This is a genomic window from Streptomyces sp. CNH189, assembly GCF_000527195.1.
Map to the genome: position 1 here is coordinate 1 of NZ_AZUS01000022.1, position 115,343 is coordinate 115,343.

94 protein-coding genes, 1 tRNA gene and 2 pseudogenes (1 of these 97 running past the window's edge) are annotated in these 115,343 nt (G+C 73.4%); 44 read left to right on the forward strand and 53 right to left on the reverse strand.

What is annotated here, in order from left to right; all coding sequences use genetic code 11:
• Positions 1–229 precede the first annotated feature (229 nt).
• Positions 230–1,072 carry a DUF1648 domain-containing protein gene (locus B100_RS34280; RefSeq protein WP_486585704.1) on the forward strand — a complete coding sequence of 281 codons (843 nt, stop codon included), beginning with the start codon at positions 230–232 and terminating at the stop codon, positions 1,070–1,072.
• Positions 1,073–1,126: 54 nt separating this feature from the next.
• Positions 1,127–1,585 carry a hypothetical protein gene (locus B100_RS0126465; protein WP_024887423.1) on the forward strand — a complete coding sequence of 153 codons (459 nt, stop codon included), beginning with the start codon at positions 1,127–1,129 and terminating at the stop codon, positions 1,583–1,585.
• Here B100_RS0126465 and B100_RS0126470 read toward each other — a convergent pair.
• Positions 1,548–2,651, reverse strand: a complete 1,104-nt coding sequence (locus B100_RS0126470; RefSeq protein WP_024887424.1) for an epoxide hydrolase family protein — start codon at positions 2,649–2,651, stop codon at positions 1,548–1,550. The genes B100_RS0126465 and B100_RS0126470 overlap by 38 nt on opposite strands.
• A 113-nt stretch (positions 2,652–2,764) precedes the next feature.
• Between B100_RS0126470 and B100_RS0126475 the strand changes: the two genes are divergently transcribed.
• The 3 genes from B100_RS0126475 (at position 2,765) to B100_RS0126485 (ending at position 7,145) form a co-directional block, all read left to right on the forward strand.
• A complete protein-coding gene (locus B100_RS0126475) occupies positions 2,765–3,241 on the forward strand; it encodes a MarR family transcriptional regulator (protein WP_024887425.1) in 477 nt (158 codons plus the stop codon).
• 41 nt (positions 3,242–3,282) lie between these two features.
• Positions 3,283–5,658, forward strand: coding sequence for an SF1B family DNA helicase RecD2 (gene recD2 / locus B100_RS0126480; protein WP_024887426.1), 2,376 nt, complete (start codon positions 3,283–3,285; stop codon positions 5,656–5,658).
• Positions 5,659–5,855: 197 nt separating this feature from the next.
• Positions 5,856–7,145: a citrate synthase gene (locus B100_RS0126485; RefSeq protein WP_024887427.1), complete on the forward strand. Its 1,290-nt coding sequence runs from the start codon at positions 5,856–5,858 to the stop codon at positions 7,143–7,145.
• Between the two features lie 732 nt (positions 7,146–7,877).
• Here the strand turns inward: B100_RS0126485 and B100_RS0126490 are convergent.
• Positions 7,878–10,139: a heavy metal translocating P-type ATPase gene (locus tag B100_RS0126490; RefSeq protein WP_024887428.1), complete on the reverse strand. Its 2,262-nt coding sequence runs from the start codon at positions 10,137–10,139 to the stop codon at positions 7,878–7,880.
• 125 nt (positions 10,140–10,264) lie between these two features.
• Positions 10,265–10,504 (reverse strand): heavy-metal-associated domain-containing protein, encoded by a 240-nt coding sequence (locus B100_RS0126495; RefSeq protein ID WP_024887429.1) that lies wholly within the window; start codon positions 10,502–10,504, stop codon positions 10,265–10,267.
• Between the two features lie 166 nt (positions 10,505–10,670).
• On the opposite strand from B100_RS0126495, the pseudogene B100_RS35880 reads away from it, so the two are divergent.
• The 3 genes and pseudogenes from B100_RS35880 to B100_RS0126515 all read left to right on the forward strand — a co-directional run bounded on the left by B100_RS35880 (position 10,671) and on the right by B100_RS0126515 (position 13,664).
• Positions 10,671–11,148 (forward strand): annotated as a pseudogene (locus B100_RS35880) (hypothetical protein).
• Positions 11,149–11,399: 251 nt separating this feature from the next.
• Positions 11,400–12,365 (forward strand): YihY/virulence factor BrkB family protein, encoded by a 966-nt coding sequence (locus tag B100_RS0126510; RefSeq protein ID WP_024887430.1) that lies wholly within the window; start codon positions 11,400–11,402, stop codon positions 12,363–12,365.
• A 255-nt stretch (positions 12,366–12,620) separates the two neighbouring features.
• Positions 12,621–13,664 (forward strand): zinc-dependent alcohol dehydrogenase family protein, encoded by a 1,044-nt coding sequence (locus B100_RS0126515; protein WP_024887431.1) that lies wholly within the window; start codon positions 12,621–12,623, stop codon positions 13,662–13,664.
• Positions 13,665–13,732: 68 nt separating this feature from the next.
• Here the strand turns inward: B100_RS0126515 and B100_RS0126520 are convergent, their stop codons facing one another.
• A complete protein-coding gene (locus B100_RS0126520) occupies positions 13,733–13,924 on the reverse strand; it encodes a helix-turn-helix transcriptional regulator (protein WP_024887432.1) in 192 nt (63 codons plus the stop codon).
• Between the two features lie 585 nt (positions 13,925–14,509).
• Here B100_RS0126520 and B100_RS37730 point away from each other — a divergent pair.
• The 5 genes and pseudogenes from B100_RS37730 to B100_RS0126540 form a co-directional block, all read left to right on the forward strand.
• A pseudogene (locus B100_RS37730) lies at positions 14,510–14,608 on the forward strand (5-deoxy-glucuronate isomerase); the annotation flags it as partial.
• Positions 14,609–14,811: 203 nt separating this feature from the next.
• Positions 14,812–16,314, forward strand: a complete 1,503-nt coding sequence (mmsA, locus tag B100_RS0126525; protein WP_024887433.1) for a CoA-acylating methylmalonate-semialdehyde dehydrogenase — start codon at positions 14,812–14,814, stop codon at positions 16,312–16,314.
• A gap of 133 nt (positions 16,315–16,447) precedes the next feature.
• Positions 16,448–19,102, forward strand: coding sequence for an alpha/beta fold hydrolase (locus B100_RS0126530; protein WP_024887434.1), 2,655 nt, complete (start codon positions 16,448–16,450; stop codon positions 19,100–19,102).
• Positions 19,099–19,995: an ABC transporter permease gene (locus tag B100_RS0126535; protein WP_024887435.1), complete on the forward strand. Its 897-nt coding sequence runs from the start codon at positions 19,099–19,101 to the stop codon at positions 19,993–19,995. The genes B100_RS0126530 and B100_RS0126535 overlap by 4 nt, the downstream gene beginning before the upstream one ends.
• A 174-nt stretch (positions 19,996–20,169) precedes the next feature.
• Positions 20,170–21,084, forward strand: coding sequence for a chaplin (locus tag B100_RS0126540; protein ID WP_024887436.1), 915 nt, complete (start codon positions 20,170–20,172; stop codon positions 21,082–21,084).
• Positions 21,085–21,187: 103 nt separating this feature from the next.
• On the opposite strand, the gene B100_RS0126545 is transcribed toward B100_RS0126540, so the two are convergent.
• Both B100_RS0126545 and B100_RS0126550 read right to left on the reverse strand, forming a co-directional pair.
• Entirely contained in the window at positions 21,188–22,453 is a 1,266-nt protein-coding gene (locus B100_RS0126545) for an NAD(P)-binding domain-containing protein (protein WP_024887437.1), read from the reverse strand.
• Between the two features lie 2 nt (positions 22,454–22,455).
• On the reverse strand, positions 22,456–23,709 hold the full coding sequence (locus B100_RS0126550) for a hypothetical protein (RefSeq protein WP_024887438.1): 1,254 nt from the start codon (positions 23,707–23,709) through the stop codon (positions 22,456–22,458).
• Between the two features lie 169 nt (positions 23,710–23,878).
• Here B100_RS0126550 and B100_RS0126555 point away from each other — a divergent pair, with 169 nt between their 5' ends.
• A complete protein-coding gene (locus tag B100_RS0126555; RefSeq protein WP_024887439.1) occupies positions 23,879–25,234 on the forward strand; it encodes a glycosyl hydrolase in 1,356 nt (451 codons plus the stop codon).
• Between the two features lie 32 nt (positions 25,235–25,266).
• Here B100_RS0126555 and B100_RS34285 read toward each other — a convergent pair whose 3' ends face one another.
• The 8 genes from B100_RS34285 to B100_RS0126595 form a co-directional block, all read right to left on the reverse strand.
• Positions 25,267–25,917, reverse strand: coding sequence for a YveK family protein (locus tag B100_RS34285; protein WP_037723555.1), 651 nt, complete (start codon positions 25,915–25,917; stop codon positions 25,267–25,269).
• Between the two features lie 15 nt (positions 25,918–25,932).
• Positions 25,933–27,069, reverse strand: a complete 1,137-nt coding sequence (locus B100_RS34290) for a glycosyltransferase (protein ID WP_037723557.1) — start codon at positions 27,067–27,069, stop codon at positions 25,933–25,935.
• A gap of 1 nt (position 27,070) precedes the next feature.
• Positions 27,071–27,838 (reverse strand): polysaccharide deacetylase family protein, encoded by a 768-nt coding sequence (locus B100_RS0126570; RefSeq protein WP_024887440.1) that lies wholly within the window; start codon positions 27,836–27,838, stop codon positions 27,071–27,073.
• Positions 27,822–29,483: a lipid II flippase MurJ gene (murJ, locus tag B100_RS34295; protein ID WP_078541202.1), complete on the reverse strand. Its 1,662-nt coding sequence runs from the start codon at positions 29,481–29,483 to the stop codon at positions 27,822–27,824. Before murJ ends, B100_RS0126570 begins: the two co-directional genes overlap by 17 nt.
• A 425-nt stretch (positions 29,484–29,908) precedes the next feature.
• Positions 29,909–31,252: an O-antigen ligase family protein gene (locus B100_RS0126580; RefSeq protein ID WP_024887442.1), complete on the reverse strand. Its 1,344-nt coding sequence runs from the start codon at positions 31,250–31,252 to the stop codon at positions 29,909–29,911.
• A 6-nt stretch (positions 31,253–31,258) separates the two neighbouring features.
• Positions 31,259–32,686 carry an exopolysaccharide biosynthesis polyprenyl glycosylphosphotransferase gene (locus B100_RS0126585; RefSeq protein WP_024887443.1) on the reverse strand — a complete coding sequence of 476 codons (1,428 nt, stop codon included), beginning with the start codon at positions 32,684–32,686 and terminating at the stop codon, positions 31,259–31,261.
• On the reverse strand, positions 32,683–33,927 hold the full coding sequence (locus B100_RS0126590) for a glycosyltransferase family 4 protein (RefSeq protein WP_024887444.1): 1,245 nt from the start codon (positions 33,925–33,927) through the stop codon (positions 32,683–32,685). The genes B100_RS0126585 and B100_RS0126590 overlap by 4 nt, the downstream gene beginning before the upstream one ends.
• 44 nt (positions 33,928–33,971) lie before the next feature.
• Entirely contained in the window at positions 33,972–35,057 is a 1,086-nt protein-coding gene (locus B100_RS0126595; protein ID WP_024887445.1) for a hypothetical protein, read from the reverse strand.
• A 322-nt stretch (positions 35,058–35,379) separates the two neighbouring features.
• Here B100_RS0126595 and B100_RS34930 point away from each other — a divergent pair, with 322 nt between their 5' ends.
• Positions 35,380–36,330, forward strand: coding sequence for a hypothetical protein (locus tag B100_RS34930; RefSeq protein WP_024887446.1), 951 nt, complete (start codon positions 35,380–35,382; stop codon positions 36,328–36,330).
• A 160-nt stretch (positions 36,331–36,490) separates the two neighbouring features.
• The gene (locus B100_RS0126605) at positions 36,491–36,760 is read left to right on the forward strand and encodes a hypothetical protein (RefSeq protein WP_024887447.1); all 270 of its coding nucleotides are present in this window, start codon (positions 36,491–36,493) and stop codon (positions 36,758–36,760) included.
• Positions 36,761–36,958: 198 nt separating this feature from the next.
• Here the strand turns inward: B100_RS0126605 and B100_RS0126610 are convergent, their stop codons facing one another.
• Positions 36,959–37,198 carry a chaplin gene (locus B100_RS0126610; RefSeq protein WP_024887448.1) on the reverse strand — a complete coding sequence of 80 codons (240 nt, stop codon included), beginning with the start codon at positions 37,196–37,198 and terminating at the stop codon, positions 36,959–36,961.
• Positions 37,199–37,525: 327 nt separating this feature from the next.
• Between B100_RS0126610 and B100_RS0126615 the strand changes: the two genes are divergently transcribed.
• The 4 genes from B100_RS0126615 (at position 37,526) to B100_RS0126630 (ending at position 39,061) form a co-directional block, all read left to right on the forward strand.
• Positions 37,526–37,798: a hypothetical protein gene (locus tag B100_RS0126615; RefSeq protein WP_024887449.1), complete on the forward strand. Its 273-nt coding sequence runs from the start codon at positions 37,526–37,528 to the stop codon at positions 37,796–37,798.
• A gap of 140 nt (positions 37,799–37,938) precedes the next feature.
• Entirely contained in the window at positions 37,939–38,220 is a 282-nt protein-coding gene (locus tag B100_RS0126620) for a hypothetical protein (RefSeq protein WP_024887450.1), read from the forward strand.
• A 149-nt stretch (positions 38,221–38,369) separates the two neighbouring features.
• Positions 38,370–38,642 (forward strand): hypothetical protein, encoded by a 273-nt coding sequence (locus B100_RS0126625; RefSeq protein ID WP_024887451.1) that lies wholly within the window; start codon positions 38,370–38,372, stop codon positions 38,640–38,642.
• Positions 38,643–38,782: 140 nt separating this feature from the next.
• Positions 38,783–39,061 (forward strand): hypothetical protein, encoded by a 279-nt coding sequence (locus tag B100_RS0126630; RefSeq protein ID WP_024887452.1) that lies wholly within the window; start codon positions 38,783–38,785, stop codon positions 39,059–39,061.
• 107 nt (positions 39,062–39,168) lie between these two features.
• On the opposite strand, the gene B100_RS0126635 is transcribed toward B100_RS0126630, so the two are convergent.
• Both B100_RS0126635 and B100_RS0126640 read right to left on the reverse strand, forming a co-directional pair.
• Complete coding sequence (locus B100_RS0126635) at positions 39,169–40,137, reverse strand: alpha/beta fold hydrolase (RefSeq protein WP_486585705.1); 969 nt, start codon at positions 40,135–40,137, stop codon at positions 39,169–39,171.
• Between the two features lie 237 nt (positions 40,138–40,374).
• Positions 40,375–41,154, reverse strand: a complete 780-nt coding sequence (locus B100_RS0126640) for a hypothetical protein (RefSeq protein WP_024887454.1) — start codon at positions 41,152–41,154, stop codon at positions 40,375–40,377.
• Between the two features lie 223 nt (positions 41,155–41,377).
• Between B100_RS0126640 and B100_RS0126645 the strand changes: the two genes are divergently transcribed.
• A complete protein-coding gene (locus B100_RS0126645) occupies positions 41,378–42,142 on the forward strand; it encodes a hypothetical protein (protein WP_024887455.1) in 765 nt (254 codons plus the stop codon).
• Positions 42,143–42,260: 118 nt separating this feature from the next.
• Here B100_RS0126645 and B100_RS0126650 read toward each other — a convergent pair.
• Positions 42,261–42,333 (reverse strand) — tRNA-Arg (locus B100_RS0126650).
• Between the two features lie 321 nt (positions 42,334–42,654).
• On the opposite strand from B100_RS0126650, the gene B100_RS0126655 reads away from it, so the two are divergent.
• The 4 genes from B100_RS0126655 (at position 42,655) to B100_RS0126670 (ending at position 48,708) form a co-directional block, all read left to right on the forward strand.
• Positions 42,655–44,265, forward strand: coding sequence for a dynamin family protein (locus B100_RS0126655; protein WP_024887456.1), 1,611 nt, complete (start codon positions 42,655–42,657; stop codon positions 44,263–44,265).
• A gap of 3 nt (positions 44,266–44,268) precedes the next feature.
• Complete coding sequence (locus B100_RS0126660; RefSeq protein ID WP_024887457.1) at positions 44,269–46,068, forward strand: YfjP family GTPase; 1,800 nt, start codon at positions 44,269–44,271, stop codon at positions 46,066–46,068.
• Positions 46,069–46,525: 457 nt separating this feature from the next.
• A complete protein-coding gene (locus tag B100_RS0126665; protein WP_024887458.1) occupies positions 46,526–47,005 on the forward strand; it encodes a single-stranded DNA-binding protein in 480 nt (159 codons plus the stop codon).
• 278 nt (positions 47,006–47,283) lie between these two features.
• On the forward strand, positions 47,284–48,708 hold the full coding sequence (locus tag B100_RS0126670; RefSeq protein ID WP_106967100.1) for a Cys-Gln thioester bond-forming surface protein: 1,425 nt from the start codon (positions 47,284–47,286) through the stop codon (positions 48,706–48,708).
• Positions 48,709–48,726: 18 nt separating this feature from the next.
• Here B100_RS0126670 and B100_RS0126675 read toward each other — a convergent pair whose 3' ends face one another.
• On the reverse strand, positions 48,727–49,236 hold the full coding sequence (locus B100_RS0126675) for an HAD domain-containing protein (RefSeq protein ID WP_024887460.1): 510 nt from the start codon (positions 49,234–49,236) through the stop codon (positions 48,727–48,729).
• A gap of 244 nt (positions 49,237–49,480) precedes the next feature.
• Here B100_RS0126675 and ettA point away from each other — a divergent pair, with 244 nt between their 5' ends.
• From ettA to B100_RS0126690, 3 genes are read left to right on the forward strand one after another with little or no spacing between them, the layout of a single operon-like run.
• Positions 49,481–51,145, forward strand: a complete 1,665-nt coding sequence (ettA, locus tag B100_RS0126680) for an energy-dependent translational throttle protein EttA (protein WP_024887461.1) — start codon at positions 49,481–49,483, stop codon at positions 51,143–51,145.
• Between the two features lie 4 nt (positions 51,146–51,149).
• On the forward strand, positions 51,150–51,572 hold the full coding sequence (locus B100_RS0126685) for an acyl-CoA thioesterase (protein WP_024887462.1): 423 nt from the start codon (positions 51,150–51,152) through the stop codon (positions 51,570–51,572).
• Positions 51,569–52,234, forward strand: a complete 666-nt coding sequence (locus tag B100_RS0126690; RefSeq protein ID WP_024887463.1) for a DUF8185 domain-containing protein — start codon at positions 51,569–51,571, stop codon at positions 52,232–52,234. The genes B100_RS0126685 and B100_RS0126690 overlap by 4 nt, the downstream gene beginning before the upstream one ends.
• A 246-nt stretch (positions 52,235–52,480) precedes the next feature.
• On the opposite strand, the gene B100_RS0126695 is transcribed toward B100_RS0126690, so the two are convergent.
• The 4 genes from B100_RS0126695 to B100_RS0126710 form a co-directional block, all read right to left on the reverse strand.
• Entirely contained in the window at positions 52,481–53,449 is a 969-nt protein-coding gene (locus B100_RS0126695) for an ABC transporter ATP-binding protein (protein ID WP_024887464.1), read from the reverse strand.
• Positions 53,450–53,498: 49 nt separating this feature from the next.
• Positions 53,499–56,264 (reverse strand): FtsX-like permease family protein, encoded by a 2,766-nt coding sequence (locus tag B100_RS0126700; protein ID WP_024887465.1) that lies wholly within the window; start codon positions 56,262–56,264, stop codon positions 53,499–53,501.
• Position 56,265: 1 nt separating this feature from the next.
• The gene (locus tag B100_RS0126705) at positions 56,266–59,505 is read right to left on the reverse strand and encodes an ABC transporter permease (RefSeq protein WP_024887466.1); all 3,240 of its coding nucleotides are present in this window, start codon (positions 59,503–59,505) and stop codon (positions 56,266–56,268) included.
• A gap of 212 nt (positions 59,506–59,717) precedes the next feature.
• Complete coding sequence (locus tag B100_RS0126710) at positions 59,718–60,131, reverse strand: globin (RefSeq protein WP_024887467.1); 414 nt, start codon at positions 60,129–60,131, stop codon at positions 59,718–59,720.
• A 65-nt stretch (positions 60,132–60,196) separates the two neighbouring features.
• On the opposite strand from B100_RS0126710, the gene B100_RS0126715 reads away from it, so the two are divergent.
• A complete protein-coding gene (locus B100_RS0126715) occupies positions 60,197–61,195 on the forward strand; it encodes a methyltransferase domain-containing protein (protein ID WP_024887468.1) in 999 nt (332 codons plus the stop codon).
• Here B100_RS0126715 and B100_RS0126720 read toward each other — a convergent pair.
• The 14 genes from B100_RS0126720 to B100_RS0126790 all read right to left on the reverse strand — a co-directional run bounded on the left by B100_RS0126720 (position 61,176) and on the right by B100_RS0126790 (position 80,574).
• On the reverse strand, positions 61,176–62,558 hold the full coding sequence (locus B100_RS0126720; RefSeq protein ID WP_024887469.1) for an FHA domain-containing protein: 1,383 nt from the start codon (positions 62,556–62,558) through the stop codon (positions 61,176–61,178). The two genes, B100_RS0126715 and B100_RS0126720, sit on opposite strands and share 20 nt — an antisense overlap.
• 83 nt (positions 62,559–62,641) lie before the next feature.
• Positions 62,642–63,988, reverse strand: coding sequence for a VWA domain-containing protein (locus tag B100_RS0126725; RefSeq protein ID WP_024887470.1), 1,347 nt, complete (start codon positions 63,986–63,988; stop codon positions 62,642–62,644).
• Between the two features lie 112 nt (positions 63,989–64,100).
• Entirely contained in the window at positions 64,101–65,717 is a 1,617-nt protein-coding gene (locus B100_RS0126730) for a protein phosphatase 2C domain-containing protein (RefSeq protein WP_024887471.1), read from the reverse strand.
• Positions 65,718–65,720: 3 nt separating this feature from the next.
• Positions 65,721–68,303, reverse strand: a complete 2,583-nt coding sequence (locus tag B100_RS0126735) for a tetratricopeptide repeat protein (protein WP_051490071.1) — start codon at positions 68,301–68,303, stop codon at positions 65,721–65,723.
• Between the two features lie 23 nt (positions 68,304–68,326).
• On the reverse strand, positions 68,327–69,661 hold the full coding sequence (locus B100_RS0126745) for a hypothetical protein (protein WP_024887474.1): 1,335 nt from the start codon (positions 69,659–69,661) through the stop codon (positions 68,327–68,329).
• An 88-nt stretch (positions 69,662–69,749) separates the two neighbouring features.
• Positions 69,750–70,805: a glutamate ABC transporter substrate-binding protein gene (locus B100_RS0126750; RefSeq protein WP_024887475.1), complete on the reverse strand. Its 1,056-nt coding sequence runs from the start codon at positions 70,803–70,805 to the stop codon at positions 69,750–69,752.
• 38 nt (positions 70,806–70,843) lie between these two features.
• Positions 70,844–72,292, reverse strand: a complete 1,449-nt coding sequence (locus B100_RS0126755; protein WP_024887476.1) for a hypothetical protein — start codon at positions 72,290–72,292, stop codon at positions 70,844–70,846.
• A gap of 244 nt (positions 72,293–72,536) precedes the next feature.
• Positions 72,537–73,505 (reverse strand): BadF/BadG/BcrA/BcrD ATPase family protein, encoded by a 969-nt coding sequence (locus tag B100_RS0126760; RefSeq protein WP_024887477.1) that lies wholly within the window; start codon positions 73,503–73,505, stop codon positions 72,537–72,539.
• Positions 73,496–74,761, reverse strand: a complete 1,266-nt coding sequence (locus tag B100_RS0126765) for a 6-phospho-beta-glucosidase (RefSeq protein WP_024887478.1) — start codon at positions 74,759–74,761, stop codon at positions 73,496–73,498. The genes B100_RS0126760 and B100_RS0126765 overlap by 10 nt, the downstream gene beginning before the upstream one ends.
• Positions 74,762–74,764: 3 nt before the next feature.
• Complete coding sequence (locus B100_RS0126770) at positions 74,765–75,658, reverse strand: carbohydrate ABC transporter permease (protein WP_024887479.1); 894 nt, start codon at positions 75,656–75,658, stop codon at positions 74,765–74,767.
• Positions 75,655–76,602 (reverse strand): carbohydrate ABC transporter permease, encoded by a 948-nt coding sequence (locus B100_RS0126775; RefSeq protein ID WP_024887480.1) that lies wholly within the window; start codon positions 76,600–76,602, stop codon positions 75,655–75,657. Before B100_RS0126775 ends, B100_RS0126770 begins: the two co-directional genes overlap by 4 nt.
• Positions 76,603–76,606: 4 nt before the next feature.
• A complete protein-coding gene (locus B100_RS0126780) occupies positions 76,607–77,944 on the reverse strand; it encodes an ABC transporter substrate-binding protein (protein WP_024887481.1) in 1,338 nt (445 codons plus the stop codon).
• A gap of 85 nt (positions 77,945–78,029) precedes the next feature.
• The gene (locus B100_RS0126785; RefSeq protein WP_024887482.1) at positions 78,030–79,244 is read right to left on the reverse strand and encodes an ROK family transcriptional regulator; all 1,215 of its coding nucleotides are present in this window, start codon (positions 79,242–79,244) and stop codon (positions 78,030–78,032) included.
• Between the two features lie 241 nt (positions 79,245–79,485).
• Positions 79,486–80,574 carry a mechanosensitive ion channel family protein gene (locus B100_RS0126790; RefSeq protein ID WP_024887483.1) on the reverse strand — a complete coding sequence of 363 codons (1,089 nt, stop codon included), beginning with the start codon at positions 80,572–80,574 and terminating at the stop codon, positions 79,486–79,488.
• A gap of 315 nt (positions 80,575–80,889) precedes the next feature.
• On the opposite strand from B100_RS0126790, the gene B100_RS0126795 reads away from it, so the two are divergent.
• Positions 80,890–81,426 carry an HNH endonuclease gene (locus tag B100_RS0126795; RefSeq protein ID WP_024887484.1) on the forward strand — a complete coding sequence of 179 codons (537 nt, stop codon included), beginning with the start codon at positions 80,890–80,892 and terminating at the stop codon, positions 81,424–81,426.
• An 83-nt stretch (positions 81,427–81,509) separates the two neighbouring features.
• Here the strand turns inward: B100_RS0126795 and B100_RS0126800 are convergent, their stop codons facing one another.
• From B100_RS0126800 to B100_RS0126815, 4 genes are all read right to left on the reverse strand, one after another.
• Positions 81,510–82,853, reverse strand: a complete 1,344-nt coding sequence (locus B100_RS0126800; protein WP_024887485.1) for an FtsX-like permease family protein — start codon at positions 82,851–82,853, stop codon at positions 81,510–81,512.
• A complete protein-coding gene (locus B100_RS0126805) occupies positions 82,850–83,557 on the reverse strand; it encodes an ABC transporter ATP-binding protein (protein WP_024887486.1) in 708 nt (235 codons plus the stop codon). The genes B100_RS0126800 and B100_RS0126805 overlap by 4 nt, the downstream gene beginning before the upstream one ends.
• Entirely contained in the window at positions 83,554–84,087 is a 534-nt protein-coding gene (locus tag B100_RS0126810) for a PadR family transcriptional regulator (protein ID WP_024887487.1), read from the reverse strand. The genes B100_RS0126805 and B100_RS0126810 overlap by 4 nt, the downstream gene beginning before the upstream one ends.
• A 158-nt stretch (positions 84,088–84,245) precedes the next feature.
• Complete coding sequence (locus tag B100_RS0126815; protein WP_024887488.1) at positions 84,246–87,122, reverse strand: glycoside hydrolase family 84 protein; 2,877 nt, start codon at positions 87,120–87,122, stop codon at positions 84,246–84,248.
• Between the two features lie 266 nt (positions 87,123–87,388).
• Here B100_RS0126815 and B100_RS0126820 point away from each other — a divergent pair, with 266 nt between their 5' ends.
• The 3 genes from B100_RS0126820 (at position 87,389) to B100_RS0126830 (ending at position 90,116) form a co-directional block, all read left to right on the forward strand.
• Positions 87,389–87,664, forward strand: coding sequence for a hypothetical protein (locus B100_RS0126820; protein ID WP_024887489.1), 276 nt, complete (start codon positions 87,389–87,391; stop codon positions 87,662–87,664).
• Positions 87,665–89,773 carry a 4-alpha-glucanotransferase gene (gene malQ / locus B100_RS0126825; protein WP_024887490.1) on the forward strand — a complete coding sequence of 703 codons (2,109 nt, stop codon included), beginning with the start codon at positions 87,665–87,667 and terminating at the stop codon, positions 89,771–89,773.
• Between the two features lie 67 nt (positions 89,774–89,840).
• On the forward strand, positions 89,841–90,116 hold the full coding sequence (locus tag B100_RS0126830; protein WP_024887491.1) for a hypothetical protein: 276 nt from the start codon (positions 89,841–89,843) through the stop codon (positions 90,114–90,116).
• Positions 90,117–90,269: 153 nt separating this feature from the next.
• Here B100_RS0126830 and B100_RS0126835 read toward each other — a convergent pair whose 3' ends face one another.
• Positions 90,270–90,782: a MarR family winged helix-turn-helix transcriptional regulator gene (locus B100_RS0126835; protein ID WP_024887492.1), complete on the reverse strand. Its 513-nt coding sequence runs from the start codon at positions 90,780–90,782 to the stop codon at positions 90,270–90,272.
• 104 nt (positions 90,783–90,886) lie between these two features.
• Between B100_RS0126835 and B100_RS0126840 the strand changes: the two genes are divergently transcribed.
• Together B100_RS0126840 and B100_RS0126845 are read left to right on the forward strand one after the other, a co-directional pair.
• The gene (locus tag B100_RS0126840) at positions 90,887–91,879 is read left to right on the forward strand and encodes an EamA family transporter (RefSeq protein ID WP_024887493.1); all 993 of its coding nucleotides are present in this window, start codon (positions 90,887–90,889) and stop codon (positions 91,877–91,879) included.
• Complete coding sequence (locus B100_RS0126845; RefSeq protein WP_078541200.1) at positions 91,785–92,225, forward strand: hypothetical protein; 441 nt, start codon at positions 91,785–91,787, stop codon at positions 92,223–92,225. The genes B100_RS0126840 and B100_RS0126845 overlap by 95 nt, the downstream gene beginning before the upstream one ends.
• Here B100_RS0126845 and B100_RS34305 read toward each other — a convergent pair.
• The gene (locus B100_RS34305; RefSeq protein ID WP_024887495.1) at positions 92,162–92,668 is read right to left on the reverse strand and encodes an ATP-binding protein; all 507 of its coding nucleotides are present in this window, start codon (positions 92,666–92,668) and stop codon (positions 92,162–92,164) included. The genes B100_RS0126845 and B100_RS34305 overlap by 64 nt on opposite strands.
• A 199-nt stretch (positions 92,669–92,867) precedes the next feature.
• On the opposite strand from B100_RS34305, the gene B100_RS0126855 reads away from it, so the two are divergent.
• Positions 92,868–93,719, forward strand: a complete 852-nt coding sequence (locus B100_RS0126855) for a Scr1 family TA system antitoxin-like transcriptional regulator (RefSeq protein WP_024887496.1) — start codon at positions 92,868–92,870, stop codon at positions 93,717–93,719.
• An 8-nt stretch (positions 93,720–93,727) separates the two neighbouring features.
• Positions 93,728–93,925, forward strand: coding sequence for a DUF397 domain-containing protein (locus B100_RS0126860; RefSeq protein WP_024887497.1), 198 nt, complete (start codon positions 93,728–93,730; stop codon positions 93,923–93,925).
• 24 nt (positions 93,926–93,949) lie between these two features.
• Here B100_RS0126860 and B100_RS0126865 read toward each other — a convergent pair whose 3' ends face one another.
• Positions 93,950–94,843: an NADP-dependent oxidoreductase gene (locus tag B100_RS0126865; protein WP_037723560.1), complete on the reverse strand. Its 894-nt coding sequence runs from the start codon at positions 94,841–94,843 to the stop codon at positions 93,950–93,952.
• Between the two features lie 65 nt (positions 94,844–94,908).
• Here B100_RS0126865 and B100_RS0126870 point away from each other — a divergent pair, with 65 nt between their 5' ends.
• Positions 94,909–95,514: a TetR/AcrR family transcriptional regulator gene (locus tag B100_RS0126870; RefSeq protein WP_024887499.1), complete on the forward strand. Its 606-nt coding sequence runs from the start codon at positions 94,909–94,911 to the stop codon at positions 95,512–95,514.
• A gap of 55 nt (positions 95,515–95,569) precedes the next feature.
• On the opposite strand, the gene pepN (B100_RS0126875) is transcribed toward B100_RS0126870, so the two are convergent.
• Positions 95,570–98,149 (reverse strand): aminopeptidase N, encoded by a 2,580-nt coding sequence (pepN, locus tag B100_RS0126875; RefSeq protein WP_024887500.1) that lies wholly within the window; start codon positions 98,147–98,149, stop codon positions 95,570–95,572.
• Between the two features lie 175 nt (positions 98,150–98,324).
• Here pepN (B100_RS0126875) and B100_RS0126880 point away from each other — a divergent pair, with 175 nt between their 5' ends.
• Positions 98,325–98,807, forward strand: coding sequence for a DUF1203 domain-containing protein (locus tag B100_RS0126880; RefSeq protein WP_024887501.1), 483 nt, complete (start codon positions 98,325–98,327; stop codon positions 98,805–98,807).
• Between the two features lie 85 nt (positions 98,808–98,892).
• Here the strand turns inward: B100_RS0126880 and B100_RS0126885 are convergent, their stop codons facing one another.
• A complete protein-coding gene (locus B100_RS0126885; RefSeq protein WP_024887502.1) occupies positions 98,893–99,909 on the reverse strand; it encodes an aspartate-semialdehyde dehydrogenase in 1,017 nt (338 codons plus the stop codon).
• Positions 99,910–100,241: 332 nt separating this feature from the next.
• On the opposite strand from B100_RS0126885, the gene B100_RS0126890 reads away from it, so the two are divergent.
• A complete protein-coding gene (locus tag B100_RS0126890; protein ID WP_024887503.1) occupies positions 100,242–100,775 on the forward strand; it encodes a sigma-70 family RNA polymerase sigma factor in 534 nt (177 codons plus the stop codon).
• 1 nt (position 100,776) lies between these two features.
• Positions 100,777–101,934, forward strand: coding sequence for a hypothetical protein (locus tag B100_RS34310; RefSeq protein WP_024887504.1), 1,158 nt, complete (start codon positions 100,777–100,779; stop codon positions 101,932–101,934).
• 82 nt (positions 101,935–102,016) lie between these two features.
• On the opposite strand, the gene B100_RS0126900 is transcribed toward B100_RS34310, so the two are convergent.
• Both B100_RS0126900 and B100_RS0126905 read right to left on the reverse strand, forming a co-directional pair.
• On the reverse strand, positions 102,017–105,334 hold the full coding sequence (locus B100_RS0126900; RefSeq protein WP_024887505.1) for a S8 family serine peptidase: 3,318 nt from the start codon (positions 105,332–105,334) through the stop codon (positions 102,017–102,019).
• Between the two features lie 223 nt (positions 105,335–105,557).
• Positions 105,558–106,112 carry a CGNR zinc finger domain-containing protein gene (locus B100_RS0126905; RefSeq protein WP_024887506.1) on the reverse strand — a complete coding sequence of 185 codons (555 nt, stop codon included), beginning with the start codon at positions 106,110–106,112 and terminating at the stop codon, positions 105,558–105,560.
• Positions 106,113–106,329: 217 nt separating this feature from the next.
• Here B100_RS0126905 and B100_RS0126910 point away from each other — a divergent pair, with 217 nt between their 5' ends.
• Positions 106,330–106,788, forward strand: coding sequence for an NUDIX hydrolase (locus B100_RS0126910; RefSeq protein WP_199785288.1), 459 nt, complete (start codon positions 106,330–106,332; stop codon positions 106,786–106,788).
• Positions 106,789–106,935: 147 nt separating this feature from the next.
• Positions 106,936–108,090 (forward strand): serine hydrolase domain-containing protein, encoded by a 1,155-nt coding sequence (locus B100_RS0126915; protein ID WP_024887508.1) that lies wholly within the window; start codon positions 106,936–106,938, stop codon positions 108,088–108,090.
• A gap of 82 nt (positions 108,091–108,172) precedes the next feature.
• On the opposite strand, the gene B100_RS0126920 is transcribed toward B100_RS0126915, so the two are convergent.
• On the reverse strand, positions 108,173–109,225 hold the full coding sequence (locus B100_RS0126920; protein ID WP_024887509.1) for a hypothetical protein: 1,053 nt from the start codon (positions 109,223–109,225) through the stop codon (positions 108,173–108,175).
• A gap of 269 nt (positions 109,226–109,494) precedes the next feature.
• On the reverse strand, positions 109,495–112,086 hold the full coding sequence (gene pepN / locus B100_RS0126925; RefSeq protein ID WP_024887510.1) for an aminopeptidase N: 2,592 nt from the start codon (positions 112,084–112,086) through the stop codon (positions 109,495–109,497).
• A gap of 138 nt (positions 112,087–112,224) precedes the next feature.
• On the opposite strand from pepN (B100_RS0126925), the gene B100_RS0126930 reads away from it, so the two are divergent.
• Positions 112,225–112,872, forward strand: a complete 648-nt coding sequence (locus tag B100_RS0126930; protein WP_024887511.1) for a mycothiol-dependent nitroreductase Rv2466c family protein — start codon at positions 112,225–112,227, stop codon at positions 112,870–112,872.
• Between the two features lie 6 nt (positions 112,873–112,878).
• Here the strand turns inward: B100_RS0126930 and B100_RS0126935 are convergent, their stop codons facing one another.
• From B100_RS0126935 to B100_RS0126945, 3 genes are all read right to left on the reverse strand, one after another.
• Positions 112,879–113,121, reverse strand: a complete 243-nt coding sequence (locus tag B100_RS0126935; protein WP_024887512.1) for a hypothetical protein — start codon at positions 113,119–113,121, stop codon at positions 112,879–112,881.
• A gap of 170 nt (positions 113,122–113,291) precedes the next feature.
• Positions 113,292–114,671, reverse strand: coding sequence for an amino acid permease (locus B100_RS0126940; protein ID WP_024887513.1), 1,380 nt, complete (start codon positions 114,669–114,671; stop codon positions 113,292–113,294).
• 174 nt (positions 114,672–114,845) lie between these two features.
• Positions 114,846–115,343 carry the 3' portion of a TauD/TfdA dioxygenase family protein gene (locus B100_RS0126945; protein WP_024887514.1) on the reverse strand. It continues 417 nt past the right edge of the window, so 498 of the gene's 915 nt are visible here — the last part of the coding sequence; its start codon lies beyond the right edge, outside the window; its stop codon occupies positions 114,846–114,848.

Sequence of the window (115,343 nt, forward strand, 5' to 3'; positions counted from 1 at the left end):
CCCTTCTGCCACTACGGCAGAAGGGGCGGAGACGTCAGTGACAGCGAGGGCTACGGCGGCGTCACGCCCGTCCGGCGGGGCGACGGACGCCACCCGGACGCACGCCACCCGGACGGGCGCCCCCCACCGCCGGCCTGGGTCGTAGGAGTCCTGGCGCTCCTGGTGGCCTTTCCTCTGGTCGCCAGGGACCGGCTGCCGGACCGGCTGGCGACCCACTGGGGGACCGGTGGTGATCCGGGACTCCTCGATGCCGTTCTGGGCCGCGACGTTCTTCCCGGCCCTGCTCTGGTTGGCCCTGGCGGTCGCTGCCGTGCTCACCCTGTGGCGCGTTCGCCGAGGCCCCGGCGGGGTGGCGGCACCCTCGTGGGCGGGCGTGACCCTCGGCTTCACCGGCGTGACGCTCCTCGGCGCTCAGGCTTCCATCGTGCGGGCGAATCTGGACCGTACGGACTGGCGCGACGCCGGATCGGTGACGGTCTGGGTGGTCGTGACCCTGGCCGGCGCGGTCGCCGTGGGCGTGGTGGCCTTGCTGATCGGCCGCCGGGCGCGGGTGACGGTGCCGCCGGTGGCCGGGCCGGCGTTGGAGATACCCGAGGGGCAGCGGTTCGTGTGGCTGTCGCGGGCGTCCAACCGCTGGCTCCACCTCATGGCGGCCGCGTGCGGGATCGTCACGGCCGGGGCGACGGTGGCGGCGATGGGCGGCCTGGCCGGGCTGCACGCCGTGTGGTCGGCCGCGACCTTCGCCCTCGCCACCGTCGCGCTGCTCGCCTGCGCCTCCGTCCAGGCGCGGGTGACCGAGAAGGGGCTCGAGGTCGCCCTCGGCCCCCTGGGCTGGCCGACCCGGCGCTGGACCGCCGACGCCATCGCCTCCGCCTGGGTCGAGAACCGCACCGCCATGCAGGTCGGCGGCTGGGGCTACCGCCTGAGCGGCCTCGGCACCACCGTCATGCTCCGCGGCGGCGCATGCCTGGTGATCCGCACCGTCCAGGGAAAGGACTTCGCGGTCAGCGTCGACGACGCCGAACGGGGAGCGGCCCTCCTCAACTCCCTGATCGGGCAACGGGCCAAGTGACGAGGCGGCGTACGCGGGACCGTCGGCCGTGTGAGCCTCGGTAGCCTCATGGACATGCCCGACGTGTGGATCGGTCTCACCGCGACCGAGCGGCGGAGGAACTGGTGGTGGACCGGATTCCTGACGCTGGTCCTCGCCGGCTGGGCGGTGGCGGCCGGCCTCGCCCAGCCGGCGTCGGAGCGATGGTGGTGGGTCGGTGGCATCGGCGTCCTGTGGTCGGCCTCGGTCCTCTACATGATCAACCGTGGGTACGGGCGCACGTGCCTGACCGAGGACGGAATGCAGTTCCGCACCTTCGTCAGCCGACGCGCGATCCCCTGGAGCGAGATCACGCGCATCGAGAAGCGACGGCACTCCACGCGCGGTGGGGCGTGGTGGGACCTGCGGGCGGTACGGAGGCGGGGGCGTGCGCTGACGATCCCCGGGGTCTTCACCCACCGGACGTGGGATGCCGAGTTCGACCGGAAGTGGGCCGTCATCCAGGAGCGTTGGTCGCGCGCGAACGGGGACTGACGAAGAACTCGCGGACATCCCGCGCGAACACCTCCGGTACCTCCATCGCCGCGAAGTGGCCGCCCCGGTCGAACTCCGACCAGTGGCGGATGTCGTAAAGCCGCTCCGCCAAGGGCCGTACCGGCTGGGTGATGTCGTGGGCGAACACCGCCACCCCCACCGGCACCGGGCACCGCTCGCTGCGCCGCGCCGACTCGCGGTGCAGGCGGGCCGAGGAGGCCGCGGTGGCGGTCAGCCAGTACAGGGAGACGTCCGTCAGGATCCTCTCGTCGTCCACCGGCGAGCGCGGATCCGTCCACTGGGCGAACCGTTCGGCGATCCAGGCCAGTTGGCCCACCGGTGAGTCGGTCAGCGCGTAGCCCAGCGTCTGCGGAGTCGTGGCCTGCAATGCCTGGTACGGCGGGCGGTTCGCCATCAGGTGCCGCACCTTGTCCAGCCGGGCCTCGTCCGAAGGGCTCAGGGCGACATCGGCGGCCGGGTCGGGCCGGGTGGGCAGGTAGTTGACGTGCACCCCGACGACCCGCTCGGGCTCCACCGCACCCAGCGCCAGGGAGATGCCCGAGCCGAAGTCGCCGCCCTGCGCGCCGTACCGCTCGTAGCCGAGGCGCCGCATCAGCTCCGCCCAGGCGCGGGCGACGCGGACGACGTCCCAGCCGCGCTCGCGGGTCGGCCCCGAGAAGCCGTATCCGGGGATGGACGGGATGACGAGATGGAAGTCCCGGGACAGCGGCTCGATCACGTCGAGAAACTCCAGGAACGAACCGGGCCAGCCGTGGGTGAGGACCAGTGCGAGCGCGTCCGGCCGCGCGGACCGCACATGGACGAAGTGCACGCTCTGGCCGTCGATCTCCGTGACGTGGTGCGGCAGTTCGTTGAGCCGGGCCTCGTGCGCACGCCAGTCGTAGCGGGTGCGCCAGCGCTCGGCGAGCTCCTTCAGCCGGGCCAGCGGGAAGCCGTAGTCCCACCCGGCGCCGGGTATCTCGTCGGGCCAGCGGGTCCGGGCGAGACGGTCGGCGAGGTCGTCCAGGTCGGCCTGGGGGATGTCGATGCGGAACGGGGTGATCATGGTCCCCTCCGGGAATCTCCGGAATCTCCGGGAATCGTTTGCGACACAAACGTTGGTGTCACTAACGAAGCTAAACTGTTGGTGGCACCAACGCAAGACGTGGAGGAACGCCCATGAGTACGCCCTCGGAACCGGCGCCCGCCCGCCTGCGCGCCATCCCCAGCCGCCTGCTGGCCGGGTCCGCACTGGTGGCCGACCGGCTCGTCGGTGAGCGCCTGGCCGCCGAGGGCGCCCACAAGTGGCACTTCGCGGTGCTGCTGACCCTCGCCGAGACCGGCCCCGCCAGCCAGGCCGAGCTCAGCCGCCGCACCGGCATCCACCGCAGCGACATGGTCGCGGTCCTCAACGAACTGGCCGACACGGACTGTGTGCGCCGCGACCTCGACCCCGCCGACCGCCGCCGCAACGTCATCACCCTCACCCCCGCGGGCGGCCGCCGCCTCGAACGGCTCGACGCGCTCATCCGCGAGGCGCAGGACGAACTCCTCGCCCCCCTCACCCCCGAGGAGCGCGACGAACTCACCCGCCTGCTCACCGTCCTCGCCGCACACCACCGCCCCGTCCACCCCCACCAGGACGAGGAGTCCTGAACCCCGAGCCCTCTGTCACAGCCCCCCGGTACGGTCGAGCCATGCCCACCCAGCCCTCCGCCCCGCCCGCCGGTGAACGCCGGTTCGCCACGCTCGAAGGCGTGCTGGAGCGCATCACGTACGCCAACGAGGAGAACGGCTACACCGTCGCCCGCGTCGACACCGGCCGCGGCGGGAACGACCTGCTCACCGTCGTCGGCGCGCTGCTCGGCGCCCAGGTGGGGGAGTCCCTGCGGATGGAGGGACGCTGGGGCTCGCACCCCCAGTACGGCAAGCAGTTCCACGTCGAGAACTACACGACCCTGCTGCCCGCCACCGTGCAGGGCATCCGCCGCTACCTCGGCTCGGGGCTGGTCAAGGGCATCGGACCGGTCTTCGCCGACCGCATCACCCAGCACTTCGGCCTGGACACCCTCCGCGTCATCGAGGAGGAGCCCAAACGGCTCATCGAGGTCCCCGGGCTCGGGCCCAAGCGGACCAAGAAGATCGCCGACGCCTGGGAGGAACAGAAGGCGATCAAGGAGGTCATGCTCTTCCTCCAGACCGTCGAGGTCTCCACCTCCATCGCCGTGCGGATCTACAAGAAGTACGGCGACGCCTCCATCTCCGTGGTGAAGAACCAGCCCTACCGGCTCGCCGCCGACGTCTGGGGCATCGGCTTCCTCACCGCCGACAAGATCGCCCAGTCCGTCGGCATCCCGCACGACAGCCCGGACCGGGTCAAGGCGGGCCTGCAGTACGCGCTGTCGCAGGCCACCGACCAGGGCCACTGCTACCTCCCCGAGGAGAAGCTGATCGCCGACGCGGTGAAGCTGCTCCAGGTGGACACCGGCCTGGTCATCGAGTGCCTCGCCGAGCTCGCCGCCGAGCCGGAGGACCCGGGAGAGGACCCCGGCGTCGTACGGGAGAAGGTGCCCGACCCGCAGGGCGGCGACCCGGTCACCGCCGTCTACCTGGTGCCGTTCCACCGCGCCGAAATGGCCCTCGCCGCCCAGCTGCTGCGGCTGCTGCGCACCGGCCAGGACCGGATGCCCGTCTTCAAGGACGTGGCCTGGGACAAGGCGCTCGGCTGGCTGCGCGGCCGTACGGGGACAGACCTGGCGCCCGAACAGGAGGCCGCGGTCAGGCTGGCGTTGACCGAGAAGGTCGCGGTGCTGACCGGCGGACCCGGCTGCGGCAAGTCGTTCACGGTGCGGTCGATCGTGGAGCTGGCCCGGGCCAAGAAGGCGAAGGTCGTGCTCGCGGCCCCGACCGGCCGCGCCGCCAAGCGGCTCGCCGAACTGACCGGCGCCGAGGCGTCCACCGTGCACCGGCTGCTGGAGCTCAAGCCCGGCGGGGACGCGGCGTACGACCGGGACCGGCCGCTGGACGCCGACCTGGTGGTGGTCGACGAGGCGTCCATGCTGGACCTGCTGCTGGCGAACAAGCTGGTCAAGGCGGTGCCGCCGGGTGCCCACCTGCTGTTCGTCGGTGACGTCGACCAGCTGCCCAGCGTCGGCGCGGGCGAGGTGCTCAGGGACCTGCTCGCCGACGGCAGCCCGGTCCCCGCCGTCCGGCTCACCCGCGTCTTCCGCCAGGCCCAGCAGTCCGGCGTGGTCACCAACGCGCACCGCATCAACGCCGGTCAACACCCGGTCACCGACGGCATGAAGGACTTCTTCCTCTTCGTCGAGGAGGACACCGAGGAGGCCGGCCGGCTCACCGTGGACGTGGCGGCGCGGCGCATCCCGGCGAAGTTCGGCCTCGACCCGCGCCGTGACGTGCAGGTTCTCGCGCCCATGCACCGGGGCCCGGCCGGCGCCGGCACGCTCAACGCGCTGCTCCAGCAGGCCGTCACCCCCGGCCGCCCCGATCTGCCCGAGAAGCGGTTCGGCGGCCGGGTGTTCCGCGTCGGCGACAAGGTCACCCAGATCCGTAACAACTACGACAAGGGCGCGAACGGCGTCTTCAACGGCACCGTCGGCGTCGTCACCTCGCTCGACCCGGTCGACCAGCGCCTGACCGTGCTGACCGACGAGGACGAGGAGGTCCCGTACGACTTTGACGAGCTGGACGAACTGGCGCACGCCTACGCCGTGACCATCCACCGCTCCCAGGGCAGCGAGTACCCGGCCGTGGTCATCCCGGTGACCACGGGCGCCTGGATGATGCTCCAGCGCAACTTGCTCTACACGGCGGTGACCAGGGCAAGGAAGCTGGTCGTCCTGGTCGGCTCCCGCAAGGCGATCGGACAGGCGGTGCGCACGCTGTCGGCCGGCCGCCGGTGCACGGCGCTCGACATGCGGCTCGCGGGGACGGGTCCGTCCGGGGCGGGACCACGCTCCGCCGGTTCCGGTTCGTCCGGCGGGGGACCCGGTGCACAGGACCGCTCGGCAGGCCTGAAGCCCGCTGTGAGGGCCGCGTCGGAAAAAAAATGATCGATCAAATGAGTCGTGAAGGTCACACAGGCCTTCCGGATGGGGAACACAGGGGGCAGGATGGGCAAGTTGGCGGCACTGAGTGCCGTCAATAGGCCCGATGGTCGACCCCGAGTGCACTCTCCTGAGCCGAGTGGGGGATGGTAGAGACAGTCAGGGCACCTCGAAGATGAGGCACAACGTCGGTGAGGGAAGACGTGAGCGACAACTCTGTAGTACTGCGGTACGACGGCAGCGAGTACACCTACCCGGTGATCGACAGCACCGTCGGTGACAAGGGCTTCGACATCGGGAAGCTCCGCGCCCAGACCGGTCTGGTGACGCTGGACAGCGGCTACGGCAACACCGCCGCCTACAAATCCGCGATCACCTATCTCGACGGTGAGGCCGGCATTCTCCGGTACCGCGGCTACCCGATCGAGCAGCTGGCGGAGCGCTCCACCTTCCTGGAGGTCGCCTACCTGCTGATCAACGGCGAGCTGCCGACCGTCGACCAGCTGGCGGGGTTCAAGGACGACATCACGCAGCACACCCTGCTGCACGAGGACGTCAAGAACTTCTACCGGGGCTTCCCGCGCGACGCCCACCCGATGGCCATGCTGTCGTCGGTGGTCTCCGCGCTGTCGACGTTCTACCAGGACAGCCACAACCCGTTCGACGAGCAGCAGCGGAACCTCTCCACCATCCGCCTGCTCGCCAAGCTTCCGACGATCGCGGCCTACGCCTACAAGAAGTCGGTCGGCCACCCGTTCGTCTACCCGCGCAACGACCTCGGCTACGTCGAGAACTTCCTGCGCATGACGTTCTCCGTCCCGGCGCAGGACTACGAGCTCGACCCGGTCGTCGTGGCCGCCCTGGACAAGCTGCTCATCCTGCACGCGGACCACGAGCAGAACTGCTCGACCTCCACGGTCCGCCTGGTCGGCTCCTCGCAGGCGAACATGTTCGCCTCGATCTCCGCGGGCATCTCCGCCCTGTGGGGCCCCCTGCACGGCGGCGCCAACCAGTCGGTGCTGGAGATGCTCGAGGGCATCAAGGCCGACGGCGGCGACGTCGACTCCTTCATCCGCAAGGTGAAGAACAAGGAGGACGGCGTCCGCCTGATGGGCTTCGGCCACCGGGTCTACAAGAACTTCGACCCGCGCGCCAAGATCATCAAGGCCGCCGCGCACGACGTCCTGTCCGCCCTCGGCAAGTCCGACGAGCTGCTGGACATCGCGCTGAAGCTGGAGGAGCACGCGCTCTCCGACGACTACTTCGTCTCGCGCAGCCTCTACCCGAACGTCGACTTCTACACGGGTCTGATCTACCGGGCCATGGGCTTCCCGACCGAGATGTTCACGGTCCTGTTCGCCCTCGGCCGCCTTCCGGGCTGGATCGCCCAGTGGCACGAGATGATCAAGGAGCCGGGTTCCCGCATCGGGCGCCCGCGCCAGATCTACACGGGCGTCGTCGAGCGGGACTTCGTGCCCGTCGAGGAGCGCTGACACCTGCCGGTGCGGGTGGTGTGCGCGTAAGCGCCTGGGAGTTCGTCGCCGAAGGGGCGCGGGCGACTGCGGGCCGGCTGTGGCTGGTCGCGCAGTTCCCCGCGCCCCTTCGGCGTGTTGCACGGGCCGGCTGTGGCTGGTCGCGCCCATGCGGCGGAGCCGTATATCGGCTCAGTCCCGCGCCCCTTCGGGCGTCTTCCGTCACCGTAGGCAAGAAGTGCGCAGTGGAAAAGGCGCCCCGGCCGCCGGTCCCCCCACGGGCCGACGTACCAGGGCGCCTTCCCATGTCCCGGTGCGGATTCCCCCCACGGGATCCGGCCGGGCGCTTGTGAGGACAGCGCCTGAATCGCTGTGTGAGTACGGACGGACCTGAACCCGCCGCACTCGTCGGTGTGTGCGGTCTGCCGGGACAACGCACGTCGGGAGGGCCGCTCAAAGCTTCCCTGGGCACGTGCCCCGGCAACGCAATCTCTGGAGAAGTCCCCCAAGACATCTCCAGATGCCAGGAAGCGCCCCCCAAGACGCTGCCCGACATCGCCAACTTAGACCTTCGAACCCCTTCGATGGTTACGTTCAGATCACTGTGATCTGCGTCTCTTGCATATCTCCCCACAGTGCGCAGGAGCCCGCAAACCTCTCACGGGACCCAAGCGTAAGGAAGATGCGCGAGCCTTGTGAAGAGCTTATGTGAGGGACTTACCGGACTCCAGGGGTACTCCCCAACTTGAGACCTCAATGAAATGACCGCAGCCGCAGACTGTTGGTCACCACGAACACCGAGGAGAACGCCATGGCGGCCCCGGCGATCATCGGGTTCAGCAGTCCGGCCGCGGCCAGCGGCAGCGCGGCCACGTTGTAGCCGAAGGCCCACACCAGGTTGCCCTTGATGGTGCCCAGGGTGCGCCGGGACAGCCGTATCGCGTCCGCCGCGACCCGCAGGTCGCCGCGCACCAGCGTCAGGTCGCCCGCCTCGATCGCCGCGTCCGTGCCGGTGCCCAGGGACAGACCCAGATCGGCGACGGCCAGCGCGGCCGCGTCGTTGACGCCGTCCCCGACCATGGCGACGCTGCGCCCCTCGTCCTGGAGGCGCCGCACCACGTCGGCCTTGTCCTCGGGCAGCACCTCGGCGATCACCCGGTCCTCGTCGATGCCGACCGTGCGCGCGACCGCCTCGGCCACGGCGCGGTTGTCGCCGGTCAGCAGTACCGGCGTGAGCCCCAGCGCCCGCAGCTCGCGGACCGCGTCGGCGCTGGTCTCCTTCACGGTGTCGGCGACGGCGAGGACGCCGCGTGCCGTGCCGTCCCAGCCGGCCACCACGGCGGTGTGCCCCGCCCGCTCGGCCGCCTCCTTGGCCCGCGCCAGCTCGGGCGGCAGCTCCCCGAACGCCTCGGACAGCCGCCCCACGACCACCTCACGGCCCTCCACGCGCCCGCGCACGCCCCTGCCGGGGACGTTCTCGAAGCGCTCGGCCCCGGGCAGCCTGCCGACGCGCTCCTCGGCGCCCGCCGCGATCGCCCGGGCCACCGGGTGCTCGGAGGCGTGCTCCAGGGCGCCCGCGAGCCGCAGCAGCTCCCGCTCGTCGGTGCCCTCGGCCGCGTACGCCGTGCGCAGGGACATCCGGCCGGTGGTGACGGTCCCGGTCTTGTCCAGGACGACGGTGTCCACGCGCCGGGTGGACTCCAGCACCTCGGGGCCCTTGATGAGGATGCCCAGCTGCGCGCCGCGCCCGGTGCCGACCATCAGCGCGGTCGGTGTGGCGAGCCCCAGGGCGCACGGGCAGGCGATGATCAGCACGGCGACGGCCGCGGTGAACGCGGCGACCGTGTCCCCGGTGTTGCCGAGCCACAGCCCGAAGGTGCCGGCCGCGATCAGCAGCACCACCGGCACGAAGACCCCGGCGATCCGGTCGGCCAGACGCTGCACCTGCGCCTTGCCGGTCTGCGCGTCCTCCACCAGCTTCGCCATCCGCGCGAGCCGGGTGTCCGCGCCGATCCGGGTGGCCTCGACGACGAGCCGGCCGCCCGCGTTGACCGTGGCGCCGGTGACGGTGTCGCCGACGGTCACGTCCACCGGCACGGACTCGCCGGTCAGCATGGACGCGTCCACGGCGGAAGCGCCCTCGACGACCGTGCCGTCGGTGGCGATCTTCTCCCCGGGGCGGACCACGAACCGGTCGCCGACGGCCAGCCGGTCGGCCGGCACCCGCACCTCACGCCCGTCCCTCAGGACGGCGACGTCCTTGGCGCCCAGCTCCATCAGCGCCCGCAGGGCCGCCCCCGCACGGCGCTTGGAGCGGGCCTCCAGATAGCGGCCGAGGAGGATGAACGTGGTGACGCCGGCGGCGACCTCCAGGTAGATCATGGAGGCGCCGTCGGTGCGGGAGACGGTGAGCTCGAAGGGGTGCCGCATGCCCGGCTCGCCCGCGTCGCCGAGGAACAGCGCCCACAGCGACCAGCCGAACGCGGCCAGCGTGCCGACGGAGACCAGGGTGTCCATGGTGGCCGCGCCGTGCCGGAGGTTGGTCCAGGCGGCCCGGTGGAAGGGGGCGGCGCCCCACACCACCACGGGCGCGGCGAGCGTCAGGGACAGCCACTGCCAGTTGTCGAACTGCAGGGACGGAATCATCGCCAGCAGCACGACCGGCAGCGAGAGCAGCGCGGAGACGATCAGGCGCGTGCGCAGGGCCGCCGTCTCCGGGTCGGTCCCGGAGGCGGTCTCCTCGTCGTCCTGCCGCGGGGGTGCCGGCTCCTCGGCGGTGTAACCGGTCTTCACCACCGTGGTGATCAGGTCGGCGACCTCGACGCCCGGCGGGTACGTGACCCGGGCCTTCTCGGTGGCGTAGTTCACCGTGGCGGTGACGCCGTCCATGCGGTTGAGCTTCTTCTCGACGCGGGCCGCGCAGGAGGCGCAGGTCATCCCGCCGATGAGCAGCTCGACCTCCGAGAGGGCCGGCTGCTCGGCGGCCGGTGCCTCGGGGGCGGTGGTGCTGGTCATGTCCGTGCTCCAGGGACGTCCGGGATGCGGTCGGCGGCGGGCCGGGCCGGGGCCACGGTCTCCGGGTGGCCGGTACGGCCCGGTTCACGCCGCGCGGGGTGTCTTCGAGGGGTGGGGCCCGGTGGTCAGACCGTGCCGGCCAGCTCGAAGCCGGCCTCGTCGACGGCGGCGCGCACGGCCTCCTGGTCGAGCGGGGCCGCGGAGACCACGGTCACCTCGCCGGAGGAGGCGACGGCCGTCACCGAGCTGACGCCGGGGATCTCCGAGATCTCGCCGGAGACGGCGCCCTCGCAGTGCCCGCAGCTCATCCCGGTCACCTTGTAGACGGTGGTGACGGAACCCTGGGTATCGGTCTGGGACGTCATGTCGTTCTCCTCGTCGGGGCGTAGCGGGTGTGCAGGCGGTCGGAGGGGTCCCTGGGGACCCCGTACCTCCCACACTATACCCCTAGGGGGTATGAATCACGGATGGGGGCTGTGAGGGCGTGGCCCGGTCGCCGCCCGCGCGGCCACCCTCGGCCGCGGGCAGGCGGTGACCGTCCGGACGGCGGCCCACCTGTTCCTCGACTCGCTCGGCAACCCGAACACCGTGCGGAACTACGGCATCGCCGTCTCGAGGACCGCCGAGCGCCTGGGCGAGGGCCGGCCGTTCGCCCCGGTGGAGGACGGCGAGGTCGGCGAGGTGCTGGAGTCGTTGTAGGGCGGCTCGGCGGTACACACCTGAAACGCCCGCCGCGGCGCGGTGCTGTCCTGGACCGGCTGGTGTAGCTCGCGCGACGTCTGCCCGGACACCGGGCGTGCCCGCCTTCCTCACGGCAGGCCCGCGCACTGCTGGACGAGCACGCCATTCCGGTCCGACCCATCTTGGTGAGGCCGGGGCCAGTCTGCTGATGCTGATGGCGAAGTCGCGGCACACGACGACGGAGAACGTCCGCCGCTACTTCACGCCGTCGCCGGAGGCGATCGCCGAGGTGACCAGCCTGCTCGCGCCCGGCAACAGCGGGCGCTGAAGCCGCTCAGCCTGTCCAGGAGTCGTATGCGCTCGGGCGCCTGCGGCTCACCGGAGCACGACAGTGACGCCGCACCGTTCGAGGAGCCGCACGATGGAACAAGGCGTGGGACCGGCACTACGGCACCTCCGACGACGGCGAGGAGCAGGACGACTGAGCCGTCCCCTGTGCGCTGCGGTCTCGTTCACGGGGCATGCGCACGGGTGGAGGACGACGTCCTCGCCCGCCCCGACACGAGGAGCAGCCGCATCGTGGGAACCGCCGTCCACGTTCCGCAGACCCGGGACATGCTCGGAGACGAACTCTCCGGCGACGAAGCCCTCACCGCCCTGAGGCGGTACGGGGGCCTCAGGCTGCTGGCCGACTCCTTCACCCGGTTCCGCTACGCGGACGGCTTCACCAACGCCCGGGCCCTCGCCTTCCAGGTCGTGCTCGGCCTGGTCCCCTTCACCGTCGTGCTCGTGGGTCTCGCCACGTCGGTGCACACGGAGAGCGTGGGCCGGGTCATCGAGCTGACCCTCGGCCGGATCGTGCCGGGCGCCAGCGCGGACGTCGTCGAGAAGGCCTTCGAGGGCACCCGGCGCAGCGCCGGCAGCGACGTGTGGAGCACGGTTGCGCTCTGGCTGGGCCTCGGGTTCGCGGTGCTGAACCTCGCCTCGGCCATGGCGCAGATCGAGCGCGGCGCCAACCGCATCTACGGCATCGAGCGCGACCGCCCCTTCGTCCGCAAATACGGCCGGGCCCTGGCGCTCGCGTTCACGGCCGGCCTGCCGATGGTCCTGGGGTTCTTGGTGCTCGTCGCGGGGGAGACGGTCGGCGACGCCGTGGCCCGCACCCTCGGCCACGGGACGGGCGGGGCCGCGTGGTGGGCCGTGCTGGACGTACCGGCCGGACTGCTGCTGGCCTGGGTCGCGTCGGCGGTGATCCTGCGCTGGTCACCCCGCCGGGGCCAGCCCGGCTACACCTGGCTGGCCTTCGGCTCGGCGGTCCACCTGGTGCTGTGGATCTCGGCGACCTGGCTGCTCGCGCTGTACGTCGGACGGAGCGGGGCCTTCGGCGCCGTGTACGGCCCGCTCACGGCCTTCATCGCCCTGCTGCTGTGGGCCAACCTGACCGCCGTGGCGCTCTTCCTCGGCATCGCGTTCGCGGCCCAGTTGGAGGCGGCCCGGGCGGGCATCCGTACGCCGGTGGAGCCGGACCCCGGACCGGGCGCCTGACTCGAAGGGTGTCGTTCGGATCATGCCGGGGTCGCGGGGGTACACCGGAGCGCTCCGGCGCGCCGTCCGCACACGGGAGCCGCCCGCAGGTCCGCCCGGAGAGCCGCACGAGGAGCCACACTCGCGGCCTCGGGGGCTGTCGGGGGAGCGCCTAGGGACCTCCGAACCGCTTCGGGCGGCGCCCGGGAGCCGCCCGTCCGCGGCCGCGGGATAGCGTGCCCGCGACAGCGGCGATCACCGGAAGGCGGGTCTGTCATGCGAGCGGTCGTGTTCGAGCGGTACGGGGAACCGGCCGAGGTGCGCGAGGTCGCCGACCCGGCGCCCGCGGAGCACGGGGTCGTGGTCCGGGTGGAGGCGACCGGCCTGTGCCGCAGCGACTGGCACGCCTGGCAGGGCCACGACCCGGACATCACCCTCCCGCACGTCCCCGGGCACGAACTCGCCGGCGTCGTGGAGGAGGCCGGCGCCCGGGTCACCGGCTGGCGCGCCGGGGACCGGGTCACCGTCCCGTTCGTGTGTGCCTGCGGCTCCTGCCCGGCCTGCGCGGCGGGCGACCAGCAGGTGTGCGAGCGCCAGACCCAGCCCGGCTTCACCCACTGGGGATCCTTCGCGCAGTACGTGGCGCTCGACCACGCCGACGTGAACCTGGTCGCCGTGCCCGACGGCATGACGTACGCCACCGCCGCCTCCCTCGGCTGCCGGTTCGCCACCGCCTACCGGGCCGTGGTCCAGCAGGGCAGGGTCGCGGCGGGGGAGTGGGTGGCGGTGCACGGCTGCGGGGGCGTGGGCCTGTCCGCGGTGATGATCGCGGCGTCGGCCGGCGCGCGGGTCGTCGCGGTCGACGTGTCACCGGGCGCCCTCGATCTGGCCCGGCGGTTCGGCGCGGCGGTGTGCGTGGACGCCTCGGCCGTGGCCGACCCCGCCACGGCGGTCCGCGAGCTGACCGGCGGCGGCGCCCACCTCTCCCTGGACGCCCTGGGCGCGCCCGCCACCTGTGCGGCCTCGGTCGACGGCCTGCGCCGGCGGGGCCGTCATGTGCAGGTGGGGCTGCTGCCCTCGGAGACGGGCACGACCCCCGTGCCCATGGCCCGCGCCATCGCCCTGGAGCTGGAGATCCTCGGCAGCCACGGCATGGCCGCGCACACCTACCCGCCGATGCTGGACCTGGTCCGCGCCGGGGTGCTCCGCCCCGACCTGCTGGTCACCTCCACGATCGGCCTGGACGCCGTCCCGGCCGCCCTGGGGGCGATGGACACCGCCCCGGCCGCCGGCGTGACGGTGATCGAACCCTGGAGCTGAGCGCTCCCGCACGGACGCCGTGCTCCCGCGTGGTCGGCGCGGGGGCACGGCGTCGGCGCGTGCTGCGGTCAGCCCTTGCGCCCCCGGTTGCCGGGGCGGGCGGCGACCCAGCGGCGGACCGTGTCGGGGTACCAGTAGGGCTTCCCGTGCTCCACCCGGTCCGGCGGCGGCAGCAGGCCGTGCTTGCGGTAGGAACGCACGGTGTCCGGCTGCACCTTGATGTGGGCCGCGATGTCCTTGTACGACCACAGCTCGGTCATGTGTGCACCTCCCCGCGCGCACCACGGCGGCGGCCGGGGGTGGCCGTCAGGGGGAGCCGGGCGCGCGCTGGCGATCGACAAGCGTCGTGCGGGAGAACGATCCGGTCCGCTCATGGAGAGGGGCCGTGCGCGGGTGTGACGGAAGGGCCGCCCGCGTGTGACAACCGTGACGCGACGGGCGCGTTTGTGACAGGAGTGACGCACAGGCGCACTCCGGCACACCGGCGGGGCGTGTTGACGCGCCGGGGTCTCCTGCCGTACCGGCGGTACGCGCCGTCCCGCCCTCCTTCCCCGGACCGCTCCCCTTCCGCGAACCGCTCTCCTTCCGCGAACCGCTCTCCTTCGCCGGACCGCTCCCCTTCCACGGACCGCTCCCCTTCCACGGACCGCCCCCTTCCCCGGAGCGGTGACATTCTCGTCCGAATGTCCGGACAAAACATTGACAGGGCTTCATGAGCGGGGCTAGAAACCGGGGAGAGCCCTCGGACCCCGCAGGGCGGTACGACATCCGAAGGGAGCGCCATGGCGAGCCGCCGCCGTCGCCGGACGCTCCCCGGCCCCCGGGGCGACCACGGCGTCGCCCCGTCACAGATCGCCTCCGGCGCGGGAGGCCGCCTCGCTTTGGCAGGAGCGAGGTGCGAGCGAAGACTCCCCGCCCGCCGCGGCCCCGCGCCGGAGGTACCGCCCGGGTCGAGCCGCCCGGGGTCCCATGTGTCTACGCGGGGACCCGAACGGCCGACACTGTGTCGGGCCCGTCCGGCACCCCGCCACTGGTGGGATGGACGTGTGGCGGCGGCCCCGGCGCGCCCGTCCGCGGCACCACCACACGAGCTGTACGAACGGCACGTCTCCCCCCGACGCCGCCCTCTGCGAAGGAGTTCTCGGTCATGACGAAGATCGTCAACCACTGGATCGGCGGCAAGACCGCCGAAGGCGCCTCGGGAACCTACGGCCCGGTGACCGACCCGGCGACCGGCGAGGTCACCACCAAGGTCGCCTTCGCCTCCGTCGAGGAGGTCGACGCCGCGGTCGCCGCCGCCAAGGAGGCGTACCTGACCTGGGGACAGTCCTCGCTCGCCCAGCGCACCTCCATCCTGTTCAAGTTCCGCGCCTTGCTCGACGCCCACCGCGACGAGATCGCCGAGCTGATCACCGCCGAGCACGGCAAGGTGCACTCCGACGCCCTCGGCGAGGTCGCGCGCGGCCTGGAGATCGTCGACCTGGCCTGCGGGATCAACGTGCAGCTGAAGGGCGAGCTGTCCACCCAGGTCGCCAGCCGTGTGGACGTGGCGTCCATCCGCCAGCCGCTCGGCGTGGTCGCCGGCATCACGCCGTTCAACTTCCCGGCGATGGTGCCGATGTGGATGTTCCCCCTCGCCATCGCCTGCGGCAACACCTTCGTGCTGAAGCCCAGCGAGAAGGACCCGTCCGCCTCGGTCCGCCTCGCCGAACTGCTCGCCGAGGCCGGCCTGCCCGACGGCGTGTTCAACGTCGTGCACGGCGACAAGGTGGCCGTCGACCGCCTCCTGGAGCACCCGGACGTCAAGGCCGTCTCCTTCGTCGGCTCCACGCCGATCGCCCGCCACATCCACACCACCGCCTCCGCCAACGGCAAGCGCGTCCAGGCCCTCGGCGGCGCCAAGAACCACATGCTGGTGCTGCCCGACGCCGACCTCGACGCCGCCGCCGACGCGGCCGTGTCCGCCGCCTACGGCTCGGCGGGCGAGCGCTGCATGGCGATCTCCGCGGTCGTCGCCGTCGGCGCGATCGGCGACGAGCTGGTGGAGAAGATCCGCGAGCGCGCCGAGAAGATCAAGATCGGCCCCGGCAACGACCCGGCCTCCGAGATGGGCCCGCTGATCACCGCGACCCACCGCGACAAGGTCGCCTCCTACGTCACCGGCGCCGCCGCCGAGGGCGCCGAGGTCGTCCTGGACGGCACCGGCCACACCGTCGAGGGCCACGAGAACGGCCACTGGATCGGCATCTCCCTGCTCGACAAGGTGCCGACCACGGCCAAGGCCTACCAGGACGAGATCTTCGGCCCCGTCCTGTGCGTGCTGCGCGCCCAGACGTACGAGGAGGCCCTGGACCTCATCAACGCCTCGCCGTACGGCAACGGCACCGCGATCTTCACACGGGACGGCGGCGCCGCCCGCCGCTTCCAGCTGGAGGTCGAGGCCGGCATGGTCGGCGTGAACGTCCCGATCCCGGTCCCCGTCGGCTACCACTCCTTCGGCGGCTGGAAGGACTCCCTCTTCGGCGACCACCACATCTACGGCAACGACGGCACGCACTTCTACACCCGCGGCAAGGTCGTCACCACCCGCTGGCCCGACCCGGCGGACGCCCCTTCCGGCGTCGACCTGGGCTTCCCCCGCAACCACTGAGCCCGCTCAGGGGGCGCGTGGCCGTGTACCGCGAACGCGGTACACGGCCACGGTCGCCTACACCGCCGGGAGGCCCCCGAGTTCGGTCTCCGGTCGACAACTGGCCGACAGGCGGACCCCGTACGGTTGACGCATGGATCTTCGACTGCCCGGCCGGCCATGGCTGCGGTCACGGCGGCCCCGGCGGACCCTCGCCGCCGCGGCCGCCGTCGTCGTGCTCGCCGGGGCCGGCACCTGGACCGCCGTCGCCTCCGACGACGCGCCCCCGGTGCGCCGCGCCGACCGCGCCATGACGACGGGCGACGGGGTGCGCATCGACACCTCCTTCTTCACCGCCGGACCCGACGGCCGGCGCCCCGCCGTGCTGCTCGGCCACGGCTTCGGCGGCAGCAAGGAGGACGTACGGGAACAGGCCGAGGACCTCGCCCGCGACGGCTACGCCGTCCTCACCTGGTCCGCGCGCGGCTTCGGCGGGTCCACCGGGAAGATCGGGCTGAACGACCCCGAGGGCGAGGTCGCCGACGTCTCCCGGCTCATCGACTGGCTGGCAGACCGGCCCGAGGTGCGGCTGGACAAGGCCGGCGACCCCCGCGTCGGCATCGCCGGCAACTCCTACGGCGGGGCCATCGCCCTGCTCGGCGCCGGACACGACGACCGGGTCGACGCCATCGCCCCGGCCATCACCTACTTCGACCTCGCCGACGCGCTCTTCCCGGGCGGCGTCTTCAAGAAGTTGTGGGCGGGCGCCTTCGTCACCTCCGGCGGCGGCTGCGCCCGCTTCGAGCCCGCCCTGTGCGCGATGTACGAGCGGGTCGCCGAGTCGGGCGTGCCGGACGACCGGGCCCGCGCCCTCCTCGAAGCCCGCTCGCCGTCCGCCGTCGCCGACCGCATCGACGTGCCCACCCTGCTGATGCAGGGTCAGACCGACTCTCTGTTCCCGCTCGGCCAGGCCGACGCCGCCGCCCGGGCCATCCGCGCCAACGGCGCCCCCGTCAAGGTCGACTGGCTGGCCGGCGGCCACGACGGCGGCGACCCCGAGACCGACCGCCTGCACGGGCGCGTCCGTGCCTGGTTCGACCGGTACCTCAAGGGCGACAAGAACGCCGACACCGGCCCCGCCTTCCGCGTCACCCGCACCGGAGGCGTCGACTCCACCGACGGCCGGGCCCAGCTGCGCGGCGCGAGCGCCGACAGCTACCCGGGCCTGGCCGGCGGCACCCGGTCCGTGCCGCTCGCCGGCCGCGAGCAGCGCTTCGCCAACCCGGCCGGCGCCAACCCGCCCGCCGTGTCCGCGCTGCCCGGCATCGGCGGCTCCGGCGGCCTCTCCCAGCTGTCCTCCCTCGGCGTCGGCGTCTCGCTCGACTTCCCCGGCCAGCACGCCCGCTTCGACTCCGCCCCGGTCGCCCGCGACCTGCGCGTCACCGGCTCCCCGACCGTCACCGTGCGGGTCAGGTCCACCAGCGACGACGCCGTCCTCTTCGCCAAGGTGTACGACGTCGGCCCGGACGGCCGGCAGCAGGTGCTGCCCTCCCAGCTCGTCACCCCGGTCCGCGTCGAAGGCGCCCGCGCGGGCAAGGACGTACGGCTCACCCTCCCGGCCGTCGACCACGAGGTCCGCAAGGGCCACCGGCTGCGCCTGGTCCTCGCCTCCACCGACCTCGGCTACGCCTCTCCGGCCGCCCCGGCGACGTACTCCGTCGCCCTGAAGAGCGACCTGACGGTGCCCACCGCCCCCGGCGTCACCACCGCCGCGGCCCCGCTGCCCGCCTGGGTGGTGTGGCTGCCCGTCGCCGGCGCCGTGATCGCCCTCGCGCTGCTGCTCACCGGCCGCCGACGCACCACCGCCCCGGCCCCCGACCCGGACCTGGCCGACGTCCCGCTGCAGATCACCGGCCTGAGCAAGCGCTACGCCCGCTCCGCCGACCGGTACGCCGTACGGGACCTGTCGTTCCGGGTGGAGAAGGGCCAGGTGCTCGGCCTGCTCGGACCCAACGGCGCCGGCAAGACCACCACCCTGCGCATGCTGATGGGCCTCATCAAGCCCGACGACGGCGAGATCCGGGTCTTCGGCCACGCGGTACGCCCCGGCGCGCCCGTGCTGTCCCGGGTCGGTGCCTTCGTCGAGGGCGCGGGCTTCCTGCCGCACCTGTCCGGCCGGGAGAACCTGGAGCTGTACTGGGCCGCCACCGGCCGCCCGCCCGAGGACGCCCACCTGGACGAGGCCCTGGAGATCGCCGGCCTCGGCGACGCCCTCGCCCGCGCGGTGCGCACCTACTCGCAGGGCATGCGCCAGCGGCTCGCCATCGCCCAGGCCATGCTCGGCCTGCCGGACCTGCTCATCCTCGACGAACCCACCAACGGCCTCGACCCGCCGCAGATCCGCGAGATGCGCGAGGTGATGATCCGGTACGCGGCCGCCGGACGCACGGTGATCGTCTCCAGCCACCTGCTGGCGGAGGTCGAGCAGTCCTGCACCCACCTCGTCGTCATGGACCGCGGCCGGCTGGTCCAGGCGGGCCCCGTGCACGAGATCATCGGCTCCGGGGACACCCTGCTCGTCGGCACCGTCACGCCCGTGGAGGAGCCGGTCGCCGAGAAGGTCGCCGCGCTGCCCGGCATCGCGTCCGCCGTCCGCACCGACGAGGGGCTGCTGGTCCGGCTGGACGCCGACGGCACCGCCCCCCGGCTGATCGCGGAACTCGTCCGGCTGGAGGTGCCCGTGACGTCGGTGGGCCCGCACCGCCGCCTCGAGGACGCCTTCCTCACCCTGATCGGAGGTTCCGCATGAGCGCGCTCACCGAGCGGGCCGAGCAGGCCGGGCCCACGGGACCCGGGCCCGTCGAGGCCGCCGCCGGCTACCGGCCCGGTCACACCCTGCCCCTCCGGGTCGAGCTGGTCCGCCAGCTCAAGCGCCGGCGCACCCTCGTCATGGGGGCGGTCCTCGCCGTGCTGCCGTTCGTACTGGTGATCGCCTTCGCGATCGGCGGCGAACCCGAGGGCCGCGACGGCCGGATCACCCTGATGGACACGGCCACCGCGTCCGGGGCCAACTTCGCCGCCGTGAACCTCTTCGTGTCGGCGGGCTTCCTGCTGGTCATCCCGGTCGCCCTGTTCTGCGGGGACACCGTCGCCTCGGAGGCCGGCTGGTCCTCCCTGCGCTATCTGCTCGCGGCGCCCGTGCCCCGGATGCGGCTGCTGTGGTCCAAGCTGATCGTCGGACTGGGACTGAGCCTCGCCGCGATGGTGCTGCTGCCGGTGGTGGCGCTCGCCGTCGGCACCGTCGCCTACGGCTGGGGCCCGCTGCACATCCCGACCGGCGGCGCGCTCGCCCCGGGCACCGCCGCCGGACGGCTCGTGGTGGTCGTCGCGTACCTGTTCGTGTCGCAGCTGGTCACCGCCGGTCTGGCGTTCTGGCTGTCCACCCGCACCGACGCCCCGCTGGGCGCGGTCGGCGGCGCGGTCGGCCTGACCATCGTCGGCAACGTCCTGGACGCCGTCACCGCCCTCGGCGACTGGCGGCACTTCCTCCCCGCGCACTGGCAGTTCGCCTGGGCGGACGCCGTCCAGCCGACCCCGGAGTGGTCCGGGATGATCCAGGGCGCCGCGGTGTCCGTGACGTACGCCCTCGTGTTGTTCGCACTGGCGTTCAGGGGGTTCGTGCGCAAGGACGTCGTGTCCTGACTTCGTCCCGCCGGAGCGTCACGCGGGCCAACCGGGTGAACCTGCGCAACCGATCCCGTGGAGCCAGGTTGATGAAGGAGACAGGCCACAGGGTGGCCGAGGCCGGAACGCGCGGTCTCGGCCGCCACTCTCCATGCCGGGGCCGGCCTCCCATCAAGCAGGAAGACAACCACATTGCGACAGACCCTGAGCAGGGGAGTGTTCGCGGCGGCCGCTGCCGCCACGGGCATTCTGTCCCTGTACGGAACCCCCGCCCTCGCCGACTCGTTCGCGGGGGGCGGTGCCGAGGATTCTCCCGGTGTGCTGTCCGGGAACAACGTGCAGGCGCCGGTCCACGTGCCGGTCAACGCATGCGGCAACACCGTCACCGCCGTCGGCGCCTTCAACGAGGCGTCCGACAACACGTGCGTCAACAGCTCCGGCGGGCACGGTGAGCACGCCGGCGGCGCCCAGGCGGTCGGCGGCACCAAGGGCTCGCCCGGCGTGCTGTCCGGCAACAACGTGCAGGCCCCGGTCCACGCCCCGGTGAACGCGTGCGGCAACAACGTCACCGCGGGCGGCGCCTTCAACTCGGCGTCCGACAACACCTGCGCGAACGTCTCGGACGGCGGGCACGAGCACAAGTCCGCGGACCGCTCGGCGCATTCCTCCCACCACGAGGCCGCCTCGAGCGCGTCGCACGCCGAGAGCGGCGGCGCCCACGCGGTCGGCGCCGCCAAGGGCTCGCCCGGTGTCCTCTCGGGCAACGTCGTCCAGGCGCCCATCGACCTGTCGCTGAACGCGTGCGGCAACAACGTCAACCTCGTCGGCCTGTTCAACGAGGCGTCCGACAACACCTGCGTCAACGACTCCGGCCACAAGGAGAAGGAGCCGGAGAAGACGCCGGAGAAGGACAAGCCGGAGCCGCCCACCAAGGTCGTGACGCCGCCGAAGCACGTCGAGCCGCCGGCCGTCGAGACCCCGGGCAACCCGCCGCACCTCGCGGAGACCGGCACCGACGGCCTGATGGCCGCCTCCGCCGCCGGTGCCGTGCTGCTCACCGGCGGGGCCATGCTCTACCGCCGCGGCCGCGTCGGCGCCCGCCGCTAGCGGCTCCACGGAAGCCGGGCCCACCCCACCCGGCGTCCACGCCCCCCGGCACGAAACGTCCCCCGGACCTCCTGGTCCGGGGGACGTTTCGTCGTGCCGTCCGTCAGCCCCGCACCGGAGCCGGCGCACCGCCCCGGCCACCGCCCGCGGGCACCGGGACCGTCCCGCGCACCGGGGCCGTACGCAGCCGCCGGCGCACCCCCTGCACCAGGGTGGACGCCGTGAACGTCGCGCCGTGCACGAACCGCATCGCCGGACCGAAGCCCGACGCCGTCACCAGACCCGCGAGGAACAGCCCCGGGTAGGAGGACTCGAAGCCGCGGTCGAGCACCGGGGAACCGTCGGGCAGCGCCGCCATCGCACCGCGCAGCTCCGCCGAGAGCAGCCCCAGCCGGTCACGGTGCGCCTTGAACCCGGTCGCGGCGATCACGTGCTCGGTCTCCAGCGTGCGCCGGGCCCCCGTCACGTCGGCCAGCTCCAGCCGCAGCCCGCCGGGCACCGCGGCCGCCGCGGTCACCTCGTGGCCCGGCATCAGGTCCACCCCGCGCTCCACCCGCTCCCGCACCCACCAGGCGCCCGCCGGGCCCAGCGCGGTGGCCGCGATCCGCGCACGGGTCGTCTCCGGCAGCCGCCGGAACAGCCCCGGCCGCTCGGAGTAGAACCAGTTCCGCCAGCCCGGGCCCAGACCGCTGTGCGGCGAGCGCGCCGACTGCCACCAGGGGCGCTCCCACGGCGGCGGCACGTCGTTCCAGCGCAGCCGCTCCGCCCGCGCCAGCACCCGCACCCGCGTGCCCTGCTCCGCCAGCAGCGCCGCCGTCTCCAGCGCGGCCTGCCCGCCGCCGATCACCGTGACGTCCTTGCCCTGGAAGGGCCCGAGGTCACTGTGGTGGCTGCTGTGCGTCACCAGCGTCGGGTGCAGTCCCCGCAGCGCGGAGGGCACCTCGATGAACGGCATCACCCCCACCGCCAGCGCCACCGTGCGCGCGTGCAGCACCTCCCCGTCCTCGGCGACGGCGCTGAAGCCCTCCGGTCCCGACGACACCCGCGCGATCAGGCGCTCGTCCACCTCCGGCACGGCGTTGCGGGCGAACCACAGCCCGTAGGAGGCGAAGTCCTCCACCGGGATCGGGTGCGCGTGACGAGCCGTCAGCCCCCGCTCGGTGCAGTAGGCGTCCAGCCGCCAGCGGCCGGCCGGGTCGGACAGGTTGGACGCCCACGGCTCCGACTTCAGGAACATCCCGGGGGGCATGTGGTCCCGCCAGGACGCCATCGGCCGGCCGAGGACACGCAGGTTCAGTCCGGCGGCCGCGGCGTGCGACGCGATCGACAGACCGTACGGACCCGCGCCCACCACCAGGAGGTCGTACATCATCAGCTGCTCGCTTTCTCGTTGTCGGTCAGGGAGGGCGTGTCCGCCCGGGGTACGGGGCGCTGCGCCGGCACCGGTGCCGCGGTGCCGAGTCGCCGGCGCAGCCGGCCGGACACATGGCGGGCCCACAGGCCCCACATCGCCCAGCCCGGGGCCCGGTCGTCCCTCGCGTACCAGGCCAGTTCGCGCCCGCCGGGCGCGGGACGCAGCGCGGCGAGGGGCGCGTAGTTCTCCACCACGAACGACCTGCCGGTCACCGGATCGCCGTCCGGCAGCGCACGGCCCGTCAGGTCCGCGTGCAGGGCGCGGACGACGTCCAGTCCGGCGCTGTCCGTGAACAGCCGGAACTGGGCGCCGGGCCGCGGGTTGAAGTCGAGCAGGTGGTAGCGGCCGGTGCTGCCGCAGCGGCGGAAGTCCAGGTCGAGGACGCCGCGGTAGCCGAGTTCACCGGTGAGCCGCTCGGCGAGCGCGAACACCTCCGAGTTGGGCGTCCAGCGGCCCACCGCGGTCAGTCCCGCGCCGCGCGGCCAGGACCGGTGCTTGCGGCCCGGTCCGCCCGCGCGCACGGTGCCCGCGCGGTCGGCGTACCCGTGGAAGAACCAGTCCCGGTCCGGGCCGGGCGGCAGGAACGCCTGGAGCAGCAGCGGGCTGCCCGCCTCCGCGGTGCGCGCGTGCAGCTCCCTCGCCTGGCGGGCCGAGTGCAGCACCTGCGTGCTGCGCAGCCCGGAGCCCGCCGGGAGCAGCCAGGGGCGGCTCCACTTGGCGACCACGGGCAGACCGAGCCGCAGCGCGTCCTCGGCGGCCCGGGCCGGGGTGTCCGGGACCAGGGTGCGCGGGTGCGGCACGCCCACGGAGGCGCAGACATCGGCCAGCTGCCCCTTGTCCGCGACGCGTTCGGCGAGCGCCGCGGGCATCGCCGGCAGCAGGTAGGAGGGGCTCAGCTCCTCGCGCAGCCGGGCCGCGGCGATGGCGGTCGCGTCGTCCATCGGGACCAGGACCGCCGGGCGCCCCACGTCCCGCGCGACGCGGCGCAGCACGGCGAGGATCTGTTCCTCGGACGCGTCCGGAGGCGGCGGGGTGTGCAGCCGGCGCACAAAACGCGATCGGGACACGGGACTTCCCGTGCAGTCGGCGACGACATGCACCTCCACCCCCGCCCTGCCGAGGGTCCGGACGGCGCCCAGTGTGCCGTGGTGAAAGGGATTCCGGTCGATCCGCAGCACAACGGCGGGAACCCGGGTGTCAAGCAATGACACGCATTCTCACTTTCCTCTGGCGCCGCCTCACCCACACGGGGGAGAACGGCACTCGAAAGCCGCAGTGACAGTGGCACTGTCGTATTTCGTATGGCTGACTTCATATGACTGTTCGTCAACAGCGAGGCAGCAGGCAGCAGGCGGACGCGAGCGAGAAGAGGAGCAGCCAATGGCCCCACAGCACCGGCGGGTCCGGTCCCGCGCCCTGGCCGTGGGCGTGGCGGCGGTCGCCGTGTCGGCCGCCCTGGCGGCCGGCCCGGCGGCGGGGGTGGTGCACGCGGACGACGCCGGGGCGGCGCTGCCGGGCCCGACCGGCCGGCCCACGCCGGCGGCCGGCCCCGAGCCCGCGGCGGGCGCGCAGCCCGCGGCGTCGGCCGTCCCGACCCCCGCCGTCGACGTGCCCACCGTCACCCTGCCCGGCATCCCCGCGCCCGCCGTCCCCGACGTGCCCGAGGTCCGGCCGCCGTCGCTCACCCCGCCGGCCGCGCCCGCCCCCGCCCGCGGCGTGCCGCCCTTCGGCGCCTTCCTCGCCTCCGACGCCCGCGGCGTGCAGCGGATGGAGCAGCTCAGCCGCTGGCTGGGCGGCGCGGAGCTGCGCGTGGGCCACACCTACCTGCCGGGCAACCACTGGAAGGACATCGAAGGCGACATCGGCTTCCTCGACGCGTGGGCGGACTGGCGCAACGCTGACGACAAGCGGATGCTCGTCCTCAACGTCCCGCTCCAGGAGCGCAACGAGGCCGGCGTCTCCGACGAGGAGGTCCGCGGGCTGCTGCGGCGCGGCGCGGCCGGTGAGTTCGACCACCACTTCCGCGCCCTCGCCGAACGACTCGTCGCGCTGAAGATCCCGGACACCGTCCTGGTGCTCGGCTGGGAGATGAACGGCGTCACCTACACCCACCGCTGCGGTCCCGACCCGGAGTCCTGGAAGAAGTACTGGAACCGGATCGTCACCACGATGCGGGCGGTCCCGGGACAGGAATTCCGGTTCGAGTTCACACCCAACCGGGGCCGGGACGCCGTTCCGTGGACGCAGTGCTATCCGGGGGACGACACCGTCGACATCATCGGCATGGATTCGTACGACCAGCCCACCGGAATGTCCTTCGACGAGCAGGTGTCGGAGCCGTACGGGCTTCAGGCCCACGTCGATTTCGCCAAGGCCCACGGAAAGCCCATCTCCTATCCGGAGTGGGGGCTTTTCCGCAACGGCGACAATCCCGAGTACATGCGCCGCATGCTCGCCTGGATGCAGCAGCACCGGCCGCTCTACCACACGGTGACCGACTACTGCCCGCACGGCGTCTGGCAGTGCGACGACAACCCCGACGCCTCCCGCGTCTTCCGGTCCGCCCTGTACGGCCGTACGCCCGAGGACCCGCCGCAGACCCCGGCGCCGACCGAGCCGCCCGCCGGTCCCACGCTCCCGGACCACTGCTCGCCGCTGGACCTCGGCCGCTGGGTCGAGCACTGGCTCGGCGGGAAGCTGTGCCTGCGCTTCGACTGGTGGTCGCGCTCCCGGTAGGGCCGGGACCGTCCCGGCCGGGCTCACCGCCGTCACCGGGGCACGTCGGCGGCGGTGGCCGGGCCCGGCACCGAGGCGGCCGGCACCGGCTCCTCGCCCCGGCCGCCCCGGCGGGGCCGGGCCAGCAGCGCCAGACCGCCGAGCAGCCCGCCCGCGCTGGCACCGACCAGAGCGGTCACCCCCGCCGACGCCGACGCGGGCCCGCTCGGCCGCACCGCGCGGGAGAACTGCACGAGCCGCACCCGGGTGCTGTCCTTGGTGTCCTCCGCGTGCCGGGTCAGCGCCCGCGCCACCGCGTTGGCCATGTCGACGGAGAGACCGGGCCGGTCGGAGGTGGCGGTGACGGAGACCATCGGCGCGTCCGGCGAGGTCGCCGTGCGCACGCTGTCCCGCAGGGTGCGCACGGGCACACCGGCCCACACCTGCGCGTCCCCCAGCACCGCCAGCTGGGTGGCCACCCGCCCGTAGGCCTGCGCGAAACCGCGCGCGGACTCCGGGGTCGCCTGGTCGGTCGGGACGGCCACCACATAGCTGGTGGCCGTGTACTCCGGCGGCGTGAGCAGGCCGTACGCGCCGCCGCAGAGACCGCCGAGGAGTGTTCCTGCCACCAGCGCGGACCAGGCCGGCAGCTTTCTGACGCGGTCCAGGGACGGAAGGCGCCGGCGGGTCGGGGTGTCGGTCATGAGGGACTTGCTTCCTTAGGGTGCGAGGGACGGTGACGGACCGGTGACAGCGGCCGTGTAGACGTCCATGAGGCGGGCTGTGCTGCGGGTGATGCTGTAGTGGCGGGCGGCCTCGGCGGCCGTGCGCGGGGCCGGGCCCGCCGCGCGGCCCTCGGCGATCGCGCGGGCGTACGCGTCCGGGCCGCCGCGCACCTGCCGGGCCCCGGCCGAGGCGGCCGGCGGCAGGTCCTCGATGGCCGGGCAGGAGCCGTAGAGCACGGGCAGCCCGGCGGCCAGTGCCTCCACCGCCGCCAGGCCGAACGCCTCCTCCGTGGACGGGGAGGCGAAGAGGTCCATCGCGGAGGTGAGCGAGGGCAGGTCGGGGCCGGGTGAGCCGTCGGGCACGGCGGGACGCTCGCCGGTGAACAGCACCCGCCCGGACACTCCCGCTTCGTGCGCGGTGCGGCGCAGCACGTGCTCCTCGGGGCCGCCGCCCACCAGCAGCAGCCAGTGATCCTCCGGCAGCCGGGCCAGGGCCCGCACCAGCACGTCGAACCGCTTGCCCCGGGCCAGCCGGCCCACCCCGCCGACGACGAACGCGCCGTCCGGCAGCCCGAGCCGGCGGCGGGTGCGTTCCCGCCGCTCCGGGTCGAAGCGGAAGCGATCCGTCTCGATGCCGTTCGGCACCACCTCGATGCGTGGCGCGGGCACGCCCCAGCGCTTCAGCCGGTCGGCCACCGTGGGCGAGACGGCGACCGTCGCCGAGCCGAGCCGCTCGCTCGCCAGGTACAGCGCGCGCACGCCCCGCGTCAGCGCGCGGCCCTCCATCTGGGAGTCGCCCAGCGAGTGCTCGGTGGCCACCACCGCCCGCACGCCCGCCACCCGTGCGGCGGGCCTCCCGTAGACGCAGGCCCGGTACAGGTGGGTGTGGACCAGGTCGTAGCCGCCGGAGCGGATCACCCGGACCAGACGCGGGAGCACGCCGACGTCGCGGTTGCCCGCCATGCCCAGGTGCAGCACGCGCACCCCGTCGGAGCGCAGGCCGTCGGCGACCGGGCCCGGGTTGGTCAGCGTCACCACGTCGCAGTCGACCGGCAGATGACGCAGCAGCAGCCGCAGCTGCTGCTCGGCACCGCCCACGCCGAGGCCGGTGATGATGTGCAGCGCCCTCATCTCACACGCCCTCCACCGGACGCCTGCGCCACCGGTGCAGCCGCAGCTTCAGATGCAGCCGCCACGCCGTGTCGTTCTGCCCGACGTGGGCGCGGGGCAGGGCGTGCGGGCCGGTCAGCGGGCCGGGGTCGATGGCGCAGGCGTACCGGTAACCGGCCCTGCGCACGGCCTCGACGGCGCGCGCGTCGACCGTTCCGTACGGGTAGCAGAAACCGTCCACCGGGGCGCCGGTCAGCTCGGCGAGCCGGGCGCGGCTCTCCGTCACCTCGGCGGTGAGCAGGGCGTCGTCGGCGCGGGTGAGGTCGACGTGGGTCAGCCCGTGCGAGCCGATCTCCACGCCCTCCCCGGCGGCGCGCCGGATGCCGTCCGCGGTGAGCAGCGGCTTGCGCGGACCGAGCGGGTCCCAGGCGTTGTCGCCGCCGAGCCGGCCCGGCAGCACGAAGAGGGTGGCGCCGAACCGGAAGCGGCGCAGCAGCGGCAGCGCGCCGGTGAGGAAGTCGGTGTAACCGTCGTCGAAGGTCAGACCGACCAGGTCCCGCCCCTCGCCCCGGGCGCGCGCGTCGAGCAGCTCCGCCACGGACACGCCCCGCAGCCCGCGCCGCCGCAGCCAGGTGAGCTGGTGCTCCAGCCGCTGCGGTGTGACGGTGACGCGGTACGGGTCGTCCGAGCAGTCGCCCACCGAGTGGTACATCGCCACCCAGGGGACGGGCGCCGGGCGGGAGGCCGGCGGGGTCCGGTCGGCGAGCGGGGAATCAACGGGTGCGGCCATGTGTGAGCCTTCGTGTGACGGAGCGGACGGAGCGCCGGGCGGACGCGGCGCCCACGCCCAGGGCGGACAGGGCGATCGGGACGAAGACGGCGGTGACGGCGACGCCGCCGGCCGCGAGTGCCGCCGCCGGCGAGGCGAAGCGGCCCGCCGCGAACACCCCGGCCGTGACGGCCAGGACGGACGCGAGGACCGGCCGGGCGAGGTCGGCGAGCACCCGGCGGACGCCCACCGAGACACCCGGGACGTCCCCGGCACGGCCGGAGCGCAGGCCCGCCAGCAGCAGGGCGGCCGTGACGGTGATGCCGGCCGCGTTGGCGGCGGCGATCCCGGCGACCCCCCAGCGGCCCACCGTCACCGCGCCGATCACGGAGGTGGCGACGATGCCGACGGCCATCACGCCGAGCGGGTACCAGCGGGCGCTGCCCGCCGAGAAGTAGCAGCGGACCAGGGCGCCCACCAGTGTCTGGCCGAGCAGACCGAGCGCGTACACGCGCATCACGTCCGCCGTCGCGGCGGTGTCGGACGCGGTGAACGCACCACGCTGGAAGAGCAGCTCGATCATCTGCGGGGCGCAGGAGACGACCGCGCACATGCCCAGCAGCACCACGCAGGACGCCAGGACCAGGTCCCGCTGCACCCGGGCGCGGGCCCGCGCGGTGTCGCCGTCGGCGAGCGCCCGCGCCACCACCGGGAAGGTGACGGTGCACACCATCAGCGACAGCGTCATCGGGATCTGCGCGACCTTCTGCGCGTAGTTCAGGTGCGAGATGGCACCGGCGGGCAGCGAGGACGCCAGGAAACGCTCGACCAGGACCTGCGACTGGCGGCACAGCGCGAACAGCAGCACGGCCGCGATCAGAGCCAGCCGCACCGGCCGCTCCCCGTCCGCCGCGTCGGTGACGGAGGTGGCGGGCGCGGGGGTGCGGGAGCGCAACTGCCGCCACAGCGACGGAAGCTGGACCGCCACCATCAGGCAGCCGCCCACCGCGACCCCGGCCGCGGCGGCGCGCACCCCCCACTCGTCGCCGAAGGCGAACATCGAGGCGATGATCCCGGTGTTGTACGCGACGTAGATCGCCGCCGGGGCGAGGAACCGGCGGTGCGCCCGCAGCGCGGCGCTGCAGTACCCGGCGAGTCCGAAGGCCAGCAGGCTGAGCGCGGTGAGCCGGGTGCAGTCGACGGCGAGCCCCGGGTCGGGCAGCCCCGGCGCGAGCACCCGCACCAGGTACGGCGCCCCGGCGGCGACCAGCGCGGCCACCGCGGTGAACGCCAGGCACAGCCGCGGCAGGGTGGCCCGCACCAGCTCGCGCACCGGGTCACCGGGGACGCCCCGGGCACGCCGGGCCAGCGCCATGCTGAACGCCGGGATCAGCGCGATCGCCAGCCCGTCCTCGATCAGCAGCGTGGCCGCGATCTCCGGCACGGTCCACGCGACGAGGAACGCGTCCGTGTCGCTCCCCGCGCCGAACAGCCGGGCCAGCGACTGGTCCCGGACCAGGCCGAGCAGCGACCCCGCGATGGACAGCACCGCGGTGACCATTGCGGCCCGGGCCAGGAACCGGCGCGAGGAGCCGGGCTCGCCGGCACCCTCCGGCCCGTCGCCCGGGCGGTCGCCGGAGCGGTCGCCCGGCGGGCGGCCGGACATACCGGCGGTGGTGCGGGCGGCTCCGTCGGCGGTGCGGGCCTTCGCCCGGGGCGGCGCGCCGACGGCCGTCCGGCTGCCGCCCGGGGCCCGTCCGCACTCCGTGCGGGGGCCGGGCGCGGAGCCCGGCTGGGAGGCGCCGCGGGACGGCAGGCCGGCGGACGGTGCGGGGGCGGACGGTGCGGGGGCGGACGACGACGCGCCCGGCTGGACGTCGGTCACGGGCGCCGTGGTCGTCGGCGCGGCGGCCGACGGCGCACCGCCCACCGGTGTGGAGTGCGCCGGGGACGCCGGAGCCGTGCGTGCCGGACCGGCGGCCGTGGGACCGGAGTTCGCGGTGCGGGTCGTGCGGGAGGTCTCGGTGACGGGCGCGGCGGGAGGCACGGCATCGGCGCGGGGCGTACCGGTCGGCTGGGCGGGGAGGGACGTCATCGGGTCACGGCCTCCTCCACCCGGTCCGGCACGGCGTCCCGGCGGACCGCGTCCGCCCGGTCGTCCGGGGCCAGCCCCCACCACGCCGTCAGGCCGAGGGCGACCCCGGTCAGCACGGTCGAGGGGCCGCCGATGTCGCCGTACACGAAGTCGGTGAGCTGCCACAGCAGCAGGCCGCAGGCGATCAGCGCGCAGTCGTACCCGCGCCCGTCGCGGCGCGACCGCAGCAGGCCGCGCCCCGCGCACACCAGCAGCGCCAGCCAGCTTCCGACCAGCGCGCAGAAGCCGATCAGGCCCTGCTCGCTGAGCACCAGCAGATACATGCTGTGCGGGGAGAGCAGCGCCTGCTTGTGGAACGTCTCGCCGGCCCCCTCGATGTCGCTGCCCGACGAGAGCGCCAGCGTGGCGTGCCCGTCGCGGTACTCGGGGAAGTTCTTCAGGCCCACGCCGGTCAGCGGGTGGTCACGCCACATGCCGGTGGCCGACGCCCACAGCGTGTACCGGTCCACCACGGACTGGTCCGGGGCGTCGGCCACCTGCGTGATGCTGTCGATCCGCTCCTGCAGCATCGCCGTACCGACCCCGAAGCCGCCCACGAGGATCACCGCCGCCGCGACCACGGCCGCCCCCACCTTCAGCGCCCGTCGCATACCCGCGAACGCCAGCTGCACCGTGCAGGTCAGCGCGGTCGCGATCCAGGCGCCCCGGCTGAAGGACACCGCCAGCGGCAGCAGCAGCACGACCGCGCACCCGGCGGCCAGGGCCCGCTGCCACCGCGGCGTCCGGCCCAGCGCCAGCCCGGCCGCGCAGACCACGCCGAGTGCCACCGCCGTGGCCATGCCCATCACGTCCTGCGCCCCGAAGGTGCCGACCGCGCGCACGGTCTCACCCTGGTAGGACGCGCCGGTCCCGGTGACGTACTGGTGCACGCCCACCGCCCCCTGCCACAGCGCGAGTCCCACGAACGCCCAGGCCAGCACCCGGAAGTCGGCCCGGCCCCGCAGCAGCACCAGCACGGCCGCCGGGACCAGCACGAAGACCTGCAGATAGCGGGCCATGCCGCCGAGCCCCGCCGCGGGCGAGGCCGCCCCCATGGCGGCGACCGCGAGCCCCACCACCGGAAGTCCCAGCACCACCGCCGCGCGCGGCGACAGCGGGCGCCGCCGTTCGCGCAGCAGACGGATCACGCAGTAGCCGACGACCAGCGCGGACACCACGTCGGCGGGCCCCGCGCCGTCCCCCGTCGGCGGCAGGGCCAGCAGCGCGACCACCGCCACCAGCGGCAGCACCGGCACCAGGCCGGCCGCCCGGCGCGGCGGGGGTACGGGGACGTGGCTCACCTGGCGTCAGCTCCCCGTCGGACGGACCAGCGTGGCCGCCGTGCGCAGCAGGATGCAGACGTCCTGCCACAGCGACCAGTCGTCGATGTAGGCGTTGTCGAAGCGGGCACGGTCCTCGATGGAGGTGTCGCCGCGCAGCCCGTGCACCTGCGCGAGCCCGGTGATCCCGGCCCGCATCCGGTGGCGGGTCGCGTAGCCCGGATACGTCTCGCTGAACTGGGCGACGAAGTACGGGCGTTCCGGCCGCGGGCCGACCAGGCTCATGTCGCCGCGCAGCACGTTCCACAGCTGCAGCAGCTCGTCCAGCGAGGTGCGGCGCAGCATCCGGCAGAACCGGCGCATCTCGTGCTCGTTGGCCACGCTCCACCGGGTCGCCGACTCGTGCTCGTCGACCGGGCGGTGGGTGCGGAACTTCAGCAGCGTGAACGGTTTTCCGTCCCGGCCGATGCGCTCCTGACGGAACACCACCCCGGGCCCGTCGGTGATCCGCAGCGTCACCGCGCACACCAGCAGCAGCGGACTGACCAGCGTCAGCAGCGTCCCCGACACCAGGATGTCGAGCACCCGCTTGCCGGCGCCGCCGCCGCGGACCGGCGCGAGGTCGAGACGCCGGCAGGAGAACCCGGCCAGCCGCTCCCGCGCCGGGTACGGCACGGGCTCCGCGTCCACCTCCCACACCGTGCACCCGGACGCGGCCAACGACCGCATCAGCGCGCCCTGTTCGGACCGCACCGACGGATGGACGGCGACGACAGCGCGCACCCCGTTCTGGATGACCGCCCGTTCGACCTCCTCGTCCGTACGCAGCACCGGGACGCCCCCGTCACCGCCCTCCCCCTGCGCGGCGACGACGCCCACCGGCCGCACCCCGCACCGGGGGTGGCGCAGCACGGCGGAGGCCACGCGCTGCGCGGTCGCCGCCGGACCGATCACGAGTGCCGCCCGCGGGTGCCGCAGCAGCGCCGCGCGCCGCCGCCCGTGCACCAGCGCGCGCAGCCCGCCGCCCGCCGCCACCTGCACGGCCAGCCCCGCGAGCACCGTGCCGGCGGACAGTGCCTCCTCGGGCCGGAGCGCCGCCCACAGGGCGGCCGTCGCCAGCCACGCCACCGCCACGCGCCCGCACACCGCGGGCAGTTCGTCGAGCAGCGCCGGGAGCGCGGGCCGCTCACCGCGCGGACGCAACAGCAGGAGTGAGGACCCGGCCAGCAGGGCCAGGAACAGCGGCGAGGTGCCGGCGCCCGCCCACCCGGCGAGCAGCGCCGCCGCGCCGTCCGCGAACAACAGGGGGACCGGGGACTCGGGGCGGTCCGGGGGCCGCGACGCGGGCAGCCGGGGACCGGTGTCGCCGGCGCGCGGCGGCATGACGGACACGGGCGAGAATCCGTGCTCCCGCGGCGGGACACCGGGGGAGGGCACGGTACGTTCGGCGGTCACGAGTGGATGGACTCCCTGTGCTCTGAGTGCTCGACGCGCTGTGTCGTCCGGTCGGCCTCGGCGTCCCCGGCCGTCAGGAGCGGGCGCGCCGCGGTCACGGGCGGCCGGGTGCCGAGGAGATCGCGGTAGACGTCGGCGACCGCCCTCGCGGTCTGCCGCACGTCGTGGAGGGACAGCACATGGCGGCGGGCCCGGTCGCCGAGGGACGCGCGCAGTGGCGGATCGAGCAGCAGATCGCCGACGGTCCGGGCGAGCGCCTCCGGGTCCTCCGGCGGCACCAGGCACCGGGCCGCGAGGGACGGCGGCAGGCTCTCGCGGGCCCCGTCGACGTCCGTGACCACCACGGGCCGGCCGCAGGCCATCGCCTCCAGCGGGGCCAGCGCCATGCCCTCCCAGCGGGACGGCAGGACGACGAGGTCGGCGGCCTGGTACCAGGGCGACGCGTCCGCCACGGCTCCGGTGAACAGCACCGAGTCCGGGGCGTCGGCGCGCAGCCGGTCGTGGTCCGGCCCGTCGCCGACCAGCACCAGCCGCGCCCCGGGCACCTGCCGCCGTACGGCCTCCCAGGCCCGCAGCAGGACGTCCTGCCCCTTCTGCCGGCACAGCCGGCCGACGCACACGGCGAGCGGGGCGTCCGCGTCCAGACCGGCCAGCGGGGGGAGTCCGGCGCGCACCGGGGTGGCGGCGGCCGGGCGGAAACGCTCGGGGTCGACGCCGTTGGGCACCACGGTCCACCGGCCGGTGATCCCGGCCCGTAGCCCCGTGGCGCGCTCCGCCTCGCTGACGCAGATCACCCGGGAGGCCCAGCGCGCCGCCCACCGCTCCCAGCGCAGGGCGAGCGCGGCCGTGCTGCCGCCCACCGCCTCGAACGACCAGGCGTGCGGCTGGAACACCGTGGGGATGCGCCCGCGCACGGCGAGGCGCCCGGCGAGCCCGGCCTTCGCGCTGTGCGCGTGCACCAGGTCGGGGCGCATCTCGTCGATCAGCCGGGCCAGTTGCCGTACCTCGCCGGCCAGCGAGGGGCCCGGCGACCGGGTCGCGCGCCAGTGCCGCACGTGCGCGCCGAGCGAGTGGAGCTGGGTGGTGAGGGGACTGTCGGGGCAGACGGCGGCGACGTCCATGCCGTCGGCCAGCTGCGCCCGCACCAGGTCGGTCACCACCCGTGCGACGCCTCCGTCCACGGGCTGGGTGAGGTGCAGTACCCGCGGCCGTCGGCCGGGCGGTGTCAGGTCCGTGGGCACGGCTTCCTCACTCACACAGGTGTCGGGGACGCAGGACGGCGCGTTCACGGACGGGCGTCGACGGCGGCGAAGAGGACGCCCGCCCACGCGGCGTCCCGCTGCGAGGTGAGGCGGAGGGCCGCCTGCTCACCGGCGTGCGTCAGGCGCCCGCCGAGGTCGAACACGTCGGAGTCGTAGCCGAGCGTGTTGGCGTACGCGGGCACCCGCGCGGACGGCGCGTTCGCGGGGCTGGAGATGGTGGAGTTCAGCACGTCGTCCACCGGGTTGGCACCGTCGCCGAGCGCGGTGACCGTGTCGCCCGCGGTCAGGACCAGGGAGTCGCCGACGGTGCCGCGGTCGCCGTTGTAGGCCACCATGCCCACCCGGCCGCCGGCGCCCGCCGCGAACGGCAGCCCGCGCAGCGGGAAATGGGCACCGGAGTCGCCGCCCAGCGGGGCGAAGCCGTCCCACACGGACAGGTGCCGCAGCGGCTCCGCCGGGTTCTCGTACGCCACCACCAGCGTCCAGCCGCCCCAGGCTCCGGCCGCCGACCGGCCGCCCGCCACGTTGATCTGCGCGACCGTGTAGAGGCCTGACCCGCTGTCCCGCACCAGCCGCGTCACGTCCGCGGAGGCCTGGAAGGCGTCGGCGCCGGCCGCGACGCGGTGGCCGACCATCGTGTCCGCGAGCAGTTCCTTGTAGCTGCCGCCAGGTTCGGCGACCAGCACCCGCTCGTTGTCCTCGGCGGGTTTCTGCTCACCCACGAGCAGGTTGCCGCCCCAGTACAGACGGGCGTACGTCACCCGGGAACCGGCCGGCAGCCGGACCTCCCCACGGGAGGAGTTGTACGTGTTGGGGTCGTCGTCGACGTCGATGTAGTGCATGTCGAAGTCGCCGTTCACCCCCTGCCCACCGCCCTGCACCGTGCGGCACGAGGACGCCGAGGAGCGGCAGGTGTGGGAGGAGTTGGCCGCGCGCACGATGTTGCCGTGCTGGAGCGCCCGGTACCGCTCGCCGAAGGGGAGCCCCTCCGCCTCCGGAGCCGGCTCGGCGGGCGCGGCGGCGGTGGAGCCGCAGGGCGCCCACAGCGCGGCGAGGGCGAGGACGCCCACCGTCGCATGGCGAAGCAGCTGACCCAGGGTTTGGCGCATGACCGTTCGGAGCCTTTCGGAAAAGGGTGGCGGCGGCAGGCAGCGGGGACGAGTGCGATGCGTCCGCCCATGAAGGTGCGTCGGAGCACCGCAACTCTAGTCACCAAACGGACAAACACGGTGAAATTCGTCAAAGGGTGGCAAGTGTGTTGGAATCGTGAAACCTGGTTTGCCTGACCTGCGGCTTCACACACCGGCTCAGCTGCCGCGACGCGCAGGAGGGTGACGGCGGCCCGAACCGAAAGGCGTACGCCCGGTTGCGGGGCCTCACGGGCGCTTCGACGGTGGGTTCAAGATCCGAAGCCCCGCGAAAGGACTTTTCATGCGCGCTCTGCCGGCCCGGCGCATCGCACTCGGCGCCCTGTGCGCCGCCCTCCTGGCCACCACCGGTCCGGCCGCCTTCGCGGCCGACTCGCACCCGGGACAGGACCCGGCGGTGTCGTCCGCCGCGCTCCTCGCGCGGGTCTCGCACCCCGAGGCGGCCCCGGGCGCCCTCGCCCCGGTCGCCGACCTGATCAAGGCGGTCCTCGCGTCCCCCGACGGCCAGCTCCCCCCGTCCCGCGCCCGCGAACTGGCCGACGCGGCCCGCACGGCGGTGACCCGCGCGGCGGCCGACGACCCGGTGACCGTCACCACGACGGTGACCACCAACACCTCCACGCCCGCCGCCGCACCCGCCACGCCGCTCCTGCCGGGCCTGGTGGCACCGGTCACGGGCGTGCTGCTGCCCACGGCGGAGGAGGACGACGGCACCGCGAACAGCGGACTGGGCGCCGTGCGCGAGGCCCTCGACAGCCTCCTGGACCTGCTGCTCCCCAAGTCCGAGCAGACCGCGCCCAGCAGCACGACGACCACGACGACCGAGAACACGTCGACCGGCACGACGGAGATCACGGTCGGCACGGACGGTACGGACAGCACGGAGTCCACGGGCACCACGGAGACGACGGAGACGACGGAGACGACGGAGGCGGCCTCCGCGGCCGAGACGGCGGCGGCCGCGGCGGCCGACACCGCCCTCGCGTCCACCGACGAGCTGCTCGCCCGGGTGGACGAACTCCTCGACGCGCTGACGGGGACCACCGACCCGCAGACGGTCACGACGCTGCCCGCCCCGGCGGACCCGGCGGACCCCGCGGACCCGGCGGACCCCGCGGACCCGGCGGACCCGGCCGACCCCGCCGATCCCGCTGATCCGGCCGACCCCGCGCAGTCCGCCGCGGCGCCCGGGGTGCTGCCCGCGCTCACGTCGCTCCTGATGCCGAATTCCTGAAAACGCGACGCGGGGTCAGGCGCGCCGTCTGTTCATAGAATTCGTATTTCGTATGAGGACTCGGCAATCTTCGATTTCCCGGTTTCCGCTCCGGCCGGGGATCGTTGAGCACGGCGACAGAACCACTCCGGCGACTTGCGTTGCCGAAGAAAGGAACACGATGAAGTCCCTGAAGGCTGCCGCCGTCCTTGCCGGGTCCCTGATCGCCGCCGGTGTCGCGGCGCCCGCGTACGCGGACTCCACCGACCTGGCGTCCACCGGCCTCGACACGGGCCTGCGCACCGCGGTTCCCTTCGAGCTGATGCCGCTGCAGGAGTCGGACTCGCTCGTCGACACCGACCAGAGCTCGCTGCTCGGCACCACGAAGGAAGCGGCGGCCGTGGTCAACGAGGCCAAGCCGGTGCGCGGCGACGTGGGACTGCACGCCTGACCTCTGCGCCCAGCGACATCAGGCCCCCGGTGATCCACCGGGGGCCTGATGCTTTTCACGTCCCGTCGCCGGCGATCACGTCCCGTGCGCCGGCGACGGCTAGCGCGCGCGAAGGAGCCCCGGAAGGCGAGGCCTCCGGGGCTCCTGGGGCTCCTGGGGTGCTACGACGGACGTCCGTAGACCGCTGTACCGCTACTGCTACTTGTTCACGCAGTAGTTGCCGAAAGCGGGGTTCAGGGCGCCGACAATGTCCACGGTGTTCCCGCACACGTTGACGGGGATGTGGATCGGAGCCTGGATCACATTGCCCGAAGCGACGCCGGGCGAGTGGACGGCCGCACCATCGGCGCCGGAGTGAGCCGAGGCCATTCCGGCGCCGCTGAACACAACGGCGCCCGTGCCGAGAGCCAGGGTGGCCGCCTTCGCGATGCGAGACATCACGTTCTCCTTACTGGTCTGGTAAGCGCGGCACATGAAGAACGGCCGCACTCCCCGCTCAACGCGCCGACACCGGCCCGGGTAACGGTTGATTGTCCGGGATCACTCTTTGGTCCGTGTTGTGAGGTGAAGGGCGATCCGTTCCGCCGGGGTGTCGCCTCCGTTCCGCCGTCTGATGCATCGCCGCCACGACCCTGACCTGCATCTTCACAGGAAATGTACGCATTCGGGCGTTTCGGCTGTCAAAAGGCGCGGGGGTCGCTTACGTTAGCGACTGTCAGTGACCGGTCCGTAGCGGGCTGTGTCCATGTGAGAAACGGAGAAGTAATGCGCAAGTACCAGAAGGCCGCCGTCGTGATGGCCATGCTCGGCAGCGTCAGCTTCCTTGGCGCCGGCGCCAGCTTCGCGGGCGAGGGTCCGGAGTTCGAGCTGAACAACAAGCAGGGCAACGCCTGCACGCAGTCGAACACGGTCCAGGGGCTGATCAACGTCGCTGACGTCAACCTGCCGATCGCCGCCCTCCTGGCCGGCAACGGCATCGAGGACGAGACCAACGTCGGTGTCAGCTGCGCCAACGGCCTCGCGCTGGGTGGCAAGTGATCATCTCTCGATGATCGAACAGGTCCCGAGGCCCGGACGTACGCGTCCGGGCCTCGGGCCTGTCCGGCTTCACGACCATGTCAACCTCTCGGCACACCGGACGTCGGTCCGGGGCCGGGGCGACTGTGGGGAGAAGGAACATGAGCAAGTCGAGGAATGTCGCGTCCGTGCTCGCGGGTGTGCTCGGGGGCCTGGCGCTGCTCGGCGCCGTCGCCGGTCCGGCCTCCGGGGCCGAGGACCCGAACGGCTGCGTGTCCGACGGGCGGGGCGGAGTCAGCTGCGTGCAGATGAGCGAGGAGCGGCTGACCATCGACCGCGACGGCACGGTCCACCACACCGTCAAGGGATCGAAGCCCGCCTGTTCCGCGGGGGCCGGTGAGATCTCCTGTGAGACGTCGGCCGTTACTAAGCCGATCCGATAAATATGTCATTGCGCCGCACGTGCCCTTTCTCAGGGAATTGCGAGAAGCGGCGTTTCTCTCGCTGATTGGCATAAAAAGTCGCCTAATGTTGGCGACTGTAAGCGACCGGTTCATTCGTGAACCGAGTCAGCACGAGAAATGGAGAGGTAATGCGCAAGTACCAGAAGGCCGCCGTCGTGATGGCCATGCTCGGCAGCGTCAGCTTCCTTGGCGCGGGCGTCAGCCACGCCGGCGACGAGCCGAGCGCTGAACTCAACAACAAGCAGACCAACGCCTGCTCGCAGTCGAACACCACCCAGGGTCTCATCAACATCTCCGACGTGAACCTGGCGCTGTCGATCCTCGGCTTCAACAGCGTCGAGGACAAGCAGACCGAGGCGGTGTCCTGCACCAACGGGCTCGCGCTGGGCGCCGAGGACTGAGTACCACCTGGTGACCGGGCAGGTCTGGGTGCCGGACACACGTGTCCGCCCCAGACCTGCCCTGTTCGGAGGCGGTGAACGGCTCCGACGTAATGCATGGCCCCGCTTTCCGCGGGGCCGACCATGAGGATTAAGGGTAAATGATCACCGTGAAGAAGATTGTGGCCGTGGCCGCCGGAATTCTCGGAAGCTTCGCTCTGATCGGCGCCGGCGCCGTGCAGGCCGTGAGTGTCGAGAACACCGCCATGTGCGCCGACGACGGCAAGGGCAACGTGCGCTGCACGCAGGAGGAGTACCGGGTCACCCACGACCAGTACGGCAACGTCCGCGTCGTCAACGAGACGACGCAGAGCTGCACCGGGTCGAACGGCTCGATGTCCTGCGTGTCGAGCCTGACCGTTCCCGGCGAGAAGTCCTGAAGCCTTCACGCGGCCACGAGGAAGGGCCGGGATCCGAACTTCGGATCCCGGCCCTTCCTCGTGGCCGCGTCAGGTCCTCGTGGCCGCGTCAGGTCCTCGTCGCGTCGTCAGGTCCGCGCGGCGGCGGAAGCGGCGCACGGCGACTCCAGCGGGCCGCAGTACGGCAGGTCGTCGATCGGGCGGTCGGTGCAGAAGCGGGCGATCAGGTCCGCGGACTCCTCCCGGCGCTCGACCGTGACCAGGTGGTCCGCCTCCTTGACGGTGGTGAACACCGCCCCCGGCATCGTCGCGGCGAGCTCCCGCCCCATCTCCGGGGTGCACAGGGTGTCGTACTCCCCGGTGAAGACCAGCGTCGGCACCCGCGGCACCGGCAGCGGCTCGTAGCACCCGTGCGTCAGCAGGCGGGTGTTGTGCTCCACGGCCTTCCTGATGTCGTCCGGCGTCTGGTTCACGAACTGCTGCTGCAGCAGCCGCGCCACGGCCGCGTGCCGACGGACCTTCCCCGCCTCCGGGTTCGACATGAACAGCCGCACCAGCCCGTCCGCCGCCTCCTCGATCGCGCCGCGCTCCAGCGCCCGCCGTAGCCGCGGCACGGCCTCCTCGTACAGCTGGGGAAGGCGGTTCGCCGCGCCTCCGAAGAGGATGCGCCGGACATGCGCGGGGTGGCGCTGGGCGAAGCGCAGTCCGACGACCTCGCCGAAGCAACCGCCGAAGAGGTTCACCTGCCCCATGTCCAGCTCCACGAGCATGTGCCGGACCGCGTCGGCGAGGAAGTCGATGCCGTACCCGGCCGGCAGGAAGTCCGAGCTGCCGTAGCCGGGGAGGTCCACGGTGACGAGCGTGCACAGCGGTGAGAGCCACCTTTCGTGGCCCTGCCAGGAGTACCGGTTCTGTGAGGACCCGCCCAGAAGCAGCAGCGGCACGGTCGCGGGCGCGTTCTGACGGACGATCCGGCAGGTGTACCGGAACCCGGCGAAGACGAGGTCGCGCTCCTCCGCCGGCTCGGGCGCTCGGGGGACGGGCCGGGATCCCTCCGCGCGGGGTGGGGCCTGGGCGGCGATGACGGCAGTGCGCATGAGCGACTCCGGGAAAGGCGGAACGATGGCGAACCGTTCCATCATTACCAGGAAACGCACCATTCGGACGTAATCACTCAATTATGGGCGATCCCGGAAAAATGCCCTGCTCGGTAAGGGTGCCCATGCGTGCCGGTACGTCGAAATGCGCCCTGCTGGAGGAGCGCACACGCCATTGAGCGCCCCGGCGAACGTGGTCGTCCGGGGCGCTCGCGGCTGTACGCGCGGCGGCGTCGCCTACCGGACGGCCACGTAGTCACCGGCCGACGCCCTCGCGCCGGAGGTGGAGTTGCCGTAGTACACCCAGCGCCAGGTTCCGGAGCGGGTGGCCTTGAACGTGGTCCGGAGCGTTCCGGTCCTGCTCGACGTCACCTTCCGCACCGTGGTGAACGCCTTGGCGCCCGCGGCCTTGAACTGCAGGCTCACGGTGCGGCCCGCGTACCCCTGGTACGTGTGCGTGTCCCAGTTCGCCCGCGTGACCCTGCCGGTCACGGTGAGGGTGCTGCCCTTCCTGACCGGCTCGGGGGAGGCGTTGACGGTGACGAGTGTGGCCCGCTTGACCTGCACCGGGAGCTTCACGTCATCGATGTCGTACGCGTCACCGGCGAGCCAGACCCGGCCGGCGGTCTTCCAGGTGCCCGCGTCCTCGTTGCCGAAGTCGAGGTGGCGCGGGTCGATGTACAGCCACTCCTCGAAGTCGCAGATACCCTGCGCCCGGTTCACCACCTTGCAGTTGCTGCTGTCGATCGCGTGCCACAGGCGGTCGCCCGACTCCAGCCCGCCGCGGTAGGGGAACACGACCACCCCCGGGTCGTACCTGAGCTTGGTCGTCATCCGGTAGGTCGCGTGCACCACGACCTGCTGCTTGGTCCCGATCACGATCGGCTTCCCGCCGTTCACCGTGACCCGGCTGAAGGAGACCCCGCCCTCCGCCGCCCCGGCCGGCACCGCGGACACCGCCGTGAACGCGAGAGCGGCCCCACCGGCCACCAACGCGCTCCCTGTCGTCCTTCTCATCCCCTGTAGCCCCTCCCCTTCACGCCTGACGGGCGCGCCCGCTGTCTTCAGCGGCTGACTCTGGGACAGGGGAGGCGAGTTGGAGGTTGCGGGCAGGACGGCAACGATTTGATCACCGCGGTGCGGCGGGGCCCGGCGGCGGTGCGGGTCACCTCCTCGCCGCGTAAGGTGGCGATCTTCGGCCGGCGGAAGCCGTACGGAGTCCCTGGAAGTCGGGTGCAGCATGCATCTCGCGGACCATCCCGCACGCCGCCTCGGCGCCGCCCTGGACAATCTCTCCAGCACCTTCCGCGGCATGACGGCACACCCGGACGAGTACAACTGCGATTGCCACTGGGGAAGTGCGGAGGAGCTGGCCCTCCTGAAGACGCCGGACGTGGAACTGGAGCCGGACCTCCTGAACCGGGCCTGGCAGGCCATCGACTGGTCCGATCACGCGGCCGTACTGCGCCGTGTCCTGCCGCAGTTCGCCAGGGCCCTGGCCGCCGGTCAGGCGGATCCCCTCTTCGGACTGGAAGAGGCCGGAGCCTCCCTCGCCCGCGGGCGCTGGCAGCAGTGGCCCGACGAGCACGCCGGTCCGGTACGCGAGTTCCTGCATGCCTGGTGGGCGCAGAGCCTCACCGATCCGGACGCCGCCGTCCCGGCGCACGAGGTCCTCGCCGCGTGTGCCGAGGCCTCCGGATCGTTCGGCCCCTGGCTCGCCGACTGGGAGGCACAGGCCGGCAGCCTCAGCGACCGGCGTCTCACGGAGACGGCCGCCGAATGGGAGTACGAGCTCCTGGGCGACAACATGCCGTGGGACGTCCACTGGTACGAGCTCGACGAGGAGAAGATGCGCGCCGAACTGGTCACCTGGCTCCTCGAGCACGCCACGGTACGGCTGCGCGAGTCGGGTGCACCGGCCGACCTCCAGCACCGGATACGGCTGCTCGGACTCACCGGCGAGGCCCGCTGGACGGATCCGCACTGGCCCGGCCACCGCTACTGACGGCCGGCGGGTGCACGTCGGACGTGGGGGCCGCTGCCGTCCGGGCCGTCCGAGACCCCGGTCGCGAAGGCTCCGGACGTCAGCAAAAAGCCCTCCCGGACGGGAGGGCGGAGACTTGCGCCCCCGGCAGGACTCGAACCTGCGGCCAAGCGCTTAGAAGGCGCCTGCTCTATCCACTGAGCTACGGGGGCCGGTGTGGTGGCCTGTCGTCGTGGTGCCCTGGTGGGGCCTGTCCTTGACGTTGCCGGAGACAAGGATAGGGCTCCCGCATCCTTGTCCCTGTCGCCTCGCCTCCGTGGCTCGATGTGGAGGTTCGGTGAAGCGGTCCTGATAATCGCAGGCAGGTACGAATCGTGCACTGCTTTTGGCCTCTGGAGCATCGGGTGTTGTGCACTCGTTATGCCTCGGCTGTGCCCGCGTCTCAGTCGCCCCTTCCATCCGCTTGTGTCCTGTCGGCACGCAGACATGCTCATATGCTTCAGAATTCCCCTAAAATTGGGCATTCTTCGCATGTGGTGACCTTGGACGTACGGCCTCAGCTGCTCGACGCACTTTCCGCCCTGCGCGACCGTGTCGCCGCCGCACGCTTTCCGCTGCCCCTGGCGGGCGCCGCCCGCGCGCGTGCCAACCGCGACGAACTGCTCGCCCAGCTCGACGACTACCTGGTGCCGCGGCTCAAAGACCCAGGCGCGCCCCTGCTGGCCGTCGTCGGCGGGTCCACCGGAGCCGGTAAGTCCACCCTGGTGAACTCACTCGTGGGCCGGCGTGTCAGCGAGGCGGGCGTGCTGCGGCCGACGACACGCACGCCGGTGCTCGTCTGCCATCCGGAGGACCACCACTGGTTCAGCGGGATGAGAGTGCTGCCCGACCTCACCCGCGTATGGGTGCCCCACCACCAGGACCCGGCCGACGACCTGCTGCTGCCCGGCGAGGACCCCGCGCGCGTCCTGCGGGTCGAGGCAGCCGACACCCTGCCCCCCGGCCTCGCCCTCCTCGACGCGCCCGACATCGATTCCCTGGTCTCCGACAACCGGGTCCTCGCCGCCGAACTCATCAACGCGGCCGACATCTGGATCATGGTCACCACCGCCGCCCGCTACGCCGACGCCGTCCCCTGGCACATGCTGCGCACCGCCAAGGAGTACGACGTCAGCCTGGTGACCGTGCTGGACCGGGTGCCGCACCAAGTGGTCTCCGAGGTGTCACGGCAGTACGGCGCCCTGCTCACCAAGGCCGGTCTCGGCGACGTCCCCCGTTTCACCGTGCCCGAGCTGCCCGAGTCCGCGTTCGGCGGCGGACTGCTGCCCGCCACCGCCGTGGCCGCGCTGCGCACCTGGCTCGTCCACCAGACGCTGGACCCGGCCGCCCGGCAGCACGTCATGGCCCGCACCGCCTACGGCGTCCTCGACTCCCTCAACTCCCGCCTGCCCGAGCTGGCCGGTGCCGCCGCCGCCCAGTACGCGGCCGCGCTGCGGCTCACCTCCGCCGTGGAGACCGCGTACGACAGCGAGCACTCGCGGGTGCGGGGCCGGCTGCAGGCGGGGGCGGTGCTCGCCGGGGACGCGCTCAAGCGGTGGCGCGCCTTCCCCCTCGACTGCACCCCGGGCGAGCTCCTCGACACGCTCGTGGAGAGCCTCAGCGCGCTCCTGCTGTGCGCCGTCGCCGCCGCCGACGAACGCGTCGACGAGGCCTGGCGGCGCGAGCCCGCCGCCGACGCCCCCGAGCTCGCCGCCCGCCAGGGCTCCCCGGAGAGCGTCGAACACCGCATCGGCCTCGCCGTACGGCGCTGGCGGCGCGAGCTGGAGGAGTTCGCCGAGGAGGAGGTGCGCGAGCTGGAGCGCGGTACCGCGCCCGACCCCGAGACGGTCACCGCCCTCGTCGCCACCGTCCTGCTGGGCGGCCGACGGGCCAGAACCGCCGGGGAAGGGCTCGCCGAGCGGATCGGCGCCCACGGCGCGCTGCGGCTGCGGGACCGCGGCGGACGGCTGCTCGTCGCCCACGTCGACCGGATCATGCACGCCGAACGCGAACGCCGCCTCGCCCCGATCGACACGCTCGAGGTGCACGCGGAACCCCAGCCCGAACTCATCGCCGCGTTGTCGGTACTGCAGAAGGAGAGGTGACCGGTGACCGCCGTCACTGACCAGGACCACACCGAGCACCCCGATCGTGACACCGAGGACCGGTCCCGCGAGGACACGGCCGGCGCCTGGGACGACGGGCTGATCGCGCGCCGGGTGAACGGCACCGCGGCGGACCCCGCGCGGGAGGAGCCGCAGGTGGTGGCCGAACCCCGCGCCTCCACGCCGCAGAAGGTGATCCCCCTGTCGTACGACCCGCGGCTGGCGTCGCGGCTGGACGCGATGCGCGAGCTGGTCGGGCTCTCCCGCACCCGGCTCGACAACCGGACCCTCGCCCAGGCCGGGCGGGTGCTCGACGAGGCCGCCGCACGACGCCGGCTCTCCGGGCGGCACACCGTCGTCGCCATCGCGGGTGCCACCGGCAGCGGCAAGTCCCAGCTGTTCAACGCGCTCGCCGGCGTGCCGATCTCCGAGACGGGCGTGCGGCGGCCGACCACCGCCGCCCCCATCGCGTGCAGCTGGAGCGACGGCGCCGCGGGCCTCATCGAACGCCTCGGCATCCCGCCCCGGCTGCGCCGCCGCCCCCTCCAGGCCGCGACGGAGGCCGACGAGCGGCTGCGCGGGCTGGTCCTGGTCGACCTGCCCGACCACGACTCCGCGGCGGTGCAGCACCGCGAGCAGGTGGACCGCGTGCTGGGGCTGGTCGACGCGGTGATCTGGGTCGTCGACCCGGAGAAGTACGCCGACGCCATGCTCCACGAGCGCTACCTGCGGCCCATGGCGGCCCACGCGGAGGTCATGTTCGTCGTCCTCAACCAGGTCGACCGGCTGCCCGGCGACGCCGCCGAACAGGTCCTGGACGACCTGCGGCGGCTTCTCGACGAGGACGGCATCGTGCTCGGCGAGTACGGCGAACCCGGTACGGCCGTGCTCGCCCTGTCGGCGCTCACCGGGGACGGGGTGGGCGACCTGCGGGAGTCGCTCGCCCGGTTCGTGGCCGAGCGCGGGGCGCCCGCCCGCCGGATCTCCGCGGACGTCGACATCACCGCCGCCCGCCTGTGGCCCGCCTACGCCACCCGCCGGCGCACCGGGCTGAGCGAGGAGGCGCGGGAGGAGTTCTCGGACCGGCTCGCGGACGCCGTGGGCGCCACCGCGGCGGGGGAGGCGGCCGAACGCGCCTGGCTGCGCAACGCCAACCGGGCCTGCGGGACGCCCTGGCTGCGGCTGTGGCGCTGGTGCCAGGCGCGGCGTGAGCCGACCACCGGCAGGGTCACCCTGGGCGGGCAGCCCGACGAGGAGGTCACCGCCCGGCAGCGGGTGGAGCAGGCGGTCCGCACGGTCGCCGACCGGGCCTCGGCCGGGCTGCCGGCGCCATGGGCGCAGGCGGTGCGGGAGGCGGCGGTGCGCGGCTCGCAGGGGCTGCCGGAGGCGCTCGACGAGCTGGCCGTACGGGCGGGACTGCCGCCGGGGCGGCCGCCGCGGCCGGGGTGGTGGCCGGTGGCCGTGCTGGCCCAGGCGGCCATGACGATCCTGCAGTTCGTGGGCGGGCTGTGGCTGGTCGGGCAGATCGTCGGGGTCATGACGCCGAACCTGGGCGTGCCGGTACTGCTGATGGTGATCGGCATCGTGGGCGGGCCGCTCGTCGAATGGAGCTGCCGCATGGCGGCCCGGGGCCCGGCGCGGCGGTACGGGCTGGAGGCGGAGAGACGGCTGCGGGAGGCCGCGTCGGGGTGCGGGCGGGCCCGCGTCCTGGACCCGGTGGCGTCGGAACTGCTGCGGTACCGGGAAGTGCGGGAGCAGTACGGGCGTGTGGCGGGGGTGGGGATGGGGAGCGGGGGGCGCTGAGGGGGGCGGCGCGGGTGGTGGACCGGTCCTCTCTGTTGCGGGTTCGGCGGAGGGGGCCGTTTCTTGATTGGCCGGCGAGGGCGAGGGCGAGGGCGGGGGTGGGGGTGGAGCGAGGGAGGCGGAGGCGGGGGGAGTCCTTCGGGCCGTGGCGGAGGGCGCGGCCACCCGTCCGGGGCGGGGGTGTCCGTGTCCCGGGCCTTGAGGTGGAAGGCGGCCACTCGTGCGGGTGGCGGAGTTGTCCACAGGCCGGTGATGGTCCACAGCGGTCTGCGGGTCCGGCCCGGCGGAGGCAGTCTGGCTGCGCGGTGACCGCGATCGCGACCGTGATCACGACCCGATCGCACAGGCGGTCCGCGGTCACCGCGCCAGACGGCAGCCGTACGGGAAGGGCCCGTACGCGTGTCCGCCCGGCGCCGGGGCGACAGCCGGCGGGGGCCGGGCGAGGGAGGGAAGCGCGATGAACGAGACGATGGTGTGCGTGGTGGGCAACGTGGCGACGCCGCCGGTGTACCGGGAGACGGCGTCCGGTCCGGGAGCGAGGTTCCGGGTCGCGGTGACCGCGCGGTACTGGGACCGCGAGAAATCGGCCTGGGCGGACGGACACACCAACTTCTTCACGGTCTGGGCCAACCGCCAGCTCGCCACCAACGCCGCGGCGTCCCTGTCGGTGGGGGAACCGGTGATCGTGCAGGGCCGGCTGAAGGTGCGCACGGAGACGCGGGACGGGCAGCCCGGCTGGATGTCGGCGGACATCGACGCGGTGTCGATCGGCCACGACCTCACCCGCGGCACCACCGCCTTCCGCCGCACACCCCGCCCCGAGCTGAATCCGGCGCCGCACCGCTCGGAACCCAACTGGGAGACGGAGGCGGCACCGTCGCCGCCGGCGGAGGAGCAGGCAACACAACTCACCGCCGGAGTCGGCATCGTGACGTGACATCAGGAGCCGCCGGGCTGCGGCCCCGCGGCTGACCGAAGCGAGGCTTATCGGCAGATGCGCGCCGAAAGTCCCCGGTGGATTTGTCGATAAGCCCTGTTCAGCGGCGCCCCGGCGATAACGATTCCGATTCGGATCACCGCTCCGACGCGATCACCGGCAAGCGCTGTCCACCCGCTCCTTAGGATGCCGGGCATGGCTCCGGGGGTTCTTGGGGCCGGAGATTCTGCTGGTGGGACCGCCCCCACATCAACGGGTCCTGCTCGGAAGGGAATTCGGTGTCTGTTTCGTTCGCCGCGCGGTTCCTGCGCGGACGTGGATCGGCCCGCCTCGCCGCGGGGACGCTGGTGACCGGAATCGTCGCCACCACCGTGCTGGCCGGTGCGGGGACGGCGGCCGCCGACGGTGGCGACGGGACGACGCCGCAGCGCGGTGGAGCGGTCGCGACCATCGACGGACTGAAGACCTACGGCGCGGCCGTCATACACGGGACCGCCGGCAACACGCAGGTCTCGGCGGGCCTGTTCGAGATGTCCGTCGAGGGTGGCGGCATGCTGCAGACGTACTGCGTCGACATCCACACGCCCACCCAGCAGGACGCCAAGTACCACGAGACCGCCTGGAGCGGCACCTCGCTCGGGACGAACAAGAACGCCGGCCGGATCCTCTGGATCCTGCGGCACTCCTACCCGCAGGTGAACGACCTGGCGGCGCTCGCGAAGAAGGCCGGCGTCCACGGCCAGCTCACGGAACAGGACGCGGCGGCCGGCACCCAGGTGGCGATATGGCGCCACTCCGACGACGTGAAGGTCGAGGCGCTCGACCCGCAGGCCGAGCAGCTCGCCGACTACCTGGAGAAGAAGGCACGCGACAAGGCGGAGCCCAAGCCGTCGCTGACCCTGGACCCGCCGGCCGTCGCCGGACGCCCGGGCGAGCGGCTCGGCCCGGTGACGGTCCGCACGGACGCGCAGACCGTGACGGTCCCCCCGCCGGCCTACGCCGCGACCACCGGCGTACGGATCGTGAACGACAAGGGTGAGCCGGTCACCACCGCCGCCGACGGCAGCAAGCTCTACGTCGAGGTGCCGGAGGACGCGGCGGCGGACACCACCGAGGTGACCGTGCAGGCGGCGACGACGGTGCCGGTCGGCCGCGCCTTCGTCTCCGAGAGCCGCAGCCAGACGCAGATCCTGGCCGGGTCCAGCGAGTCGACCGTCTCGGCGACGGCGACCGCGACCTGGGCGGGGGAGGGGGCGATACCGGCGGTCTCGGCCCGCGAGAACTGCGCCAAGGGCGGTGTGGACGTCACCGTCGCCAACCGGGGCGACGCCCCGTTCACCTTCGAGCTGGCGGGCACGGACCACACCGTCGAGGCCGGCGCCTCCGACACGGTGACGGTCCCGCTGGACGAGGACCAGCCGTACGACATCACCGTCGTGGGCACGGACGGCTTCGAGCAGCGCTTCACCGGGGTGCTCGACTGCCGCACACGGACCGCCGAGACGGGTACGACGACGCAGACCCTGTCCGGTCCGACCGCCCCTCCCGTGACCACCGCGGTCACCGACGTCAACCTCGCCCAGACCGGTGCCTCCGGCATCACCCCGTGGATCACGGGCTCGGCCATAGCCCTGGTCGTCCTCGGCGGCGCGGCCCTGGTCATCACCCGCCAGCGCCAGAACGCCTCCGACGGGGACGCCTGACGGACACGCCGGAGGGCCTCACCGGGTGACGGCGGCCAGCCAGGCGGCGAGTGCGCCGAAGTCGGGGGCCGCGAGCCCTCTGGCCGGGTCGACCCGGTGGAGCAGGGCCGGGCCGGGGTGGCCGGCGGCGACCCACTGACGGTCCATGGGGCCGATCTCGTCGTCGACCCAGATGAACGGCCGGCCGCCGGCCCGTGCGACGAGGGCGCGGGTCTTCCCGTGCAGGCCGCGCGGGGCCGCCTCGCCGGTGTCCGGCCACTCCAGGACGGGCAGCCTGGGCAGACCGATCAGCGGGGCGACGACCTCGTTCGCCTCCTCCATCCAGGTCGTGGCCCAGACGAGCGAGCAGCCCAGGGCGAGGAGACGCGCGCCGACGCGGGGGTCGAGCCGGCCGAGCAGGGGGTTGCCCTCGGCGGCCGGCACCGGAGTGGGGGCTGCGACCCGTGGGGACGGGGCCGGCGACCCGAAGGGGATCAGGGGGCCGTCGACGTCGAGAAAAAGGAGAGGGCGCTCCACCGGGCGGGTCACGACAGCACGCTAGCCCGCGCCCCGCGCCCGTGGGGAGGCGACTGAATCCCGTGCCTGTCCTGGGCCGTGCGTGGTGTCTGTGTCGGTCGACGGTGACGCAGAGTGATGGGTGAGGCGATGGGTGCGGTGGGGAAACCCCAGGTCAGGGGGGCCGGCGGTGACGCGTTTCCGCACAGGGGTGGCGGTACGGCAAGATGGGGTGTATCTGCCCACTGCCAGATTTCAAGCTGCCGGACGGTTTCTCTTGGCTGAGTACATTTACACCATGCGCAAGGCGCGCAAAGCGCACGGCGACAAGGTGATTCTCGACGACGTCACCCTGAGCTTCCTGCCGGGAGCGAAGATCGGCGTCGTCGGCCCGAACGGCGCCGGTAAGTCGACGGTTCTGAAGATCATGGCGGGGCTGGAGCAGCCGTCGAACGGTGACGCCTTCCTCTCTCCCGGTTACACCGTCGGCATCCTGCTGCAGGAGCCGCCGCTGAACGAGGAGAAGACCGTCCTGGAGAACGTCCAGGAGGGCGTCGCCGAGGTCAAGGGCAAGCTCGACCGGTTCAACGAGATCGCCGAGCAGATGGCGACCGACTACACCGACGAGCTCATGGACGAGATGGGCAAGCTCCAGGAGCAGCTCGACCACGCCAACGCCTGGGACCTCGACGCGCAGCTGGAGCAGGCCATGGACGCCCTGGGCTGCCCGCCCGGCGACTGGCCGGTGGCGAACCTCTCCGGTGGCGAGAAGCGCCGCGTGGCGCTGTGCAAGCTGCTGCTCGAGGCGCCCGACCTGCTGCTGCTCGACGAGCCCACCAACCACCTCGACGCCGAGTCGGTGAACTGGCTGGAGCAGCACCTCGCCAAGTACGAGGGCACCGTCGTGGCCGTGACCCACGACCGGTACTTCCTGGACAACGTCGCCGGGTGGATCTGCGAGGTCGACCGCGGCCGGCTGCACGGCTACGAGGGCAACTACTCCAAGTACCTGGAGACCAAGGCCACCCGCCTCAAGGTCGAGGGCCAGAAGGACGCCAAGCGCGCCAAGCGCCTCAAGGACGAGCTCGAGTGGGTGCGCTCCAACGCCAAGGGCCGCCAGGCCAAGTCCAAGGCGCGTCTGGCCCGCTACGAGGAGATGGCCGCCGAGGCCGACAAGATGCGGAAGCTGGACTTCGAGGAGATCCAGATCCCGCCGGGCCCGCGCCTGGGCAACGTCGTCGTGGAGGTCAACAACCTCACCAAGGGCTTCGGTGACAAGCTCCTCATCGACGACCTGAGCTTCACGCTCCCGCGCAACGGCATCGTCGGCGTCATCGGCCCGAACGGCGCCGGCAAGACCACGCTGTTCAAGATGATCCAGGGCTTCGAGGAGCCGGACTCCGGCTCGATCAAGGTCGGCGAGACCGTCAAGATCAGTTACGTCGACCAGAGCCGCGAGAACATCGACCCGAAGAAGACGCTGTGGGCCGTCGTCTCCGACGAGCTGGACTACATCAACGTCGGCCAGGTCGAGATGCCGTCGCGCGCGTACGTGTCCGCGTTCGGCTTCAAGGGCCCGGACCAGCAGAAGCCGGCCGGCGTGCTCTCCGGCGGTGAGCGCAACCGCCTCAACCTCGCGCTCACCCTCAAGCAGGGCGGCAACCTGCTGCTCCTGGACGAGCCGACCAACGACCTCGACGTCGAGACCCTCGGCAGCCTGGAGAACGCGCTGCTGGAGTTCCCGGGCTGCGCCGTGGTCGTCTCCCACGACCGGTGGTTCCTCGACCGCGTGGCCACGCACATCCTGGCCTACGAGGGCGACTCCAAGTGGTTCTGGTTCGAGGGCAACTTCGAGTCCTACGAGAAGAACAAGATCGAGCGGCTCGGCCCGGACGCCGCGCGTCCGCACCGCGCCACCTACAAGAAGCTGACCCGGGGCTGATCTCTTGCGGCACATCTACCGCTGCCCGCTGCGCTGGGCGGACATGGACGCGTACGGCCACGTCAACAACGTGGTGTTCCTCCGCTACCTGGAGGAGGCCCGTATCGACTTCCTGTTCCGCCCGGAGAAGGACTTCAAGCAGGGGTCCGTGGTGGCGCGCCACGAGATCGACTACAAGCGGCAGCTCGTCCACCGGCACCACCCGGTGGACGTCGAGCTGTGGGTCACGCAGATCAGGGCGGCGTCGTTCACCCTCACCTACGAGGTGAAGGACGACGACGTGGTCTACGTGCGCGCGTCGACGGTGATCGTGCCGTTCGACTTCGAGGCGCAGCGCCCCCGGCGGCTCACCGCGGAGGAGCGCGAGTTCCTCCAGGAGTACACGGACGACGCCGCCGACGAGAAGGAGGAGGCCGTCGCCGCATGACGGTGCTCCACCTCGCCGACGAGGGGGAGGCCGCGGATCTCGCGGCCTTCCTGTCCCGGCTGCTGCACTACGACCGCGGCGCCGCCGTCCGGCTCCAGGCGGCCGGTACGGCGCTCGCCGTGTTCGGGCGGCCCCCGTCGTTCGAGGTGCTGGCGATCCGGGCGGTCCGGCTGGCCAAACCGTACGAGAACGGGCTCGACGTCACGTTGGACGTGACCGTGTCCGCGGGTGAGCTGCTGGAGACGGTGGACGAGTCCGCCGCCACGGCCGGCGTGCCCGCGGCGGTGACCGGACCGCCGTGGGCCGGGGTGCTCCCGCCGCGCGGCGGCTGGCAGGTTGAGCCGGGTCTGCCGGAGCCCGGGCAGCTGAGGCGGCTCGTGGCCGCGTCGGTCGCGGAGTTCCGCTCCCGCACCGAGGAGCTGGCGCCCGAGGACCGCACCCGGGCCGAACTCGACCGGATCGGGCGGGAGATATGGTCCCGCACGGTCGCGGGGACGGGCCTCCCCGTGCGGGCGGTGCACGCCGCCCAGTCGCTCGGCTTCCTGCGCGGCGACGACCAGGTGCTGTTCTCCTCCGGGTCCTGGCTGCGGCTGCGCACGCCCTACGGCTCGGTCGCCGTACGCCGGGCGGGACTCGGCACCCTGGGCATCAGCGTCCGCTGAGGCCAGGAAGCCGGCCATCGGTCCGGGGAGGCCCCGGGAGGCTCCGGCCCTGGGAGGCTCCGGCCGTTCAGGCGCCGCAGTGCGCCGAGGCACCGCGGCCGCCCTGGCCCCGGAGGCCGTCCAGTCGTCCAGGCACCGGGTGCTGCCCAGTCGTCAGGTGGCCGGAAGCCGCCCCGCCACCCCGGCACCGTGACGCGGCCGAAGCACCGGGTGTCGCCGGGGCGACGCCGTCGCGCCGGCCGGTACTCAGTCCCGTTCGTCGGTGTCCGGGCGGACGGCGATGTGGTCCGGCTCCAGTTCCAGGGCCACGCGGTCGCGCATGCCCAGGGCGCCGGTGTACTCGGCGGGCAGCTGGAGGCGGCCGGCGCGGTCCAGCATCGCGTACTCCCGGGCGACCACCTTCTCGTGACCGGTCGCCTCGTCCACCTCGCTGCGGCGCAGCACCTCCGTGGAGGTGCGGCCGTCGCGGATGGCGACCGTGCGGCTGACCTCGTTCGCCACCGTCTGGTCGTGGGTGACGATCACGACGGTCGTGCCGAGCTGCTCGTTCGCCGTGCGGAACGCGGCGAAGATCTGTTCCGCGGTGTTCGAGTCCAGCTCGCCCGTGGGCTCGTCCGCGAGCAGCACCGACGGGTCGCCCGCGAGCGCCACGGCGATGGCCACCCGCTGCTGCTGGCCGCCGGACATCTCGTGCGGGCGCCGGTCCCGGCAGTCCGCGACCTCCAGCAACTCCAGCAGCTCCAGGGAACGTTCGGAGCGGGCCCGGCGCGCCGGGCGGGACCGGCCGCGGCGCCCGGCGAGCTGCATGGGCAGCGCGACGTTCTGTGCCGAGGTCAGGTACGGCAGCAGGTTGCGGGAGGTCTGCTGCCACACGAAGCCGACGACCTCCCGGCGGTAGGCGAGACGGTCCTTCGCGGTCATCGTGAGCAGGTCACGGCCGGCCACCCGGGCCGCGCCGGCCGTGGGGGTGTCCAGCCCGGCGAGGATGTTCATCAGGGTCGACTTGCCGCTGCCGGACGCGCCCACCAGCGCCATCAGCTCGCCCTCCCGCACCAGCAGGTCCAGCCCCTGCAGGGCCTGCACCTCCACCCCGTCCGCGGTGAACACGCGGACCAGGCGGTCGCAGGTGATGAGCGCGTCATGGCCGTACGCGGGACGGTTGCGGCCGGCCGTGACGCGGTCGGCGAGGTCGGCCAGAGTGGGGTACGAGGTCATCGGGGGCCTCCTGCGGGAAGGGAACGACGCGACACGGGGGCGGGCACGGTCACCGGGCATCCCCGACCCTCAGCTCACGCACCGACCCCCGGCGCCCCGTCCACCAGGCCTGTACCGCCGCGATCCCGACGGTCAGGGTGACCACCGCCACCGCCGGCACCAGCAGCGACACCGGGTCTGTGCGCAGCACCGCCCGCACCGCGAGCGAGGAGGAGGTGGAGACGGCGACGGTCGTCAGGTCGATGCCGGGCGCCAGCAGCCGGATCGCGGCCCAGGCGGTGAGGGTTCCGCCGAGCGCGGCGAGCAGCGCCTGCGGCAGCGACTCCAGGACGAGCAGCCGGCGGCCCTGCGCCCGGGTGAGGCCCATGGTGCGCAGCCGGGCCAGCAGCGCGGCACGCTCGGGGGCGGCGCGCAGCAGAGTGAGAAGCAGCGCGAGCACGGCGTACCCGGTGCCCGCCGCGACCGCGGCCGCGTAGACGCGCTCGGCTCCGGACTGCAGCGGCGAGTCGACGAAGGACGCGAGTTCCTCCGACCGCAGCACGACGTGCGCGCCACCGCCCGCCGCCTTGCGCAGCGCCGCCGGGTCCGGGCGGCCCCCGGTGATCAGCAGCCCGGTGGGCCGGGTGAGCCCGCCGGACATCACGGAGGCGTCCATGACCAGGAAGTCGTCCCCGGCGACCGCCGGCGTCCACTCCGTCACCGTCATGATCCGTACGGTGACCGCGGCGCCGTCCTCCAGGCGCACCTGGAAGGGCCGGGTGCCGAAGCGCGCGGCCATGCCGGGGGAGCCCAGAGCGGGGACGGCCTCGGCCTCCTTGCCGGAGGCCCGCAACGCGTCCGGGTCGAAGGGGCCGAGGTCCATGCGCCGGCTGAGAGCGGCGTAACCGTCGGGGTCCACACCGGCGAGTGCCACGGGGACCTGGTGGTTCGCGGCGCGGGCCCCGTAGCTCACGTTCACCGCGGTGACGTCCTCGACGCCGGCCACGCGGCGGACCCGTTCGGCGACGCCGGCCGGCCGTGCCCCGAGGCCGTCGACGCGGGCGTCGGCGCCGACGGAGAGTCCCGCCGCGCGCTCGCGGGCGTCGCTCACCCCGGCGAGCACCGACCCGCCGAACGCGGCCGTGGTCAGCGCGGTCAGCAGCGCGAGCAGCGGCAGCACCGCGGAACCGGACGCGCGTCCCGCACGGGCCAGCGACAGCGGACCGACCACCCCCCGCATGCGGCGCGCCGGACGGGCCAGGCCGCGCAGCGGCAGCGGGTACAGGCGCACCAGCACCAGGGCGGCGATCACCGCCACCAGCACCGGGGCCAGGGACACCAGTTCGTCCCCGGAGGCGCTGCCGTCGTCGGACGTGCCGCGCGTGCGCAGGGCCAGGACCGCGCCCGCCGCCAGGGCGAGCAGCGTCACCTCGGCGACCAGGCGCTTCGCCGACGGCCGGGCTTGGGCGACGTCGTCGCGGCCGGTGTGCACCGCCACCGCGCGGTGGGCGGCGACCGCCCGCAGCGGCAGCGCCAGCGCGGCGAGCAGGGCGACGGCGCCGGCCGCGGCGACGGAGTACCGCAGCCGGCCCTGGCCGACGGCGAGCCGGGCGGCGAGCAGACCGAGAGCGGCGGCCGGCACGGCGACCACCGCCGTCTCCGCAAGCAGCCGGCCCGCCAGACCGCGCAGCGAGACACCGCGGGCGCGCAGCAGCACGAACTCGGTACGGCGCCGCTGGGCGGCGAGCCCGCCCGCCATGCACAGAACCACGGCGGCGACCGTGCCGGTGCCGAAGACGGCCACGGCGACCAGCGGGCCGATGACCGAGCGGAGACCGTCGTAGTCGCCGAGCACCCTGTCGAGTTCGGTGTCCGCGATCAGGTACGGCGAGACGGCGGCGGAGGCCCGTTCCGACAGCGGACCCGACTCCAGGGAGGCGAGGGTCGACGTCAGCCGTTCCAGGTCACGGCCGTGCAGGGCGGAGAGGTCGGGCGCCAGGATCCAGTACCGCGCGGGGAACCCGGCCGTCCCCAGCAGGGACGGGCCCGCGTCCGGGGACACCAGCAGGGCACCGACCCAGAACACCCTGCGCTCCGGGTCGTCCGGGACCGACGCCAGGCTCGGGGTGCGCAGCAGGGGGACGGCGGACCAGTAGGCCCCGCCCGGGTCGCGCGGGGCGACCAGGCCGGTGACGCGCACCGCCAGCGTGTCCTCCGCCCGGGGGAGATGGATGACCGACCCCACCCGGATGTTCAGCTTCGCCGCCGTCTCGGTGGAAACGGCGGCCTCGAGCACCCTCGTGGCCGCGCCGTTGTCCACGGGGGCCCTCGGCAGCCGGCCCTCCCGGATCCGGGAGTGCTCCGCGAGTCCGGTCGCGGCGAAGAGGTGGAACTTCGGGTCGACCCGGTCCGGCCGGGACAGGAAGGGGTCCGGGGCCGGCGTCCGCTCGGTGGTGCGGACACCCGCGGAGGACTGGTCCGCGTCGATCGGCAGCGACCGCCCGGGCAGACCGAGCAGCTTGGGGAACGGGCCGCGGACGGCGTCTCCGTCCAGTCGCTCGTTCCACGGTCCGGTGCTGGTGTACAGGTCGGAGTCCGAGGTCTGGAACTGGACGGTGGTACGGGCCGGGCCGGCGGTCTCCAGCGCCCGGCGCAGTCCCGCGTCGTCGTACCGGTCGACCGCCGGAGGCAGCGCGGCGGCGAGGAACGCCGCCACCGCGACCAGCAGGGCGAGCGCCACCGCGGCGCCCGGAGCGGTCCGCAGCCGGGTCCGCACCCACGGCACGGTCACCCCGGAGGCGGCCTCGCGCGGCCGCCGGGAGGGCCGTTCGGTCACCTCACTCACCTCCCCGGCCGCGCAGGGACGACACCGGGTCGGCCCTGCGCAGGGCCAGTACGGCCGTGATCGCCAGTGGGACGGCGGCCACGGCGGCCAGCAGCGCGGCCACCCGCAGCGGCGGCAGCACCACCAGGACCTCCGGAAGCGGTCGGGTGGCCTCGGCGGTCAGCATCACCAGCGGGATCACCGCCCGGGCCAGCACCGCGCCGAGCAGGACGCCCACCGCGAGCGCCGTCCCGACCAGCACCCCGTACTCGACGAGGACGACCCGGGCCAGCCGGCGCCGGGAGGCGCCCAGCGCGCGGAGCACCGCGAACTCCGCGGACCGGTCCCGCAGTGCCCCGGCCGCGCTCACCGCGAAACCGACCGCCGTCAGGGCCGCGGCGGCGAGGGCCGCCGCGGCGAACGCGTTCCCCGGCCCGGCTCCGAACGGGTCGTCGCGCAGCTCGGCCGCGATCTCGTCGCGCACCACCACCCGGGACGGGTCGATGTCGGGCCGGTCCCTGAGCGCCGCCACCACCGCCGCGGCCCGGCCGGGCTCGCCCGCCAGCCACCACTCGTTCGGCCGCACCGGGTCGCCCCCGCGGGCTTGGAGGGCCCGGTTGACGGAGCGCAGGTCCACGAGCAGGGCGCCGCCGTCGTCCGGCGTGCCCGAGGGGGCGGTCGGCAGCTCCCGCACCGCCCTGATGAGCCGTACCGGGACGATGTCGCCGTTGATCTCCACGTTCAGCCGCTGACCGATCCGGGCGCCGGTCGAGGCGAGGTACCGGTCCGTCGCCACGCCGTCGACCACGGGCACGGGCGGCTGCGGGACACGCAGCGCGATCGAGAGTGTCGAGGGCAGCCAGGACATGTCCGGCGGGACGGGCGAGGTGTCGTAGTCGACGGTGGCCGGGGCGCCGACGGCCATCCGCGGCCGCACGCCGCGGCCGTCGGCGGGCATCGCGCCACTGCCGTGGGCGGACGGCCGCCAGGGGGCCGACAGCTCCAGCGCGTGTCGCCGGCCGGCGGTGTCGGTGGTGGTCAGCGCCGTGAGGGCGAGCCGGTACCGCTGGGCCGTCTCCGCCACCTGGCCCGAGTCCAGCTGGAACCCCGTCAGGGTCAGCGGGCCCGGCGGCCCCCCGTCGGTGTCCAGGAGATCGACCGCGAGGTCGTGCGGCCGCCCGTCCTGACGCAGCAAACCGAACTCCAGCGTGTACGGCGTGCCGTGAGGGTCCTCCACGGTGGCGGTCAGTTCGGCCGCCGTGCCGTCGTCCGCACCGCGCAGCGCGGCGGTCAGCACCAGCCGCGCGGTGTCCGCCGGGAGCCGGATGCCCGCCGTGGCGCCCTTGGGCGTCAGCTCGGACAGTGCCGTGCGCATCGGCACCTCCGCCAGGTCGGAACGCATCAGCAGGACGTCCGCGGCGTTCGAGGTGTCCAGTGCCAGCACCGTCGCCGTGCGTCTGCCGGACAGCGGCACGGTCGTACGGAAGGCGGGGGCGGACGTGCGGGCGCCGGATGCCTCCGTGTACACCGCGCCGCGCCCCGGCCCCTCGGCGCCGCTGGTCAGGACCCGCACCGGCGCGCCGGCCCGGAAGTCCGCCTGGTCGTCCTGCGAGCGCTGCCACGAGGAGCCCTGGGCGATCGCCAGCATGCCCAGCGCCACGGCGAGCACCATCAGCAGTACCGGGCCGGTCCCGCGCATCGGGCGGCGGCTGAGCTGCCAGCCGGCCAGCGCCCCCGGCAGCCCGCGCCCACGGGCGGCGCGGCGCTCGGCGAGCCGGGCCAGCGGCGGCAGCAGCCGCAGCGTCAGGACCGTGCCGGCCAGCAGGGCCAGCGCCGGGGCGACGACCAGCAGCGGGTCCACCCCGAGGTCCTCGCCGACGGCACCGGACCGGTGGCTCAGCTGCCAGTACGCCACCCCGGCCACCACCAGCAGTCCCATGTCCGCGCCCGCCCGCACCACGCCGGGCAGCGGCTTGGCGCGGCCGGGGCCGTCGGGGGTGGCGAGCGCGGGGAGGGTGACGGCCAGCGCGCAGCCCAGCGCCACGCCCACCGACACCAGCCACACCGCGCCCTGTCCGGCGACGGTGCCGACGGAGGCGTCCAGGTGCAGCCCGATCCGGGCCAGCGCGCCGCGTCCGGCGAGCAGCCGGGTGAGGGGGCCCGCCAGCAGCGGGGCGCAGACGGCCGCGGGCACCGCCAGCAGCAGCGCCTCTAGGGCGGCGAGCCGTGCCACCCGGGCGCGGGAGGCACCGCGGGCTCGCAACAGCCGGGTCTCAGAGGTGCGTTCGGCCGTCAGCAGGCGGGCCACCAGGAGCAGTGCCGCCGCGGCGAGGAGGGTGAGCTGGAGGGCGATGACGAGCAGGGTGGAGCGGGAGACGAACAGGGACCGCTCGATCCGGTCCAGTGTGGGGGGCAGTTCGCTGGTGACGGTCGCCGAGCCGTGCAGGGCCGGAGCGGAGGGCAGCGCTTCGACGCCCTCGGCCATGGCGGTGCGCAGCGCTTCGATCCGTCCGGTGGTCATCCCGGAGAAGCCGGCCGACGCGAGCCAGCCGACGGGGCCCGCGCTGACCCGGTTCCCGGTGAGCACGGAGGCGTCCGCGAGCAGCGGGCCGTAGGTGGTGTAGTGGTCGGTGACGATGCCGCGGCCGTTCAGCTCGTCGAGCCGCCAGTACGGTGCGGAGGTGTCGGCGGGCCGGTACAGACCGGTGATCCGCACCTGTGCCGAAGGACCGCGCAGGCGGTTGGCCAGGGTGAGCCGGGAACCCGGCCGCAGCCCCAGCTCACGGGCGGCGACGACGGGGAGGGCGACCTCGATCTCCGGGCCGGTGGGCCGCGCCGAGGGGGCGCGCCCTTCGGTGATCCTGACCTGCGTCCGGTCCAGCGCCGCGAAGTGCGTCAGGTCGGGCTCCTCGCCCTCGGCGCGCTCGCCCTCCCCCCGCAGGGAGAGCGGCAGGCCGTACGGGCCGGACCTGGCCAGGGTGCGCAGCGTCACCGGCAGCCCGTCGAAGGCCCGTTCGGCGCCCTCGCGCACGGCGGTGTCGGCGGCTTCGCGACCGCCTTCGGGGAGGGCCTCGGCCTTGACGAGCAGGGTGGTGTCGGCGGCGTCACGGGGTGCCGTGAGGGCGTGCCGCAGGGCTCCGTCGCCGATCGTCGTGGAGTAGGCGGCGAGGGTCGCGAGAACGGCCGTGGTCAGCAGGACGGTGAGCAGGGCAGCGGCCGGCAGGGGGCGGTTCGCCCGTGCGCGGGCGAACACGAATCCCGCGGAACCGCGTGCGGCATCCACCCCGCAACCCCCCCCGTGTTGTCCAGACCTCTCCGTGATGTTGTCAGAGAGGCAAGGCGGGAGGCATCGTCCGGACTCCGCTTTTGACCTGATCGTGATCGGAATGCGGAGCCCGGTGACCGTTATGTGGCGGGCGTGTGACGGGGAGGGATCGGCGTCCTGTCCCGCGAGGGTGCGTCAGGTCAGTCCGGAGAGTTGATCATCGAGGCGGCCGCGTAGGTCAGGTACTTCCACAAGGTCTGTTCGTGTTCCTCGGACAGACCCAGATCGTCCACGGCGTCCCGCATGTGCTTCAGCCACGCGTCGTGCGCGGCACGGTCGACCTTGAACGGGGCGTGCCGCATCCGCAGCCGCGGGTGACCCCGGTTCTGGCTGTACGTGGTCGGACCGCCCCAGTACTGCATGAGGAAGAGCGCCATCCGCTCCTCGGCCGGGCCCAGGTCCTCCTCCGGGTACATCGGCCGGAGCAGCGGGTCCTCGGCCACTCCCTGGTAGAAACGGTGGACGAGCCGGCGGAAGGTCTCCTCCCCGCCGACCTGCTCGTAGAAGGTCTGCTCCTGAAGCGTGCCGCGCCGAATCTCTGTCACGCCGTCCATGGTCTCAGACAGGGCGGCATAGGACTCAAGGCCTAGGACCACCCCCGGCGGCCTACGGTGGAGGGGTGGACGGACCCCCTGTGGACGGTGACGGCCTCGCCCTCGCGGCGCGGGCGGCGCTGGTGCGGGAGATCGAGGCGAGCGGCGCCTTCGCGGCGGACCCGGTCTGGCGGGAGGCGTTCGCCGCCGTGCCCCGCCATCTGTTCGTGCCCTTCTACTACGTGGGCGTCAGGGGCGGGTACGAACGCCGGTGGGGCGAGCACCCCGACCCCGCGGCGCGCGAACGGTGGCTGCGCGGCGCGTACGAGGACACCCCGCTGGCGATCCGGATGCGCGACGGCGAACTGCTCTCCTCCAGCAGCCAGCCCTCCCTCATGGCGCTGATGCTGGCGGGCCTGCGCGTCGGGGACGGCCACCGGGTCCTGGAGATCGGCACCGGCAGCGGCTACAACGCCGCCCTGCTCGCCCACCGGCTCGGCGACGACTCCCTGGTCACCACGATCGATCTCGACCCGGAGATCACCGAGTCGGCCCGCCGGCATCTGTCGGCCGCCGGGCACCGTCCCGCCGTCGTCACCGGCGACGGGTCGCGCGGGGTGCCGGCACGCGCGCCGTACGACCGGATCGTCGCGACCTGCGCCCTGCCGGCGATCCCGCGCGCCTGGCTCGCCCAGTGCCGCCCGGGGGGCCGGATCCTCGGCCCGTTCGCCACCGGTCTGGTCGCCCTGACCGTGCGCGACGCCCACCGTGCCGAGGGGCCGTTCCTGAGCACGCCCGCCTACTTCGTGCCGCTGCGCGGCGCGGGCCGTCCTCCGCAGGAGCCGCCCGACCTGGACGGACTTCCCTCGGCGGCCCGACGGAGCGACCTCTTCCGGTTCCTTCTCGAGCTGACCGCCGGGACCCTCGGCCCGCGGGAGGCGTACGACCTCTGGGAACGCGAAGGCAGGCCGCAGCGCGAACGCTACGGCCTGACCGTCGACGCGGAGGGCGTCCGGGCCTGGCTGGACGGCCCCGCGGCCAGGCACGTCTGGCCGCTGCCGGAGCTCAGCCCCGGCGGATGGTGATCGTCGTCCAGGCGCCCACGTGCACCCGGTCGCCGTCCTGCAGCGGGATCGGGACGAACGGCTGGATGGGCTCCTCGGAGCCGTTGACCGTCGTGCCGTTCGTCGAGTTCTGGTCGACGACCGCCCAGTTGCCGTCCGGCTGCTGCACCAGCACCGCGTGCTGGTGCGAGACGCCCGGGTCCTCCGGCGGGGTGGACAGATCGATGTCGGGGGTGTCGCCGGTGGAGTGCCGGCGGCGGCCGATGGTGATCTGGTTGCCGGTGAGCGTGCGCTGCTGCTCGGGCGAGTACGCGGGGAGGTTCAGGCCCGCGGCCTCGGGGCCGGAGCGCTGCATCATCGCCATGAAGTAGTCGCGGTCCGGGCCGATGGTCGCGGTCCAGGTGACCGGGCCCTGCGGCTGCCGGGGCTGCTGCGGGTAGCCGCCCGGCCCGGGAGGCGCCTGGGTGGCGCCGGGCTGCGGGTAGCCGTAACCGGCGTGCCCGCCAGGGCCGTTCGGACCGCCGGGGCCACCAGGACCACCAGGGCCGACAGGACCGCCAGGGCCGCCACCGGGACCACCGGGGCCGCCGGTCGGCGGGGAGATCACCCAGTCGTCGTCACCGCCGCCGAAGGACGGTCCGCCCTGCGGCGGGCGGCCGGTCTCCTGCGGGAAGCCGGGAGGGGCCGGGGGGCCGGAGTGGAACGCCTGCGGGGCACCGGGGCCGTTCGGGCCGCCGGGGCCACCAGGACCGCCCGCGTTGCCGCGGCCGCCGGGGCCGGGCGGGGGCGGGACCGGGCGCGAGGGCTCGCCGCCGAAGCCGGGCGGACCCGGCGGGATCGGCTCGGCGGGCCGGTTCACCTGCGAGGGACGCGAGCCCTGGTAGTCGAAGCCGTCACCGCCGCCGTACGACGGACCGGGAGGCTGCTGCCCGAAGGGGCCGCCCGGACCGCCGTGGCCACCTGGTCCACCGTGGCCGCCGGGTCCACCAGGGCCGCCGTGGCCGCCGTGGTGACCGGGACCGCCGTGGCCACCCGGACCGCCGGGGCCGGGCGCCGGCGGGCGCGGGGCGGCAGGGGTGTAGGAGGTCGCCGTGTTGGTGAGGAAGTTCCAGCGGCACTCCTCGCAGAACGGCGCGCCGCCCTCACGCGGCGTGCGGCACTGCGGGCACAGCTCCGGCTGGGCACCGGGACCGCCCGGACCGCCGTAGCCGCCGGGGCCTCCCGGGGCGCCGCCGGGACCGCCGGGGGGCGGAGGGAATCCGTAGCCGCCACCGGGTGCCGGCGGCGGGGGAGGAGGTGGGGGCACGGCACCCGCCATGCGGTGACCGCACACCTCGCACCAGTCGTCGGAACCCGACTGGTGTCCGTTCGGGCAGGTCGGCATGTCGGCGCTTCCCCCTCTCCTTTTCCGGCCGGTTCCGACCGGATTTCTCCCACCCCGAGGGGTCAGGCTCGTTTACTTACGGATCACTTCTTTACACGAACAGTCTTGGTCGACCGAGTCTCGAGTGTCATCTCATCGGCCTCCTCGACCTTCGTCTTCAGTCGCACAGTACCGGTCGCGGCGTCGACGACGTCCACCACCTTCGAAAGCAGTTTCGCAGTATCGGCGTTGCCGGATGCGCTCGCGAGCTGGACGGCCCGCCCCAGCTTGGCCGTTGCTCCGTCGGTATCGCCCACTTTGCGCAGGTCCAGGCCCTGTTGGATGACTTCGGCCAGTTCGGCCTGACCTGTGTAGTGCGCGACCTGGGGGTTGATCGACGTCGACGCGGACGGGTCGTCGGTCCACACGGCCCGCACCAGCCCCTGCGCGCCCAGGTTCTGCACACTGCCCCCGGGGTTCGGGATCACCAGCGACAGCCGCGCCGCCAGCATCTCCTGGCCGACGGCGGCGGGCGGGACCTCCACGCAGACGTGGTAGTCGCGGGATTCGTCGCCCCAGGAACCGAGCGGGTAGTCGCCCGCCCGGGGGCCCGCCTCGGTGCGGCGGCCGGTGAGTTCCTCCACCGTCGGGGCGACCTGCTTGACGAACTTCACCGTCGCCCCGGCCGGGGTCCACAGGCGCAGCGAGACGTCCGCGACCTCCTTGCCCATCGCCGTCTCCATCATCTGCGTGAAGTCGGCGGCCAGACCGGCCGGGTCGGCGACGATGTCGGCGGTGCCGAGGAGGGCCGAGGCGATGCCTGTGACTTCTTTCACTTCCCAGTCGGTGCCGACACCGCGCGCGTCACAGGTGAACCGTCCGGCGCAGGCGTCCAGGGCGGCCCTGAGATCCTCCGGCGTCTCGTGCTCGTTGCGGCCGTCGGTGAGCAGGATGCCGTGCCGGATCGCCACGTCCGCCGACGCCAGCAGCCGGTCGGCCCGTTGCAGCCAGGTCCCGATCGCCGTGCCGCCGCCCGCGCTCAGCTTCCGCAGCGCCTGCTTGGCCTGCTCCCGGGTGTCCGGCCCGGCGACCGCGAGACGCCCGTCGCCCGGGTACACCTCCCGCGCCAGGTGGGTGCCGGCGACCACCGCGAAGTGCACGCCGTCGCGCAGGGTGCCGATCGCGGCGGACGTCGCGTCCCGCGCGTTGCGCATCTTGGTCGGCGGGTAGTCCATGGAGCCCGAGCAGTCGACCATCAGGACCACCGCCGCCGACGGGCCTTCGCCGGGCGCGTACAGGTGGGGTGCCGCCACCGCGCTGCCGATGGTGCCGCCGCCGGTCGCGGTCACCGTCACCACCGCGTTGACCTCGCGGCCGCCCTCCGGCAGGTACTCGTTCTGGTACACGTCCACCGAGAACCGCGGCACGTTCGATTTCGAGAAATTGGCCATGCCCGTTCGTTCCCCCTCCGGTGCCCCGACGGCGCGGGGCGACGACGAATCGACGGACCGGTCCCCTCCGGTCCGTTGAAGCTTCCCCGTGCGAGGCTCCGCGTACGCGGCCTCAGGCCGATCCTGCCCCCTGCGGGACGGCCGGGAACGGCACCAGCGCCACTGTTACGTTGTCGTGGCCGCCGCCGTCGAGGGCGTGGCCGACCAGCACCTGGCCGGCGTGCAGCGGGCGCTCGGCCGCGTCGACGGGCACCACCTCGGCCATCTCGTCGGCGGACTCGGCGTAGTTCCACAGGCCGTCGGTGCAGACGACGACCACGCCGGGGCGGTCGGGTTTGAAGGCCGCGGTGTGCGGCTCCAGGTCGTAGGCGTCGGCGCCGAGCCAGCCGGTGATGGCGTGCGCGCGGTGGTCGGCGTAGGCCTCGGCCTCGCCCATCAGGCCCGCGGCGACCATCTGCGCGGCCCACGAGTCGTCCTCGGTCAGCCGGGCCGGCGGGGCGGACCGGTCCACGGGGATCCAGTACGCGCGGCTGTCGCCGACCCAGCCGACGACCAGCAGACCCGCGGTGACCACGGCGCCGACGATCGTGCAGGCGGGGGCGTTCTGCTGCGGGGCGTGCTCGCGGGCGCCGGCCGGCTGCTCACCGGCCAGCGCGTTGACCGCCTCGGAGGCGGCGAGGATCGCGTCGTGCATCGCCTGCTGCGGGTGCGTGCCGCGCGGCAGGGCGGCGAGCAGGGAGGCGTTCGCCGCGCGGGAGGCGGCCAGTGACGCCTCGTCGGGCCGGGTCGCCGAGGAGACTCCGTCGCAGACGACCGCCACGGACACCGGGGAGCCGTCGGGCAGCGCGGTGGTGCCGACGGCGAAGGCGTCCTCGTTGCGGTGGTGCCGCAGTCCGCGGTCGGTGACCGCGGCCAGCGGGCCGCATTCCTGTTCCATGTGGTCCCGTTCGCGCGGCTGGGCGTGGCCGCAGTTCTCGCAGTAGCCGTCGTCGTCCACCCGGCCGGCGCGGCACGCCACGCACACGGCGGGCGTCGGTCCGGCCTGCGCCGGCTCGCCGGCCACGCGCGGGTCCGGCGCCTGCAGTGGGTAGTCGTCGGGCTGCGCGGGCTGGTGGGCGGGGGGTGTGCCGGGGGTGTCCGGCGTGTGCGGGGCGTCCTCACCGGGTGCCCCGCCGTCCGACGCCTCCGACCGGTCACGCCGGTCGAGACGGACCCCGGCCGCCGGGCCGCCCGTACCGGGCGCGCCCTGAGCGGCCGCCGGAGCGTGGTCGGGGCGCGCGGGCGCCCCCTGGACCGGCACGTGCCGGCCGGCCGCCGCCGTGTGCGGATCCGCCGCCGGCACGTGCGTGCCGGAAGCCCCCGGCACGGCAGGGGCGTTGGACGCCGCAGCGCCCGCGGTCGCGGCCTGCGCACCGGCCGCCGCAGGGCGGGCAGGAGCGCCGGCCGTCGGGGCGCCCTGGGCCGGGGCGTGCGGGCCTGTCGCCGGTCGGGCGCCCGCGCCCGGCGGCCGGGGCGCCGACGGCGGGGCGGCCGGCGCCGGTGGGGGCACCGGGCCCGGGGACTGCGGGGGCACCACGCCGTTCAGGGCGATCGTCGGGTCGTCCGTCGGCCGGGCCGGGACCACCGACAGGTCGTATCCGCACGCACCGCAGAAACGATCACCCGACTCGAGGGGTTCCTCGCAGCTCGGGCATTTCGACAGCGCGGCCTGCTGGGGCATCTGCGACATCAACTACACCCATGTCCGGGGGCGGTAACGATTGGCACGTTCCACCAGGTCGATCCTCTCCTCGCCGCTGCGCGCCAGCCGGGCCAGCGTGCGGTACGAGCGCTCCAGGCCGAAGCGCAGCCCACGCTCGTCCAGGCCGCTGCCGAGCAGCGTCCGCCCCCCGGCGGCGGGAGGAGCGGAACCCTGGCCCCCGGAGAGTACCCAGTCCAGTCCGCAACCGAGGACCTCCGCCGCCAACAGCTCGCGGCGCGCCGGATCCAGACCGTACGACTCCAGGGCCTCGACCTGTCCGGCGGCGGCGGTCAGGTCGTCCAGGAACGGCGCGTCGGCGGCGGTGGCCGCCCGCCCCCGCAGCCGAGCCCGGACCGCCGCCACCCGGGCGGCGGTGTAGTGGATGGAGGACTCCGGCACCGACTCCAGCGTGCGTACGGCACCCCGCCGGTCCCCGGCCGCCAGCCGCACCCGGGCCAGCCCGAAAGCGGCGCTCACATGGCTCGGGTCGGTCGACCACACCAGGCGGTAGTACTCGGCGGCGTTGTCCAGCTGGCCCAGCACCTCGGCGCACACGCCCAGCGCCAGCTTCGGCGCGATCTCGCCCGGGAAGGCGTCGTAGACGGCGTCGAAGGCGAGCGCGGCGCCTTCGTGGTCGCCGGTGACCAGGGCGGCCACGCCCCGGTACCAGACCACCCGCCAGTCGTCGGCGTCCCGCTCCTCCAGCGCGCGCAGCGCCTCCAGCGCGGTGTGCCACTCGCCCGTCTCCAGCCGGGCCCGCACCTCGCGCAGCCGGGTCTCGGTCGACGGATCGGGCACCGCGGCCAGCGCGTGGACCAGCTCCGCCGGCGCGGACGTCAGCAGACCGGCGAGGAAACCGGCGTTGGGGTCGGAGGACTGGACGTGCGGGACGGGCAGCGCGAGGGCCGCCGTGGCACAGTCCACGGGCTTGACCAGGGCGGGGGCGGCGGGGGCGGGGCCGCCGGCAGGAGGAAGAGGTGCCGTGCCGGCGGGCAGGGCGGGCGCACCCCGGCGGCCCCGGGGCGTGCGGGCGCCGAGCCGGGAGACGTCACCGGCCGGCGCGGGGAACAACTCCGTGTCCGTCACCCGAAGTTCCGGTCCGAACAGGGTCGACAGCGCCGGGCGCGCCTGGCCCGACTGGAGCGAGACGACCTCCCGCAGCACCCCCGTCAGCTGCTCGGCCATCTCCTGCGCGGAGGCGAACCGGCGCGCCGGGTCCGGGTCGGTGGCCCGCACCAGGAGCCGGTAGAAGGACTCGTACTGCCGGAACACCTCGATGGTGTCCGGGTCCGGCAGGGAGTCCGCGTAGACGTTCGTGTACCCCTGGAAGTCGAAGGTGAGGACGGCCAGCGTACGGGCGACCGTGTACAGGTCGGACGCCACCGACGGGCCGGCCTCGGCGACCTCCGGCGCCTGGTAGCCGACCGTGCCGTAGATGGCCGACTCCTCGTCGTCCGTCCGGCGCACCGCGCCCATGTCGATCAGCTTGAGCTGGTCCTCGCTCTGGATCGCGTTGTCGACCTTGAAGTCGCAGTAGAGCAGGTTGCGGCTGTGCAGATGGCCGAGCGCCTCCAGCGCCTCGATGCCGTACGCGCAGGCCTGCTCCACCGGCAGCGGGTCCCGTCTGCCCTCCGGTGTGCGGCGGGCGTTGGCGATCTCCTTCAGCGACTTGCCGCCGACGTACTCCATGACGATGTAGCCGTCGAGGGAGCCGGTGCGCTGGTCGAGGTGTTCCACGAAGTTGTAGATCCGCACGATGTTGGCGTGCTCGATCTCCGCGAGGAACCGGCGCTCCGAGATGGCCGCCGCCATCGCGTCCTGGTCACCGGTGTCGAGAAGGCCCTTGAGGACCACCCAGCGGTCGGACACGGCCCGGTCCACCGCGAGGTAGATCCAGCCGAGCCCGCCGTGCGCCAGGCAGCCCACCACCTCGTACTGGCCGTGCACCACGTCCCCGGCCCGCAGCTTCGGCACGAACGAGTACGGGTGGCCGCACTTGGTGCAGAAGCCTTCCGTGCGCCCCGCCCGGCCGCTGCGGGCCCGGCCCACCGGCGCCCCGCAGTCCGAACGCGAGCAGAACCGCTTGCGCTCGGGCACCTCAGGGTCGTCCAGCACCATCTGCCGCGGATCCGGCCGCGGGATCGCCGGCACCTGCACCAGGCCCGCGCCCAGCCGCCCCCGCCCCGAGCTGCCCGCGCCGGTGCCGGAGCTGCGCACCGACACCGAGCGGCCCGTGGCCGTCCGGCCCGACAGCGAGCGGGAGAGCCGGCCGGACACCGAGCGGCGGGACTTCGACGACTGCGACGACGTACGGGAGCTGCGGCCGCTGCGCGCGCTGCCGCCGCTGCCCGCGCGGGCGCTCCCCGAGCCCCGAGAGTCCCGGCCGCCCGCCGTGACACCGGTCGGGGGCGAGACCACCAGGCCCGTCGGCGACACCACCGGGGCGAGGCCGCACGTGTCGCAGTACAACTCGCCGCCGCCGACGTCCTCGTACGCGCCCTCGCACTCGGGGCGCTGACAGGCCTTCCCCGCCGTCGCGCCCGCGGGCGCCGCCCGGCCGCCCGGTCCGCCCATACCGCCCGCCTCCCCCTCGACGCTCATGCGCCCGGCCCCCTCCGGTCGTCCGGCCGGGCCTGCCCCGGCGCCCCGGTGGAGCCGGTGAGCAGTTCCGACACCGCCTGCTGGTACCGCAGCACCGCCTGCTCGGCGGCGCGCAGATCGCAGGGCGCGCTCCACAGCATGCGGCGCGCCTTCTCGTACCGCTCCACCAGCAGCGGGTCCTCGGCCAGACCGTGCCGGGACACCTTCGCCCGGTACGCGTCCAGCCGGCCCCGCAACTCCGCCCGGACCGCCAGCGGCGCCGTGACCGCCGTCAACGACTCGCGGGCGCGCAGCAGTTCGTCCTCCGCCTTCTGCTCCAGGGACTCCAGCAGCGGCGACAACCGGTGCCACTGGGCGTGCCGGCGGTACTCGGCCGCCGCCGCCACCTGCTCCTGCAGCGCAGTCGGCGGCCCGCTGACCACCGGTACCTCCGTGGCCGCGATCTTCGCCAGCACCTCGCCGCGCGCCGTGCGGGCCTCGGCGAGGGTGCGGTCCGCGCGGGAGAGCACGTCACGCAGCCGGACGATGCGCTTCTCCGCGTCCTGCCGGACCGCCAGCACCGCCTCGATCTCGCGGCGCACGTCCTCCAGGGCGCGCGCCTCGCGGTCGTACACCGTGGTGTCGGGCTTGCCGCCGCCCGGCGCCGAACTGCCCTCGGCCCTCTTCCAGAAGGCCAGCGGGTCGGACACCACCTGCTCGCGCAGCCTCGTCAGCGTGCGGGTGATGCGCTCCAGGTCGTCGCCCGCCGGGTGCTCGCCCGGGCGCACCCCGACCGAGTGCGCCAGCCCGCTGGTGCGCCGCAGCTCCGCGGAGAGCAGATCGATCCGGGCGGGCAGTGCCGACCACACCGCGTCCGCGGCGACGACCATGTCCAGCGAGGCCGCGTACAGCTCGTTCATGCGGTCGACGAGGGCGGCGAGCGAGTAACGCTCGCTGAGCACGCCCGGACCGCCGCTCAGGGTCGGCGCGTTGGCCGTCGCCGCCGCGCTGCCGGCCACCGTCACCGGCTCGCCGCGCAGCAGTTCCGTCAGCTCCGCCAGGTCCTCGCGGCTGGACCAGCGGCGGCGCGAGCGAATGTCCCGGGCGGTGCGCAACGCGTCCGTGTACGCGTCGAAGTAGGTCCACAGCAGCGTGATCGCCGCCTCCGTGGACGTCCACCGCTCGGCGGTGACGCCCGTGAGCCGGGCGCCCTCCAGCAGCCGTCGGCCCGCGTGGTCCTGCAGGGCGAGGAGCGAGGTCTCGATCGCCTCGTGCTCCGCGCCGAGCCGCGCCAGCGCACGGTCCACCTCGTCCCGGTCCATCACCGGCCCGGCGGGATCCGTGTCGGCCATCGATCACCTTTCGCTGCGGGGTGGGTTCGTGTGGTGCGTGGGGGCGGGTGGGGTGTCGTGGAAGGGGCGGCGGGGCGCCGCGGAAGGGTCAGTCGCGGCGCAGGTACTCGGGAGCCGGGGGCCTGGCGGCGGTGGGGTCGTCGTCCATCGTGGCGGACAGCCACTTCGTGTACGAGGCCTGCCAGCCGGACGCGGTGTCCTGCCGGAAGTCCACCAGGATCTGGTTGACCCGGCGGACCAGGTCGTCCGCGTCCTTCTTCATCGCCACGCCGTAGTACTCGGTCGTGAACGCCTCGCCCTTGAGCTCGACCGTCGGATCCTGCGCGGCCTGACTGGCCGCGAGTGCCCCGTCGTTGACGACCGCGTCCACCTCGCCGAGTTGCAGCCGCACCAGGCAGTCGAGCTGGTTGGGCACCGTGGTGGAGATGTCCGCGGACGCCGGCAGGGCGCCGCTCTTCCGGTCCTCCTCCAGCTTCGCGTACGCCGTCGAGCCCTTCGCCGTGCATATCCGGCGGTTCGCAAGGGTCTCGTCGTACCCCGTGACCGGGGAGGACTTCGGCGCCAGGACCTGCTGCCCCGTCTTGAAGTACGGGGCGGAGAACGCCACTTCCTCCAGGCGCGAGCAGTTGATCGTCATCGTGCGGACGACCAGGTCCACCCGGCCGTCCTGGATCGCCGGGATGCGCTGGTCGGTGGGGATCGCCTTGAACTGCACGGCGTCCGGGTCGCCGAGTATGTCCTCGGCGATGCGGTGCACCAGGTCGATGTCGAAGCCCTCGAGGCGGCCGCTCACACCGCTGTTGGGGTCGCGGTAGCCCCAGCGGTAGCTGTTCTGGTCGACGCCGACGACCAGCTTGCGCTTCTCGCCCTGGCGGTTCTTGATCGCCGTGATGGTGGGGCCGTCGGCGGAGGACGGCGGCAGGGTCTGCTTCTCCGGGGCCGTGCAGGCGTCCGCTGCGCGCGCGTCGGCCGTCAGCGCCCGCGTGGCCCCGTCACCGGCCGGGCGGGGCGCGCCCGCCTGGGAGGCGACCGAGCCCGTGCAGGTCAGGGCGAGCGCGAACACCAGGGCGAGGGCGCAGGCCCCCGCCATCGCGCCCACACCGCCCCAGCCCTTCAGGCGGGCCCGCAGGTGGCGTGCGTGCATCGTCATGGCCCCCTTCGGGTCGGTCGTCCGCTGCCCGTTCACCGGTACTCCGACAGCCTGCGGCCGATGCCCAGCACCGCTCCCGCCGCGCCCAGCACGCCCAGGACCGCGGCCCCGGCCGGCAGACCGGTCAGCGCGTCCCGGCCGGCACCGGCCGCCTCGGCGAACTCCGTCTCCTCGTGCGCCAGTGCCGTCGCCAGGTTCTCGTCGACGCTGTCGAAGCACTCGCCCGTCGCGCCCTTCGCGCCGATCACCATGTCCAGCGCCTGCTGGTAGTTGCCGTTCTCGTCCTGCTCGCGGGCCGCCGCGTGGCGCTTCTTCCACTCCGTCATGTTGCTCACGGCCGCGGTGACCGGCTTCGCGCCGGTGGCGTCGTCCGCGAGACGTTCGGCGACGGCCAGGCCCTTGCCGAGGGCGTCCATGTCGCGGCCGAAGTCGTGGTCGTAGGCGTCGAGGGTCTCGTCGCCGACCTTCTTCGTCTCGGCGCCGCGGGCGACGAGCGTGAGGTTCTCGTTGCCGCGCGCCTTGAGCGAGGCGATGCGCGCGTCGTGCAGGACGTCGAGGGAGCGGACGCCGTGGTCGTAGGACTCGTCCAGGTGTGAGCGGGCCAGGGCGTGACCGGCCGTCAGCCAGAGCAGCACGATCGCGGCCGCGGCGGTGGCCGCGACCAGTCCGTGGTTGAGGACGCGGTGGGTGCGCAGGTAGGTGCGGCGCTGGGCCCAGGCGAGGGCGGCCAGCGCCGCCAGGCCGAGGGCGATCGCGGGCCAGGGGTAGGGGGTGGCGTCCGCGTAGTCCGCGCGCAGGCGCTGGTTCTCCTTGGTGTACAGGTCCTGCGCGGCCGGCAGCATCTCCTGCTGCATCTTCTCGTTCGCGTAGCGCAGGTAGGCGCCGCCCACCGGGTAGCCCTGGCGGTTGTAGGTGCGGGCGCGCTCCACCAGTCCCTTGTACTCGGGAAGCAGGCGGTTGAGCTTGGTGATGGTGTCCGTGGAGGGGGAGCCGGGGGCCGCGTTGGCGGCGGCGTTGACCAGTTTCGCGGCGGCGGTGCGGATGTCGCGTTCGTAGCGGTCGCGGGTGGCGGCGGTCTCCTGGCCTCCGGCGAGGAAGCCGCTGGACGCGGCGGTGTTGGCGTCCGCCAGGGAGCGGTAGATGTCGGCGGCGTCCGAGGTGAGCGGCTGGCTGCTGGTGAGGACGTCGTCGGCGGCCGCGGCCCTGTCGGTCATCTGCCACGCGGTGACCGCGCCGAACGCCACGACCAGGGCGGCCAGGACCGCGCCGATGATGCGGAGGCGGCCGGGTTCCGTGGTGGCGGCGCGGCGGAGCTGGTCCACGCCCTCGGCGAAGGCGGTGCGGCGGGTGGGGGGAGGTGCCGGGGTGGTGGAGGCGGGCAGGGTGCCGGGAGCGGAGGCGGGGGGTGTGGCGGGTGCCGTCGGCTGCGGTGGGATCGCGGGCAGCGTCGGTGGCGCGCCGGCGTTCGGTGTGTGTGTCATGTGACCTCCCCCGTGGTCATCCTCCGCGGCAAGTATCACCGTCGGGGGCGACATCCGCACCGGCCTTGGCACGATCTTGATCCAAATGCAGTGTGATGGCCGGAAGTTCCGGACCACCGCACCCACCCTGCCCAGGAACACGCCCGGGAAATCCGTTCGGTTCCGGGGGCAGGGCGGGGCGGGGCCGGGTGCGGGGCCGCCTGGCGTCGCGCCTGCGGGCGGTGGGCGGGGCGCCGTCGGCGGCCTACCCGTAGTGCGCGCGCAGGCGGGCGTGCGCCTCCGGTGGGGCCGACACGTGGTCCAGGCCGAGGAGCGCCGCTCCCAGGACGGGAGGCGTGGTGATCACTTGGGGTACGGCCTTGGGGGCGCGGGCTGTCAGTCGGGTGCGGATGCCGTCGACGAGGAGGGGGTGCCGGGCCGCCAGGACACTGCCGCCCAGGAGGACGGGGGTCTCCGCGTGGAGGAGGTCCAGGCGGGTGAGGGCCACCACGGCCATCGTGACGATCTCCGTGGCCTGCCGGTCGACGACCGCGCGGGCGACCGGGTCGCCCTCGGCGGCCGTGGCGAACAGGACGGGGGCCGCCTCGTGGCGGCGGTGGGGTGGGATGTGGCCGAGGTGGAGGGCCTCTATGAGGGCGGGCATGTCGGGCACGCCGAAGTGGGCGGGCAGGGTGGCGGTCAGCGCGGTCCTCTCGCCCCGGCCGTCGTCGGCGCGGGCCGCGTGCCACAGGGCCTCCTCGGCCAGGGCCCAGCCGCCGCCCCAGTCGCCGGAGATGCGGCCGACCGCCGGGAAGCGGGCGGTGCGGCCGTCGGGGCGCATGCCCACGCAGTTGATGCCCGCGCCGCAGACCACCGCGACCCCGCGGGGTTCGGTGACGCCGGCGCGGAGGATCGCGAAGGTGTCGTTGCGGACCTCGGCGGTGGTGGCCCAGCCGCGCGACTGCACGGCTTCGGTGAGTTGCCTCTCCTCGGCCGGGAGGTCGGCGTTGGCCAGGCACGCCGAGACGTGGGCGACCTCGGGGCTGCCGGCGGCGGCGAGGGCCTCGGTGACCGTGGTGGAGAGGGTGGTCATGGCCGTGTCCAGGCCGTCCGCGGGCGGGCGGAAGCCTCCTCCCCGGGCCGTCGACAGCACCGTGCCGTCGGGGCCGATCACCGCCACGTCCGTCTTGCTGTTGCCGGCGTCGACGGCGAGGACGGCTGCGGTCAGGCCCACGTGAGGTGCTCCCGGTTGTGTGCGATCAGGTCGTCGGTCAGCCGGTCCGCGTAGGCGTACTGGCCGATGAGGGGGTGGGCGAGCAGGGCGCGGAAGACGCGGTCCCGGCCGCCGTGCAGGGCTGCCTCCAGGGCGAGGTCCTCGTAGGCGGTGACGTTCGCCATCAGGCCCGCGAACAGGGGGTCCACGGGGGCGACGGGGAGAGGGCCGGCGCCCTTCGTGGTGACCGTGGCGGGGACCTCGACGACCGCGTCGTCGGGGAGGAAGGGGAGGGTGCCGTTGTTGAGCGTGTTGACCACCTGGTGCTCCGAACCGGCGCCGCGCAGCAGGGCCGCGGCCAGGTCGACCGCCGCCTCGGAGTAGAAGGCGCCGCCCCTCTTGGCGAGGAGGGCCGGCTTCTCGTCCAGCGCGGGGTCCGCGTAAAGGGTCAGCAGTTCCTTCTCCATCGCCGCTACCTCGGCCGCTCGGGAGGGCTTGGTGCGCGCTTCTGCCACCACCTCGTCGTGGGCGTAGAAGTAGCGGAGGTAGTAGGAGGGGACCACGCCCAGCCGGGTCAGCACGGGGCGGGGGAGGCGGAGGTCGGCGGCGATCGTGTCGCCGTGCTCGGCCAGCAGACGGGGGAGGACGTCCTCGCCGTCGGGGCCGCCGAGGCGTACGGCCGTCTCCCAGGTGAGGTGGTTGAGGCCGACGTGGTCGAGGTGGACGTCGGCGGGGGCGGCACCGAGGAGCGCGGCGAACTTGCGCTGGAGGCCGATGGCCACGTTGCACAGGCCGAGGGCCTTGTGGCCGGCCTGGAGCAGGGCGCGGGTGACGATGCCGACGGGGTTGGTGAAGTCGATGATCCAGGCGTCGGGGTTGGTGCGGCGGACCCGCTCGGCGATGTCCAGGACGACCGGGACCGTGCGCAGCGCCTTGGCCAGGCCGCCCGCGCCGGTGGTCTCCTGGCCGACGCAGCCGCAGTCCAGCGGCCATGTCTCGTCCTGCAGACGGGCCGCCTGGCCGCCGACGCGCAGCTGGAACAGGACCGCGTCGGCGCCGTCCACCGCCGCGTCCAGGTCGGTGGTGGTGGTGATGCGGCCCGGGTGGCCCAGGCGGGCGAAGATGCGGCGGGACAACGGGCCGATCAGGTCCAGGCGGGCCGTCGCCGGGTCGGTGAGGACCAGCTCGGTGATCGGCAGGACGTCCCTCAACCGCGCGAAGCCGTCGATGAGTTCGGGGGTGTAGGTCGAGCCTCCGCCGACCACGGTGAGTTTCATGCGTTATCCCTTGACTCCGGTGAGGGTGACACCCTCGACGAACGCCTTCTGAGCGAAGAAGAACACGAGGATGACGGGCGCCATGACCAGAACGGTGGCGGCCATGGTGAGGTTCCAGTCGGTGTGATGGGCGCCCTTGAAGGACTCCAGACCGTAGGAGAGGGTCCAGGCGGCCGGGTTCTCCGAGGCGTAGATCTGCGGGCCGAAGTAGTCGTTCCAGGCGTAGAAGAACTGGAAGAGGGCGACGGCCGCGATGCCCGGCTTCGCCATGGGCAGCACGACCCGCAGCAGGGTGCGCAGTTCGCCGCAGCCGTCGACCCTCGCCGCGTCCAGGTACTCGTCGGGGATCGTGGTGAGGAACTGGCGCAGCAGGAAGATCGAGAAGGCGTCGCCGAACGCCATGGGGATGATCAGCGGCCAGAGCGTGCCGGAGAGGTCGAGCTGCTTGGCCCAGAACAGGTACATCGGGATGACGACCACCTGGGGCGGCAGCATCATCATCGCGATGACCAGCATCAGGGTGAGGTTGCGGCCGCGGAAGCGGAACGTGGCGAGCGCGTACGCCACCGGAACCGAGGAGACGACGGTCAGCAGGGTGCCGAGGCCGGCGTAGAGCAGGGTGTTGCGCCACCAGGTGAGGAAGCCGGGGGTGTCGAACACCTCGCGGTAGTTGCCCCACTCCCACGTGCGGGGGACCAGGTCGCGGGTGAGGGCCTGCTGGTCGCTCATGAGCGAGGTGAGGACCACGAAGACGAACGGCAGCACGAAGAAGAGGGCGGCGGCGATCCCCAGGGAGTGGACGGCGATCCACTCCAGCACGGCGCGGCGGCGGGCGGTGCGCCGCGCGGGGGACGGGGGCGCGTCGGACCGTACGGGACGGTCCAGTACCTGGGTCATGGTCGGTCACCTGCCTGGACGAGTCCGCCCCGGCGCCTCATCAGCAGCGCGGTGAAGGCCATGGCGAGGGCGAAGAGCACCAGCGCGACGACGCAGGCGGCACCGTAGTCGAAGCGCTGGAAGCCGAGGTTGTAGACGAGCTGGGGCAGCGTGAGCGTGGACTTGTCCGGGTAGCCCGGCTCGAACTGCTGGCCGGAGCCGCCGATGATCCCGGAGGCGACCTTCCCCGCCACCAGGGGCTGTGTGTAGTACTGCATGGTCTGGATGACGCCCGTGACCACGGCGAACATCACGATCGGCGAGATGTTCGGCAGGGTGACGAACCGGAAGCGCTGCCAGGGCGAGGCGCCGTCCAGCTCGGCGGCCTCGTACTGCTCCCTCGGGACGTCGAGCAGCGCGGCCATGAAGATGACCATGAGGTCGCCGACGCCCCACAGGGCCAGGGCGGTGAGGGCCGGCTTGGACCAGGCGGGGTCGGTGAACCAGCCCGGCGCCGGCAGGCCGAGGCCGTCGAGCACGGAGTTGACCGGACCGGTGCCCGGGTTGAGCAGGAAGACGAAGGCGAGGGTGGCGGCGACCGGCGGGGCCAGACAGGGCAGGTAGAAGAGGGTACGGAAGACGCCGACGCCGGTCTTGAGCTTGGTGACCAGCAGGCCGACGCCCAGTCCGAACACCACCCGGCACGTCACCATGACGAGGACCAGCCAGAGCGTGTTGCGCAGGGCCGGCCAGAACAGGGGGTAGTCCTGGAAGACGTAGGCCCAGTTGTCCAGGCCCCGGAACTCGGGGGTGCCGAAGCCGTCGTACTTCATCAGGGAGAAGTACACGGTGGACACCAGCGGGTAGGCGAAGAAGACGCCGAACCCGATGAGCCACGGGGACAGGAAGGCCACCGTCCGGAGCGCCGACCGGCGGCGCTTCGCGCGGAGCGTGTACGTGGACATCGGGCTACTTCGCCTGCTCGATGTCGCGGTCGATCTGCGCGGCGGTCTTCTCCAGCCCCGCCTTCAGGTCCTTCACCTTGCCGGACTCGTACCGGTAGCCGAAGTCCTGGAGCGTCGTCTGGTACGTCGAGCCGTTGACGGAGGCCGGCGGGGTGTTGGACTCGGGGTGCCGCGCGATGTCGAGGAAGGTCGTGAAGGCCGGATCCGTCTTCAGGCCGGGGGACTTCAGGGCCTCGAAGGTCGAGGGCACGTTGTGGATGGCGTTGGCGAAGGAGACGACGGCCTCGGTGTCGGTCGTCATGAATCTCACCAGCTCCCACGCGGCGTTCTGCTTCTCGCTCTGCGGGGCGATGCCCATGATCGTGCCGGACAGGAAGCCCTTGCCGTACTCGTCCACCTCGTCGTCGGCGACGGGCATCGGCGCCGTACCGATCTCGAAGTCGACGCCGGCGTCCCGCGCCATGCCGAGCCGCCACTCGCCGTCGAGCTGCATGGCCACCTGGCCGGTGTGGAAGGGGTGTTCGGCGCCCCACTCGTCGCCGAAGGTGTTGCGGTACCTCTCCAGCTTCGCGAACCCGCCGAGGTCGTCCACCAGCTTCTTCTGGTACGTGAACATCTCGGCGAACGCCGGGTCCTCGGCGATGCGCGACTTTCCGTCGGCGTCGAAGTAGGCGTGGTCCCACTGGGACATGTAGTGGTCGACGACCGTCTCGTAGCCGTGGTAGTTCGGCATGAAGCCGAGCTGCTCGTAGCCGTCGCCCTTCGCCTTGGTGAGCTTCTTGGCGACCCGCGCGAACTCCGACCAGGTCTTCGGGGGTTCGGTGATGCCGGCCTTCGCGAAGGCGTCCTTGTTGTAGTAGAGGCCGTAGGCGTCACCGAGCAGGGGGAGGGCGCAGCGGGTGCCCTCGAACTGGGTGTAGTCCAGCATCGGCTTCGGGATGATCTTGGCCAGGTCCAGCTTCGACTTCTCGACGAAGGGCTTCAGGTCGGCGAAGGCGCCCGACGAGCAGAACGTGCCGACATTGGACGTGGTGAACGAGGAGACCACGTCCGGGCCGTTCGAACCGCCCGCGCGCAGCGCCTGGTTGAGCTTGTCGTCGTTGATGTTGCCGACGACCTTCACCGTGATGTTGGGGTGTGCCTTCTCGAAGCGGTCCACGACGTCCTGGACCGCCTTCACCTCGGCGGGGGCGCTCCAGCCGTGCCAGAAGGTGAGGGTCGTCCTGGCGTTCGGGTCGTCGGTGGTGCCGGACCCGGACTGGCCGGTGCAGGCGGTGGTGAGCAGGGCGAGGGAGGCGGTGGCGGCCAGTGCGAGCGTCGCTTTTCTGGATATTCCGGGCATGACGGAGCTCCCTGGGGCGAGGTGTGGGACGGAGTGAGGTGTGGGGCGGGGCGGGGTGGTGCGGGACGGGTGGGGAGGGGCGAGGTCAGCGCGAGGTGTCGAAGACCTCGTCGCGGGTGGACGCGAGCGCGCTCTCCAGCGCGCCGCGCAGCACGGGGTGTTCACGGACGTCACCCAGGACGAGCCGGGGCCGGGAGGCGGCCAGCTCCTCCAGCTCGTCCCGGACCAGGTCCCGCAGCACCGCGCCGCCGGCGGTGAGGGCGGTGCCGCTCAGGACGACGAGGGCGGGATCGAGGACGGCGACCAGGGAGGCCAGGCCGGTCGCCAGACGGGTGGCGTAGGTGTGCAGCAGGGTGCGGTGCGGTTCCTCGTCGGGGCGGGCCGCGGCGCGCTCCAGCAGGGCGGCAGCCGCCTCGGTGTACGGGCCCTGCGGGACGTCCCGCACGCCCAGGTCGCGGGCCAGCCGCGGTACCGCCTGGGCGCCGGCCAGCTCCTGGTAGCCGCCGCTGTTGGCCTTGGTGACCTGGCGGACCAGCGGGGTGCCGGGTACCGGCAGGAAGCCGACCTCGCCCGCGCCGCCGGTGAAGCCCCGGTGCAGCCGGCCGCCCAGCACCAGGGCGGCGCCCAGGCCCTCCTGGCTCCACAGCAGGACGAAGTCGTCGTGGTCGCGGGCCGCGCCGAGCCGCCGCTCGGCCACGGCGGCGAGGTTGACGTCGTTCTCGTACTCGAACGGCATCGGCAGGGCGGCGGCCAGTTCCCCGAGCAGCGTGGGGGAGTGCCAGCCGGGCAGGTGGGAGGCGTAGCGCAGGTGGCCGGTGTTCGGGTCGAAGGCACCCGGGGTCCCTATCACCAGGCGGTGGACGTCCGCGCGGGTCAGTCCCGCCGCCTTCACCGCGCCGTCCAGGGCGTCGGTGACCTGCTGGACCACGGGCACGGCGGGCCGGCGGCCGGGGGTGGGCAGTTCGTGCCGGCCGACGGTGCGGCCGGTGACGTCGGCGACGGCCGCGAGGATGCGGCGCGGATTCACGTCGAGTCCGGCGGCGTACGCGGCGGCCGGGTTGACCCCGTACAGCTGGGCGTTGGGGCCCGGGCGGCCCTCGGTGGTGCCGGTGGCGAGGACCAGGCCGGCGGCCTCCAGGCGGGCCAGGAGCTGGGAGGCGGTCGGCTTGGACAGGCCGGTGAGCTTGCCTATCCGGGTCCGTGACAGCGGTCCGTGCTCCAGCAGGAGGTCCAGGGCGGCGCGGTCGTTCATGGCGCGCAGGACGCGCGGGGTGCCCGGCGTACCGGCTGTTCCTGCCATGGGGTGCGACACCTGCCCTTCGTCGACTGCACAGCTTCTCAAGCGGCCGGTGAGGACGTCCATCCCGGACCGGTCCGGCGGGCACTGTTAGGAAAGTTTCCTGTCGGATGGGGAGGAAGGTAAGCCCGGCGCGGAGCGGGCGTCAAGAGGCGTCCTCGGCGGGAACGGCCGGGAACGGCCGGGAACGGAAAGGGGCGGCACCCGGGATGTTCCCGGGTGCCGCCCCTTCGCGGGCCGGCGGCTACTTCGTGGTGCTCGTCGGCGAGGGCAGCGGGGAGGCGGCCACCGACTGCGGCGACACCGTGCTGGCGTAGGCGGACGGGGCGGCCACGCCGGCCGCGGGGTCGGCGGCCGGGGCGTCCTCGGCGGCGGTCGCGCCGCCCACGATGCGGATGCCGTTCGCGTCGAAGGCGCGCTTGATGCGCCAGCGCAGCTCCCGCTCCACGGTCAGCGACTTGCCCGGCATGGTCTTGGCGGACACCCGCACCACCATCGAGTCCAGCAGCACCGAGTCCAGGCCGAGCACCTCCACCGGGCTCCACAGGAGCTCGTTCCAGGGCTCCTCCTTGCTGGTGCGCTCGGCGACGTCGCTCAGCACGGCCTTCACCTTGTCCAGGTCCTCGTCGGAGCGGACCGTGACGTCCACGTTGGCGGTGGCCCAGCCCTGCGAGAGGTTGCCTATGCGCTTGACCTCGCCGTTGCGGACGTACCAGATCTCGCCGTCGGCGCCGCGCAGCTTGGTCACCCGAAGCCCGACCTCGATCACCTCGCCGGTGGCCACACCCGCGTCGACGGTGTCGCCGACGCCGTACTGGTCCTCCAGGATCATGAAGACGCCGGAGAGGAAGTCCGTGACCAGGTTGCGCGCGCCGAAACCGATTGCCACACCGGCGACACCGGCCGACGCGAGCAGGGGCGCGAGGTTGATCTGGAAGGTGCCCAGCACCATCAGCGCGGCCGTGCCCATGATCAGGAACGACGCCACCGAGCGCAGCACCGAGCCGATCGCCTGGGACCGCTGCCGACGGCGCTCGGCGTTGACCAGCAGGCCCCCGAGGCCGCCGCCCTCCATGGTCTGACCGGTGCGGGACATCCGGTCGACCAGCTTGGTGATCGCCCGCCGGACGACCACTCGCAGTACCGTCGCGATCACCAGGATGAGCAGCACGCGCAGCCCGATGGCGAGCCAGGTCGACCAGTTCTCCTCGACCCAGCCGGCCGCGCTGGTGGCGCTCTCCTGGGCGTCCTGGAGCGAGGGGACCCGTGGCGTCTCCGACTCCGAAGGGGTCGGCGAGGGGTCGGCGGCCGACAGGACGACGGGCAAGGACACGGCGGGTACCTCCAGGTGCACGTCCGCCCCCCGGTGCTGCGGTCAAGGTCTGCAAGGTCACGAATGGGTCACCGGCAGGGGCGGAACCACCACACTAACGGGGCATTGTGGGGGGACCGGCGGGATCTGTGAAGAAGAGACCCCGCTCACCTGCGCTTGAACCGGCCACGATCCTGGGGATGAATCGGGATGTGGTCGAAAACACTCCCAGCCCGTTACCGGGACATGGTGGCGCGGTCACCAGGCATGAGGGGAGACTGACTACGGATCGTCCCGGCGCGAGCCACGCGCCGCCGGCGTACAAGGAGGCCGTCCGTGCCGCATGTCCTGGTCCTCAACGCGTCGTACGAGCCGCTCGGCGTCGTACCGCTCCGCCGCGCGCTCGTACTCGTCCTCGAGAACAAGGCAGTCTGCCTCGAGGAGACCGGCGCCCATCTGCACAGCGCGACCGTCACCGTCCCCGCCCCCAGCGTGGTCCGGCTCAAGCGTTTCGTGCGGGTCCCCTACCGGGGTCCCGTTCCTCTCACCCGCAGGGCGCTGTTCGCCCGTGACGGGGGCCGGTGCATGTACTGCGGTGGTGTCGCAACCAGCGTCGACCACGTCATCCCGCGCAGCCGCGGGGGCAAGCACGTCTGGGACAACGTGGTGGCGTCGTGCCGCCGCTGCAACCACGTGAAGGCCGACCGTCACCTGATCGAGCTGGGCTGGCGGCTGCGCCACAAACCCGCCCCGCCCACCGGTCTGGCCTGGCGCATCATCGGCACCGGCCACCGCGACCCACGCTGGCTGCCGTACCTCCAGCCGTACGGCGCGGACGACGCCCTGGCCCGCATCGACGGCATCTCGGCCTGACCCCGGCCGCCGACAGTCGGTACGGCTCCCGACGGCCGGGCCCGGAGAGTCCCCGTCGCTCCCCGGACCCTGCCGCCGCCCGGTCACGCGTACCGCAGCTCCGCGGGCCGTACCGAGCGGTGCAGCAGGGGCAGCGCGGTGGCCGTCGCCAGCATGCATGCCGCGTACACGCCGACCGGCACCAGCAGCCCCGCCCACGGCAGCGACAGAGGGCCCTCCCCGGCGAGCGTGGCGTACCACGTGCCGATCGCGGTACCGCCGACCCCCGCGACCAGCACACCGGGCGCCAGCGGCAGGGCGGTCTCCAGCAGCAGCGCCCGGCCCAGCACCGCGCGCGGCACACCGGCGGCGACCTGCGCCGCGAGCGTGCGGCGGCGGGTGGCCACGGACTCCGCCGTGCCGACGGCCAGCCCGGACAAGGTGATCACCAACCCGATGCCGACCGCCGCGCCCGCCAGGTCGATCCCGGTGGTGTAGAAGACCGGGTCCTCGGCCACGTCCGCACCGGAGCCCAGCACGGCCAGCAGGCCCTGGCGGATCCCGACGAACCCGGTGCCCACCACCGTCACCAGCAGCACCACGGTGTGCGTACGGGCCGCCGCCCACGGGTCGTCCCGCAGGCGTTCCGCCGCGACGAGGACCGCCGGGCTCCCGGTGCGGGCGGCCAGCAGCCGTCCGGTCAGCCGGGCCGTGGCGCCCACCAGCCACAACGCGCCCGCACCGGCCAACGCCAGGGCGCCGACGACCAGTACCGGCCCGGTGGGGACGTCACCGGAACGCCGGTCCAGGCTCAGGTACGACACGAACAACGCGGCCAGGAACAGCGCCACCGTCCCGAGGAACGTCACCCCGGGCCGGGCCCGTGGCCGTACCCGGCGCACCGTGCCGAGTGGTGAGGCCACCACCCGCCGCAGCGTCACCACGGCGGTCAGCGCGCCCACCAGGGGCATGCCCACCGCGACCACGGCGATCCCCGTCCAGGTCCACACCGAGGTGTGGTCCCCCATACGGGCCGCCACCACGACGCAGAGCACGGTGGCGGCCGCCGAACCGGCCAGGCAGCCCGGCGCGGTCTCCGCTGCGGCGATCCGCCGCACCTGCCAGGGTGTGGCGCCCGCCAGCCGCAGTCCCGCCAGCCTCCGGTCCCGGTGGACCGCGCCGAGGCGGGCGCTCTGGCCGAGGAAGCCGAGCACGGGGATCAGCAGGAGCAGCAGCGCGGCGATCACGCCCGCCCGCTGCCCGGGGAGGTCCAGCAGGCCGTGGGCGACGGTGAGGTCGTGGTGTCCGCGCAGCGAGCCGAGGACGACCGCCGCCAGCGCCAGTCCGGTGGCGAGCAGCGCGCCGACGCCGGTGAGGGCGATCCGCCACCACTCGTGCCGGTCGGAGCCGCGCAGCAGGTGCCAGGCCAGACGCAGGTCCGCCCTCACGTGGTCACCTCCAGCGCATGGTCCTCCGCCACTACGGTGCCGTCGTGCAGGGACGCCTCCCGGTCGGCGTAGGCCGCGGTCCGGGCGTCGTGCGTGACCAGCAGCACCGCGGTGCCCGACTCGCGGGCCGTCCGCGCCAGCGCCGTCATCACCTGCTCGGCCGCCAGGGAGTCCAGCGCCCCGGTCGGCTCGTCCGCGAACACCACCTTCGGGCCGGTCACCAGCGCCCGCGCGAGCGCGGTGCGCTGGGCCTGGCCACCGCTCATCTCGCCGGGCCGCACCGCCGCCAGGTCCCGCGCCCCGAACCGCTCCAGCCACGTGCCGGCCCGCTCGTGGGCCTGGGGCCGGGGCGTGCCGGCCAGCAGCAGCGGGAGCGCCACGTTGTCGAGCGCGGTCAGTTCCGGGATGAGCTGGCCGAACTGGAAGACGACGCCGAAGTCGGAGCGGCGCAGCTCGCTCAGCCGCTTCTCCGGCAGCCGGTCGAGCCGCTGCCCGTCGTACGTCACCGAGCCCTCGTCCGGGCGGACGATGCCCGCCATGCAGTGCAGCAGCGTCGACTTGCCGCTGCCGCTCGCGCCGGTGACCGCGAGGATCTCACCGGCCCGCAGGGCGAGCGACGCGCCGCGCAGGGCCGGTGTCCTGCCGTGCGCCTTGCGCAGGCCGTGGGCCGCGAGGAGCGGCCCGGGTGCGGCTGTGGTGTTCATGCTGGGTCGACCTCCGCGGTCAGGGTGGTGAGCCGGGCCGCCGTCGTGGTCATCCAACGGAGGTCGGCGTCCAGGTGGTTGAGGGCGAAGTCCGCCGAGAGCACCGTGGCCAGGTCCGCGCCGGGATCCGACTTCAGGGCGGTCAGTTCGCGCATGCGCCGCATATGGGCGGCGCGTTGGGCCCGCAGGTATGTGGCGGGATCACCGCCGGACAGGATCGACACCACTACCTTGGCGAAGATCTCGTTCGTCACGAACGGCGCCGGCGGCGCGATCTCCGCCGCCCAGTGCTCCAGCTCGCGTGCCCCCGCCCCTGTGGCGCGGTACACGGTCCGCTCGGGGCCGCCGTCGGAGTCGGTGCCCTCGACCTCGGCGAGACCGTCCCGGACCAGGCGCTGCAGGGTCGTGTAGGCCTGCCCGTAGGCCAGCGGGCGGGCCTGCGGGAAGCGTTCGTCGTGGCGCCGCTTCAGGTCGTAGCCGTGGCTCGGTCCCGTGGCCAGCAGGCCCAACAGGATGTGACGGGTACTCATGCGGATCAGTATGCACTGAGTACATGTACTGAGTGAATAGTCACGCGAGGAAAACCGCGGACTGCGGGAGCGCGGAAGGGGATTGGCCGGCGCGCGGAGGTGGACCGGCGGTCGCACGGATGGGGAGTCGGTGGCGTGCGGCCGCCGGCTCCGGGTGGTCAGTCCGCGACCGCGTACGCCTCCACCGACCACAGTGAGTAGCCGTAGCGGGTCGCGCGGCCGGCGCCCTGGACGCGGATGTGGCGGACGTCGGGCTCGTCCATGCGGACGGTCTCCCGGCCGCCGCGGCTGTCGCGGACCTCCGCCGCCGTGCGCCAGGCGTGGCCGTCCGCCGAGACCTCCACCCGGTACGCCGAGGCGTGGGCGTCCTGCCAGCGCAGGTCCACCTTGCCCAGCCGTACGGGGCGTTCCAGCTCCACCTGCCACCAGGCGTCGTCCTCGGCCGGCGACGACCAGCGCGTCGTGGGGTCGCCGTCGTTGGCCGCCGAGGCGGGGAAGTCGGGTGTCTCGTCGGCCGAGGACTCCGCCCGGCCGGTGCGGGCCAGGTCGGGGCCGCCGACGGGCGGGACGGCGTCGACGGTCAGCGTGCGGGTCGCGCCGCCGAAGCCGAGCCGGACGTCGTAGGAGCGGGTGGGCGAGCCCGGCTTCACGGTCACCTCGACCGGCACCTGGACCGGCGCGCCGCGCGGGACGGACAGCGGCTGCTCCGGCACCCGTACGTCCACGCCCTCGGGGGCCCGCGCGGTCAGCCGGTCGCGGACGTCCTCGGGGCGGGCCGAGCCCAGGGTGACCGTCACCGTGCGGGTGCGGCCGATGTCGGCGTCCGCGCGGTCGCCGGGCAGGTCCACCACGGCGTCGGGGACGTCCGCGTACCACGGCACCAGGTGCCGGACCCGCTCCTGGTCCGCGTCCACGACCCGTACGGCGTTCACCGGCCGGTCGCCGGCCCGCAGTTCCGTGGCGCCCCCCGCGGCCAGCGCGCCGATCCGCCGCCAGCTCCCGCCGGCCGTGCGCACCTCGACGGCGCCCCGGGTGCCGGGATCGGTCAGCACCGTCACCGTGTCCAAGACCCGGGCGACCTCCAGGCGCAGCGTGCCGGGGCCGCCGGCCGTCCCCGCCGGCTCCCGCGCGATGCCGGCCCAGCTCTCGTACGCCTTCCGCGCCCGGTTCAGGAACGGGTCCAGCACGCCCTCGGCGACCGTCACCCGCTCCGCCGCCAGTTCCGCCCGCAGCTCGCCCAGGCGCCGGTACGCGGTCCAGGCGGCGTCCGCGTCTTTGGCGTCCTGTGCGCGCAGCATGTCCAGGGCCGCCGTGCCGGCGTCGCCGTAGGCGGCCAGCCGGCCGGTCCAGGGGGTGATCTCGCCCGCCAGGGAGGTGCCGGACAGCCGTCCGGGCAGGTCGCGCAGGGCGGTGAAGGCCGTACGGAGCCGCCGGGCCGCCGCGGTCTCCCCGGAGCCGCCCGCGGCCGGCCGGGTCCGCCAGAACTCCTGGAGCAGTGGACGCAGGTACGCCGACTCGGTGCCGCCGAGGACCGAGGAGGCGGTGTTCCGGGCCAGGGCCGTCAGGGCCTCGTGGCGCCGGGTGTCACCGCCCGCGAGGTCCGCGATCGCGGCCCGCCAGGACTCCTGGGGTTCGTACGCGCGCGGGTTCCAGGCGTAGTCGGCGGCGGTGAACAGCGGGATGCGCGACGCCTCGGGCTGTTCCATCGCGTTGGCGAGCAGCGCGGCCGAACCGGCGGCCACGGCGGGCTCCCGCCCCTGGTAGGGGCCGAGGAACAGCCGCTCGGGCGCGTAGTCGTTGACCGGGTAGTTGTCCATCGTCACCAGCGGGTGCCCGAACACCTCGCGCGCCTCGGCCAGTTGGCGGCCCGTGATGGTGTGCGGGACCACGCCGACCCCGGTCCACGCCACCTCGACGCCCCCGTCGAGCTCCTCGGCGAGCGCGCGCCGGTAGGCGGTCGAGCCGTCCTCGTAGTACTCGGTGGGCATCAGGGACAGGGCGGGCGAGCCCGGGTGCCGGCGCGCCAGGTGCCGGGCGACCGCGTTCGCCACGTGCGCCTGGGCGCGGGCGGCCGCCTCGGGGCCCGAGCCGAACCGGTCGGCGTCCGCACCGCAGTGCCACTCGCTGTAGCTGACGTCCTGGAACTGCACCTGGAAGGCGCGGAAGCCCAGCGCCCACATCGCGTCCAGCTTGCGGGTCAGCGCCCGCAGGTCCTCGTCCGAGGAGAAGCACATCGCCTGCCCCGGGGCGACCGCCCAGGCGAGGGTGACGTGGTTGCGCGCGGCCCGCTCGGCCAGCTCCCGGAACTCCGCGCGCCGCCCGGCCGGGTACGGCTCGCNCCAGCGGGCCTGCCGGTGGAGGTCCTCGCCGGGCGCGTAGAGGTACCGGTTCAGCTTGGCGCGGCCCATGAAGTCCAGCTGGGCCAGTCGCTGCCGGTGCGTCCACGGGGTGCCGTAGAAGCCCTCGGTGACGCCGCGCACGGCGGTGCCCGGCCAGTCCCGTACGACGGCCGCGGTGAGGGTGCCGTCCGGGCGGACCAGGCGGCGCAGCGTCTGCACGGCGTGGAAGAGGCCGTCGCCGTCCGCCCCCGCCAGGGTCACGGAGCGGCCGCCGGCGGTGAGGACATAGCCGCCCGCCGGGAGGGCGCCACGGGGGTCGTCCGAGGCGTCGGCGTTCTTCGCGCGCACCACGAGCGCCCCTTCGGGCACCGGTGCGCCGGGGTCGGTGAACCGGCGCGCGCCGGCCTCCCGCAGGACGTCCTTCAGCGCCTCCACCGTGTACGGGTCCGCCGTCCGGTCCACGGCCAGGGCGACCTCCTCGGTCACCGGGACCGGGGCGCCGTTCGCGCGCAGCTCGTGCGGGCGCGGCCACACCGACGGGACGGCCGTGCCGGCCGGGTCCGCGGCGGGCGAGGCGGACGGCTCGGGTGCGGGCGCGGCCGTCGCGGCGGGTGCGACCCCCAGGGATCCGGCGAGCACGGCGAGTGCGAGTGCGGCCCTTCGCGCGTTCGTCGTCCTCCCACGCCACAGCTGCACAGGGCCCCTCCTGATCCCCCGGGACCGGCCGGCCTACGACCGGCGGCCGTGTCCATTCCGTTACCGAGACGTCCCGAGCCCACCATTCCTGGAGTGAACGTGTCAATCAGAGGGGGTGTTGTGGCGCATTTGTCCCCCTGTGGAGTGAGAGTGAAGGGAGAGAATGTGACCAGAAGCACGTGGAACGACTTTGTGCGTCTGCGCTCGCGTCCACTGGGTAGGGCTGCGAGATGACCCGCACGGCGAGCTCGACGAGGAGGCCCTTGGTGGCTACAGCGGCATACGTCTTTCCCCCGGTCCTGTCCAAACCCTCGGCGGAGCAGTCCGCCGACGACCCGCACGACTGCTTCCTCGGCGCGGAGGGTTCCTGCGTCGAGGCGCCTCTGACCAGCGAACCCCCGCTGCCCGACGCGGAGCCCCTGACCAGCGAGCCGCCGCTGTCCGACGCCACCCCGCTGACCAGCGAGTCCGACACCTTCTCCGACTGCTCGGACGCCGCGGGACTCGACTCCTTCCCGGCCCAGTACCGCCCGGAGCCCTAGGTGACCGCGCCCCGGCCGGCCGAGACCCCCTCCGAGGCGCTGTCCCGGCTCGCCGCGCTGCACGGCGTCGCCACCTCCTACAGCCCCTCCCCGGAGGTGACGGTCGCGGCCTCGGCCACCGCCGTCACCCTCGCCCTGGCCGCCCTCGGTGTCGACACGTCCACCGACGCGGCCGTCCGTGAGGCCCTGGCCGCCCGCGAACAGGAACGCGCCGAGCGGCTGCTGCCCCCCACGGTCGTCGGCCGGGGCACCCGCGCGCCCGACGTGCTCGCCGCGCTCCCCGACGGCACCCGGCTGGAGATCCGCACCGAGGACGGCGGTACCCGCGCGTCCGCCGAGGACCTCCCGCCCGGCGTGCACCTGCTGACCGCCACCGCCCCCGACGGCCGCACGGCCCGCTCCCACCTGGTCGTCGCGCCCCCGCGGCTGCCCGCACCCGAGGGACGCTCCTACGGGCTGCTGGTCCAGCTCTACTCCCTGCTGTCCCGCCGCTCCTGGGGGATGGGCGACCTCGCCGACCTCGGTGAGCTCGCGGGCTGGGCCGGACGCGACCTGGGCGCCGGGTTCGTGCAGGTGAATCCGCTGCACGCGGCCGTTCCCGGGCCGCCGACCGACCCGTCGCCCTACCGTCCCTCCTCGCGCCGCTTCCCCGACCCGGTGCACCTACGGGTCGAGGACGTGCCCGAGTTCGCCCACGTCGAGGACCGCGACCGGGTGCGCGGCCTGCTGGAGCGGGCGGCGCGGCTGCGCGAGGCGGTGCTCGACAAGGGTGAGCTGATCGACCGGGACGCGGTCTGGGAGGCCAAGCGGGAGGCACTGGAACTGGTGCGGGAGGTCCCGCTCGGGCCCGGCCGTGCCGCCGCCCTCCGGGCCTTCCGCGCCGGCCAGGGCCAGGCCCTCCAGGACCACGCCACCTGGTACGCGCTCGCCGAGGTGCACGGCGCCGACTGGCGCCGCTGGCCCGCCGCGCTGCGTGACCCCCGCTCGGCGGAGACGGCCCGCGCCCGGGAGGAGCTGCGGGACCGCGTCGACTTCCACTCCTGGCTCGTCTGGCTCACCGACGGCCAGCTCACCGCCGCCCAGCGGGCCGCGCGCGAGGCCGGGATGCCGGTCGGGATCGTCCACGACCTGGCCGTCGGCGTGCATCCGACGGGCGCGGACGCCTGGGCGCAGCAGGAGTACTTCGCGGCCGGGATGTCGGCCGGCGCGCCCCCGGACGCCTTCAACGCGCGCGGCCAGGACTGGGGGCTGCCGCCCTGGCGCCCGGACCGTCTCGCCGAGAGCGGGTACGCCCCGTTCCGTGACCTGCTCCGGGCCCTCTTCCGGTACGCGGGCGCGCTGCGCATCGACCACGTGATGGGCCTGTTCCGGCTCTGGTGGGTGCCCGAGGGCCACCCGCCGACCGAGGGCACCTACGTCCGCTACGACGCCGAGGCCATGCTGGCCGTGCTGGTCCTGGAGGCCTCTCGCGCCGGGGCCCCGGTGATCGGCGAGGACCTCGGGACGGTGGAACCGGGCGTGCGCGAGGCGCTGCGCGACCGCGGGGTGTACGGCACCTCGGTGCTGTGGTTCGAGCGGGACTGGGAGGGCGACCGCAGGCCGCTGCCACCGGAGACCTGGCGCGCCGACTGCCTGGCCACGGCCACCACCCACGACCTGCCGTCCACCGCCGCCCGCCTCACCGGCGAGCACGTGGAGCTGCGTGACCGCCTGGGCCTGCTCACCCGCCCCCTGGCCGAGGAGCGGGCCGAGGCCGCGGCGGACGTGGGGGAGTGGCTGGAGGTGCTGGGACGGCTCGGCCTGCTCCCGGGCCCGGACGACGGCACGTACGACGGCGGCGCGGACGCCTCGCGGGAGGAGGCCGGCATCCAGGCCGTGTACCGCTACCTGCTGCGCACCCCCGCCCGGATGGTCGGCGTGTGGCTGCCGGACGGGGTCGGGGACCGGCGCCCGCAGAACCTGCCCGGCACCTGGGACCAGTACCCGAACTGGCGGCTGCCGGTCGCCGACGCCGAGGGGCGCCCGGTGACGCTGGAGGAACTGGCGGCCTCCCCGCGGCTGCGGGCGCTGGTCGACGTGCTGCGCACCGAGTCCGCGCCGGATGCCTGACCGGCCCGCGCGCCCGTACGGCACCCCGGGCGCGCGGCCCCCGACACGGTTCGATACTTTGGGGACCGTGGACAAGAAGAACGCCCTGCGCGCCGGCGCCCTGGCAGCCGGTACGACGCTGATGATGCTGCTCATGTCGTCCCCCGCGCTCGCTCTCACCCGCGACGACGGCGACGACCCCGGCACGGGCCTGAGCGTCATCGAGACGCTGGGTCTCTACGTCCTGGCCCCGGTCGGGCTCTTCGTGATCATCGCCGCACTGGTGATGGTTCTCGACAAGTCCCACCAGAAGAAGGACCCGACCAGCTCCAACATCCGGACCAAGGCCGACGCCAAGGCCTGACCCCGGGGCCCGCTCGCCCGAGCGGTCCACACGCGCTTCCAGAAGGGCGCCGGCTCCCGTCGGCGCCCTTCGGCGCGTCCGCACGGGCATGGACAACTCCCGTAGCTCGCACGGGGGATGCGCGGCCCGCTGCCACGTGTTCCGGGGCGCCGCCTACCGCTCCGTGGCGAGCAGCAACTCCCGCAGCAGGTCCGCCAGCTGGGCCGCCCGCTCCTCGCCGAGGGCCGAAAGCGCCCGTGACTGCTCGGCGACCCCGGCGGCCGCCGCCTCGTCGATCAGCCGCAGTCCCTCCTCGGTCAGCGTGACCTGCAGCCCGCGCCGGTCGTGCGGGTCGGGGGAGCGGCGCAACAGCCCGGCGCGCTCCAGCTTGTCGAGACGGCCCGTCATCCCACCGGTGGTGAGCATCAGCGTGGCCGAGAGCTGCCGGGGCGAGAGGGTGTACGGCTCCCCGGCGCGGCGCAGGGTGGCGAGGACGTCGAACTCGCCGCGCGAGATGCCGTACGGCGCGTACGCCCGCTCCGTACGGTCGCCCATGGCGCGCGCGAGCCGGTAGACGCGCCCGAAGACCTCCATCCCGGCGGTGTCCAGGTCGGGCCGGACCCGGGCCCACTGCTCGATGATCGCGTCGACGGCGTCCGTGGGACGCGGCTCGGGGCGTGCACTCATGGCGGAAGTATCCGCACCGCACGGGTCGGCCGCAAGAAAGTATCTTGCGAGTAAGTGGCTTGCAGCTAAGCTATCTTTGCTTGATCTCACGGAAGGGGTGCCCCATGGCCGCGCACCGGCGCGTCACGCTCGTCGCGTTCACCGCCCTCGCCCCCGTCTCCTGGGGCACCACCTACGCCGTGACCACGGAGCTCCTGCCGCCCGGCCGCCCGCTGTTCACGGCCCTGGTCCGGGCGCTGCCGGCCGGGCTGCTGCTGCTCGCGCTGGTACGGGTGCTGCCGCGTGGCGCCTGGTGGTGGAAGGCGGCCGTGCTCGGCGCGCTCAACATCGGCGCCTTCTTCCCGCTGTTGTTCCTGTCCGCGTACCGGCTGCCGGGCGGGATGGCCGCGGTGGTCGGCTCGGCCGGCCCGCTGCTGGTGGTGGGCCTGTCGGCGCTGCTGCTGGGACGGCGCCCGGCGGTGCGGGACGTGCTCGCCGGGACGGCCGCCGCGTTCGGCGTCAGCCTGGTCGTCCTCCAGGCGGCGGGCGCCCTCGACCCGCTGGGCGTGGCGGCGGCCCTCGCCTCCACCGCGTCGATGTCCACCGGCACCGTGCTCACGCAGAAGTGGGGCCGCCCCGAGGGTGTCGGCCCCCTCGCGCTCACCGGCTGGCAGCTGACCGCGGGCGGCCTGCTCATCGCCCCGCTCGCCTTCCTGGCCGAGGGTGCGCCGCCCGCCCTGGACGCCCCGGCGGCCGGGGGCTACGCGTACCTCGCCGTGGTGAACACGGCCGTCGCGTACGGGCTGTGGTTCCGCGGCATCGGCCGCCTCACGGCCACCCAGGTCACCCTCCTCGGCCCGCTGTCCCCGCTCACGGCGGCGGTGATCGGCTGGGCGGCCCTCGGTGAAAACCTGACGGCGCTCCAACTGGCGGGTATGGCTTTGGCGTTCGGCGCGACGCTCGCGGCCCAGCTGACGGGAGTCCCAGCGCGGGACCGGAACCTGGCCCGGGGTCTCGACACCGATGCGGTGCCGTGCCCCCGGTCGGGCATCCTGGGGGACCCACCACCAGGAGGAACCCGTGCCGCACCCGCAGACCCCCGAGGAGACGCTCGTTGAGGCGAAGAAGGGGCTGGGCCTGCCGCGTGTCGTGGTGATCTGCGGCTCCACCCGGTTCATGGCCGGGATGGCCGAGGCGGACCTGAGGGAGACCGTGGCGGGAAGGATCGTCGTCAAGCCGGGCGTCGACATGAAGTCGCCGCACGCGATGTGGTCCGATCCAGCCGAGGCCGCGGCGCTGAAGGAGCGGCTCGACGAGCTGCACCGGGCGAAGATCCGGCTCGCCGACGAGGTGCTCGTGGTCGGCGACCACATCGGGGACAGCACCCGGGCGGAGATCGCCTACGCCCGTGCGCTGGGCAAGCCCGTGCGGTTCACGCACCCCGAGGTCGACCCCGACGCCTGACCGCCCGCCGCGGCCGGCCCTGCGAACGGATCGCCCGGGGAGCCCAGTTCGCACCACACGACCTTGCCCCGGCTCCCCTCCCTCGTCAGCGGCTGCCAGCCCCACACGTCGGCGCAGGCCCGCACCAGCGCCAGACCTCGCCCGTCCTCCCGGTCCGGGACCGCCGAGAAGGGCCGCGGCGGTTCAGGGGGCGAGGGGTCCGCGTCCCACGCCCCGAGCCGCAGCACGCCGGTCCGTGACCAGCGCATCCGCAGCGCCGCCGGGCCCGTGGTGTGCCGGACGGCGTTCGAGACCAGCTCCGCCGCGAGCAGTTCCGCGACGTCGGCCAGGCCGATCAGTCCGTGCACCGTCAGGATCAGGCGGAGGGTGCGGCGGCAGACGGGGACGGCTCTGGGGTCGTTGGGGACGTGGAGGGAGTACTCCCACGGTTCGGTTTCGGGCATGCGGATTCCTCGCGGTGAAGGGGGAGTTCGGCGACGGTGTCATTGCCGCTCACCCGAGCAGGGCAGAGCGGTGCACTTCCGTGACCGGTGGCACACAGTGCTTGGTACGTCACTGAAAGTACGTCATAAATTTATGACCCAGCAAGCCGGTCGCGTAATCTGCCCCCGAACGAGTCGCCCCGCTTACGAAGGGACAGTCATGCCGCCGAGACGGCAGCCCACGGCACGTCAGCAGCGCTTCGGCGCCGAGCTTCGCAAGCTGCGGGAGGCTGCCGGGTACAAGGCGACGGAGGCAGCCGCCCTTCTCGGGGTCAACTCCGTGCAGATCAGTCAGATCGAGTCCGGAGTGGCGGGTGTGAGCGAGGACCGGCTTCGGCGAATGGTCGCCCACTACGCCTGTGAGGACGACGAGTTGACGGCAGCGCTCGTCGCGATGGCCACCGATCGAACACATGGCTGGTGGGAGGAGTACCGGGAACGGCTGCCGACGGCGTTCCTCGACCTGGCCGAGCTGGAACATCACTCCGCCTTCAGGTGGGACGTCGACTTCCTGCGTGTTCCGGGCCTCCTGCAGACCGAGGACTACGCGCGGGCCTTGTTCTCGTACGTCAATCCCGACCTGCCGAAGCAGGAGATCGACGGGTGGGTGGAGCACCGCATGAGGCGACGGGTCATCGTCGAGCGGGCCGACCCGGTCCCGTACGAAACGGTCGTTCATGAAGCGGCGTTGCGCATCCGGGTCGGGGACCGGACACAGGCGCGGGCTCAACTGCTGCGCATCATCGACCAGTCGGAGTCGGATCACGTCACCGTGCGGGTCATCCCCTTCGACGTGGACGGCTTCGGTGGAGCCGACAGCGCCGTCGTGTACGCGGGCGGCCCCGTGTGTGCGTTGGACACCGTCGTGCGAGACGGCCCGCACGGCACGGTGTTCGTCGACGCCGCCGCTCAACTCCTCCGCTATCGAACGCTCTTCCGTAGGCTGGAGGCGGTGGCGCTCGACCCCGGGCGTTCGCGTGCGTTCATCCACCTGCTTGCGAAGGAGCTCTGAGGTTCGCGGTGACGACGCCCGACGTGTGGAAGAAGTCGTCCTACTCCGGAGGCGGTGAGGGCAACGCCTGTGTGGAAGTCGCCCTCCGCCGTACGCGGACAGCCATACGCGACTCCAAGGCGCCGTCCCACGGCACCCTCTCCGTGCCGGCCCCGGCGTTCGCCGCGTTCGTGAACGCCCTGAAGGGGCCGGGCGGGCTGGTGTAGCGCCGCCCGGCCCACCGCGCGCCGTCAGATCACGATCACCCGCCGCCCCCTCGTGTGCCCCGCCCGGCTGTCGGCGTGGGCGTCGGCCGCCTCCGCGAGGGAGTAGACCTTCTCCACCGGGATGTGGAGCGCGCCCTGTTCGAGGAGGCGGACCGTCTCGTTCAGGGCGTCCGGGACGCTGCCCGCGACGTTCGAGAAGCGGACGCCCAGCTCGGGGGCGGTGCGGTCCGCGATGGAGACGACCGTGGTCGGGTCCCCCGTCAGCTCCACGAGCTCGCGGACCACGCCCGCGCCGGCCAGGTCGAGGGCCGCGTCGACCGAGGCGAACGCCCGCACCCGGTCCGGCCAGCCCTCGACGTACGTCGTGGCGTGCGCGCCGAGGCCGCGCAGGTAGGCCAGGTTGGCGGCCCCTGCCGTGCCGACCACCGTGATGCCGCGGTCGCGGGCGATCTGCAGCACCGCCGAGCCGACGCCGCCCGACGCACCGCTGACCAGCAGCGTCTGTCCGGGGCGGACACCGCACTCGCCCAGGATGCGCAGGGCCGTCTCCATGACGGACGGATAGCCGGCCGCCTCCTCGAAGGAGAGGCCCTCGGGTATCCGGGCCCAGGCGTGCAGCACCGCGAACTCGGCGTAGGTGTCGGCGCCTTCACCGAAGACGCGGTCACCGATCGCCACATCTGTGACGCCCTCGCCGACCTCGTCCACCACCCCTGCCGCGTCCAGTCCGACGCCCGCGGGCAGTGACGCCGGGAGGGCCGGACGCATCTGACCCTCCCGGATCCTCCAGTCGACGGGGTTCACCCCGGCCGCGCGCACGGCGACGCGTATCTCTCCCGGGCCCGTGTGGGGCTTCTCGGTGTCGACGAGACGAAGGACGTCGGGGCCGCCGAACTCGGCGTAGCTCACTTTCCTCATGCCGCCGACCGTAACACTAACCGTTAGTGTATTGGGGTCGTTAGGGTTTTGCTAGTGTTCCGGTCATGCCCGAGCAGCCGCCGTCCGGACGTCGAGAGCGCAAGAAGGCCGCCACACGTCAGAAGATCGCCGACACCGCTCTGGGGCTCTTCCTGGAGCGCGGGTACGACGCGGTGGGCATCCGGGACGTGGCCGCCGAGGCCGACGTGGCCGTCACCACCGTCTTCTCCCACTTCGCCTCGAAAGAGGCCCTGGTGTTCGAGCGGGACGCGGACTTCGAGCAGCGCCTCGCCCGCGCGGTCACCGACCGCGCGCCCGGCGAACCCCTCGTCCCCGCCCTGCGCCGGGAGATGCACGCCCTGGTGCGCCACTGCCTGGCCGACGAGGCCGCTCCCGTCTGGCGCATGATCGACGACTCGCCCGCGCTGCGGGCGTACGAGGGCTCCATGCGGCTGCGGCACGCGGAGACCCTGGCGGCCGCCCTCGGCGCGGAACCGGGCGCGCCGCGCGGCGCCACCGCGTGCCGGGCCGTCGCCCGGTTCGTGGTGGACGCCTTCGCGCTGGCCCGGGAGGCGGACGACCCGGAGACCGCGGTGGACGAGATCTTCCTGATGGTCGAGGCGGCCTGGGAGGCATCGGAGGCGGGCGTGCCGGTCCCGCCCGCGACATGAAGGAAGGGGCGCCCGGCCGGGAAGCCGGGCGCCCCTTCTCCGTGTCAGGGCCGCGTTACGCCGACGTCGCCGCCGCGTCCGCCGCCTGGGCCCGCAGGGCGCGCTCCACGCCCGCGCGGGATTCCGAGACCAGGCGGCGCAGGGCCGCGCCGGGCTCGGCCGACGTCAGCCAGGCGTCCGTCCTGTCCAGGGTCTCGCCGGTGACCTGGACGCCCGGGTAGAGACCGACCGCGATCTGCTGGGCCATCTCGTGCGAGCGGGACGCCCACACGTCCGTCAGCGCCTCGAAGTACCGCTCCGTGTACGGCGCCAGCAGCTCCCGCTGGTCCGTCTGCACGAACCCGGCGATGACCGCCTCCTGCACCGCGTTGGGCAGCTTGTCGGACTCGACGACCGAGGCCCACGCCTCCGCCTTCGCCTCCTCGGTGGGACGGGCCGCCCGCGCGGTGGCCGCGTGCCGCTCGCCCGCCGCGGTCCGGTCCCGCTCGTACTCGGCGGCGATCTCCGCCTCGTCGAACCGGCCCACCGCCGCCAGCCGCTGCACGAACGCCCAGCGCAGCTCCGTGTCGACGGCCAGGCCCTCGACGGTCTGCGTGCCGGCGAGCAGCGCCTCCAGCAGGTCCAGCTGCTCCGGGGTGCGGGCGGTCGCCGCGAAGGCGCGCGCCCACGCCAGCTGGTGGTCGCTCGACGGCTCGGCGGACCGCAGGTGCGCCAGCGTGGCGTCGGTCCAGCGGGTCAGCAGGGTCTCCCGGGCGGCCGGGTCGGCGTACAGGTCCAGCGCCAGCTTCACCTGACGGTGCAGCGACTGCACGACACCGATGTCGGACTCCTTGCCGACACCCGACAGCACCAGCGCGAGGTAGTCGCGGGCGGCGAGCTCCCCGTCCCGGGTCATGTCCCAGGCGGAGGCCCAGCACAGCGCCCGCGGCAGCGACGACTCGAAGTCGCCCAGGTGCTCCGTGACGAAGGCGAGGGACCGCTCGTCGAGCCGGACCTTGGCGTAGGACAGGTCGTCGTCGTTGAGCAGGATCACCGCGGGACGGCGCCTGCCCGCCAGCTCCGGCACGGCCGTCAGTTCGCCGTCCACGTCCAGCTCGACCCGGTCACCGCGGACCAGCTTGCCGCTCGCCTCGTCGACGTCGTACAGGCCGACGGCGATGCGGTGCGGGCGCAGCGTCGGCTCGCCCTTCGCGCCGGCCGGGAGCGCCGGAGCCTCCTGACGGACGGAGAAGGAGGTGATGACACCGGCCTCGTCCGTCTCGATCTCGGGGCGCAGGACGTTGATGCCGGCCGTCTCCAGCCACTGCTTCGACCAGTTCCTCAGGTCGCGGCCGGAGGTCTCCTCCAGCGCGCCCAGCAGGTCCGACAGGCGCGTGTTGCCGTACGCGTGGCGCTTGAAGTACGCCTGCACGCCGCGGAAGAACGCGTCCTCACCGACGTACGCGACGAGCTGCTTCAGCACCGAGGCGCCCTTGGCGTACGTGATGCCGTCGAAGTTGACGAGCACGTCGTCCAGGTCGCGGATGTCCGCCATGATCGGGTGCGTCGACGGCAGCTGGTCCTGGCGGTAGGCCCAGGTCTTCATCTGGTTCGCGAACGTCGTCCACGAGTGCGGCCACCGCGAGCCGGGCGCGTCGGCCTGGCAGGCGGTCTCCGCGTAGGTGGCGAACGACTCGTTCAGCCACAGGTCGTTCCACCACTCCATGGTGACCAGGTCGCCGAACCACATGTGGGCCAGCTCGTGCAGGATCGTGGCGGCCCGGCCCTCGTACGCGGCGTCCGTCACCTTCGACCGGAACACGTACTGGTCGCGGATGGTCACCGCACCCGCGTTCTCCATCGCGCCCGCGTTGAACTCCGGCACGAACAGCTGGTCGTACTTCTCGAACGGGTAGGCGTAGTCGAACTTCTCCTGGAACCACTCGAAGCCCTGCCGGGTGACCTCGAAGATGGCGTCCGCGTCCAGGTACTCCGCGAGCGAGGGCCGGCAGTAGATGCCGAGCGGCACCGACTGGCCGTCCTTCTCGTACACGCTGTGCACGGAGTGGTACGGGCCGACGATCAGCGCCGTGACGTACGTCGAGATGCGCGGGGTCGGCGCGAACTCCCACACGTTGTCCTTCGGCTCGGGCGTCGCCGAGTTGGAGACGACGGTCCAGCCCTCCGGCGCCTTCACCGTGAACCGGAACGTCGCCTTGAGGTCCGGCTGCTCGAAGCTCGCGAATACCCGGCGGGCGTCCGGCACCTCGAACTGCGTGTACAGGTACGCCTGGTCGTCCACCGGGTCGACGAAGCGGTGCAGGCCCTCACCCGTGTTGGTGTACGCGCAGTCGGCGCTCACCCGCAGCACGTTGCGGCCCTTGAGCAGGCCCGGCAGGGCGATGCGGGAGTCCGCGAAGACCTCGGCGGGGTCCAGCGGGTCCCCGTTCAGGGTCACCTCGTGGACGGTGGGGGCCACCAGGTCGATGAAGGACTCCGCGCCGTCCTCGGCGACGTCGAAGCGCACCGTGGTCACGGACCGGTAGGTGCCGCCCTCCTGCGCGCCGGAGAGATCGAGCTCGATCTCGTACGAGTCAACGGTCAGCAGCTTCGCCCGCTGCTGCGCCTCTTCGCGGGTCAGGTTTGTGCCAGGCACGCGGTCATCTCCTCGATATGTGTGGGTTGCGCCATCCTTCCACGCGAGATCGGCATCACGCGATGACGAAACCGCAGGCATGGGGATACCCCTGTGTCGGGCGCGGGGCAGACAGGGCGCCTCGACGTCCGGAAACCGCCGGCGGCGGGCGGTGGCGCGGGTGAGCCTGGGGGACATGACGACCACGACACCCGCCGCACGGCCCGTCCCCCCGCAGGTCGTGCGGGACCTGCTGACCCTCGACGACGCGGGCCGCCCGGCCGCCGCCGTCACCGACGACGAGGGCGGCGCCCCGCTGCGCTGCTGCCTGCGCCACAGCCGTCCGGGCGAGCGCGTCGCCCTGGTGTCCTACGCGCCCCTGCGCCGCTGGGCGGCGGAGACGGGAGCCGACCCGGGCGCCTACGACGAGCAGGGGCCCGTCTTCGTGCACGCGGACGTCTGCGCGGGGCCGGAGGGCGGGGACCTCCCGTTCACCCGGGCCCGCCGGGTCCTGCGCCGCTACTCCGCCGACGGCCGGATCCTGGGCGGGCGGCTGGTGACGGAACCGGAGGACTTCGGCCCCGCCCTCCGCGAGGCGTTCGCCGACCCGGAGGTGGCGCTCGTCCACGTACGGGCGGTGGAGTACGGCTGCTTCCTCTACGAGGTCCGGCGGGGCTGACGGCCCGCCGGAGGCACGTCGGAGGCACGCGAAAGGCGGGCGCCCCCCTGCCGGGGACGCCCGCCTCCTCACGTTCCGCGCGGGATCAGCCGCCGAGCTCCTGCGCGACCAGCTCCGCGATCTGCACGGCGTTCAGCGCCGCGCCCTTGCGGAGGTTGTCGTTGGAGACGAACAGCGCCAGGCCGTTCTCCACCGTCTCGTCGGCGCGGACACGGCCCACGTACGACGGGTCCTGGCCGGCCGCCTGGAGCGGGGTCGGGATGTCGGTGAGGACCACGCCGGGCGCCTCGGCCAGCAGCTCGGTGGCGCGCTCCGGGCTGATCGGCCGGGCGAACCGGGCGTTGATCTGCAGGGAGTGGCCGGAGAAGACCGGGACGCGCACGCAGGTGCCGGAGACCTTCAGCTCCGGGATGTCCAGGATCTTGCGGGACTCGTTGCGTAGCTTCTGCTCCTCGTCGGTCTCGCCCAGACCGTCGTCGACGAGGTTGCCCGCGAAAGGCAGCACGTTGAAGGCGATGGGGCGCTTGTAGACGTCCGGCTCGGGGAAGTCGACCGCCGAGCCGTCGTGGGTCAGCTTGTCGGCCTCGTCGACCACCTTCTGCGTCTGGCCGTGCAGCTCCGCGACACCCGCGAGACCGGAACCGGACACCGCCTGGTACGTGGCGACGACCAGCGCCTCCAGGCCCGCCTCCGCGTGCAGCGGACGCAGCACCGGCATCGCGGCCATCGTGGTGCAGTTCGGGTTGGCGATGATGCCCTTGGGGCGGTTCGCGATCGCGTGCGGGTTGACTTCGGAGACGACGAGGGGAACCTCGGGGTCCTTGCGCCAGGCTGAGGAGTTGTCGATCACCACGGCGCCCTGCGAGGCGACCTTCTCGGCCAGCGCCTTCGAGGTCGCGCCGCCCGCGGAGAACAGCACGATGTCCAGGCCGGTGTAGTCGGCGGTGGAGGCGTCCTCCACCGTCACGCCGTCCAGCTCCGTGCCGGCCGAGCGGGCGGAGGCGAACAGGCGCAGCTCCGTGACCGGGAAGTTCCGCTCCTTGAGGATCCTGCGCATGACCGTGCCCACCTGACCGGTGGCTCCGACGATTCCGACCCTCACGGCGACTCCCTACTGCGTCTCTCGCGTACCTGATGTGCCTGGCGAGGCCCTTACATCATGCGGCCGACCACGCCCCGGCTGTCCAATTCTTTGCCCTGCCTGCTCGCACAGTGGGACGAACCGGTGACGGCCACCGGTTGCGGACCTTCGGCCGCATCCCCCCTGAGCTGCAGAAAATCAGCCGACTCGGGTCGTCGGCCGCAAGGACCCCTGCCCATACCGGCCCCGCCCACACGGAGGTGTGACTTACGCCTCTGCCGCACCCGCGGATCCGTCCGAACGTTCCGGACCCGTACGGCGTCGTAGGGGAAAGAGCGTGAGGGGGGTGGCCAGTGCTGCGCGGAAGGACCCGGCGCGGCCGCGGTTCGTACGTCGCCGACGACGATCCGCTGGACGCGGCGCAGGAACGCCGGGTGCGGGCGGTGCTCGCACTGGGCGGGGTACCGCAGGCGGACCTGCCGGACGGGGTGCAGCAGGTCCGCCTGCGGCTGCTCGAACGCGCCGCGAGCGGGCGGGAGGCGCCCCGGGACGTGTCGGCGTGGGCGGCGGTCGTCGCCTCCAACCTCGCCATGGACTGGCACCGCGCCAAGCGCCGCCAGGAGCGGCTGGGGGAGCGGCTGGCCGCGCTCCGGCCGGCGGAGGCGCCCTCGGGGGAGGAGAACAGCGTGCTCTCGCTGGCCGTCGCGCGCGGCCTGGACGGGCTGCCCGACGCGCAGCGCCAGGTCGTCGTGCTGCGCTTCTACGCCGATCTGCCGGTGCGGTCCATCGCCGAGCAGCTCGGCGTCCCGGAGGGCACGGTCAAGAGCAGGCTGCACACGGCGGTACGGGCCCTGCGCGCCCGCCTGCACGAGGACGAGGTGGTGTGACGTGACCGCCCACGACAACAACGACGACCGCGACCCGGCCCGCGCGAACGCCGGGCACGAGCCCTCCCGGCACGACGCGCCGGAGCCCTCGGGCACCCGGCACACCGATCAGGGCCGCCCGGCCCCGGCACCCGACGGCACGGAGCGCGAAGGCTCGGGCCGTGGAGCGCCGGGGACCGGCGGGCGCGGGGGCGACGGCGCGGAGCGGGAAGGTCTGGGACGCGGTGCGCCGGAAACTGGCGGCACGGTGTCCGACGTCACGGAGCGCCTGGGCCGGGGTGCGCCGGGGAACGGCGGGCGCGGGGGCGATGGCACGCCGGGTGGTGGGGCGGTGATCGGCGGGGCCGGGAGTGGCTCGTCCGGGCAGGACGGGCCTGGGGCGGACGGTGGGGAGCGGCATCCGGTGGACGCCCTCGCGGTGGCCCTGTTCGGGGAGCAGCTCCCCGAGGGCGTGCGGGAGGACGCCGCGTTCCACGCGGAACGGGACGCAGCCCTCGCGGACCTCGCGGTGCTGGGTGAGCAGCTCACGCTGATCGGTGACGCGCTGGCGGGGCGAGAGGCGGCCGCTCCGGCCGGGGAGCGGCCGGACCCCGCGGCCGGGACGGCACGAGGCGGCACGGGGGCACACCCCGCGCAGGCCGCGCCCGTCGCGCTGAACCGGCCGGCACGCCGGCGCTCCCGGTACCGGCCGGTGCGGCTCGCGCTCGGCGGACTCGCCGCCGCTGCGGCGGCCGGCCTGGTCCTCGGCATGGGCTGGCTCGTGGCCCAGGGTGGCTCCTCGGCCGACTCGGCGGTCCCCGGGTTCGCCTCGGATGCCAAGGAGGACACCGGCTCCACCGCCTTCGGCCCCCGCTACCTGGCGTGCGCCCGCCTCGTCGCCGAGGGCCGGGTCACGGCGCTGGAGGAGGTGCCGGGCACCGGCGGCGTCCAGCGGGTCACGCTGGCGGCGAGCCGCTACTACAAGGGAGCCGGCCCGGTGATCTTCCTCCGGGACGACGCGGCGGACGTCCCGCTGCGCCTGGGCGACCAGGTGCTGGTCGGCCTGTCCCCCGGCCTCGCCCACCCGGACCGGACGGTCGTCGGAGAAACGGACATCGCCCCCGTCCGGGCCGGGATCGTCGCCGCGCTCCCCGCGTCGCGCGGCACGAGCTGCGGCTGAGCGGGGCGGACGCGGCGAAGGGGCGGGCGCCCGTACGGACGCCCGCCCCTCCTGTTCGACCGGTCGTTACTCGACTACTCGACTACTCGACGACCTTCTCGATCGCCACGTTGCCGAGACCCGCGACCGTGCCGCGCGCGTTCACCAGCTGCACGCGGCCGAAGAACGCACGGCCCTCGGGGGCCGCCGCCGCGACGGTGACCTCACCGGAGACGGTGGCCTTGGCGCCCGTGCCGAGCTTCACCGGCGCGGAGCCGTCGACGGTGACGGAGCCCAGCGTCGGGGAGAAGAACACGTCCAGGTAGTCGTACTCCGTCGAGCCCGACGGGACCGAGTAGCCGTCCACCTCGATGGTGTAGGTACCGGCCGCAGGGGAGGCGATGGAGACCGACTCGTCCGAGTCGCCGTCCGCGGACTGGGCGACCTGGTTGCCGGCCGCGTCGTACACGGACAGGTCCAGGTCGGCGGCGGTGTCGGAGACGTTGCCGATGGCCACGTCCAGCGACGCGGCGCCCGCGGGCACCTCGACCGTGGTCGTGTGGACGTCACCCGTGCCGATCGACGGGCGGGCGGTCTTGGAGGAGCCGAGCGGCCCGCCGACCAGCTTGCCGTCGATCGCGGCGGCCTCGTTCGTCACCGTCCAGGAGACGGCGGACGGCGCACCGATCTTCGCCTCGGCGACCGTCACGGTCTCCGGGGCGAAGGCGGCACCGAGCACCGCGACGTCCAGCTTGTACGGGTTGTCGAGCAGCGGCGACGTGCGGCGCGCCTCGACCTCGATCTCCCACACGCCCGGCTGCGGGTTCGCGTACGAACGCGCGTCGGGGCGGCAGGTGTTCGCCGGGTTGCTGTAGTTCGGGTAGCAGTTGACCGTCGACGTCGGGTCCGACGGCACACCGTACGGGTGGATGGAGATGAACCGGGTCTGGCTCGTCGCCTTCAGCCCGCTCATCGCGACCTCCAGCGTCTTCGCGCCCTCGGGCACGGTGACGAAGTAGGAGGTGGTGCTGTTGCGCTGGGCCGTGCCCTTCGCCGCGTAGGTGTACTTCACCGGGGCGGAGACGACCACCGTGGTGAGGATCTGACGGTCCACGCCCTCGGTGCGCGGGTCGTCGACCTCGAGGATCGCGCTCTTGATGCCGGCCGAGCGCGGCCCGGCCTGGACCTTGACGGTCACCGGCTTGTTCAGCGGCAGCGAGACCTTGCGGTCGCCGACGACGCGGAAGGCGCGGTCCGCGTTGTTGGCGAAGTCCAGGTCGTGGCGGAGCGCGCGGTCCGGACCGGACGTACGGGTGATGGTGATCTCGTACGTCTTCTTCTGGCCGGCCTTCAGGCCGCCCTCACGGTCGTACAGGCCCGTGCCGTAGCCGGGGGTCTTCAGGAACTGGTCGATCGCGGTGTCGACCGGCGCCTTCACCGTGTACTCGTGCGCGGTCGCGCCCTTGCGGATGGCCTTCCAGGCGTCCACGACGTCGATGAGGCCGGCGCCCTCCTCGTAGGCCTGCACGTCCTTGATGTGCTTGGCGGTGGAGGTGAGGGCGGTGCGCAGCGTCGCCGGGGTGAGCGCGATGCGGTTCTGCTTCGCGGCGGACAGCAGCAGCGCGGAGGCGCCGGCGGCCTGCGGGGAGGCCATCGAGGTGCCCTGCAGCATGCCGTAGCCGGCGGGCAGGCCGTAGCCCGCCTCGGCGACCGGGGCACCCGGCATCCAGGTCTGGATGGTGTTGATCGCCGCACCGGGCGCGGTGAGGGTCGGCGTGAAGCCGCCGTCCTCACGCGGGCCGCGCGAGGAGAACGGCATCATCGCGTACTTGGTCTTCACCTCGGAGCCGTAGTTGGCGGCCCAGGTCTCCTTGGAGACGGAGGCGCCGACCGAGATGACCTTGTCGGCCAGGGCGGGGTCGCCGATGGTGTTGGCGCCGGGGCCGGAGTTGCCCGCGGAGATCACCAGCTGGACGCCGTAGGTGTCGATCAGCCGCGTGTACAGCTCCGCGCGGGCGTTGTTGCCGTCGTTCAGCGCCGGCAGACCGCCGATGGACATGTTGACGATGTCGACACCGCGCTTGGTGACGAGGTCGATCATGCCCTCGGTCAGGGCGACGTTGGTGCAGCCGCCGGACCAGGTGCAGGCGCGCGAGGAGACGAGCTTCGCGCCGGGCGCCGCGCCGCTCATCTTGCCGCCGAACAGGCCGTTGGCGGCGGTGATGCCGGCGACGTGCGTGCCGTGCTCGGACTCGATGACGCCGATGTTGACGAAGTCGGCCGTCTCGCCGATCCAGTCGCCGCCGTAGGGGTCCATCGGGACGTCCTTGCGGATCTCCACGACGAACGGCTGGCGCTCGGAGATGTCGGTCTTCGGGTTGTCGGTGCCGAAGTACCCGATCTGGAAGCCGTCCTTGTACGGCTTCAGCGGGGTGTCGTCGGAGAAGTCCTGGTTGTTGTTCAGGTCGACCCGCACCGTGCCCGTGGCCGGGTCGTGGAGCACGCCCCAGACGTCGGTGGTGTCGCCGTCGCGGTTGGCGTCGCCGGCCGCGTCACCGCCTGCGGTGTACGACTCGCGGAAGAGGCTGACCTGGTAGGAGCCCCGCGGGGCCTTCCAGGTGGCGCCGCCGTAGGTGAAGGCCGGGCCGGAGACCGCGTTGACCATGGGGCGCCAGGTCTGGTCGCCGTCCACGATCGGGTCGGTCGCCGTCACCCAGTCGACGATCTTGCGCTCGCCGGTGGTGGTCTTCTGCAGCGCCGGGTGGCCGAGGTCCACGCCGGAGTCGAGGATGCCGATGGTGACGCCGCGGCCGTCCGCCTTCGGGTTCTTCTTCACGAAGTCCACGGCGCCCGTCTCGAAGGACGGGTTGTACGGGTTCTTCGCGGGCGTCTTCCGGTCCGGGGCGGCGTAGCCCTTGGCGCTCTTGCCCTTGCCCTTGGCGGCCTTGGTGGTGTCACCGGCCGGCGTCGGGTCGTCGAGCGGGATCTCGTCGCGCAGGTCGACGCCGTGCACGGTGGAGAGCTTGGTGGCGGCGGCGATCGCCGCGTCCGCCTTGCCGGTGGGCACGGTGGCGCGGACGTAGCCCAGCTTGTCGTCGGCGCGGCCGACCGAGGCGCCCTTGAGCGCCTCGATCTCCTCGGTGACCTGCGCGGTCTTGCCGGGGGCGGTCGCGATCATCATCGTGACGTGCTTGGAGCCGTCGGCCTTGGCCTCGGCGAGCAGTTCCGCGTCGTGCGAGCCGAGCTTGTCGTGGGCGGACTTGACGTCCGCGTCGGCCGGGGCGGTGGCCGGGCTGTCGGCCGCGAGGGCCAGCGGGACCGGCCCGGCCGCGGAGAGCGCGGCGACGAGACCGGCGGCCACGGCGATGCGGGCCGCGCGTCTGGAGCCCGATATGGGGGCGCGCTGCGGGGAGTTGGTCATCGGCATCCCTTGCAAGGAGCGAACGATCGGGAGCGACCAGGCGTGATCGCGCCTGGTCGCGGGAGTCCGGAAGGCACTACCGGATGATCGATGAGCTTCGCGTAAGGGGCCGATGTTTGGCGAGGGTTGGCCGAAAGGACAGACGATGTGTGGGGAAAACCCCCGGTGCTCTTATGGCGCGATGGCGCCCGAATGCGACAAGTCACCCCATGGGCGCGGTGGGTCAGGTGTCCCTGCTGCGGGCGTAGTGGCGGGAGGCCTTGGCGCGGTTGCCGCAGGACGCCATGGAGCACCAGCGGCGGGTGCCGTTGCGTGAGGTGTCGAAGAAGTGCAGGGTGCAGGCCTCGTGGGCGCAGCCGCGGATCCGGTCCGGCGCGGTGCCCAGCAGCCGGAGGTAGTCGCGGGCTGCCAGCCACGCGGGTCCCCAGGAGGGGTCGTCGAACTCCGCCCGCTCGCCGGGGCCCCCCGCGGTGAGCGTGGCCCGGATCCGCCCGTGCGCGAGCACGGCGTCCACGACCTCCGCCCCGTCGCCGGGGGCACCCCCGACCGCCGTCAGCAGGGCGTCCCGTGCCGTGCGGAGGTGGCGCAGGGCGGCCTCGTCGGCGGTGAAGCGGTCGTCCAGTGCGTTGGCGGCGAGCCACACCGCGAGCCCGTCGGTGTCGTCGAGCAGGTCCCGCTCGGTGCCGTCCGCCATCCAGCGGGTGTTGAGCAGATCGAGCGCGAGCGGCTCACCGGTGAGCGGCCGCGGGTCGGACCGGTGCGGGGTGGCAGCGGGCATGAGGCTCTCCTTCCGGTTCTAACCGTTCAAGCGTACGCCACTGGTTCCCGAGGTCGCGGGCCGGCCGTGATCGGGAGCGCGCCCCCGCCAGGGCCCCGCCCACATCCGGCCGGGATCCCCGTCCCCGTCACGCCGGGACCCCGTACGCCCTCCCGCTGCGCCGGCCCGCCCCCGATACCCCCTGCGCGGCCCCGGCCGCCGGGGTTAACGTCCGTCGATGCGACAGAAGTTGAGGGTGGCGGCCTACGCCGTGGTGATACGTGACGGACAGATCCTGCTCGCCCGGTCCCCGGCGCCGGGCGGCACCTCCGAGTGGGTGCTGCCGGGCGGCGGCATGGAGCACGGCGAGGACCCCTACGACACCGTCCGGCGCGAGGTCGAGGAGGAGACCGGTCACCTGATCGAGGTCACCGGTCTGCTGGGGGTGGACTCCCACCGGCACACCCTGTCCGGCCGCTACGGCCGCCCGGTCGACCAGCAGAGCCTCCGGCTGGTCTACGAGGGCCGGGTCACCGGCGGAGAACTGCGCAACGAGATCGGCGGCTCCACCGAACTGGCCGCCTGGCAGCCGGTCGACGCCGTTCCCGGGCTGGTCCGCGTGCCCCTGATCGACATCGCCCTGCGGCTGTGGCGGGAGCGGCCGGCGACCGGACGGGTGGAACCGGCTCAGACATAGCGCGGCCCCGGGCTCCGGCCGCCGCCCCCGTGCGCCCGGGGAGAGAACGGCCGGAACCCGGTCAACCGTCGCGGGTCGTGGCAACCGGGGCGGCCGGGGCGCGGTCCCTCCCTGCGACCACGACCGAAGGACAGGGGAGGCACGAGCATGCTGAAGCGGATGCGGACGACGGCGGTGGCAGCGGTGGCGGTGGGGCTCTCGGTGGCCCTGGCGGCCCCCGCCGTGGCGGCGCCCGGGGGGAGCGGGGCCGGGGACACCGGCGACCACCGGGCGACCCGCCGGGCCGTGCACGCCGCGGTCGCCGGCGGCGTGCCCGGCGTCACGGTGCGGGCGGAGGACCGGCGGGGCACCTGGACGGCGACCGCCGGGGTGGGCGACCTGCGCACGGAGCGGAAGCGCTCCCCGCAGGACCGCTACCGGGTCGGCAGCATCACCAAGACCTTCGTGGCGACGGTGCTGCTGCAACTGGAGGCCGAGGGGAAGCTGTCCCTGGACGACACCGTCGACACCTGGCTGCCGGGCCTGGTGACGGGCAACGGCCACGACGGCACCCGGATCACTCTCCGGCAGCTGCTCAACCACACCAGCGGCGTCTTCAACTACACGGCGGACGAGGACTTCGGCCGCACCTACTTCCTCAAGGAGGGCTTCTTCGAGCACCGCTACGACACCCTCGCCCCCGAGGAACTGGTGCGGATCGCGACGTCCCACGAGCCGGACTTCGCACCCGGCGCCGGATGGAACTACTCCAACACCAATTACGTCCTGGCCGGGATGGTGATCGAGAAGGCCACCGGCCGCCCCTACGGCGAGGAGGTCCGCCGGCGCGTCATCGCGCCGCTGCACCTGACCGGCACCTCGGTCCCCGGCACCCGCACCGACGTCCCGGGACCCAGCAGCCGCGCGTACGGCAAGCTGACGCAGGACGGCAGCGGGCCCGTGCACGACGTCACCCGCCTCAACCCGTCCATGGCCTCCTCGGCGGGCGAGATGATCTCCGACTCCAGGGACCTGGGCCGCTTCTACCGCGCCCTGCTCACCGGTCGGCTGCTGCCCCGGGAGCAGCTGGACGAGATGACCGACACGGTCACGGTGGACGCCAGGAACGGCTACGGCCTGGGCCTGATGAAGACCGAGCTGAGCTGCGGGGTGACCGTCTGGGGCCACGGCGGCGGCATCCACGGCTCCACGTCCGAGGCCGTCACGACCGAGGACGGCCGGCACTCGCTGGCGTTCAACTTCAACGGCGACTGGTCCGGCGACCCCGGGGCGGTGATCGAGGCGGAGTACTGCGGCGACTGAGGTGAGGAGGACCGCCGGGGCACGGCCCCCGGCGGTCCCCCCGTCCGTTCGGGAAGGGCCGCGGCCCCGCCGTGGTGCCGCACTACCGGGGCAGCACGACGACGTACGCGGCCGGATCGCGGTCGGCCGCCGCCATCAGGGCCGTGCGGACCACCGCCGCCTGCTGCTCCGCCGCGTCCCGCAGCTTGCGGGGCGTGATGTGGACGACCGTGATGCCCAGGCGCTCCAGGTGCTCACGCTTGCGGGCGTGCTCCGTCCACTCGGCGTCCTCCTCGGGCCGCCCGCCCGGCCTCGGCGCGCGGGTGTCCAGCTCCACCGCCACCGACTGCTCCGGCCAGTACGCGTCCAGGCCGCCCAGGTGCGGGCCGCCGGGCAGCCGCAGGTCCACGTTCCAGCAGGGGTCCGGCAGGCCGTACTCGCGGACCATCCGGTACAGCCGTGCCTCGGCGAGCGCCCGCCCCTCGGCCAGCAGCGAGTCGACCGCGTCCACCACGTGCGGCCGGTTCAGCAGCTTGGCGGCGGTCAGCTCGCGCACCACCGCGGCCGGCTCGCAGTGCCCGCCGCGCACCGCCTCGGTCAGCAGCCGGCGCACCGCGACCGCGTCCTTCAGACCCGCCACCGCGTCCGCCAGGGCCCGCGGGACCGGGGCCACGGGCAGGCCGGTGACCTGCTCCGGGACGGGCAGGTCGGCGGTGCGCACGATCCGGGCGCAGCCCGTCGAACGCAGCCGGCGCAGCCGCGGCACCAGCACGTCGAGGGTCTGAAGGGACGGCAGCGGGGGAGTGGAGGCGAACCCGTGCAGGGTCAGCGCGGCCAGGCCGGTGATCATCGCCTCGCCGTAGGGGGAGGCGGGCGGCTCGTCCCTCCCCGGCTGCACCGGCACGCTCACGGTGCGCTCCCGCGCCGCGTACAGCAGGACCGCGTGCAGCCGCTCCTCGCTCGTCGGCGGTCCGGGGTGGAGCAGGACGACACCGGGCAGCAGCTGCTGCCAGGCCCCGCCGGGGCGGCACTGCTCGCCGGCCTCGGCGGCCGAGACGCCGTGGGCCCGCAGTTGCGTGTGGGTCAGGACACGACGTCCGGTGCCGGTGGCGAGGTGGTGCAGGGGGCGCGGGGAGAGGGGGGTGTTGTGGTTCATGACCGGCAATTTCCCGCCTCCGGACGGCCTCCGAACCCCTGTTACACGCTCGTCGACGAACCCGGACAAGCCCGCACTAAAGGACGCGTGTTCGGATACCGAAACCCCCTGGTCCGTTCGGGTGAGAGCCCCGGGTTACGGCCCGGATGCCCGCGTTCGGTAACGGCGGTCGCACGGGGGAGGGGCTGACAAGTCAGCCCCTCCGGCGCGCCATGTCAGCCCCTCCGGCGTTTGAGGAGCGGGGTCCGGGGCGGGACGGGAAAGGACGGTCACATGCCGGACGCGGCGTCACAGGCTTGACCACGCAGCGCACGCGCCAGGTCGTCCCGCGCCTCCAGCACCAGCCGCCGCAGCGCCGGCGCCGCGTCCTCGTGGGAAGCGAGCCACGCGTCCGTCGCGTCCAGAGTGGCCTGCGAGTCCTGGTACGAGGGGAACAGGCCGCGGACCACGTCCATGCCGATCTGGATCGACCGCTGCGTCCACACCCGCTCGATCGCCGCGAAGTACTTCTCCGCGTACGGCGCGATCAGCTCCCGCTGGGACGACTGGGCGAAGCCCGCGATCGTCGCCTCGACCAGCGCGTTGGACAGCGCGTCCGACTCCACGACCTGCGCCCAGCACTGCGCCTTGACCGCCTCCGACGGGCGGGCCGCCAGACAGCGGACGTGGTGGCGCCGCCCGGAGGCCGTGTCGTCCCGCGCCAGCTCCTCGTCCAGCCGCTTCTCGTCGGCCGCGCCGTGCGCGGCCAGCGGCTCCAGGAACGCCCAGCGCAGCTCCTGGTCGACCTCCAGGCCCGGCACGGTCACCGTGCCGTCGAGCAGCGAGGCCAGCAGCTCGAAGGCGGCCGGCACATCGGCCACGCGCGCGAAGAACCGCGCCCACGCCAGCTGGTGCTCGCTGCCCGCCTCGGCGGAGTACATCTGGAGGGAGGCGATCTTGCAGAGCTCCCGCCCGGCCTCCGCCCGCCGCTCGGCCGTGGTGTAGTGCACCGCCGCCGATTCCGCCCACGCGTGCAGCATCTGCAGCACGCCGATGTCGGTCTCCTGGCCCGCGAACTTCACCACCAGACCGATGAACTCCCGGGCCGGCAGCAGCGCGTCCCGCGTCATGTTCCACAGCGCCGACCAGCACAGGGCGCGGGCCAGCGGGTCGGTCATGTAGCCGAGGCTGCGCCGCAGCGCCGCCAGCGAGGTCTCGTCGAACCGCGTCTTGCAGTACGTCAGGTCGTCGTCGTTGACCAGCACCAGGTCCGGCGCCTCGGCGCCCGCCAGCTCCGCCACGACCGTACGCGGACCCTCGACGTCCGTCTCGGCCTGCGCGTACCGCTCCAGCGCCGGCAGCCCCCCGGCGTTCTCGGAGCGCCGGTACAGGCCCACCGCGACCCGGTGCGGGCGCAGTTCGGGGTGCGACTCGGCGGCCTCCTGCACGACCGCCAGCTCGTCCACGGTGCCGTCCTCGCCCAGCAGCACCTGTGGGGTCAGGGAGTTGACCCCGGCCGTCTCCAGCCACGCCCGCGACCACGCGGCCATGTCCCGCCCGCTGGTCTCCTCGAGGACCGACAGCAGGTCGCCGAGCCGGGTGTTGCCGTAGGCGTGCCGCTTGAAGTAGCGGCGGGCGCCCTCCAGGAACGCGTCCTGGCCGACGTACGCCACGAGCTGCTTGAGCACCGAGGCGCCCTTGGCGTAGGTGATGCCGTCGAAGTTGAGCTTGGCGTCCTGAAGGTCGCGGATGTCGGCGGTGATCGGGTGCGTGGAGGGCAGCTGGTCCGCGCGGTACGCCCACGCCTTGCGCCGGTTGGCGAAGGTGATCCAGCCGTCGGTGAAGCGGGTCGCGCCGACCAGGGAGAACGCGCCCATGAAGTCCGCGAAGGACTCCTTCAGCCACAGGTCGTCCCACCACTCCATGGTGACCAGGTCGCCGAACCACATGTGGGCCATCTCGTGCAGGATCACGTTGGCCCGGCCCTCGTAGGAGGCCCGCGTCACCTTGCCGCGGAAGATGAACTCCTCGCGGAAGGTCACCATCCCCGGGTTCTCCATCGCGCCCAGGTTGTACTCCGGCACGAACGCCTGGTCGTACTTGCCGAACGGGTACGGGTAGTCGAAGTGGTCGTGGAAGAAGTCCAGGCCCTGCTTGGTGACCAGGAAGACGTCGTCGGCGTCGAAGTGCGGGGCGAGGCCCTTGCGGCACATCGCGCCGAGCGGGATCTCCAGCCGGGTGCCGTCCTCGAAGACCCGCTCGTAGCGGTCGGTCACGTAGTGGTACGGACCTGCGACGACACACGTGATGTACGTCGAGATCGGCTTGGTCTCCGCGAACCGCCAGGCTCCGTCGGTGAGTTCGCCCGCGCCGTTGCTCCACACCGTCCAGTCCTCGGGCGCCCGCACCTCGAAGCGGTACGGGGCCTTCAGGTCTGGCTGCTCGAAGTTGGCGAAGACCCGGCGGGCGTCGGCCGGCTCGTACTGGGTGTAGAGGTACACCTCGCCGTCCTCGGGGTCGACGAAGCGGTGCATGCCCTCGCCGGTGCGGGAGTAGGCGCACTGCGCGTCGACGACCAGCTCGTTGTCGGCGGCCAAATCCTCCAGGAGGATGCGGCTGCCGTCGAAGACCTGGCCCGGGTCGAGGTCCCGCCCGTTGAGGGACACGGCCGTCACGGCGGGCGCGATCAGGTCGGCGAAGCTGCTCGACCCCGGCTCGGCGCAGCGGAACCGCACGGTGGTGACCGACCGGAAGGTGCGCGGGCCGTCGCCCCTGTGCTCGCCGACCGCGGACCGCAGGTCCAAGGACACCTCGTACCCGTCGACGGACAGCAGGGCTGCCCGCTCCCGGGCCTCGTCACGGGTCAGATTCTCACCGGGCACGGGCGGTCTCCTCATGCGTCGTCGACAGGGAAAGGTCAGCACCGATCCTGCCATGCGCCCCTGACGCGGGGCAGCCGGGAATGGCCGGGGCGAGCCACGGCGTTGCCACGGGGAAACACTGCCTTCACGAGGAGCGACATGTCGGACAAGTCTCCCGCCACGCCCGTCGACTTCTGGTTCGACCCGCTGTGCCCCTGGGCCTGGATGACCTCCCGGTGGGTGCTGGAGGTGCAGAAGCAGCGGGACCTCGACGTCCGCTGGCACCTGATGAGCCTGGCCGTCCTGAACGAGGACAAGCTGGACCAGCTGCCCGCGGAGTACCGCGAGATGCTCGAGGTGAAGGCCTGGGGCCCGGTGCGTGTGGTCATCGCGGCCCAGGAGGAGCACGGCCCGCAGGTGCTCGGCGACCTTTACACCGCGCTCGGCACCCGCATCCACAACCAGGGCGAGGGCCCGGGCAAGGAGACGGTCGCCGCGGCGCTGAAGGAGGTCGGTCTGCCCGACTCCCTCATGGACCACTGGGACTCCACGCCCTACGAGCCGCAGCTGCGCGCCTCCCACAAGGAGGGCATCGACAAGGTGGGCCAGGAGGTCGGCACCCCGGTGATCGCGGTCCCCGGCCCCGACGGCGAGGAGATCGCCTTCTTCGGCCCGGTCGTCACCCCCGCCCCGCAGGGCGACGAGGCCGTCCGCCTGTGGGACGGCACCCTCGCGGTGGCCTCGGTCCCCGGCTTCTACGAGATCAAGCGCACCCGCACGAAGGGCCCGGACTTCAGCAACCTGTGACGGAGGTCAGTCCGGCACGGGTGCCTTGATCGGCACGGCGAACGGCTTCTTGTTGAAGCCCGTGCGCAGGTTGCGGCACTGCTTCCCGGTGTCGGGGTCCAGGACGTTCACGCAGATCCAGAACTCGCCGACCCCGTTGCGGCCGAGCCGTTCCTTGAGCCAGTCCTCCTCCTTCTTGTTCAGCCGGCGGTGCTGCTGGTCACTGCCGCAGGTCCAGCAGTAATCCGTCATCGTCCTCTGTGTCGCCATTGCGCAACGATGACCCGGAATGCCGCACACCGGAAGCCCCCGCGAGTGAGGTCCTCGCGGGGGCTTCCTTCTTTCCGCCTGCCGGGTGAACGGTGAGAAGACGATCCCGAGGCAGGCGCTTATTGCAAGTTACTCGCAACTACACGCTAGCAACAGAAAGGGCTGTCCGGTCAGCGCCGGGCGCGCACCCGCTGGCGGGCGTAGCCCACCGCCGCCAGGGCCAGCGTCATCGCACCTGTCGAGTACAGCTGGACCCGGGTGTCCGGTTCCCGGGCCATGAGGACGAAGACCGCAGCCATCCCCGCCAGCGCCACCCAGGTCAGCCACGGGAACGCCCACATCCGCACCGTCAGCCGCTCCGGCGTCTCCCGCTCCAGCCGGCGGCGCAGCCGCAGCTGGGCCACGGCGGTGAAGATCCAGACGACCAGGATCACCGCGCCGATCATGTTCAGCAGCCAGGCGAAGACGTCGTCCGGCCGCCAGTAGCTCAGCAGCACGCACAGGAAGCCGAAGACCGAGGAGGCCAGCACGGCCACCCGCGGCACCCCGCCCGACACCCGGCCGAGCACCTTCGGCCCCTGACCGCGCTCCACCAGCGAGTAGCCGATGCGTGAGGCGCCGTAGACGTTGGCGTTCATCGCGGAGAGCAGCGCCACCAGCACGACCACGTTCATCAGCTGGCCCGCGCCGGGGATGCCGAGTCGGTCCAGGGCGGCGACGTAGGGACCGTCCTCCACCACCGCGGGGGAGTCCCAGGGGACGAGGGCGACGATGACCGCCATGGAGCCGACGTAGAACAGCGCGATCCGCCACATCGCGGTGCGCACCGCGCGCGCCACACCGCGCACCGGGTCCTGCGACTCGGCCGCCGCGATGGTCACCGTCTCCAGGCCGCCGTACGCGAAGACGGACGCGAGCAGGCCGATGACCAGCCCTTCGCCGCCGCCCGGCATCAGCTCGGTGAGGTTCGAGCCGCCCGGCGAGTCGGTGCCGGGCAGCAGGCCGGCCAGGGCGAGCACGCCGAGCGCCAGGAACAGGGTGATCGCGCCGACCTTCAACGCGGCGAACCAGAACTCGAACTCGCCGAAGTTCTTCACCGCGGCGAGGTTCGTCCCGCAGAACACCACCATGAACAGCGCCACCCAGGCCCACTCGGGCGTGCCCGGCAGCCAGCCGGTGACGATCTTCGCGGCGCCGATGCCCTCCAGGCCGACCGCCGTGCACAGCAGCACCCAGAACGCCCAGCCCGCGGTGAACCCGGCCCAGGGCCCGATGGCCCGCTCGGCGTGCGAGGAGAAGGAGCCGGAGTCGGGATACGCGGCCGACATCTCGCCCAGCATCCGCATCACCAGCATGACCAGCAGACCGGAGAGGGCGTAGGCGAGGACGATGGAGGGGCCGGCGGCGGCGATGCCCGCGCCGGAACCGACGAACAGTCCGGCGCCGATCACCCCGCCGAGGGCGATCATCGACAGGTGGCGCTGTTTGAGGCCGTGCGAGAGGGAGACGCCGTCGGTGTCCGTGGGCGTCTCGACCGAGGTGGGGGGCATGGGCGCGGATCGTCCAATGGGGGGAGACGACAAAAACGCCGCCCAGTCTGGGCGGCCGCCCGGTGGTCACGGAGCGCCCGCCCAGCATGTGGACGACGGTCAAGCGGAGGGTCACAGTCCGGTCACTGCGGGGTGGCCGTCGCCCCGCTCGCGACCGTCACCCCGTCGGCGGCGTCACGCCGCGGCGGCCGCGACCTCCGCGACGCTCGTGTAGTGCGAGGCGTCCCCCTCGATCGCGTACGACTCCTTGCCGTCGACGCCGACCGGCACGTCACCGGCGACCGTCACCCGGTGCAGGCGGCGCGGCAGGCCGTCGTAGTTGTCGATCGCGTAGTGCTGGGTGATGCGGTTGTCGAACAGCACCAGCTGGTTCGGCTCCCAGCGCCGGCGCACCACGTTCTCCGGCCGGGTGACGTAGGCCTGGAGCAGGTCCAGCACCTTGCGCGACTCGCCCTTGGACAGCCCCACGATCCGCTGCGCGAACCCGCCGATGAACAGCCCGCGTTCACCGGTGAGCGGGTGCACGCGCACCACCGGGTGGACGGTGCGGTACCGCACGGAGGTGAACTGGGCGCGTCGGGCCGCCTCGTCCTCGTCCACGGCCTCCTCCGGGACGGCGTAGTCGTAGTCGTTGGTGTGCTCGGCCCACAGGGTGTCGGCCAGCCGGCGCAG

What these genes read in the sequence shown, in the direction of transcription:
- B100_RS0126915 (WP_024887508.1), top strand. Translation starts at nt 106,936, where the DNA reads ATGCTGAAGCGGATGCGGACGACGGCGGTGGCAGCGGTGGCGGTGGGG.
- mmsA (WP_024887433.1), top strand. Translation starts at nt 14,812, where the DNA reads ATGACGAAGATCGTCAACCACTGGATCGGCGGCAAGACCGCCGAAGGC.
- B100_RS0126910 (WP_199785288.1), top strand. Translation starts at nt 106,330, where the DNA reads ATGCGACAGAAGTTGAGGGTGGCGGCCTACGCCGTGGTGATACGTGAC.
- B100_RS0126695 (WP_024887464.1), bottom strand. Translation starts at nt 53,449, where the DNA reads ATGACCTCGTACCCCACTCTGGCCGACCTCGCCGACCGCGTCACGGCC.
- B100_RS0126555 (WP_024887439.1), top strand. Translation starts at nt 23,879, where the DNA reads ATGGCCCCACAGCACCGGCGGGTCCGGTCCCGCGCCCTGGCCGTGGGC.
- B100_RS34305 (WP_024887495.1), bottom strand. Translation starts at nt 92,668, where the DNA reads ATGCCCGAAACCGAACCGTGGGAGTACTCCCTCCACGTCCCCAACGAC.
- B100_RS0126750 (WP_024887475.1), bottom strand. Translation starts at nt 70,805, where the DNA reads ATGCACGCACGCCACCTGCGGGCCCGCCTGAAGGGCTGGGGCGGTGTG.
- B100_RS0126530 (WP_024887434.1), top strand. Translation starts at nt 16,448, where the DNA reads ATGGATCTTCGACTGCCCGGCCGGCCATGGCTGCGGTCACGGCGGCCC.
- B100_RS0126755 (WP_024887476.1), bottom strand. Translation starts at nt 72,292, where the DNA reads ATGACACACACACCGAACGCCGGCGCGCCACCGACGCTGCCCGCGATC.
- murJ (WP_078541202.1), bottom strand. Translation starts at nt 29,483, where the DNA reads ATGTCCGGCCGCCCGCCGGGCGACCGCTCCGGCGACCGCCCGGGCGAC.
- B100_RS0126870 (WP_024887499.1), top strand. Translation starts at nt 94,909, where the DNA reads ATGCCCGAGCAGCCGCCGTCCGGACGTCGAGAGCGCAAGAAGGCCGCC.
- B100_RS0126605 (WP_024887447.1), top strand. Translation starts at nt 36,491, where the DNA reads ATGAAGTCCCTGAAGGCTGCCGCCGTCCTTGCCGGGTCCCTGATCGCC.
- B100_RS0126920 (WP_024887509.1), bottom strand. Translation starts at nt 109,225, where the DNA reads ATGAACCACAACACCCCCCTCTCCCCGCGCCCCCTGCACCACCTCGCC.
- B100_RS34930 (WP_024887446.1), top strand. Translation starts at nt 35,380, where the DNA reads ATGCGCGCTCTGCCGGCCCGGCGCATCGCACTCGGCGCCCTGTGCGCC.
- B100_RS0126710 (WP_024887467.1), bottom strand. Translation starts at nt 60,131, where the DNA reads ATGGACGGCGTGACAGAGATTCGGCGCGGCACGCTTCAGGAGCAGACC.
- B100_RS0126690 (WP_024887463.1), top strand. Translation starts at nt 51,569, where the DNA reads ATGACGGTGCTCCACCTCGCCGACGAGGGGGAGGCCGCGGATCTCGCG.
- B100_RS0126765 (WP_024887478.1), bottom strand. Translation starts at nt 74,761, where the DNA reads ATGAAACTCACCGTGGTCGGCGGAGGCTCGACCTACACCCCCGAACTC.
- B100_RS0126780 (WP_024887481.1), bottom strand. Translation starts at nt 77,944, where the DNA reads ATGCCCGGAATATCCAGAAAAGCGACGCTCGCACTGGCCGCCACCGCC.
- B100_RS0126610 (WP_024887448.1), bottom strand. Translation starts at nt 37,198, where the DNA reads ATGTCTCGCATCGCGAAGGCGGCCACCCTGGCTCTCGGCACGGGCGCC.
- B100_RS0126465 (WP_024887423.1), top strand. Translation starts at nt 1,127, where the DNA reads ATGCCCGACGTGTGGATCGGTCTCACCGCGACCGAGCGGCGGAGGAAC.
- B100_RS0126570 (WP_024887440.1), bottom strand. Translation starts at nt 27,838, where the DNA reads ATGGCCGCACCCGTTGATTCCCCGCTCGCCGACCGGACCCCGCCGGCC.
- B100_RS0126475 (WP_024887425.1), top strand. Translation starts at nt 2,765, where the DNA reads ATGAGTACGCCCTCGGAACCGGCGCCCGCCCGCCTGCGCGCCATCCCC.
- B100_RS0126840 (WP_024887493.1), top strand. Translation starts at nt 90,887, where the DNA reads ATGGCCGCGCACCGGCGCGTCACGCTCGTCGCGTTCACCGCCCTCGCC.
- B100_RS0126725 (WP_024887470.1), bottom strand. Translation starts at nt 63,988, where the DNA reads ATGGCCAATTTCTCGAAATCGAACGTGCCGCGGTTCTCGGTGGACGTG.
- B100_RS0126595 (WP_024887445.1), bottom strand. Translation starts at nt 35,057, where the DNA reads ATGCGCCAAACCCTGGGTCAGCTGCTTCGCCATGCGACGGTGGGCGTC.
- B100_RS0126770 (WP_024887479.1), bottom strand. Translation starts at nt 75,658, where the DNA reads ATGACCCAGGTACTGGACCGTCCCGTACGGTCCGACGCGCCCCCGTCC.
- B100_RS0126935 (WP_024887512.1), bottom strand. Translation starts at nt 113,121, where the DNA reads ATGGCGACACAGAGGACGATGACGGATTACTGCTGGACCTGCGGCAGT.
- B100_RS0126615 (WP_024887449.1), top strand. Translation starts at nt 37,526, where the DNA reads ATGCGCAAGTACCAGAAGGCCGCCGTCGTGATGGCCATGCTCGGCAGC.
- B100_RS0126635 (WP_486585705.1), bottom strand. Translation starts at nt 40,137, where the DNA reads ATGCGCACTGCCGTCATCGCCGCCCAGGCCCCACCCCGCGCGGAGGGA.
- B100_RS0126855 (WP_024887496.1), top strand. Translation starts at nt 92,868, where the DNA reads ATGCCGCCGAGACGGCAGCCCACGGCACGTCAGCAGCGCTTCGGCGCC.
- B100_RS0126535 (WP_024887435.1), top strand. Translation starts at nt 19,099, where the DNA reads ATGAGCGCGCTCACCGAGCGGGCCGAGCAGGCCGGGCCCACGGGACCC.
- B100_RS0126720 (WP_024887469.1), bottom strand. Translation starts at nt 62,558, where the DNA reads ATGCCGACCTGCCCGAACGGACACCAGTCGGGTTCCGACGACTGGTGC.
- B100_RS0126545 (WP_024887437.1), bottom strand. Translation starts at nt 22,453, where the DNA reads ATGTACGACCTCCTGGTGGTGGGCGCGGGTCCGTACGGTCTGTCGATC.
- B100_RS0126495 (WP_024887429.1), bottom strand. Translation starts at nt 10,504, where the DNA reads ATGACGTCCCAGACCGATACCCAGGGTTCCGTCACCACCGTCTACAAG.
- B100_RS0126470 (WP_024887424.1), bottom strand. Translation starts at nt 2,651, where the DNA reads ATGATCACCCCGTTCCGCATCGACATCCCCCAGGCCGACCTGGACGAC.
- B100_RS34290 (WP_037723557.1), bottom strand. Translation starts at nt 27,069, where the DNA reads ATGAGGGCGCTGCACATCATCACCGGCCTCGGCGTGGGCGGTGCCGAG.
- B100_RS0126775 (WP_024887480.1), bottom strand. Translation starts at nt 76,602, where the DNA reads ATGTCCACGTACACGCTCCGCGCGAAGCGCCGCCGGTCGGCGCTCCGG.
- B100_RS0126940 (WP_024887513.1), bottom strand. Translation starts at nt 114,671, where the DNA reads ATGCCCCCCACCTCGGTCGAGACGCCCACGGACACCGACGGCGTCTCC.
- B100_RS0126905 (WP_024887506.1), bottom strand. Translation starts at nt 106,112, where the DNA reads ATGCCCGCTGCCACCCCGCACCGGTCCGACCCGCGGCCGCTCACCGGT.
- recD2 (WP_024887426.1), top strand. Translation starts at nt 3,283, where the DNA reads ATGCCCACCCAGCCCTCCGCCCCGCCCGCCGGTGAACGCCGGTTCGCC.
- B100_RS0126515 (WP_024887431.1), top strand. Translation starts at nt 12,621, where the DNA reads ATGCGAGCGGTCGTGTTCGAGCGGTACGGGGAACCGGCCGAGGTGCGC.
- B100_RS0126620 (WP_024887450.1), top strand. Translation starts at nt 37,939, where the DNA reads ATGAGCAAGTCGAGGAATGTCGCGTCCGTGCTCGCGGGTGTGCTCGGG.
- B100_RS0126625 (WP_024887451.1), top strand. Translation starts at nt 38,370, where the DNA reads ATGCGCAAGTACCAGAAGGCCGCCGTCGTGATGGCCATGCTCGGCAGC.
- B100_RS0126785 (WP_024887482.1), bottom strand. Translation starts at nt 79,244, where the DNA reads ATGGCAGGAACAGCCGGTACGCCGGGCACCCCGCGCGTCCTGCGCGCC.
- B100_RS0126520 (WP_024887432.1), bottom strand. Translation starts at nt 13,924, where the DNA reads ATGACCGAGCTGTGGTCGTACAAGGACATCGCGGCCCACATCAAGGTG.
- B100_RS0126845 (WP_078541200.1), top strand. Translation starts at nt 91,785, where the DNA reads ATGCGGTGCCGTGCCCCCGGTCGGGCATCCTGGGGGACCCACCACCAG.
- B100_RS0126805 (WP_024887486.1), bottom strand. Translation starts at nt 83,557, where the DNA reads ATGAACACCACAGCCGCACCCGGGCCGCTCCTCGCGGCCCACGGCCTG.
- B100_RS0126745 (WP_024887474.1), bottom strand. Translation starts at nt 69,661, where the DNA reads ATGGCCGACACGGATCCCGCCGGGCCGGTGATGGACCGGGACGAGGTG.
- B100_RS0126665 (WP_024887458.1), top strand. Translation starts at nt 46,526, where the DNA reads ATGAACGAGACGATGGTGTGCGTGGTGGGCAACGTGGCGACGCCGCCG.
- B100_RS0126735 (WP_051490071.1), bottom strand. Translation starts at nt 68,303, where the DNA reads ATGGGCGGACCGGGCGGCCGGGCGGCGCCCGCGGGCGCGACGGCGGGG.
- B100_RS0126630 (WP_024887452.1), top strand. Translation starts at nt 38,783, where the DNA reads ATGATCACCGTGAAGAAGATTGTGGCCGTGGCCGCCGGAATTCTCGGA.
- B100_RS0126930 (WP_024887511.1), top strand. Translation starts at nt 112,225, where the DNA reads ATGTCGGACAAGTCTCCCGCCACGCCCGTCGACTTCTGGTTCGACCCG.
- B100_RS0126865 (WP_037723560.1), bottom strand. Translation starts at nt 94,843, where the DNA reads ATGAGGAAAGTGAGCTACGCCGAGTTCGGCGGCCCCGACGTCCTTCGT.
- B100_RS0126645 (WP_024887455.1), top strand. Translation starts at nt 41,378, where the DNA reads ATGCATCTCGCGGACCATCCCGCACGCCGCCTCGGCGCCGCCCTGGAC.
- B100_RS0126810 (WP_024887487.1), bottom strand. Translation starts at nt 84,087, where the DNA reads ATGAGTACCCGTCACATCCTGTTGGGCCTGCTGGCCACGGGACCGAGC.
- B100_RS0126490 (WP_024887428.1), bottom strand. Translation starts at nt 10,139, where the DNA reads ATGACCAGCACCACCGCCCCCGAGGCACCGGCCGCCGAGCAGCCGGCC.
- B100_RS0126730 (WP_024887471.1), bottom strand. Translation starts at nt 65,717, where the DNA reads ATGTCGCAGATGCCCCAGCAGGCCGCGCTGTCGAAATGCCCGAGCTGC.
- B100_RS0126880 (WP_024887501.1), top strand. Translation starts at nt 98,325, where the DNA reads ATGACGACCACGACACCCGCCGCACGGCCCGTCCCCCCGCAGGTCGTG.
- B100_RS34285 (WP_037723555.1), bottom strand. Translation starts at nt 25,917, where the DNA reads ATGACCGACACCCCGACCCGCCGGCGCCTTCCGTCCCTGGACCGCGTC.
- B100_RS0126835 (WP_024887492.1), bottom strand. Translation starts at nt 90,782, where the DNA reads ATGAGTGCACGCCCCGAGCCGCGTCCCACGGACGCCGTCGACGCGATC.
- B100_RS0126900 (WP_024887505.1), bottom strand. Translation starts at nt 105,334, where the DNA reads ATGACCAACTCCCCGCAGCGCGCCCCCATATCGGGCTCCAGACGCGCG.
- B100_RS0126640 (WP_024887454.1), bottom strand. Translation starts at nt 41,154, where the DNA reads ATGAGAAGGACGACAGGGAGCGCGTTGGTGGCCGGTGGGGCCGCTCTC.